The organism is Mesobacillus sp. AQ2 (assembly GCF_030122805.1).
Lineage (GTDB): Bacteria > Bacillota > Bacilli > Bacillales > Cytobacillaceae > Mesobacillus > Mesobacillus oceanisediminis_A.
In genome coordinates this window covers 315,001-430,343 of the sequence record NZ_CP126080.1, presented here as the reverse complement: position 1 = coordinate 430,343, position 115,343 = coordinate 315,001, and the positions used below count along the sequence as shown (strand labels likewise).

Sequence of the window (115,343 nt, the reverse complement as noted above, 5' to 3'; positions counted from 1 at the left end):
AGTGCCGACACAGTCATCAAACAGCAAATTCTTAAAGACATTGCGCTCCTGACAGAAGCAATAAATGAAATGAAAGAGATGTTGGAAGCAAAACGCTCCATGCATTATGCCGATGATATATAGCAAAAAGAAACCGTATTTTGCACGGTTTCTTTTCTTTATTATTCTTCTGCTGATTTTTCAATTGGCGCAGGTTTGCCAAAAAAGTACCCCTGGAACAGCTGATATCCTTTTTCCTTTAGCCACTCAAAATCTTCCGCAGATTCAATTCCTTCCGCAAGCGGAACAGATCCCAGTTTCTTCGCTTCAGTTAAGAATGCAGAAGCAGTCCGCTGCTTTTGAAGATTTGCAGCCACTCCCTGTACATACTTCATATCTAGTTTCATATAATGCGGCTGCAGGTCGGAAAGCAGCTCCAATGTGCTGTACCCTTCACCCACATCATCAAGCGCGTAACGGAAACCTTTTTCTTTGTAAAAAGTGAGGATTCTTTTCAGATGATCCGTATCCTCGACATTTTCTGTTTCAACGACTTCAAAAACAAGCCGTCCCGGATCGACTCCCAGTCGGTCAGCCAGCATCGTCGTCGACTTCAGGCAGAATTCTGGAGAATAAATCGATGTCGGAATAAAATTGATGAACGCCTTCTTATCCGTAAATGAGGCGGCCCTGACGGCGGCCATACGGCAAATCCGATCAAGAGCATACAACCGGTCACGCTTTTTGGCAGCTCTGAAAATTGCACCAGGATAAATCACCGAACCATCCTCTCGGTAAAATCTGGCTAGCATCTCATGGGCGTAAACCTTGCCTCCAGCATCAACTATCGGTTGGGCATGGCAAGTAACCAGCTCTTTTCGGATAACCTCGTCGATCCATTCACTTTCGAGGATTTCTTCTGCTTCCGAGAGAAGCCTCCATTTTTCTTCATCCAGCCGAAAAAACACCTTGCCCGGCTCCATATGATCATGGCAAAAATCAAGGAAATCCCTCATCCCTGCTTCGCTAACAACCAGTGAACCCCCTTCCGACCGCACCAGTTCACCGTTACGCTCCATGTGACGAACCACTTCAGGAAAAATGGTAACATTCTGCTCCCCTTCTACCCTTATCTCAAACTGTAAATTTCTAACCACACACGCATTGCAACTCATAGTATATAGCGTCCTCTCAAGTTAGGTAATTCTTACTATATCACTGTGTTAATAATAGGTAAATTTAATAGTTAAATTAAACCAGATTTCTGCTGAGGCATGGTCCTGTTCCACTAACTACAGTTGCGCAAACAAAAAAGCGCCTCATCCGTTTTATCGGAAAAGGCACGCTTTCGTTTTATATCTATCGTTACAGTTTATTCTCATCAACCAGTTTCATCAAAACAGATGCCGCTCGCTCCGCTGACAGAAGAGCTCCTTCAAGATGCCCGCCATGACCAGGCGCTGTCTCAGTACCTGCAAAAATAACCCTCTTGCCCCACGAACTTATTCCTGCCGGGAGGCCATAGTCCGGAAAGCTGGTCAACGGAGGAAGATCTTGTTCCACTGCTGTTTGAGGATCACCTGCCCAATCTTTATACAGGAAAGCCATCGGTTTTTCAGCCGACGGGCCAAAAAGACGTGTCAATTGGTCAATGACAAGATAATGTAAATGTTCTTCACCAAGTTCTTGCCGAATTTTTGCCGGAATGCCGAAAAAGCCAAAAAGTGCGCCGTACCCTGTTTCTGGCGATGCATCATGGATCTCCTGCAAAGGACCAGACCAGCTGGTGACCTGGCCGGAAAGACCGTCTTCCCTCCAGAATGGACGGTCATAAATCGCAACCGCTTTGGCCTGGCCCGCCATCCATGTGCGCTTGTCTTTCATGCTCGCTAAAATTCCATCTGGAAGAGAAGGTGAAAAGTCGATCCTTTCAGCGATGATCCGAGGCGGCAATGCCAGGATTACCGCTCCAGCATGAATGCTCTTCTTTTTCCCTGTAAGTTCTTCCGCTTCAATTGTCACTTGATCATCGAGTTGGATAGCCGTAACCCGTGTATTCAGCTCGATCGTGCCCGAAGGAAGCGTGGATGCGATGGCATCAATAAGGGATTGGATACCGCCAGCCAGACGCACAGACCTCTCAACAGCACCTTCTGGCAAAACATGCCGCTGGATGGGGCCAGTTTTCGATTGCTCATAAAGCATTTCGCCCGAAGTATACTGTTCAGTAGTTGACAATCCAAGTTCTTTGACCAAATTAGTGATGACAGGTTCATGATCCGGCCAGAACCAGGTAGGACCCAGATCAAACTTGCCAAGCTCCGGCATGTCCTGGGCCTCCATGCTCAAAACCCTGCCTCCAATTCGATCACGCGCCTCCAACACCCGGCAGCTGATTCCATTAGATTGAAGCAAAGCAGCAGCACGAAGCCCAGCCAGGCCCGCTCCGACAATGACGACCGGTTCATTCATAGTGGTTCCCTCCAGTAATTAACACTTGTTCGGATTCGGGTACAGATTCGGAAATTTCTCCCGCTCTTAACGTTGATTTTGTCCGAAGTTGACCCAGGTTCGGACGTTTCTCCGGCTCTTCCCGTTGACTTTGTCCGAAGTTGACCCGGGTTGGACATTTCTCCGGCTTTTCTTGATGACTTTGTCCGAAGTCAGACCAGGTTCGGACATTTCACGAACTCTTTACGATGATTTTGTCCGAAGTCAGACCAGGTTCGGACATTTCTCTGGCTCTTCCCGTTGATTTTGTCCGAAGTTGACCCAGGTTCGGACATTTCTCAGGCTCTTACCGATGACTTTGTCCGAAGTCAGACCAGGTTCGGACATTTCTGTAGCTCTTACCGATGACTTTGTCCGAAGTCAGACCAGGTTCGGACATTTCTCCGGCTCTTTCCGTTGATTTTGTCTGAAGTTGACCCCGATTCAGACATTTCTCCGGCTTTCCACACTGATTTTGTCCGAAGTTGACCCAAGTTCAGATATTTCTCCGGCTTTCAATACTGATTTTGTCCGATGTTGACCCAGGTTCGGACATTTCTGTAGCTCTTACTGATGACTTTGTCCGAAGTCAGATCAGGTTCGGACATTTCTGTAGCTCTTACCGTGAATTTGTCCGAAGTCAGACCAGGTTCGGACATTTCACGAGCTCTTCACGATGATTTTGTCCGAAAGTAGCCCCAAGTTCGGGCATTTAGACTTGTCCGAAAAAAAGCATAATCTCCCCCACAACACTTCAACTTCAAAACCTTCCGACTTACAACTCAATCCGTTTAATCACTTTAGCCGGGTTGCCGCCAACGACGACATTATCCGGGACATCCTTCGTCACGACCGCTCCTGATGCAATCACCACATTGTCTCCTACGGTAACTCCTGGATTGATGATGGCACCCCCGCCAATCCATACATTGTTTCCAATCGTGATTGGCTTCGCATATTCCCTGCCAGAGTTACGTTCCTTCGGATGGAGCGGATGTGTGGCCGTATAGATTTGCACGCCAGGGGCGAGCATACAATTATCGCCAAAGCGGACTTCACTCACATCAAGGATGGTACAGTCGAAATTGGCATAAAAATTTTCTCCTACATGTGTGTTATAGCCATAATCAAATCGGATATTCGGCTCCATAAAAACAGCGTCTCCCGTAGAACCTAGCAATTCCTTTAGTAACTGCGTTCTTTTTTCGCCTTCCGTTTCCAGTGTTTGATTATAGATCCTGACTTTGCGTCTGGCTTCCTCACGATCTTTTACCAGTACCGGATCAGCAGGGTTGTACATTTCCCCGGCCACCATCTTCTCTTTTTCCGTTTTCATTTTATATGACCTTCTTTCGCTTTTATCAAATTGCCTATTTCCCGCAGCATTTCTTATACTTTTTCCCGCTTCCGCAAGGGCAGGGATCGTTGCGTCCAACTTTTTGTCTGGTGCTAAAATCGATTACATTTGAAGGACTGTGAGGCTGTAGAAAAGGATGCGCAGGCTTGGAGTTCAAATGGTTCTCTCTTTCTTTTCTCAGTTCCGTCGGTTTGTAACCTTTCAGAGCCCACTTGCGCGTATTGTTGTAGACCTCCATGACATGTGCGGTCAGCTGCTGCACAAATTCGAAGGTAGGAAACTCTAAAGCACTTTGTAAATACTCAATCAATTTTGATGGAGGATCATTTGAATTGATCATATAAATTAATGCTTCCGCAATTTCATCTTTATCCTCTGCTGTCATGTCATATGATTCAGATAAAAAACGGAGGAATTTCACCATTTCGGGAGATTTATCAATGAATCCGGGTTGACCGGCAATAAAAAACTGCTTCTTGGTGAACGGATAATAATCAACATCCGGCCTTGAACGATGTTCCTCAATAATTTCTTCAACATTATTTATACTCTCATCTACGAGATATCCGTCCAAGCGATGGTAGTAAACACCCATTAGCTGATAATAGTCACTAGCCAGCCTGACTACCTGCGAGTATTTTCTAATATCCACTTCATTCTTCGTTAAATCTTCAAGCTTATCAATCATTTTTGAAGATTCGATGACACCATAATAATAGGTCATCCCGTGAATCAGCCGGATCCATTCTGAATTTCGCTGGATGCATTCCTGCAGCTTAGCCTGGTCAATTTGATTAAATTGATCTAAAAGCTCAACCGGCATCGCGTATTGCTTTTGACCATTCAGCATGACCGGAAAAACGATTCCCAGGTTCGTGAGCGAGTTTATGTTGTAATCGAGAGACACATCTTCAATTGGCAATAAGCCGGATTTCTTAATTAGTTTTTTTATCAGGTTGTACATTTCTTGATCAAATATTGATAACACCCTTTCAAGGTGTGCAGGAATGACCTGTGCAAGTTCAGCTGCAAGCTCTGCCTTTTTCAGGGTGCTCATTCCGCCAAGTTCAAGTTGTTTACGGATTGCGTCTAATTCAACTTTTGTCAGCACTGATAAAACATCAATCAGACGGACAGGTGCCTCAGCCTTCTTCCAGAACTTTTTTTCCATTTTCCCAAACTGACGATAAGATACCCCCAGATCTTCCAGGGCATTCATAAGATTTTTGTTTTTTTCATCTATTTTAGACATCTTTGACTCCTTTTTATCTCATTTTCATGCTATGTAACTATGATTACGTGTCTTCTGCTTACACAGAAAAAGCGCACCTCAATTGATGTGCACTTTTATCTTATCTTAATATAAGCTCCAACTGGAAGCAAAGGGACTTCCCCTTGCCACCAGTGGATGTGGTCGATATCTTGCGAAAAGTGGTCGATATAGCTGAAAATGTGGTCGATAAAATCGAAAATCCGCTGATATATCTGAGAGTATGGTCGATATGTTTTAACTTTCGCCAATAAGTGAAAAGCAGCCAATTATGATGCTTTTTTGATGTTGATGACTTTTCCTTCCTGGCGCCATTTCTTGAATTCTACTGCAGCCGTGAATAGAACGTCTGTCGATGAGTTAAGCGCTGTTTCAAAGGAGTCCTGAAGAACGCCAATGATAAAGCCTACTGCAACCACTTGCATCGCGACATCATTCGGGATGCCGAATAAGCTGGATGCAAGAGGGATCAGCAATAACGAACCGCCTGCAACACCCGAAGCACCGGCAGCACTGATGGCGGCCATCACACTCAGAAGGATGGCAGTCGGAATATCCACCTGAATGCCAAGTGTATGGACTGCAGCAAGTGTCATGACGGAGATCGTCACGGCAGCTCCAGCCATATTAATCGTTGCGCCTAATGGAATTGAAACAGAATAGGAGTCCTTATCAAGCCCTAATTCTTCGCAGATTTTAATATTCACAGGGATATTTGAAGCTGAACTTCGTGTAAAGAAGGCTGTAATCCCGCTTTCCTTCAAGCATTTAAAAACAAGCGGATATGGATTTTGCCTGATTAAAGTGAACACGATGATTGGATTGACGATAAGTGCAACTGCAAGCATGCATCCAATCAGGACAGCAAGCAATTTTCCATAGCCAAGCAAAGAACTGAGACCGTTTGTCGTGATCGATTCAAATACCAGGCCCATGATGCCAAGCGGAGCGAATTTTATCACCCATGCGACGATTTTGGACATCGCATCGGCAAAATTCCCAATTATCGTTTTTGTAGAATCTGCTGCACTCTTCAGGGCAAGACCGATCAGGACAGCCCAGGCTAAAATACCGATATAATTAGCATTTATAATAGCGTTAACCGGATTATCTACAATGTTGAGCAATAAGGTTTTAAGTACCTCGACGACACTTCCTGGAGGCGTCACACCCTCAGCGCCAGCCGTAAGCTTTAAGCTGACCGGGAACATAAAGCTGGCAATAACGGCAATAAGTCCTGCCGCAAACGTTCCAAAAAGATACAGGAAAAGGATTGTTTTCATGTTTGTTTTCTGCCCGCGCCTATGCTGGGCAATCGCCGACATAACCAGGAATAATACCAAAACAGGAGCAACTGCTTTCAGGGCCCCTACAAATAATGACCCAAAGATAGCAACCGGCTTTGCAATTCCAGGGATTGTCAGTGCCAGGATCACACCAATTAATAGACCCGCAATAATTTGTTTCACCAGGCTTACTCGGTTCAACTTCTTCAGTAAATCGTTCATCGTCATCTCCCCCACAAGTAAGTTCTCTTTTTGAGTGCATAAGGTCAGTTAAAGGACAATCATTAACTGTCCTCTTTAAAAATACAACTGTCCGCGTACTAAGTATTATAGAGGCTGAAATATTATATTACAATACAAAGATTTTAACACATAAAAATCTCAACTTTCTAAATACTCAATAATCATACCTTAACTATTAGCAGGTTGTTAATAGATAATTGTTCCCAGAAAATCAGGTTTTTTAACCACTGCGCTCATGCCATATTGAATCTTTCACTCGCGCCCCGGTTCGAGCGCAGAAAAAATAGCAGATCATTTTACTGACCTGCTATCTTACAAACTATTAATTTATTGCTAATTCTGAAGTCTCATCAACTTTTGCATGCAGGTCAAAACGATCTGCGTTCATGACCTTGACCCACGCAGAAATAAAGTCGCGCACAAACTTCACTTTGTTATCGTCCTGGGCATACACTTCCGCAATCGCACGCAGCTGTGAGTTGGAACCAAAGACGAGGTCTACTCTGGTAGCTGTTCGTACAACATCACCCGTTTTACGGTCACGACCCTCATATACTCCGCCCTCCGCAGGCTTCCATTCCACTCCCATATCGAGCAGGTTCACAAAGAAATCATTGGTGAGCATGCCGACACGGTCAGTGAATACACCGTGTTTTGTCCCGCCATGGTTTGTGCCGAGGACGCGCATACCGCCAATCAGGACCGTCATTTCAGGTGCACTGAGGTTTAATAGCTGCGCCTTATCCAGCAACAGCTCTTCCGGACTTACGCCATACTGCTTTTTCTGATAGTTGCGGAAGCCATCGGCAAAGGGCTCAAGCACTGCAAAGCCTTCAGCATCAGTTTGCTCTTCTGTTGCATCCCCGCGCCCCGGAGCAAACGGAACAATTACATCAAAGCCTTCGTCATGTGCAGCTTTCTCGATCGCTGCACTGCCGCCAAGTACGATCAAATCGGCAAGGCTGACTTCCTGGTCCAGCTGGCTTTGAATGTCTTCCAGTGTATTTAGTACCTTTAAAAGCTGCTCCGGCTGATTCACTTCCCAGTCCTTTTGCGGAGCCAGTCGTACGCGGGCACCGTTTGCTCCTCCGCGGAAGTCAGATCCGCGGAAGGTACTTGCCGATGCCCAGGCCGTTGTCACTAACTCACTGACGGAAAGCCCGGTGTCAAGTATCAATTCCTTTATCTTTTTTACTTCCCCATCCGTTAATTCATAATCTACAGCGGGAACAGGGTCTTGCCAGACGAAATCTTCTTTTGGAACTTCGGGACCGATATACCTTGATTTAGGGCCCATGTCACGATGCAATAGTTTGAACCAGGCTTTGGCAAAAGCATCCGCAAACTCATCCGGATTCTGATGGAATCGGCGGGCGACTTTTTCATATCCCGGATCATGGCGTAATGCAATATCGGTTGTAAGCATCATGGTTGGAACTTTAACAGAAGGATCTTCTGCATCCGGAGCAAGATCTTTCTCGGCAGGATCCACAGCCAGCCACTGATAGGCACCAGCCGGACTCTTTGTCAGCCACCATTCATAGCCAAACAGTAAATCAAAGTAGCCATTATCCCACTGTGTCGGATTTGCCGTCCAGGCTCCTTCGAGGCCGCTGGTGATGGTATCACGTCCTCTGCCGCTGCCATATGCGTTATTCCAGCCCAAACCCATCTCTTCAATCGGAGCTGCTTCCGGTTCGGGACCTACTTTGGCTGCGTCCCCTGCACCATGGGCTTTTCCAAAAGTATGCCCGCCAGCGATCAATGCTACTGTTTCTTCATCGTTCATTCCCATCCTTGCAAAAGTTTCGCGAATATCCCGGGCTGCTGCCAGTGGGTCCGGCTTGCCATTTGGTCCTTCAGGATTCACATAAATAAGGCCCATTTGTACCGCAGCAAGCGGGTTCTCCAGCTCGCGGTCGCCTGTATACCGTTTATCCCCGAGCCACTCTGATTCAACACCCCAGTAAGTGTCTTCTTCCGGATGCCAGATATCGGAGCGTCCCGCGCCAAAGCCGATTGTCTTGCCGCCCATCGACTCAATTGCCACATTGCCTGCCAGTAAAATCAAGTCAGCCCAGGAAATCTTGTTGCCATACTTTTGCTTGACCGGCCATAGCAGTCGGCGGGCTTTATCAAGGTTGCCGTTATCAGGCCAGCTGTTCAGCGGCGCAAAACGCTGTGAACCCGTTCCGCCACCGCCCCGGCCATCGCCAATACGATACGTTCCTGCTGAGTGCCAGGCCATCCGGATGAACAATGGGCCATAATGACCGTAGTCAGCCGGCCACCAGTCCTGACTTGTTGTCATGAGTTCTTGAAGATCCTGCTTAAGTGCATCATAGTCCAGCTTTTTAAATTCTTCATTATAATTAAAATCTTCTCCCATAGGGTTGGATTTGCGGTCATGCTGATGAAGGATGTTCAATTGCAGCTGATTTGGCCACCAGTCTCTATTTGCCGTACCACTCGTTTTTTGACTAGTAGCACCCCCGTGCATCACCGGGCATTTTCCAACCTTTGCAGTATCCTTGTCCATTTTCGTTCCCCTTTCGCAAAAATAAAAATAATTAAGCTTTCAACATTAATAACTATGAAAGGGACAAGGGATTTAGTATTTATAATTGGAATCTTTTATGAATAGGGGCATCTGAGGGGGATAGGGGAGTGGATTTAGGTGGAAGACTACTAACCAAAATACACTTCGACGCTATCTTCTTTTTGTGCTGTTGCCAAACAACTTTGGATAAATTTCAGGATTTGTTTTTGATCCCAGGATGTACAATCACTTTCCGACGGGGTATCACCAGTTTTAAAAAACTTCTTGTAGTCATTCATTGCCATTTCTATTTGTTGTAACGAAAAAGTCGAGAACTTTCCTGACCCACTTACTCCAGCATAAAATTGAAGTGAATCAAGCAAATTGTAAAGCAGCAGTGCATTACGATTCCCCATGCTAAAACGCGCATAAGCAATTTCTTCCCTTGCTTTATTCAATCCGTATATATCATGGCCCATTGATTGATAATCCTCCCTCAAAAGTAAAATATGAATTGATTACGGAACCTTAGTGAAACTGATAAACAGTTACATGGCTAATCACTCCTTTCACGTTTGAAGGATTTTATTTTAAAAATAATATGAGAGAGTTAGAGATATTCGAATGGCGATCTGAGGGTTCATTTAAAAGGTATTCATGAAAGGTTAGAAATCAAGGATTTTAAATAGGGAGAAAATAATGAGCGGCGTACGAGGGAAATCTGAAAGAAAGCTGTCTGTCTAAGAAAAAATATACCACACCTCGTATTATATCTATCCGGTTTTTTTCAAACTTAATCAACAATTATGTGAACGCCTTCTTTGGATACAGAGGTGGCTACGCTATTGATCTGATAATTAAAAATCCCTCAAACTAACAGTCTGAGGGATTTCAATGTACCATTCAAAAGTATTAATAGATTCCGACTGCGTCGAATCCAGCGTTAGCGGCTGCTTCTTCCTCGCTGCCTTCCCCATAAAGATCGATTGCTGACTGGACAACTGCCTGTCGTGCATCGCTAAAATCGGAATTCGAAGTTAGGTAAACCGTTAAAGCACGATAATAAATCTTCCCTAATTTCTCTCTTCCAAGATCCTGGGCGATCAGGTATGCCGCATGGTTCGTAATTGAAGAGTTAACATGGACCCCACCGCCATCTACTGTGGTTGGCATATGATAAAACTCGTCCATGTGGTCAGGATAGACTCCGCCATTTGTGCTGTATGCCCTTCTTTGCTCGTTGCTGACAACAACACCGTTTGGATTGCTTAAGCTGCGCAATACTGTTGCTCCGCTAGCCTTAGCCTCCGGTGCCATAATATCCTCGCCCATTTCCCAATCGCTGTCGTCAATGAGTGCACCAAAGACATCAGCGAAGGATTCATTCAGAGCTCCGGATTGATTTCGATACACCAAATTTGCAGAATGAGTGATGACGCCATGAGTCATCTCATGTGCAGCAACATCAAGGCCAGCTGATAGCGAAATCATGAATTTCCCATCGCCATCACCATAGGTCATCCAGCGCCCATTCCAGGAAGCATTGTTATAATTGTTGCCATAGTGGACTCTCGAAACAATCGCCATTCCTTCTCCATCAAGAGAATTACGGCCGTGTTCATTTAAATAATACTCATATACCTTTTCAGAATTATAGTGTGCATCGACAGCCGCGCGGTCATAGTCACTGATAAAGGCTGCCGAATTCCCAACATAGACAGTATCGTTACTGAAGCTATTATCATTTTTGACATCATAGGTTATTATGCCTCCAAGGTTCTCATGAGAGTAATCTGCCAGCGCAAATTTAGTTCCGGCATTCGCCTCTTTCACCTGGGTAATGTGCAGCTCCCTGTGATCGCCATGCACGCCTTTCCCTGCACCTTTTTGCGTCTGCTCATCAGCATGCATCAAGCCATTGTACTGATCGATTACCTCTCCCGTTTTCGCATCCACAAAAACAAACCAGTTGCCAGGCGCATCTCCCATGAAGTTGACATTCACCTTGTAAGCTGTGTAATTTTTTCCCTCAAAAGGAAGGACAACGAGCTCAGAAGCAGGCTCGTATGTCAGCTCTTCCGGTGCATTGACAGAAGCCAGTGCCGCTTTCAAAGCTTCATCGCTGCTTACTGAGGCATTTGTGTCGACTGAACCCTCAGCAATTGTCTGATTGGTTCTTCCGTTGACGGATACGATTTCATTATTCTTATTAAAGTGAACAACAACTTCGGCTCCTTCAACTTTTACACCATTTATAGATTGGTTGAAACGAACGTGAGTCATACCAAGTTCATCTTTTTGAGTGCTCTTTACCTTGAGGTTTTTGTCAGGATGAGGAATTCCTGTTTTGTCTTGGTTCTGTTTCAGATAACTTAACGCTTCAGAAGCTGTGCTGGAAGAAAACTTTTCCGCATATCGCTCCTTCACAAATAAAGGAACGCTTGCTTTCTCATTCCACGCCTTGGAAGCTTGTCCACTGCTGGAATCGGATGGCTGTGCGAATACACTGCTCATCGGGATCGAACTTACCAACATTGCCGACGACAGAACTACGGGTAAAATCAATTTCTTCTTCAAAAATACCATTCCTCCCATCAATTTCCATTGGATGGGTCTATTATATATTTCTATGCACGAAATATCATGAATAATTGGAATTATTTGAATAAATTAAAATCATAAACAAAACTACCTAAATCTGGAATACGGAAGCATGCTGCGTGCTTCTATTTTCCTTAATAGACTCAGGCATTTTGGATTATAAACTTTATAACTGGATGGTGTGAAGTTCATTCCCCTCGCTTTTCATATACCTCATCTCGCCGATGAAATCCATCTGCAATAATCGTGTCATCTATATTATTTTTATCTACAGCAATGGGTGCAAGAAGGAGCGATGGTATTTCCATTTTTCCGTTGTTCATCTTTCTATTCGCAGTAATGATCTCACCTTCCGCCATTTTGATCGCTGCTCTTGCTGCTTCGTAGGCCAATGTTTTAATAGGTTTATAAATAGTCATTGTTTGAGTCCCTTGCACAATATGCTGGGCCGCTGCTAAGTCCGCATCCTGTCCGGCAACCGGAATTTTCCCCTCAAGCCCTTGCGCTTCAAGTGCTTTTATGACTCCGCCTGCCGTCGCATCGTTTGCAGCAATAACAGCATCTATCTCGTTATTATTTATTTCCAGGGCGGCTTTCATATTGGCATAAGCGTTTTCTGGAGTCCAATTCTCAGTCCATTGATCATATACAATCTGTATGTCCCCCTTATCTATGAAGGGCTGGAGGACATTAAAAACTCCCTTTTTCAATAAATGGGCATTATTGTCTGTATTTGCCCCGCCAATATATACATACTTCCCTTTTGGAACTAATTTTGTTATTGCCTTAGCTTGAAGTTCCCCGACTAACTCATTGTCAAAAGAGATGTATAAATCTACAGAAGAATTTTTGACTAATCGGTCATAGGAAATCACTTTAATGCCTGCAGAATGGGCTTTATTCACGATGGTTGCTACCGCCTCGGCGTTATGCGGAACGATTACAAGCAAGTCCACTCCCTCGCTGATTAACGTTTCTGCCTGCACAATTTGCAAGGTATCGTCACCCTTTGCTTCACGTATCACGACTTCCGCCCCTAATGATTCGACCGCTTCTTTAAAAAAGTCACGATCTCTTGGCCAACGCTCCTCTTCTAACGTGTCCATCGAAAAACCAATTTTAAGCTTTGTATCAAAATCAGCAACACTTTCATTCTCTGATCCCTGGTCCTCTTTATGTTTTGGAGATCCACCTTCTTCGCATGCCGCCAATAACATTAGAAGGAAGATAAGATTCAATATACCAACTTTCCTAAACTTTGTTATCACTATTTCCCCTCCCTTCCCTGTGGAACTTCAGTTTAAGCTTTGCATTATTCTAATAGATTGCATTTTTTATAGGAAAGAGACTAATCTTTTATTCCAAGCAATGTTTTCCGATATTCTCTCGGCGTAACATTGCACATCTTTTTAAAAACTTTACTGAAGTAATTGGGTTCATGATAGCCAACTTCAATGGTAATTTCTTTAATGCTCTTGTCCGGTTCTGCTAACATTTTCTTTGCTTTTTCAATACGGCACTCGGTTAAAAAATCAATGTAATTAATCCCTAGCTTTTCCTTGAACATCTTACTGATATAAATTGGGCTTAAACCTACTTTATTACTAAGTGTTTCTAAAGAAATATTCTGCTGCGAATTCTCCATGATATATTGTTTAATCCGATAAATTGTATCCGCTTCCAAACTAATGTAATGTTGATCATAAAAATCTTTCATCTCCGCGAGAAGATTGGCGGTTTCAAACCGCAATTGACGGTAATTTGACGCTTGATACTGGTAAATTGGTGTTGCTGCCTCAATCCCCAGATCGTTTATGATCGACCAGATTGACCATAATGATTCTAATACGAATTGTTGTGCTTGCTGGATTTCTATGCCTTCCATCTCGTAAGCTTGAATAAGATGGCTAAGATTCGATTTTATATGTTCCCACTGCCCTAGCCGTACCTGGTCGGTTAGATCCTTTTTTAAGTATTTTGCCTGCTGCCAGCTGCCTGTTTCATTCAAGACAGGAATATCTTGATAAAACCGGTATTTTACCGGAAGTGTCTTATTGCTCGAAGCAATGATTGCCTCTTGATAAGATTGGCGGATTTTCTCCAATGAATTGCAATCATCCCCAATCCCTATGAACCAGCCTGATTTCTGCTCCTTATTTACTTCAAATAAAATATCTCTTGCCAGGGAAGTCGCTTGTGCCCGATAAGACTGGCCGTTTCTGAAGATAATGATCGGCAGCTGTCCATCGTAAAGGGCACCCATCCATCCGCTTCTTGTTTTCCTGACTTTTTCTTTAATCCTGGAGTAAAGATGTTCCATTCCCTCTGGTACAATCACATTCATGACGAATACCTGACTTGTTGATTGAATATCGAGCATCTCAATGAGCATGTTTAAATGAACTTCATGCACATGGTCGAATAGCAGCTGTGTTACAACATCCGTTTCAACGAGAGCTAATGTTTTCTGTAACATTTCCCGTTGTAAGCTGCTTTCTGCCTGCAGTTCCCTCTCACTTTCTATTTCGTGCAATACCTTCCCTACCGTTGCCCTAATTTCACTCACCTTACTGGGTTTTAAGATATAGTCTTTTGCTCCAAGCTTTAAGGCTGACTGCACATAATTAAATGTGTCATATGCTGTTACCATTATGAATTTAATATGAGGAAAATCAGTGAGTATCTGCTCTACTGCTTCCAGGCCGTTCATTCCAGGCATTTGAATATCCATTAATATTAAATCTGGTTTAAAGCTTGCTGCTAATTCTACTGCTCTGTTCCCATTACTGGCTTGTTCAACAATCAGGTCCGGGAATGCCCGATTTAAAATCGCTTCCATTCCTTCCCGTTCTATTTGTTCGTCATCCACAATTAAAATTCTAATCATGCTTCTCGCCTCTTTGTTCCGGGATTTTTAATAGAACGGCAGTGCCGCTGCCTAATTTGCTTTCAAGTTGAATGACGTCGTCGCTCTCATAAAATAGACGCAGACGCTTAACAACGTTGCTGAAACCTATTCCTGTTGAATGTCCAGCTGTTTGCACTTGACGTTCCATTAAAATTTGAGAAATGATCTCATCAGACATGCCAATTCCGTCATCTTCAATTCGAACTTCGACATAACCATCCTTCTGTTTCACATGAATGGTGATGACACCCCCATTAATATTGGGCTCTATTGCATGAATGACTGCATTTTCAACAATCGGCTGCAGGGTAAGTGCGGGAATAGCAACATCCAGGCATGAGTCATCAATGTCTAATCGCAATTGCAGCCTATCCGTAAAGCGCGCCTTTTGAATCTGCATATATTGATTGACAACAACCAATTCATCTCTTAATGTGACGGACCGGTCAATTTGTTTTAAATTGTAACGCAGAAGGTCTGCCACGCTGACGAGCAAATCACTGATTTCTTCAGACCCTTCCAAGTAAGCTTTTTTCGAAAGCGTATTAAGGGTATTAAACAGGAAATGCGGATTCATCTGGCTTTGCAGACTGCGGAAATGGCTTTCCTGAAGCAAAATCTTGTTTTGCTGCAGTTCGTGTTCCAGCTTTGCTTTTTCCTTTATTTGCTGTATTAAATTATTGATATTCGTACGCATATGATCAAATGTTTTAGCAAGAAAGGCAATTTCATCATTCGATTTGACTGTTATTTCATTATCGAATTTTCCTTTCGCCAGTTCACTTGCAGCCTTCGTTAGCTGCTGGACTGGCCTTGTGATGCTTAAGGAGAACCAATAAGTAGCCAATAATAGCAGCAAGGATGTTAATAAAACCATCCATATCGCAAGTTTCACCAACTCAATGGATTGTTCCATAATGCCGCGATAAAACGGCTCATGTGTTTTAAGTTCCATATCGATTAAGGTAAGCGTCATATCGGAAATATAATTGCTGATACGTGTAATTTCGGCAAGGTCTTTTACCGCTGCCTCGGAATCTCGTTCAAGTCCCATTAATCTGTCAGTTGTTTCAATTAAGCTGCCCATTAAATTTATGTAATTTGTTAATGTAAAATCATTTACTTCATTTCTCACCTGAAATACTTCGTATCTAGAAGATTCCAGCTCCTTTTTGCTGCTCTCTAATTTTTGTAAGTTTCCTGGTGTCGATTGGTTCATGTAATTATTCAAGTCCGTAATCACTTGATTGCTGGACCTTGAAACATCACTTAATATTAAGTATCGGTTTAAAATATCATTGTATTTTACTTGTGTTTTATAGTTATAAAATGTCAGAGCAATCCAAATGATGGACATAATGATAATGACTATAGTTGTAAATGATAATATTTTCTTTCTGATGCTATTCATTTCTGCTGTCCTTCAATATGCGTGTGTTTGTGAAGTAACCATTAATATCAAGCGGAACCGTTTCTCCATTCAGCCATTTAACAATTTGCTGTACACTGACTTCACCCATTGTTTCCGGATCTTGCTCAACGACTCCGTCAATCTTCCCCTCTTCAAAGAGCGGTAACGATTCTGGTCCATCATCAAACGTATAGATAAAATATGGTTCAACCCGGGAACGTTTCCCTATTTCCTGTACCATCGGACCAATCATCTTTGCGTTTACAGCGATAAACCCATCCACATCCGGCACCTGATTTAACTGGTCTCTCATCGTCGTAATGACCTGATCTTTTGACTCTCCTGTTTCGGCATATTGTATCTTAATTTTTGGATACACTTTCAACGTGGCATAGATGCCCTTTAATCTTTCGTTCTGGTAAAACTCTTTCTGCTTGTCAGACAGCAGTACAACTTTCCCTTCAGTTCCCATATCACTCAACAACTGCCTTGCTATTAAACCTCCGGCACGGAATTGATCGGAACCAACGTAGGTTCTTCTTAGACTTTCCTTCATTGGCACATCATTCGCTACTGTGATAATCGGAATTCCATTAAAAGCGGCCTTTACTTTTGTAAGTTCTTTAAATTCGTCTGTATCAAGTCCTTGTATGATGATTCCATCCACTTTGGAATGGATAGCCAGTTCTAATTTTTTTAAAAACTGTTCTGAATTATTGCTATAGCTTCCCCAAATTTCAAGGCTGACCCCTTCTTTCACTGCCTGCCTCGATGCCCCCATGCCAACCTTATTCCAAAACGTCGTGTCCATGTCTCTCGTGATGAGAACTAAGCGATAGCGAGAGTCCGTTTGATTTTTTGCTTTAGGCAAAGCTATGTCATTGCTAAAGACAATATTGGCTGATACAAAAATGAGATAACAAAGGGAGACAAATACAAGACCCAATATGGCATACATATACTTTTTCATATTGCTCTCTCCCCTTTTTCTTTCTTTAGCCGTTTGGTGTCATTTAACTTGATTCTATCAGCCTCGTTAGTAAACTGCATTAAAAAAATAGGCAGTCATTCAGGCAGCAATCGCACGGGACAGCCCTGCCAGCACAGGAGCTATACAAGATTCCTGAATTCTTATATGGCAAAAAAGGCTTCCCCAATGATCTTGGTGAAAGCCCGCAAGAAGAGGCAATTAGTTTCCTTTTCTTCTTGTCATAACGTCGAAGATTACTGCTAAGGCTAAAACGCCGCCCTTAATGATATATTGATAGGAAATCCCTACACCCAGCAAATTCATCCCGCTCGTTAAGGATGCCATTACGATCGCCCCGATAATCGCTCCTGTTACTTTACCTACTCCGCCAGCTGCAGATACGCCACCAACGTAGGCAGCTGCGATGGCATCAAGTTCGAATAGGGTTCCAGCGGTCGTCGTTGCTGACTGAAGGCGAGAGGTAAATAGAATGCCTGATAAAGCAGATAGCAAACCCATTGAGCCGAATACGATGTATGTTATCTTGTTTACGTTAATTCCGCTTAAATGTGCAGCTTCTGGATTACTGCCGACAGCATAAATATGTCTTCCCATTACTGTCTTCGTTGTCAAGAAATGATAGACGAGCACGACTAATAAAATAATCATCACTGTCCAGGAGAAACCATTATAGCCAGCTAGGATCCAAGTGATTGCAGCGATGATAGCCGAAACGAACACAAGCTGCAAAATGAAGATCTGTTTTGAGACCACTTCGAAATTATACTTAATTTTGTTTCGGCGGTTGGATACTGCACTAAAATTGTAAAATACTATGCCAAGTACACCGATTAATAAAGAGAGTAAATGCAACCCGCTAATTTGCATAATAGATGGGATGTACCCATTTCCAATCGCATTAAAAGCGTCGTTTTGAACGATAATGGTTCCGGACTTTTCTGTTACTTGCAGAATCGCACCGCGGTAAATCAGCCAGCCTGCAAGTGTTGCTACAAAGGCAGGAATTCCTACTTTTGCAACAAGGAAGCCTGTAAACAAACCGGCAATCGTTCCAAGTACCAAAATGACAGGAATCACAATATAAACAGGTAAACCATGCTGCATTAAAAGGATGGCCGCAATCGCTCCAAGGAACCCTGCTAAGAATCCGATCGATAAGTCAATATGCCTGATGACAATGACCAGCATGACACCGACTGCCAGAACTGCAATATAACCTGCAGAGTCTAGTAAGTTACTAATATTACGGGAAGAGATAAATAAGCCATCCGTTAAAATAGTAAAGATGAGAAAGATGACAAATAAAGCAATATACATCCCGTAGTCACGAATATTTTTACTGATTAACGTTTTCACGTCATTTATTAAAGTCATTGGTTTAGCCTCCTATTGTGTTGCCAGTTGCATTATTTTTTCCTGGTCGGCGTTTTCTATTGGCAATTCGCCTTTGATTTCTCCTTCGGCCATGACATAAACTCTGTCACTCATTCCCAATACTTCACCAAGCTCAGAAGAAATCATGATAATACTCATTCCCTCTTCAATCAGCTTGTTCATCACCGTGTAAATTTCGAATTTTGCGCCCACGTCAATACCTCGGGTAGGCTCATCTAATATTAGGAGTTTAGGGCCAACAAACAGCCACTTGCCTAACGAAACTTTTTGCTGGTTACCGCCACTTAGTTTTCCAACAAGCTGTTCTAAAGAAGCAGCTTTTATGTGCAATGAAGATTTATAGCTATCTGCTACTTTAATCTCTTCATTGTCATTAATAACTCCGTTGGCAGAAATTCCTTGTAAATTCGCGGCAGAAATATTGCTTTTAATATCTTGCAGTAAAAACAACCCATCCCCTTTGCGATCCTCCGTAACATACGCAATTCCAGCCTTTATTGCATCACTAGTATGTTTCAATGCTTTTGGCATTCCATCCAATAGCAAGTCACCTTGAAGCTTATAGGCTTTCGCGTTACCAAAGATACTAAGGGCAAGTTCCGTCCGGCCAGAGCCCATTAAGCCTGCCAAACCAATGATTTCACCTTTTTTAACGTTCAGGTTTGCATTTTTCACAACATGTCTGCCAAGCTTTTGGTCATATGCAGACCAATTCTTTAACTCAAGCACCTTTTCTCCATAAGATTTCTTCGGGCGTTTCGGATAAATATCTTGAATTTCGCGTCCAACCATATTTTTTATAATCGTATTTTCGGTTATCTCCCCCTTGGACGCATCCAGGGTCGTGATCGTTTGTCCATCACGAATAACAGTTGCACTATCTGCTATTGAAATAACTTCCTTCAATTTATGGGAAATCATAATGCAGGTAATTCCTTGTTTTCTGAGATCGTCCAGTAATTTTAATAAATTTTCACTGTCGTCCTCATTTAACGCTGCAGTCGGTTCATCGAGAATGAGAAGCTTTACGTCTTTACTTAACGCTTTGGCAATTTCAATTAACTGACGTTTCCCTACTCCTAAATCTTTTACAAGAGTCTCCGGGTTAATGTCGAGGTTAACTTTTTCAAGCAGTTTTTTCGCTTCAACAATCGTCTCATTCCAGTCAATAAAAGCCCCTTGCTTGATTTCATTGCCAGCAAATATATTTTCATAAACTGTGAGATCAGGAAACAAAGCCAGCTCCTGGTAAATGATTACGATACCTGTATTAACACTATCGTTAATCTTATTGAATTGCTGTACCTTACCTTCGTAAACAATATCCCCATCATAAGTCCCGTAAGGATAAACCCCGCTCAGCACTTTCATCAGAGTGGATTTCCCAGCCCCATTTTCGCCAACTAAGCAGTGTATTTCACCCTTCTTCACTTTGAAATTGACATTGTCGAGCGCCTTGACTCCTGTAAATTCCTTTGAAATCTGCTTCATCTCCAGAATATATTCGCTCATCCTCATTCCCTCCAACCAAAACTGCTATAATAACTGCGTGATCGTAAGCAAAATGAATACGATCACGCAGTTTTATTTTTTTAAAGTCCTTTAAACTCACTAGCTTCATAGTATTCTGAATCAATTAGTTCTTTCTTAACGTTCTCTTCGTCTACCACGATAACGTCTGTTTGTTTCGCTTTCACATCAACTTTTCCATTGTTGTAAGAGCCAGTTGTTTCTGGTTTTTTGTCATCCAGGATGTCGATCGCCATATCAATTGCGTCTGCAACCAGTGTTCTTACATCTTTAAATACCGTCATAGATTGCTTGCCATCAATGATGTATTGAATAGAAGCTTTCTCAGCATCTTGGCCTGTTACGACGAAACTAGAAATATCAGAGTCTGTTCCGAAAACATCAGCAATAGAACGAGCCGTTCCATCGTTTGGAGCTAAAACAGCTACATCACCTTTTAAATCTGCACCCGCTGCTGTTAAGTGTGTTTGTGCTTTATTTTTCGCTTCGTTTGGATCCCAGTTTGTTGTTACCTGACCGAGGATTTTTCCTAGCTCATCACGAGTAAGCTCTTGCTTATCTTTCAATGCCACTGCTTCTGTAGAGTTAGCAATTACAAACGTGCCGTCCGCAATCTTCGGCTGAAGAACTTTCCATGCACCTTCAAAGAATAAAAATGCGTTGTTATCAGATGAAGCACCAGCATAAAGGTATAACGGGACATTTGTGCCTTTTACATGGTCGATTAAGTATTGGCCTTGAGCAGCACCTACTGCCAAACTATCAAACGTTACATAATAATCAACTGCATCTGTCTCTGTAATTAAGCGGTCATAAGAAATAACGGTTACGCCTTCCTTTTTCGCCGCTTCTACCGCAGAGCCAGCTGCTGCGCCGTCGTGAGGAGCAATAATCAATACTTCGATTCCTTTGTTAAGCAAAGTTTCCACATTTTCTTTTTCCTTCGCAGAAGAACCCTGGCTGAATAAAATTTCTGTCGTGTAATCAGAATCAGCTAAGGCATCTTTAAAGCGCTGCTCATCTTGCACCCATCTTGGCTCATCCTTCGTTGGAAGAACGATTCCCACGCTCACTTTACTGCTTCCGCCAGTTTTCCCGCTGCATGCACCCAGCATTCCAGTCAACACTGTCATAACGATCAAAACAGAAAATAATTTCCAAGCTTTTTTCACTAATATTTCCCCCTTTAAAGATGAAATTAATTTGCTACAACTCCATCTTATAGCGGACCATTCGCTTTGAAAGCGTTAACATATAGTAATCTTTTATTATCTTCTGTACTTTTTTATCCTTTCTAAAAAGTGCACGGCCGTTTTATGCAGTTTCTTAAGCGGCTGCAAAGTTACTTGCCCCCAGTCTTAAGCCATGGGCGAAGTAAAAAGGAGCAAGGGAACGTACCCCCTGCTCCCTCAATGTAAAACCAACCTGAACATCTGCCCAAAATGTTTCATATTATATATTCTGACAAATGAACAGTTAGGAGTAATGGTATGCCAAATGAAATGGATAAACAGACAATTGAAGTGGTGAATGTAACCAGTCCAGCCTTAAATTCAAGGCGCGGAAAATACTTTATCGGCAAAACCGGATTGCTGAATTTCGGGGGCGGATATTACGCGTGGGGCGGAATCGTCAATCCAGCTGATTCTGGGGTCAATGTGTACATCGATATTTTTACGATCACAAACCTTTCAAACCAAAACTTCATCAGTGAAATCTGGTTAAACGCTGTTCCACCGAGAAATGTAGCGGTCTCGTCCCATGTAACTCCAACCAATCAGGCGATTTCACCTTCTCCACATCCAAAGGCAATCTTGAAATATGCTGGATATTCTGCTGAGCCCATGGCCAAAGGTGTGAATATTTTTGATAGAATCGTTGCTCAAAATTCCACCCTTGTCAGCGATTCACACAATGGTTCCATCATTATTGGTCCCGGAGACTCATTCTCCATACTTCTAAGGCCGCCGGGTTATCAATACATCTCAGGGACAATCGTTTTGACCTGGTGGGAGGAAGCGGCCAATGCATGAGCAGGAGATAGCTGGCATGAACTTCAAGTCAATGGACAGCGAGAAACACCTCAATGAGGTCACCGTACTGCCCGAAAATGTATATCACTCCTATCTCGGTGAATACTTTCTTGGTCAAACAGATCTCATATCCTTCGGTGGTGGTTACAACGGATGGGGCGGACTGGTCAACCCGGCGGACTCCAATGTGAATCTATTCTTAAACGCCTATACCATCAGCAACTATTCAAATGAGGCATTAACCACTGAAGCCTGGATAGGCAGCATCCTTCCCGGAAACGGAAAAACATCGCCGCATTTCGCTTCAGGGAACCAGGCCTTAAAGCCCCCGCCAATGCCGAAGACTGATATCAAAAACGCCAGCTTCATTTCAGGAAAGCCAAGTCGGGGTACTAACGCCTTTGTACGGAGGGTTGAGCCAACTACAACCCTCACAAAGCATGACTTTCAAGGTATGTTCATCATCCCGCCTGGAAGTTCTATTTCCTTATTCTTTCGATCCCCAGGAAAAAGTCAGGTACATGCAAGAGTCGCGTTTGGCTGGTGGGAGGAAAAAGTATAACCCCTTTTGATTTCTTTTAGCGGGCATGGCATTAAAATAACAGACTTTTATCGATAAGACTTTTTCACTTTGAACAAAATGAATTTGGAGAAAACACTTAATTTATACGTGGTGAGCTAGCGGCTTTTTTTAAAATTACTGAGGTAATTAGAAAGTGGCAAATTAAGCGGGATATGATTTTAAAGCAAAAACAAATTACATTCTCTTGATGAAGACGGCCTTTCTTACAATAAAAAGCCGTCCTCACTTTGCTATCTCTGATTCCATGGCGGTGCCGGCCACACGACCGGGGTTTCGGCAACTGAGAGCGGCCATATAATTTTATATTCCTGATTGATAATTTGAGCCAGTAAAGCATCCGCCAATATATTTTGCCCGTTTGAATCAAATCGGACACCTCGCCATGGCATTATTAAATTTTTTCCTGGCATGTTGGTTTGACGCAGAGATTGAACTATTTTATCTTTATTTATACTTCCAGCTCTATTAATGGCATCAGCCAGGACGAGTAATCCTGTAAAACTGCGTGCATTGGTCTCATTCATATCTTCTTTATATTTTGAGCGATAAAGTTCATTGACTTCCGTTACAATAGGTTTGACTCTGCCCAAACCGAGTGCCCAGGCAACACGACTAATAATATAATTGCCATCCTTCCCGACCGTTTCAAGGAATTCAGGTATGGTGTAACCTGCATTTTGGACCACCAGCCCTTCTGGAAACCAATTTAACCTTTTAAGACCTTGAACGACATTTATAGCATCAGAAAGGAACTGGTGACCAAAAACGGCTTGAGCTTTGCTTTTTCGAATCCGGGTGAGTTCATTCACTAGCGATGTAACAGGCGGGGTATATATTTCAAAAGCTGCAAGCTCTCCAGAGAACTTCCGGATAAGACTTTTTTCGATCACAGCTGCTTCTAATCCAAAAATAGAGTCCTCGGTCAAAATAGCAAAGTTGTTGATCTCTCTGCCTCTTGATCTTAGAAAATGAAATAGTTCAAAGAAAAGATTTGTATATAGATGATCATTAGGTGCTGTTCTGAAAAAAAACTGAAAATCCCTCTCTGTAAGCGACGGGGCAGATGCATCTGGTGTTAAGAAAGGCACTTTTCTTGCTTCAGCTATAGCAGAAGCTTGCAAAGTCACACTACTTTGATATGAACCAATTAGGGCCGCAACCTTCTCTTTTACAATTAATCGTTTGGCTTCTTCCCGCCCAATTTCCGGTATACCCTCTGAATCTCCATAAATCACTTTAAATTTTCGATTTTCTAATATAGGAAGGCCTATAGTACGAGCTAAAGGCAAATCCAAATCATATCGATTATTTACAATTTCAACAGCCAAATCGATGGCCTGGCGAATATCCTTCCCAACTGCTGACTGTGAGCCTGTAAAAGGATAGATGGCTCCAATCCTTATTTCTTTTCCCTCTTTCATTACTTCTTCCCCCCAGACCTTTAAAAGAAAAAGTCAGCTGCTTATTTCTACTTAATATATAAAAGATGGCTTATACAAAATCCTCATTTTTTCAAAGAAGTCATAAATACTTCGAGTTCAATTTATTTATTATCTTATGGCCCGGACTACAACCGTCCTGCTTTGGCTATCCGAGTTGTACCATCACGACCCTGAAGTTTACTTAAAATATCGCACTATAAAGTTTGGGAACGGGAAACCTAATATAGAATACTAAAATAACAAACAAAAAAAATTGGCAGGCATGAGTCCGGTTTACCCTAGACTCCACACCAGCCAATTAACTGTTTATTATTGAATCTGACTCTTTGAAAGTCATCGAGTCATTTTGATTTTCAACTCACTCCTACTGCTCTCCCACTCCACCCAAATCCTTGGACGCAAACTGATCAAGCAATTCACGCACTTCATCCGTTGATTTAGTGTTCATTAATTGATTTCTTAACCCACTCGCCCCGGGGAACCCTTTGACATAGATTTTGAAAAAGCGATGCAAAGCCGTGAACGGCCGCAGTTCTAAATGCGAGTACTTATCATGAAGATCCATATGCAGGTTTAAAAGATCAAGCAATTCCTGACTGCTATGCTCCTTCTTCTCCTTTTCAAAAGCAAATGGATTATGGAAAATACCACGGCCGATCATCACACCATCGACACCATATTGTTCCACGAGCTTGAGGCCGGTCTGTCGGTCAGGAATATCCCCATTGATCGTCAAAAGTGTATCCGGAGCGACCTCGTCACGAAGCTTCTTGATCTCCGGAATCAGTTCCCAGTGAGCATCCACTTTGCTCATTTCATCCCTTGTGCGCAGATGAATGGAAAGGTTGACAATATCCTGTTCCAATATGTGTTTCAGCCAGGGCTTCCACTCGTCTAAGTCTGAGAAGCCAAGCCTTGTTTTGACACTTACCGGCAATCCTCCCGCTTTTGCTGCCTGAATCAGATCTGCTGCAACGTCCGGACGACGGATCAAGCCGCTTCCCTTTCCATTCTGCACCACATTGGGCACGGGACAGCCCATATTGATATCCAGGCCCTTGAATCCCATTTCTGCCATCCCGATGCTCATTTGCCGGAAATATTCAGGCTTGTCCCCCCATATATGCGCGACAATCGGCTGTTCATCCTCTGTAAAAGTCAAACGCCCCTGCACACTTTTGATGCCATCCGGGTGACAATAACTATCACTGTTTGTAAACTCGGTAAAGAATACATCAGGTCTTGCTGCTTCACTCACTACATGACGGAAAACAACATCCGTCACTTCTTCCATTGGTGCCAGTATAAAAAACGGCCGTGGTAAATCACGCCAGAAATTTTCTTTCATAATCGTTCAGTCCCTCTCATCATGGGATACCAGAGCTTACCCATGATCCCAAAATTAAAAAGCAGAATGCTCCTGCTCCTTTTACACTTATACCATGCTTGAGCACTTTTTATCAAACTGATTGAAATGGTAATTTTAACTTTCCGCCACTTAGCATCCCACTGGGCTATTTAAAATAAAGTATTTGCCTGGCGGCCTATATTGCACATCCGGATTCGAAGGGGTTTCACATCGTTATCCTTTTACATAAAATGTGAAGAAAATCTTTTACAGGAGGGAAATCAATGCCCACCATCAGTCTCTGCATGATTGTTAAAAATGAAGAAGAAGTATTGGAGAACTGTCTCAGGAGTGTACAGGATATCTGTGATGAAATCGTCATTGTGGATACCGGGTCGACTGATCGGACAAAGGAAATAGCCAGGCAGTACAGTGATAAAGTACTCGATTTCGAGTGGATTGACGACTTTTCCGCAGCCCGCAATTTTGCCTTCAGCAACGCAACGATGGACTATATCCTTTGGCTCGATGCCGACGATATTCTGCTGCCGGCTGACCAGCAAAAGTTCAAAAAGCTGAAAACCTCCCTGAAAAAGGATGTTGATGGTGTCTCCATGATCTATGTCATCCTCAGAGATGAATTTGGGAACCCGACTTTCCATTACAGAAGGAACCGCCTGGTGAAGAGGAGCAAGAACTTCAAATGGATCGGACCCGTCCATGAATATCTTGATGTGAGCGGCAATATTTTATCTTCTGATATATCAGTTGAGCATAAAAAGAATGAAAAACAATCGACCGGCCATTCATCTGACAGGAATTTAAGAATTTATGAGAAGCGGATTAAAAGAGGAGAGGACTTCACTCCAAGGGACTTATATTATTATGCCAATGAGCTGCGTGATCACAGGCAATATGAAAAAGCGATCATTTATTATCATGAGTTCCTTGGAGGCAAAAAAGGCTGGGTGGGGGACAACATAAGAGCGTGTTTGAATCTGGCTGATTGCCATGTCCATCTAGGAGAAAAAGACGAAGAAATGGAAGCTTTGCTGAAGTCACTATCATACGATGCACCCCGGCCTGAACCGTGCTGCCGGATTGGCGACATTTTCAAGGCCAAAAAGGATTATCAAACAGCTATCTACTGGTATACTACCGCGATACAGATGAATAAGGACACAGCCGGATTCCAGAACCAGGCTTATTCCACATGGTATCCGCATCTTCAGCTATGCGTATGCCATTGGGAACTAGGCAATGTAGAAAAATCGATTGAACACAATCAGAACGCCAAAAAATACCGGCCAGATGACAAGCAGGTCTTGTTCAATGAGAAATTTTTTAATGATTTCATGAAAAATAGCGGCAAAAAATAAGAGGGAATCATGAAGATTTCCTCTTTCCTCTTGCCATTTAATTGCCGGCTATTTAACTCCAATTCCAAGATAATGAATGCCCTGCTGCATAATGGCCTGTTTATCCAGCACATTCCTTCCGTCCAGAACCAGGCTGCAGTTTTTGAATGCTGAAAAGTCCATGTTCTTATATTCATCATGGTATGCCTGCAGGATGATCAGTTCAATTTCTTCCGCCTGCTGTTTTGAAAATGGAACAACACCATATTTTGAAATCTCCCCTGCCTCGAATAAAGGATCATCGACATATACTGCAGCTCCCTTTTCCTTCAATTCATCAATCAGAAGCAATGTGGATGATTTTGTTGGCTCCTTCACATTTCCCCGGAATGACAGGCCTAAGATCAAGACCCTTTTGTTCTTTAACGAATCCAGATGTTCTTCTGCCAGCCGTAAAGCGTATTTGGCCATGTCATCGTTAATCCTTCTTGATAAAGTGGTCAAGCCCTCCTCAAGGTCATTATTGATAAAGAAGTATGGATACACAGGAATGCAGTGCCCGCCAACGCCAATACCCGGCAGGTGAATATTCGAATAGGGCTCGCTGTTTGCTGCCTTTATGACCTCCATGATGTCAATGTCCAGCTTGTTTGCATACATCGCAAGTTCATTGGCAAGAGCGATGTTCACATCACGATAAACACATTCGGCAACCTTGGTAAATTCAGCTGCCTCCAGGCTGCTGACCGGTAAAATATCGCAGTTTAACCCTTTTTGATAAAAATCAGCTGCTAACTCCAGGCTTTTGGCGTTCAATCCGCTCACTACCTTTGGATAGGCAGACAAGTCCTTGATGATCCGGTTGGAGTACACACGTTCAGGACTGTAGGATAAGAAAAAATCGACCCCCATCTTCAATCCTGAAATCTTTTCGATCGTCCGGCCGAACCTGTTTCTCGTATCACCGGCAGGCAAAGTCGTTTCAAAGCTTACAAGCGTTCCTTTTTTAATCCCTCTTGCTATATCCTCTACAGCAGAATCGATATATTGATAGTTTGTGGCGCCGTTTCCCTTTGTTAATACCGGCACAATCACCACTACCACCTCGGATTTACTCACCGCTTCTGACGTATTTACTGTTGCTTCCAGGGTTTTGGACTCATATGCTTTTGAAACCAGCTCATCAAGTCCCGGTTCGTTATCCACATGGGAAATCCCCTGATTCACTTTGTCCACCACTGCTTTATTGATATCTGCTCCGTACACATGAAAATGTCCGCAATTCGCAAAAATTGCGGCTAAGGGCAAACCAATCTTTCCTAAACCAACAACTGTAACATTTTTCATCTTAACAATCCTTTCTGGCCTTTTTAGCTGAAATCCCCCGAAATCATGGAAATCTTCTGGCAATTACTCTCCGTTATTTTATGTAGTCGCAGTTTGTTTGTGTAAATAAAATGACCATTCCGCCGTTCAATTGTGACAATTGACCAGGCATCGGGAAAAAGAGTGAATAAGCTAAAATAAACAAGTCCTTACACCGATATGGAGGTGTTTTTCATGGAAGAAAAAGAGAAACTTAAGATTCTTGTTTTGATCAAGTCTTTCAACAAATCGGCACCAAAGCATCAACCAAAGTTCGATACAATCAAAGCAATCGAAAAATTCGCCGACGTACGGTACTGGCATAAAGACGGCAACATCAATGATATTTTAGTTGCATTGAATTTCACCCCGGATTTCATTCTGCACTATGATCATGCCTGGAACAGCCCCCTGACCCCAAGGATAAAGGGATTAGGCAAAATCAACATCCCAAAAGGGTGCTTCGTGATTGATATCCACTATAGTCCCTCTGAACGAGTTAAATTTTTTAATCGAAATAAAATTGATTTGATTTTTTCTGTAACAAAGTCACCATTCTTGAAAAAATTCCCTCAATATAAGGACCAGTTCCGCTGGCTCCCCTTTGCCATCAATCCTGAAGTTTTTAAAGATTGGCAGATTGAGAAGAATATTAATTTCCTGCTGATGGGGCAGGTTTTTGACAGGGAACGAAAAAGCAGGAATGTGACTGGTACTCCAAAGGGCAAGTACCCATTTAGAGAGGAAGTTTTAGTGCGGATGAGGAAAGAAGAAGGCTTTCTATTTCACCATCACCCTGGACACTACGCAAAGAATACTTCAAAAAACTATCTTAATGAAAAATATGCGAAAGAACTAAACCGGGCAAAAATGTTCTTTACCTGCGGGTCCAAGTTTCAATATCCTGTACTGAAATACTTTGAAGCTCCCGCGTGCCGAACGCTGCTCCTGGCAAAACCTGTTCCGGACCTTACCGAATTGGGATTCGTAGATGGTGAAAACTTTATTGCCTGTAATGAATCCAATTTCTATGAAAAAGCGATGTATTATCTGGAAAACGAGGCAGAAAGAAAAAAAATAACAGATACAGGCTACGAGTTTATCCATACCCACCATACAAACGATGTAAGGGCACAGCAATTTATTGAATATGTGGAAGAATATCTAGCCAGTTATCATGGATCATCAAGATCGGAATAAACCAGCATAGCCATTGATTTTCCAGAGGATTTTTTTCATTTGTAGGCACCCCCCCATACACTTCCATTTTCAGAACATATACCATAAAGAGACTGATTATGAATCGGTGATCCCCCTCTTTAAAAATGATAGATATGGGTGTGTGTTATATGAGTGATAAAAGCAATTTAAACAATGTAAAGCTAGGTGAGAACGTCAAGATTTATGATTTCGTAAATGCCTATGGCTGCGAAATAGGAGACGGAACAAAGGTTGGCACATTCGTTGAGATCCAAAAAGGAGTTAAAATCGGAAAAAATTGCAAAATCTCAAGCCACTCTTTTTTATGTGAAGGAGTGCATATAGCAGATGGAGTTTTTATCGGCCACGGGGTGATGTTCACGAACGATATGTTCCCCCGCTCCACCAATCCGGATGGCTCCTTGCAAAATGATGGAGAATGGACTCTCCTGGAAACGATTGTAGAAGAACGGGCTTCCATCGGATCCGGCAGTACCATCCTTCCCGGACTCACGATCGGTAAAGGCGCAATAGTCGGTGCTGGCAGTGTTGTCACCAGGAATGTGCCGGAATTCTCGATCGTTGCCGGAAACCCGGCTAAAGTCATTCGATACATCCAGGAATAATGTATCCTATCCCGCTGCAGGAAAATTTTTCAAGGAGGGATCAATGTATGTTAAAAGCAGGAGTCATAGGCTGCGGCTATTGGGGACCAAATATTATCCGCAATCTGGATGCCCTGCCTGGAGTTGAGTTAATCTATGTTGCAGATTTGAATACTGAGCAGCTGGCAAAACAAAAAGCCTTATACCCTTACATTAAAACCACCACAAACTACCTTGACATCATCATGGACCCCGCAATAGATCTCGTACTGATTGTGACCCCAGTGAATACCCATTATCGATTTGCAAAAGAAGCCCTCACTAACGGCAAGCATGTCTTTGTTGAAAAACCTCTCACCGACTCTGTTCAAACTTCAGAAGAACTTTGTAAACTTGCAGACTCCAGGAACCTAACACTTATGGTCGGGCATACCTTTGTATACACTGGCGCCGTCAAAAAAATGAAGGAAATTATTGATTCAGGTGAAATAGGGACCATTCGGTATATTACATCCCAGCGTCTGAATTTAGGTTTATACCAAAAGGATATCAATGTCTTATGGGATTTGGCTCCTCATGACTTATCGATTGCGGACTATCTGATCGGCAGCCAGATCACCAAGGTCAAAGCATATGGGCATCGAGATATCAATCCACAGCTCGAAGATACCGCTTTTCTTAACTTAACATATTCAACCGGAGAGAAAGTCTATATTATGAACAGCTGGCTATACCCGGAAAAGGTCCGGAAAATGACGGTGGTCGGAACAAAAGGCATGATGATTTATGACGACATGGAGCCCGAGAAGAAAATAAAGGTATTTCATAAGCATGCAGACTTCTCAAAAAATGAAGATGGCACTATTTCCTACCAGTATGAGAATGAAAAAGAGTATTTTCCCGAGCTTATTTTAAAAGAAGCATTGAGTGTTGAGCTTTCCCATTTCACAGATTGCGTCCTGAACAACAAAGAGCCTTTGAGCAGCGGAAATAAAGGTTTGAATGTTGTAAAAGTACTCGAGGAAAGTGATCTTTTATTAAGGAGAAACCAAGAATGATCCCACTTTTAGATTTGAAGGCCCAGTATAAAAGCATCGAAGGTGAAGTGAAGAAAGCCGTCGAAAAAATTTTCGAGGATTGTGCATTTGTAGGCGGCAAAGAGGTCGAAACTTTCGAAAAAAACTTCGCTGATTATTGCCATGCGTCTTATTGTATTGGTGTCGGAAATGGAACGGACGCTTTGTGGCTTACCTTAAAGGCAATGGGCATCGGACATGGGGACGAGGTAATTGTCCCTGCCAATACTTTCATTGCCTCTGCAGAAGCGATTACAGCCGTAGGTGCACGGCCGGTATTCGTCGATCATGACAAAGAGACGTATACGATCAATCCAGAAGAGATTCCCTCCAGGATTACCGAAAAAACGAAAGCAATTATTGCAGTCCATTTATATGGACAGCCTGCAGATATGGACCCAATCCTCGAAATCGCAGCCCAGCGTGGACTTAAAGTGATTGAAGATGCAGCCCAGGCTCATGGCGCTGAATATAAGGGAAGACGGGTTGGGTCGATCGGTGATGCCGCATGCTTCAGCTTTTACCCTGGCAAGAATTTAGGGGCATATGGTGATGGCGGTGCCGTGGTGACGAATGACCAGGAACTTGCTGGCAGCGTGCGCCTCTTGAGCCAGCATGGCAGCAAAGTGAAATACATTCATGAAATTGCCGGTTATAACAGCAGATTAGATGGAATCCAGGCTGCCATCCTGAATGTAAAAATGAACTATATCGAACAGTGGACTGAAGCCAGAAGGAAAAATGCTTCTCTATACAAGGAGATGCTGAAAGATACAAATATCATTCTTCCAATTGAAAAAGAAGATGTCAGGCATGTGTACCACCTGTTTGTAATACGCATCAAGGATCGTGAAGATGCCCAAAAGAAGCTGCTCGACAAAGGCATCCAAACAGGTATCCATTATCCGGCGCCAATCCATCTCACCGAAGCCTATGGAGACCCTGGAATTCCTGAAGGGACATTTCCGCTCAGCGAAGAATATGCCGGCAGCCTTTTATCCCTGCCGATGTACGCTGAGTTAACCAAGGATCAAATCCGGGAAATATGTGAGGCTTTAAAGGAGATCATCAGTTGATCACAAACCACTTTCTTTTTCCTAAGCTTCTTTCCAGCCATCATGCAGTCACCGATTCTTGTCATCACAATCATATGCAAGACCATTCATAAGTATAATGTACAAACCAACTAATTATTGGAGGAAGGCTAGTGAAAAAAGTACGCAAAGCCATCATTCCTGCTGCAGGCTTAGGTACCCGGTTCCTGCCGGCTACCAAAGCCATGCCAAAGGAAATGCTTCCGATCGTCGATAAACCGACCATTGAATACATTGTAGAAGAAGCAGTAGCATCGGGAATTGAGGATATTATCATTGTGACCGGGAAAGGCAAAAGAGCCATTGAAGACCATTTTGATATTGCACATGAACTTGAACGAAATCTTCTCGAAAAGGGAAAGCTCGATTTACTCGAGCGGGTTCAGCACCCCTCTAAACTGGCTGATATCCATTACATCCGCCAGAAAGAACCAAAGGGTTTAGGACATGCCGTATGGTGCGCGAGGAATTTTATCGGAGATGAACCGTTTGCCGTTCTGCTCGGAGATGATATCGTGCAAAGCGAAACCCCCTGCTTAAAGCAGCTGATCACCCAATATGAAGAGACACACTCAAGTATCATCGGTGTTCAGCGAGTCCCGGCTGAGGAGACACATCGGTATGGCATCATTGATCCTTCCGCACAGGATGGACGGAGATATCATGTTCAAAACTTTGTCGAGAAGCCTCCTGCGGGAACCGCCCCCTCTAACCTAGCGATCATCGGCCGTTATATCTTGAACCCTGAAATATTCAAGTTTCTTGATTTGCAGAAAGTGGGTGCAGGAGGCGAAGTACAATTGACTGATTCCATTCAGCAATTGAATCAAATCCAAAGAGTGTTCGCATACGAATTCGAAGGGAATCGCTATGACGTTGGCGAAAAATTAGGCTTTGTCCAGACAACGATTGATTTTGCCCTTCAAAGAGATGAACTGAAGGAAGATGTAATAGCTTATCTTGAAAAGGTTTTAAAAGAAGTTAAAACCGAAAAAAATTAAGCAAAAAAGACGAGATTTCGATACCTCGTCTTTTTTATCTTTCATGGATTCATTTTTTCTTTCCATCTGAAAACTCCTGAATATATTGAACCATTTGCCTGGCTCTGGCTTCATTCGTATGGTTTTCATGGATAAACCTATATCCATTATCAGCTATGAGCTGCCGTTCTTTTTCATGGTCCCGATAATATTGCGCTTTTTCCTGGAAGTTTGAAAGATCGCATGCCACGAAATGATGGCCATCTTTAAAACCTAGATCCAGTATATCCTGTACCGGCTCGGCAAGCAGCAGGGTCCTGCATGCCAGGGCTTCAAAATATTTCAGAACAGGGTATTTATACTGCCCCCCGCAAGTGAAGAAAATTTTAGACCGGTTTAATTCACGGGCATACTTTTCATTCAGGATCGCAGATTCAGGGGCATCATGCCCTGGATGAGCGTGATGGACAAAGCCATCAATCCCCTTCATCATCTTTAAAACTTCCTCCCTGAAAGGGTATCTCCCATTTGGGGTATTTGTGTTGTTCTGTCCGTCGGGGTCATACACCTGGCCCATCAGTAAGTAATCGATGTCTTTTTCAAGCTGCCAATCTTTAAAAATAGATGGATTAATAGAAAACGGCCACCACCTGAACTTCTCCTGATATTCGGGGAATGTTTTCAAAAAGGGTGACTTTGTGAGGGAAAAAATCATATCCATATTGGTATCTTCAAAATATTGTCTTCTTACATAGGGAAAGTAATGGATGTCGATTACAATTGACCCTTTAGGGATGTCGATTTGCCCCAGGCCGCTGATGATCGGTGAAAAGGCATATCCCCACGCCACATCATACTGAAGAATGAAATCCGGTTTAAAATCGATTCTTCGCAAGATATCTTTTATGTTTCCGTCTTTATGCCAGTACCTGACCTCAGCATGGCTCTCCAGGGCAGCAATCGTTTCATACTTTGGCTTATGCTTCGGAAACTTAATCCAGAACGGCTTGACCAGCAGTAAAATTTTCAATTTCTCCTTCAATGGATTCCACTCCTTCGTGTTCTGTAAAACCCGGGTATCTGAATAGAAGAACCCCCTGGATCTGGGGGTCTATTTATACTTATTGACATGTTTATCAATGACATTAAGCCCTCTTAAAGTGCCGATTGCTTTGAGGTTCTGAACAGGAGAATGATAATCCGGACTCCGTTCCAATGCTTTAAGGAAATGTGGGTACGCCTCGTTATATTTCTTTAAAAGCATCAAGGCTTCACCCAAATAATTTTCCTCCAGATGGGTCCTGTTCTCGAGCTTGGTGAAGTGCTTAACCGCACGCGGATAGTCTTTTTCAATCAATCCCTTCATTCCTTCAAAAAAAATACGGTCACGGTCACTCTTGATTAATGGGATGGCCTCATTAAAGAGGATAAATGCTTCATTCATCATCCATCTCCGGGATAATGCGAGCCCGGCAATTAATTTAGCAGCAAAAAGATTGTGACCTGTACCATCAGGACCCCCATTTGCTTCGTGAATATTCTTCAGGTCATCATCGGAAAGATTCAATTTCACATGCCGAGCCAGTACAGCCGGGTTTTTCTGGTTCGTCACATTTGTCTGATGCCTTCTGTAAAGATACAAAGGCTCCGGGATATGATAGGACAGGCAGTCACTCTGTAAAGCCTTCAAAATAAAATCCGTATCGGACCCAACTTTAATAGTAGGATCATATTTTACTTCGCTTTTGAGCACATCTCTTTTAAAAATCATCGTTGGGTTATTGAATGGAGTTCCTACATTCAGGAAAAAAGAATACAGGTCTTCAGACAGCACATTTCCCGATTGCCAATAGCCCATCGGTGAGCCCCCAGCAGTAATCAGGAGCATATCAGAATGCACAACTCCAATCCCGCTGTGCTGAAGGATCTTGAGCATCCGCTCAAAACGGTTTATAAGGGAGATATCGTCGGCCCCATGGAAGGTAATATAGTCTCCTTTGGCCTCTGATAATCCCTTGTTAAAAGCCTCCGCCACTCCCTTGTTCTCTTGTTTACAATATTTTATTCTTTCATCAGTAAAGGTCAGCACTACCTCTTCACTGTTATCTGTTGAACCATCATTTACGATGATAAGCTCCAGATTTTTATGTGTCTGATTCAAGATGCTGCTGATGGTTTCCTTAAGGAAATCCCCCCCGTTGTACACTGGCAAAATGACACTAATCATAAAAACACCCCGGTTATGTGATTGAGAAAAGAGATAATCGTCATCCTCATTCGGTCCTGATCACCCTCCGGCCTGATAAATACCAATCGAGCAAATGTCCAAAATCTATTGCCACCTTATCCCTCTTGGCAATCTCCACACAGATGATGTTGGCAGCTACCCCTGCTGAAACGAAGGCAATATCATACTCATATCGATCGGCTTCTTCCAACACTTTTTCAATCGAATCAAATCCCGGAACCTTTATAGTGCCTGCAATGGATTTATATCCCTTTTTAATGAAAAATTCTTCTCCATCAGCCGAACGGTTTCCAATCAGCAGGACTCGATAATTCTCTAACACATGATGATAAAAAGCAGTTTCCTGATTGAGCTGATAATTGATCAGCGAAGTGGCCAATTTCATAGACTGCAATGGCAAACTATACTCCTTAGCGACTTGATTAAACATCCTCTGATAGACAGGATATCTCGCTTCTGGTATGCCAACAATATCAGCCTCTAGCAGATTCTTAGCCAATAAATCTCTTTTCTCATGGTTCGGGGCCTTAAATCCCCCCATACCCTTAAGCCTTCTGTTTTGATTAATTTCCTTTGATGTAACCAGGATATCATGTGATAAAGCCAATATTTCGCCATCACCAATCCTTATTACACTGAACCCCTTCTTTTCTCGCAAAGCCTCTAACAGCTGAACTTCTACTTCGCTTGCTGTTTGCAGGCAGATTATATCCTTCGAAAGGTCCTTCATGCCTTCCTCGATGATATCTTCAAGATTATAAGGAAGATATTGATTTTTTAATAGTTTGCTTTTAACAATTGCCTCTCCGCCTCTGTAAATAGCCTCCGAGGCCATTGACTCCTTATCCCAGGGACCCGGATAGCCAAGCCTGAACAACTTTTCCCATTGTTCCGGCGAAAATGAATAGGTCAATTGAAAAACTCCTTTTTACCTTCAAATTTCTTTCAGTCATTTTAGGTATATTCAAATATACGAAAGAAGTGTTTGTTTACTTTTCCAACAGGGTTTCAGGTTGGTTTTTCGGCTGAATTTTCACGATTCACTTGATAGAAAAATTCAGGAAGTGACGTGGCATCACCTAAAAGCTTAACTGTTTCAATTGAACTGGCTTTTTCCTTCGCATTTTCATCAAGCTGTGATTTCAGCCAATAAAAATCAGCATGATCAGGGAATTGTTTGATATACTCCATTAATCTCTTCTTTGCCTGCTGTTTTCTTTGCAGTCTCAAAAGACTCAGAATGACCCAGCGGCCTATTGCGGCTTTTTCCTTTTCAATTTCTTCCCGATCATACAGAAATTGAAATTCAGCCAGGGCATTTTCATATTCTTTAACTAAAAATGACCTGTACCCAGGAAAATTAAACAGCTGAAGCTTGTTAAACGGCAATAATGGTGTGAAGCAATGCTCCGTTATTCCCTCATCCACGTGTTTGCGACAAGCAACGACTTCCCACCTGGCTATTGCCGGTGCTTTTTCAACAGCGTAAACCACAGGAGCTTTCACAATATCGGCACTGGTAACCCGCAAAAAACTTTTCAGCTTCGCTAAATCTTCCTTTGCGAGAAAATACTCTGCTTTTACGGCTATTTCCCAGTCGGAAAGCCGATTCTGCCCCTTTACTTTATGCGCAGCCACTTTTTTATAAAAATCCAACAGTTCCTCGATTATTGTATTCCATTTATATTTTTCAACTGTTATGAGACCATTGGCCGTTAATCTTTTTTGTATTTCTTCACTTGATAATACACAGGCCATTTTCTCTGCCATTTCAACAGGATCTTTCATTTGGCATATAACAGCATTCTCCTGATCGACTGCATACTCAAGTACCCCAATATTATTAGTCGTAACAACAGGGCACCCGCAGGCCATAGCCTCTAAAGACGGAAGGGAAAAGCTTTCGTAGGTTGACCCACAAATATACAAAGAAGCCCCTCTGTATAAACTGCTGATTTTTTGCTGAGTGGGACCGACAAAAACCTTGGCCACCCTCTTCTTCATTGCTTCAGAAGGCTGTTCAGGAGTTATCCAATATAAATCTATATCAAATTCACTTTTCACTTTTTCATAAGCTGATATGATATCAGCGATTCCCTTGAACTTGGCTGACTCTGCGCCTACCATTAGCAGATAAGGCCTTTCTCCCCTTTCTTTTCCTCCATTCATCGTAAAAATATCTTCATTTACCGCATTGGGAATAACCTTTGCCTCCCTGCCATAAATACTGACAATCTGCTTTGATGCCTGATTGGAAACAGTAAAGATAAAAGGAGGAATTTCCAGTTGTCTCTGAATGAAATTCTTCAAAGTACCGTTCATTGAGTCATAATCAAACAAATGAAAATCACCCTGTTCAAAATAAACAACAGGTGCAATCCCCGTTTCAATGCACGCCTGAATATGATCCCAATAAGTCGCGACAATCACATCGCAATTTGGAATCCCTTTTGCCAGGTCAAGGTCAAATGGAACCTGGATATATTCTGTTTCAATCGGAAACCAGGACGGCTTCTGAAAATGAGATACCAGCGATACCCTCGCACCTGCTTTTTTCAGCCTGTTTGCATGCTCAAATATGACTTTGACTCCGCCAGAAATACCGACATGGGTCATAGCGTAAACAATATGCAGTTGATCATCTTCTTTTCTTCTTATACGCGTCAGCAGTTGTTTTTCAGCATCCGGAAGACGTGCCAGACGTCTATTGAATTCGTTTGTTCTTAGCGTTTGAATCATATCTTCACCTTCTAACAATGTTTCATATTGATACATTATGTATCAATATATTTAAGAACCAATCAATTGTTGAATTTGTAAAAGAATGAAAAAGGCTGTTCCTAAGAGATTCACTCTTAGGACAGCCTCATCTCGTTATGGTGTTAAGGGACAATCAGGTTTGGATTTATATCTGACAGAGCTGCTATGTGGCAAGTTGAGAGTACCCTGACATCATTTCCACTTCGGATCTTCACTAATCCTTCTTGAATTTCTAGAATGGTGAAATTCTGTAAGTTACCAAAGTCGCCAGAACCCTCGGTTAAGAAGTCTGCAGTCGCTGGCCTATCCTTGATCAATTGCAGAATTTCCCGTGTTGCTTGTTCACAGCACTCACAGAAGCCACCTTCTTCATCTTCAGATGATGGTAGTGGTGTTGTTAATAATGCAGAAGTAGCGCTTCCTCCTAGCCCGACAATCTTACAAATCGGTATTGCTGCATCCCCATTATTGATAATCACATAATCACCAACAACCCTATTTATGGTTGCATTAGTGAACCCACCCTGGGCGCTTTGTATCGTCGTTGCAATACTAATGTTCGTGGCGCCTTCTAATGATTCCAGGTATTCTTTCATTCGCTCAACACAGCAATCACATTCAGTTGCAGGCATTGGCCCCGTTGGTCCGGTTACTCCTGTCGGTCCCGTCGGTCCAGTTGGCCCTGTTGGTCCTGTTGGTCCTGTCGGCCCGGTTGGCCCTGTTGGTCCTGTCGGTCCGGTCGGTCCAGTTGGCCCCGTTGGTCCTGTTGGTCCGGTCGGCCCTGTTGGTCCCGTCGACCCTGTTGGCCCTGTTGGTCCCGTCGGCCCTGTTGGCCCTGTTGGTCCTGTTGGTCCTGTTGGTCCTGTCGGTCCTGTCGGTCCCGTCGGTCCCGTCGGTCCAGTTGGCCCTGTTGGTCCTGTTGGTCCGGTCGGCCCGGTTGGCCCTGTTGGTCCTGTTGGTCCGGTCGGTCCAGTTGGCCCCGTTGGTCCTGTTGGTCCGGTCGGCCCTGTTGGTCCCGTCTGCCCTGTTGGCCCTGTTGGTCCCGTCAGCCCTGTTGGCCCTGTTGGTCCTGTTGGTCCTGTTGGTCCTGTTGGTCCTGTCGGTCCTGTCGGTCCCGTCGGTCCTGTTGGCCCTGTTGGTCCTGTTGGTCCTGTTGGTCCTGTCGGCCCGGTTGGCCCTGTTGGTCCAGTTGGCCCCGTTGGTCCTGTTGGTCCCGTTGGTCCTGTTGGTCCCGTCGGTCCTGTTGGTCCGGTCGGTCCGGTCGGTCCAGTTGGCCCCGTTGGTCCTGTTGGTCCGGTCGGCCCTGTTGGCCCTGTTGGCCCTGTTGGTCCTGTTGGTCCTGTTGGTCCTGTTGGTCCTGTTGGTCCTGTTGGTCCTGTCGGTCCTGTCGGTCCCGTCGGTCCTGTTGGCCCTGTCGGCCCGGTTGGCCCTGTTGGTCCCGTTGGCCCCGTTGGTCCCGTCGGTCCTGTTGGTCCTGTTGGTCCCGTTGGTCCTGTTGGTCCTGTTGGTCCTGTTGGTCCTGTTGGTCCTGTTGGTCCCGTTGGCCCGGTTGGCCCAGTCGGTCCCGTTGGTCCCGTTGGTCCTGTTGGTCCTGTTGGTCCCGTTGGTCCTGTTGGTCCCGTTGGTCCTGTTGGTCCAGTCGGTCCAGTCGGTCCCGTTGGCCCCGTTGGTCCCGTTGGTCCTGTTGGTCCTGTTGGTCCTGTTGGTCCTGTTGGTCCCGTTGGCCCCGTTGGTCCTGTTGGTCCCGTCGGTCCTGTTGGTCCGGTCGGTCCTGTTGGCCCCGTTGGTCCTGTTGGTCCGGTCGGCCCTGTTGGTCCCGTTGGTCCTGTTGGTCCTGTTGGTCCCGTCGGTCCTGTTGGTCCAGTAGGTCCGGTCGGTCCTGTTGGTCCTGTTGGTCCCGTTGGCCCGGTTGGCCCAGTCGGTCCTGTTGGTCCTGTTGGTCCCGTTGGCCCCGTTGGTCCCGTTGGTCCTGTTGGTCCTGTTGGTCCCGTCGGTCCGGTTGCTCCGGTTGCACCTGTTTCTCCAGTCGGTCCTGTTGGTCCGGTTGGTCCCGTTGGCCCGGTTGGCCCCGTCGCACCTCCGCCAATTGGGACTTGTTGTTTCTGAAGCAGTTTGATTGTAAACCTGACGATCATCTTTTCAACGATGTTCCTAAAGGTTCCTTCGAATATTGCTCCCTCTTGTAACGTTACCCTGTCTGTAGCTTCATCCCATTCTATAATACGGCTGGACACCAAGTCACAGTATGGAAGTTCATTATAGTGCTGAGTACTATCTTGGTGAAATTGTGAAAGGTCGCTCGTTAGCAGTTCATCTTTTTCAGGAAACCCTTCCGGTAATGGTTTCTTAATCAAAAAATCAAATTCACTGCGCTGGTTGAATTGGACGTTTACTGGACGAGTAATGAACTCCCTAATTGGAGTTGAACACTCAAAAGGAACTTTCACGGTAAGTGATCGGATATTTGAATCAATAGACTTCCGCTTCCATCCCGTTGGTGCTGCAGCGTATCTAATATTTTTTTCCACATATCCTTTTATGAATAGCTGATTCGTTGGCACCAGAAGACGACATTGAACAAGGACTACTCGTTTTTTGATATCCTTGATTTCCAAGACATCCTCCGGAAAGGTAATATCAGCTGTAACCGAGGTACTAACTTCAATCTCAGCTAAGACTACAGGTACCTTGCTTATCCTGGCATCAAAATTCACGTCTGGTTCTACGTTTCTGTTTGAGCAGCTGTTGATATTTGCTGAAAAATCCTTCTTGTGATTCTCTTTATCTCCCAATAATCTCACTCCTTTATTTTTTATTGAGAACACAATATATTATGGGAATTTATTCATAGGGGATTGGACTATTTATGCAAAAACAGGAAGCGTTGGGGAAATTCCACTTATGCCTTAGTTGGAATCTTTAAGGGAGGAAAAGTTTTATAAACAATCTTCAAATAAATTTATTTAGAAATATCGTTATTTCACATAACATGAAAAAACGTAAAAAATAACCCGTTCCTTTTTTCCTTGGGATATAAATGATATCTTTATTCACATTACAGTTTTATAAATTTTTTAAAAAGTAAAAAAGGCAACTCCCACACTGGGTCAGTTGCCTTTTTTGTATAATGTTTTGCTACATATTTCACCTGTGCTGATATAATATGACAATACATGGAATGCAAATGAAGTTTACATGCTCTAGAATGGCCATTCTTGTTTGTATGGTGTCGGCTGCTATTGACGAAGATCAATCCACCAACGATCTTTCGCATTCATATTTTCAGTACTGCCAACTCCACTATAATGGAAAGCATCAAGGAAGATTGAATCCAGTTTATCCTCATCAACAAAATACCCTAAATTTATCTTCTTCGTTTGGCCTGGTTGGATAATGCCAATATTGTAAAAGCTTTTTCCTCTTCCGTGAGGTTCCAAATAATCAACTTCGCCCGTCATAATACTTTCTTCGTTAATTCCAGTTTTTCCATCATAGTTCCATGCATTGTTTTCAGATCGAAGTATTCGTAAAGACGGGTGCATGTAGATTTCTTCGGTTGCCTGTTTACCGGTATTTTTCACTGTTGTGGTCAAGTAAACAAATTTAGGGTTAACTAATTTTGACTCTATTATTTCGTCAATTGAATCTTTACCATCTCCAACTTTATAAACATCCCGCTTGTAAGGCAAGAATGTCTTAGTTTCATCAATAGCCTTATTCTTACTCAGAACTTGTAGTCCTACCTCATTAAAGTTACCTTGTTTTAAATCCTTAATTGAATCAAAGACTTCAACTTTTTCTATAACATATTCAATCCTGTCTTTCTTGCTTGTGGAACCAGTAACTATCTGTTCTATTGTTACCGGAACCTTTTGTCCTACACGAAACAGTTGCTTGCTGTCCTTTTTCAAAGGAATTACCCTAGGTTCGGTTGAATCCTCCAATTTGTTTAAATGCGAACTATCATAATCTGCTATATATGATGCCAATTCTTTTGAAGTTGTCTCAAGAGAAATATTCTCAATGACCTTCACCATCTGTTCTTCGCTTACATCTTTTCCTATATAACTTTCTAACATGATTCCCTCTTTCTTAAATAAGAGAAATACCTGCCTGTTAAAGGCTAAATTGTCGTTTCCAGTGTCCTTATTAACAATCAAAATTTTCCTGCCATTGATCTCTTTTTCTTCGTAGTTGTTTGAGTACAAAGTTTGAAAATCTGACTTTTCTCCCAACCTCCAAAGGATGAATGAAAACCCACCTTTGGCATAGTTATCTTTAAAAGAGTATTTCATTGCAGTCTCATCGATTGCCTCCATATTTTCCGGCAAATAATTGAGTTTTAATTTGTACCAATTGTTATTCTTTGAGGCATTATTTGTTACTGATACATTTACTTCATAATTTTGTTTTTGCACAATCATATCATAGACTTTAACTGCCCCAAATGCGGTAGTTGGAATGCCAATCAATAAGCAGGCTACAGTGATTAAAATACGATTCCTTTTGCGCCTGGCCAGCGGCTGTTCACCTTTCATCTTGATTCCCTGCATAAACAACCTTTTCCTGCGCAGGTATGTATGTGAAAATTCATGATGTTCTTCCAGTTGTTTTTCAAAATCGTCCATAGCAATTTTTTCAGCTACTTCATCCATTCTTTTTAAGTTTTTTGAATTCATCACTCTGTCTACCTCCTAAAATAGTCAGTATACTTTTTCGAGCCCGTTCAAATTGCTTGCGGACATTCGCTTCAGTGATTCCTATTAACTCGGAAATTTCATGATAACTCAGGTCATAGAAGACTTTGTATTTAAAAACAAGTTTGTAAGGATTCTTTAAAGTTGTTAACAACGTATCAATTTGGGCTTCAGAGATTACACCCTGTTCCCAATCTTTAATATTCTCATTTGCTGCTTCTGTCGTCTCTTTTTGATATTCATCCAAGATTATTCCAAGCCGTTTGTTTTTCCTATAGCTATCAATTGCCTTGTTTTTTGCAATTCTCAATATGTAACGTTTAAGCTCTAGCTTGTTCAAACAGTGGACTTTATCTATATGCTGATAGAGAGTAATAAACGTTTCTTGAACGGTGTCTTCCGCCTGCTGAATATTATTCAAAACCGAATATGCCAAATAATAAATTTTCTGTTCATAGAGGTCGTATAACTCTTCCATCTTTTCATAATCCTTATTGGGATCATTCATGTTACTGCTCCCTCCTTTCACTCTTTATAACGAATGCACCTAAGCTTTTGTGACACTCTAAAATAAGAAAAGAAAAAAACATTGGTTCTTCCCTCCAACCCAGGGGCAGAAGTATCAGATCAAATAGCGGAATTTCTTGCTGCTGAAAGAGCCTTATCCCACCAAAGGATAAGGCTCTTCTATTATTCCAGACTATTTTCGCCACCGCTTACAATGAAGGTAGATGGTATATGTGCACGTATATACGATGACAAATCACTTTAGGCTCCCTTTGGATATAGGTCGGGGATGGCTTTTGTTTTATTTTATATTCGCTTCATAATGCTCTTCATTAAGTCTAACTGCTTCAAGCCCTTTTACGTTTTCAATCAATTTCATGGCCAGGCTTTCAATTCCAAAAAGTTCTGTAAAAGTATGACTTCCAATGATAAGATTGATCCCTTTAAACTGAGCATATTGAATCGTATACAAGTTACACTCACCTGTAATGTAGACATCGCACTTATTTTCAACTGCTTCTTTAAGACAAGCTGTTGGCGCTCCGTTACCACAGACTAAGCCTACTCGCTTTACCTTATTGTCATTAAAGCGCCAGTATTTAACTGGCTCTTCAAGCAGATTCTCTATATTTTCCACTAAATCATTTAATTCGATTTCTTCTGCGTACTCTGCGACTCTGCCAAAGAATAACCCTTCCCATTCGTGGGTTCTTTTAACAATTTCTAAATTCAATTTTTCTAATAAACTATCATTTGTTCCAAATTTACAGTCATCAAGCGGCAAGTGATTATAGTAGTGACTGATACCATATTCCGCTAGTTTTTCGATGCATGCCACTTTTAATCCATATATTTCATCCCAGGCATCGTGGTGTGTCACCATCATATCAACACCATGAAGTCTTGCTTCCTCTATGGTTTCAAGGGTGAGGTTCACACAGTAGCCTACCTTTTCAACTTTTTTATCTGCATGGTATGTAAGCCCGGATTCCATTGAATAAATTTCATTATTTGTTATATTGAACAGGGCATTAATTCTTTCAGCAACATTTGCAGCATCCATTTACTTTTCCTCCTCAATTCCATCATATTTTTTCTTCATTTTTTATTAATACCTTGGTTGTAATCTAAGATGGATAAGTTGAAGCAACTGATGAATAAGAAATACCAACTAACAAACCTGGCGTATTTCCAATACATACAGCCAACTACGCTGAATTTAACAGCAATAGTCATAAGGATGCAGCGGAGGAGAAGCCCGGTAAATCCATTTTGGATTATGGGCAGGATCCTTCCAATGCCATGCACCTAACGCAGCTGCACATGCATCGATGGAATGGCTTTCTCTTTCGATTTCAATAGGTAATTGAGCAAGTCCCTGCTCCATAAGCCAATTTCGGATATAACTTCTAGCTGATTGTTCTTGTTTGTAAGCCAACACAAATTCAATATTTTGTTTGGACAGTCTTGATCCAATTACGGCCCCTGGATGGACTTCTACTAAAGAAATGGGATTCGCAGTATTTAAATTCTCTATTTCTCTACTAAGCTTTATTCCTCTTAAAGTTAAATACACCATTCTATTAAAGGTTGGCGGCATGATGGACCCTGATCTCATCCCTAAATTCACAATAAACTTTCTTAGTTCCCGGTCACTTTTTCTATCTCCGCCACCGTCTTCATAGGATAATGGTGCATCAATTCCGATTGTTACCTCATCTAATTGACTTTGCTCAAAAATCTCGTTCAATATGTCCTGATCACTCATATTATTTGCCCACTTAACCAATTGCAGGTGGTTTCCCTTTTGGTTAAAAATAGTGAGGACTGTATCCTTATGATTTCTTGGACCTGATAAGTCAATTCCGATTACTCTCATACAAAACCCTCACTTTCGTCATTACAACTGCTAGCATAATCTTAAAAGTTCTTCAAAGCTTTTAACTTTCATATCATATTCACTTACTTGGCCAAATCCGTATTCAGCATATATAAAGGGAATGTTAGCAAATCTGGCTGCATCTAAATCACCTTGAGTGTCGCCCACATAAACTGGATTTGATAAGTTGTTTCTCTCAATAATTAATTTAATATTTTCACCTTTTGACAAACCAGTTCTGCCTGGGTTTTCAAAGTCCAAAAAATACTGATCAAGCCTATGATACTTATAAAACGCTTCTATGTAACCATCCTGGCAGTTACTGACGATGAATAGTTTGTATTTTCGAGAAAGCTCTTTTAAGACATTCTCTACATTGTCAAAAAGAACCCCTCCGCTTTTTTCTATGACAGAATGTTCTACTTCGCAACAATCTTTTATTATTTCTTGACGCTCATTATCATTAAGGGTAGGGAAGAACTTCCTGGTTATTTCATTCATCTGTAAACCCATCGTACCTTCAAAGTCTTTCCGGGTTAATTCACTATTTAAGTGATTACTTTTTCTTATAACGCTGTTCCAGGCACTAAGGACCGTATCTATTGGATCCCAAATAGTTCCATCCAGATCAAAAATAATGCTATCCAATTCAGATCACTCCCATTTATGTTAACCCTCTCCTTCAAGGGCTTCCAAAGACTCATACCAATATATCACACCAAAAGATGGAAATAAAACATACTGCTAAAAGAGCCTTATCCTCCAAGGGATAAGACTCTCTAATTTCGAAACAGCTTCACAGTAAGTTGATTGTATATGCCAATACAAAAGGTGCTTGGTGAGTTTACACCTTCATCAAAATAGCACCCTTGCCTTCAGCTAATGGTTTGTATATCCTAACTCCCATAGCGGACTCTTACCGCCAAGTTAATGAACCTGCCTGGCATACAAAAAACGACGGGAGCATTTCCCGTCGTGAGTAACAAGAGATTAAAAGTAAAAGATAAATAGATTCAAAACTTTCTAGCTAGGAGCTCAAATCGCCTTGAATTAAGATATTCAGCACAGGCGCTTTTAAGTAATGGGTTTAGCTAAGATTTTATTTTTACTCAAAGTCCTTGGGAGCCAAGTAGTTCTTAGGCAGTTCCATGCTATGCTGCTCCATGACCTTACGAAGCATGTCCGGGTAGTCGGTGATGATCCCGTCAACGCCGTCATTGATAAGCTTATTCATCGTCGGCTCGTCGTCTACTGTCCACGGTATAACCTTCATACCGTAATTATGCGCTTCCTGCACCATACTCTTAGTTACATAGGGTTCATAGTTCTCATCTGTGACTTTGCCATTCTGCGGAAAACCGTGTACAGGGGAGATGGCATCTGCACCGAATGAGTGGGCAGCGGCAACAAGGTCGCCACTAAAGTCGTCAATATCAATTCCACCCAACCAAGGAGAGGCACCAGGCTGTCCAGGCTGGAGGAACTGCGGACCGTTAGTCAAAGCGACGATAGGCAGGCGAGGCTCAACCTCACGCATTCGCATAAGTGCGCCCCAGTCAAAGCTTTGAATTGACACCCGGTTAATCATCCCTGCCTCGCGAACCTCCCGGGCAACAATCTGTACGAATTCTTCACGTGGAGCAGTCTCCTCAGGTGCCCCGGCCTCCACTTTCGTCTCGATGTTCATCCACACTTTGTTTGCGTGGTAGAACTTGACAAGATCAAACACCTCGCTAAGCAGGGGCATCTTTGCTCCAGGACTCAGCTCCTGCCCCGGGAATTGCTGCAGTTTAAGAGAGCCACAGTCCAATGTACGCACCTGGTCAAGGGTAAGGTCCTTTATGTATTTTCCTACGTAAGGATATTCAGGATCTCCTTCGAAGGCCGGTCCTGTGTCCTGGCACTTGGCACCTGATATCTTACGGTCGTGCGTGACAACAGCTTGATGATCCTCGGTGATCTGCACGTCGAGCTCAAGGGTACTCACACCGACTTCAAGTGCTTTGGAAAACGAGGCAATCGTTGACTCAACAGTTAGTCCAATTCCTCCGCGGTGGGCCTGCAGGTCGAACTCCTTTGGACCAAAGCTCTTTGAGTTATGTGACCAAGTCGGGTTCTCAGCCGCCGAAACAGACTGTGTTGATACCTGGCTGGCAGCTGTACTCACCATCAGAGCAGCCAATGTTGCTAATATGAACTTTTTTTTCTTCATTCTCTCAACTCCCTTAATCTTGTAAAATAAATAACTATTATAAGTTTAGATAGGAGTTGTAAAATTTCATCTAGTATTATGATAATAAACCGTAAATAAAAACCAGTAAAATCCTCATAGGTATTTGGTCAATCAAAGAGGAACATAAAATCTCCCAGCACTGATTACTTCGACTTCTTGCACTATCGAGAATCCTATAAAGCTATCTGTCATTTTACTCAGCAAAAAAGTAAAGATATAAAAGTACGGTTTTTTTTTAAGATTTTCACTGGATTTCTTTAATAAATCAAAATTTGGTAAAGAGATTGTTAATATAGCTTTTTCAAAATTTAAATAGTCTATTATTAGAAAGAATCACACATACTTCTTGCAGGAAAAGGAAAGGGGAATTTTTATGTTAAATGGACAAACAACAAAGAAGAAACTAGGAATAAACCTAAAAGGCCTGGTAACCGCTTCTGCACTTGCGATTTCCCTTGCTGCAGTCAGCCCCACAACTTCAGCGTTCGCAAAAACGGAAGAAAAGCCAAAATTTACATTTGGTATTGTACCGGATATTCAGTACTGTGACTGTACCGATAACGGAACCCGCTTTTACCGCAATTCGATCGACAAGTTAATGGAGGCTTCACAAACATTTAATGAGCAAGATGTAGATTTCACTGTACAAACAGGTGATTTGATTGACCGCAATATATCCAGCTTTTCAACCATTCTTCCATACTTCAACACAATTGAGGGTCCGAAATATCATCTTCTTGGCAATCATGACTTTCCTGTAACAACAGATCAAGTCGTTGATATCCTCGGCATGCCGAATCAATATTATGATTTCAAATACAAGAACTGGCGATTTATCGCACTAGACACCAATGACCTTAGCCTTTACGCAAATTCAGCAGGATCTGAGAAATATCAGCAGGCTGAAAAAATGTATACCGAATTAAAAGAAAAGAATGCCATCAACGCTCAAACCTGGAACGGCGGGGTAAGCGAAGAACAGCTAAAATGGCTTCACGATGTGCTTGAAAAGGCTGCGAAATCACATGAAAAAGTCGTTGTCTTCTCCCATATGCCTGTTTACCCTGAAAATGAGCATAATGTGTGGAATTCCGAAGCAGTAATGGCAGAACTCGAGGCAGCCGGCAATGTTGTTGCATTCTTTAATGGACATAACCATGCGGGAAATTATGAATATAAAAATGGAATTCATTATTTAAACCTTAAGGGAATGGTAGAAACCGCTGATACAAATGCATATTCCATATTAAAGGTTTATAAAGACCGTCTGGAAGTAGATGGTTTTGGACGTGAAACCGATCGCACTCTAACAATCCGATAAGACAGTAAACCTTTTTATGATTCAACCTTCCCGATTCTTTTTACTTGAGTGGGCATTAACAGTTCTTTCCTTTCCATAAAACACTGCGCTAAAGAAATAGAGATGGTCTTACGTCTCATTCGGGAAGCGAAATATCATTCCAATTAGTAAAGTATCGCTTCTTAAAGAGCCCTATCCGCCAAATGGATAGGGCTCTCTTATTTATGCTAATACAATTTCTACCACAGCTTCACAGTGCACTAAGAGTATATGACAACACAGGATGCTGGTAAGTTACTATCTCGTTTTGTCAAAATCCCCCCTCAACTCCAGGTCATCTCCACTCCCACCTGTCGTCTTTTTGCACCTCCTACATTGCCTTCTAAGCTCTTATTTACCTGTTCTCATATGGCAAGGTATAATAATGCTTATAGGATAATAGATATTTGCATTTCCAACTTTATTACACCCTATTAACAAGGCAGTTATAGCAGCCTGGTTTAACATTAAGAATGTGAATATATTCTACTTCTTTATTATCAAAAATTCCATCTATATTTTCTCTCAAATTTACCCCTTCTATAACCCTTGCTTCTACAATCATTGAGTCAGTATTGTAGCCGCGTACGGAAAGATACCTATGATGTAACATATCCGGAATTTCATTTACATCCAGCTTAGCGGTAGTTGCACCCTTTCGTATAAATATAGGCCCACTTGCTTTATAAGGCGAATTAACAGAATGATATTGGTAATTCAGTAAGATTACCTCTTCTCCTACCTCTGCATCCTTCAAACTTACCCTGCAGGGATATCCAGGCTTTTTATTTGCGATCATTTTGACTGCCCCGATACTTTTTAATGCTTCTTCATTCAACAAAAATAGGTTATTAAATTCCTTCTCTTGTAACGCAACGATTTGAAAGTTATTTCTCATATTATCCCTCCCTAGTTTTAAGAAGCATCTCTTGAAATAATTATCTTATAGACTCTTCAATCTATATTCTTTTGGGGTTAAACCAGTTCTTTCTTTAAAAATTTTGTAAAAGTTAGACATGCTTTTAACCCCTGTTTTAAGTGCAACTTCAGTAATTTCTATGTCTGTATGTGTCAAGAGCCTGGTTGCTTCTTCCATTCTTATCTCAATAATATATTCAGATATGGTCATACCATAATAATGTTTAAATAATCTAGCTAGATGATTATTGCTTACACCAAGCTTCTCGGCTATTTTTTTACGATTAAGAGGCTCGTTATAACTGCTAATAATTATTTCTTTTGCCCTTTCTATTAATTCTTTATTAGGTTCATACGTTGTTCCATTAAGATCAGGCCTGCACATTTTGCATGGCCTAAATCCATCTTTCAGTGCATCCTCTATATAATCAAAGAAAATAATGTTCTTTTTCAAAGGTGTCTTGGCCCTACAGGATGGTCTGCAAAAGATTCCAGTTGTTATGACTGCATAATAAAACAATCCATCATATGAATGATTACAGGTACTAACTGCTTTCCATTTTTCTTCGCTTGTAATAGACCTTCACCTCTCTATCTCACATCTATTGTAATTATATATCTACATGTTCAAAAATTTCTTCCTGTTTTTCACCAACATATTCTCTCTCGAGCATGGCTGTTCTTAATTCGAATTTTATTGGAACGCCATCGCAAATATCCTAGTTTCTTCCTCATAGCAAGATTCTACAAAACAAAATCCCCCAAACCAACAGTCTGAGGGAACATAAAACATACTTTAATTTTTTAATTTAAAGGCTTAAAACCTTTGATACCAAGCTACTTTAACTCTATTTGCGCAACACACTCTACAATCATTGATTGAATGGCAACACTTTAAGTTTTTAAAACCCCTTTATAGGAATATGTGATGTCTACATTTCATGGGCTAGTATTTCTTTATTAAAAGATTTACACTTCCCTTTGTCACTCTTAATATTTCCACTTACAATCCCAATTAAAATGAGTAATACTCCCACCCACTGAGTCCAGCTTATATGCTCCAGCAAAACGAATGAAGACAATGTAACGGCTACCGGAAGTTCAGAAGCTACTAATATGGTGCCAAGTCCTGGTCCAATATGCGGCATTCCAATTGAAAATAAAAGTGGCGGAAGAGCTACTCCAAACAAACCAAGCAGCAGCCCATATGGTGCCAAGTTCGATAACACAGAAACGTCGAATAGAAATGTTGGCGGATACAATGCAAAAACAACTATTAATGCACCAGTTGAAAGAAGAGCACTTTTTTGCACTGGCGGAATATCCTTCTCGACTGAACCACTCAAAAAAACCGAAGCAGTAAATGAAACAGCAGCAAGCAATCCCCAAATTCCCCCTTGCCATGAGGGAACACTTCCCTCTTGTAAAACAATATTTGCTGCTAAAACTGAACCAATTAAGAGAATGGTTATAGAAACAAGCTTTTCTTTGGAAGGCCTTTTCTTATTAAATATCCAATCAAAAACTGTACCAATCCAGACAAACTGAAATAAAAAAACGATGGCTAATGCAGCATCAAGTCTTTGAAGAGACTGGTAATAAAATAAAGATGTTAAGCCAAATGGAATTCCGGATAATAGCAATTTAGATGTTTGAGTAAAAGTAAATTTTATCTTTTTAGTAAATAGGAAAATGATCCAAATCAATACTGCTCCAAAAAAATATTGTCCACCTGTAACCTCAGGTGCTGAAAGGTTAGCTGAGTATGCAAATTTGACAAATGTTGATAATACTCCATAACAACTTCCTCCTATAAAAACAATTAATGCATAATGCCAATGTTTCAAAATCTTCCCCTCCTTTTTTACAAATAAAAAGCCACACAACTGCCAAAAAGGCAATTGTGTGGCGAAAATAGAGTTTCTCTAGAAAAATCCACAAACTAAAAAAAGTTTTATTATTCAATTCAGTAAAAGTATATAATCAGCCAAGTAAAATTGTCAACAAGTATAATGATGGTAGGATTCTCAGTAACATTTCATAAAAAAACACACACTCGGCAGCCCAGTTCAGAATACTTTCTAGTCAGCGAAGCACCTAGCCCGCTGCCTGCACCTGTAATAACGACAATAATAACTTCCAATAAAGACGGCGATATTCATATCCATTAAAGCCTCGTTAATCCTTTACAGGACATGTAAAGGCAACTCCAGTAAGGGTTAGTTGCCTTCTTGTAAAATGAGTTGCGCCACACACTCCACATGCGTTGAGTGTATGTGGCAACAGTTGAGGTGCCTGGTGAGTTTTTTAATATTTTACGAATATGATCTCCGAATACATCACTGCTAGGTTGTCACCATTCAAGTCGATCAAGTATCAACAAAAACCGAAGTCTTCTATTCTCCGCAACTGTACTTGCACGGAATCTCGATGAATACCTCATTATTGAACTGTAGTACTCGGTGAATTTGGGGGTGCATCCCAGATGCTAGCAGCGTAGTAAGATTATGGCGTAAAAAGTATCCAATTCCCTTCAGTGACAACTTCGACCTCTCCGTCAATCACTTTGATGGCGGTTTGATCATCAATTGCATATGCCGGCCCCTGCATCCCAGCGGCCCATCTCTCTGCAGCAGCCATCGTGTTATACGGCAGCATCTCGTGATCCAGATGCGGGAACATTGCAAAATCGACCATACTCAGCGTTTCATCGCCACCGCTCGGCGAAGTCCAGCTAACGAAGAAGTCCCCAATTCTAGGTGCCATCACCATGCTACCGGCGCTCATCCCCACATAGACTGCGTTGAGTGACGGCAAGAGGTCCGCCAATCCGGACTGCTTCATCCAGTAACCCAGGTAGAGGGCGTCGCCTCCCGCGACCAGCAGGACGTCCGTCTCCTGTAACAACGGCACCCAGCGGTCTTCACTAATACTTGGTAGTGCTGTGAGTTCCAGAATGCCGACAGATTTCCAGCCCAGGTCGACCATAGGATTATCTTCTTTCCCGCTGATGAACTCCCAAGCTTTGACGCCGGGGCCAACCCAGGGGTGTCCGTACATCGCGGTGGGGATGCACAGGGCGTTAGAGTCGGCGATCGGCTTGTCCAGCATGTCAACCAACGCTTCATGTATACTTTTGTTATTAATGCCTGCAGATGTAAGCAAAAATTTCACAATTCAACTCCTCCTCTTTGGGTGTGTCTGACCTTTATTTGTTCTGACTTCTAAAATGTGGCTGCAGACTCTATTAAAACAGTTTTGCCTGGTCAAGAGCCAATCTGAGATTAGGTGACATAGGGACATTTCATCAATAATTTTAAGAATATTCTGTACTTATTTCAAATAATTAGATTATAATTTTCTTATCAACCATTAAGGAGGAATTTCAATGAGAAACATCATGAACAAAACCGTACAAACATATAAGGGGGAAACACTTCTTTAATTGTTACGGTGTACTCCCTTATATGTGTTTATTTAAATAACACATAAAGGGGTAACTCATGGATTCTTCAGTCAAAAAATTTTTCTCTTATTATAAACCTTATCAAAAATTGTTTTTGTCCGTATTGGCATGTGCCTTTATCGTCTCCGCCTTGTCTTTGTTGTTTCCACTTCTCGTAAGGTATATTACAAAGGACGTCCTTGAAGGGAACCTATCAATCGCATTAAATAAAGTGTTTTGGATTGGCGGGCTGATGCTTGTTCTAACCGCAATCCAAAATCTTGCGAATTACTTTGTTGACTTTAAAGGACATGAATTAGGCGCTCGCATGGAAAGCGACCTGCGCAGCGAACTGTTTGAGCACATGCAAAAACTCTCTTTCAGTTTTTACGATAAAGAAAAAATCGGCAAGCTCATGTCGAGGATTACGAACGACCTGTTGATGCTTTCAGAGCTATACCATCATGCACCTGAAGATTATCTAAAATACCTGGTTCGTTTAGTCGGGGCGTTTGTCATCTTGTTCTTCATTAATGCCCCCTTGACGATTATTGTATTTTGCTTTTTGCCGTTCTTGGGTTTTTTTATTTTTCAGCTCAACAAGATTGAAAACAGGATATTAAGAAGAAACAAAGAAAGGATTGCCGACGTAAACGCTCAGGTGGAGGATAGTCTGGCTGGCATCCGCGTTGTAAAATCGTTCACCAATGAAAAGGTGGAAATTAAGAAGTTTACTCGTGAAAATAACCTCTTCCTTGAAAGCAGGATAGCCTTCTATAAAGCAGAAGCGATTTTTTACAATGGGGTACAAACATTTATCCAGCTGATTACGATTGCAGTTATTATTTTCGGCAGTGCCAGTATTGTAAAAAACACACTTGATTTAGCAGATTTACTTACTTTTTTGTTGTATATAAATTTTATGCTGGAACCGATTCAAAAAATGGTTCATATGAGCACACAACTCCAGGAAGGCATCACCGGCTTTCAGCGCTTTATGGAAATTATGAATCTAAAGCCCGCAATCGAAAGCAAACCGAATGCCGTGAGCCTCCAGAAAGTCCTTGGTGAAATTGAATTCAGGCATGTTCAATTCCGTTATGAAGACCATTTGGATCATGTTTTGGAAAATATGTCGCTTAAAATAAAACCGGGAGAATATGTTGCCTTGGTCGGCCCTTCGGGTGCAGGAAAAACGACTTTCTGCTCTCTTATCCCCCGCTTTTATGATGTCACTGACGGCAAGGTAATGCTGGACGGAATTGATATCCGTGAAATCGATCTTTATTCATTAAGAAAAAACATCGGTATCGTTCAACAGGATATGTACCTGTTTGCAGGAACGGTAATGGAAAATATCCGATACGGGAATCCCAATGCAAGTGATGAGGAAATTATCTTTGCGGCCCAGTCCGCTAATGCACATGACTTTATCATGAAGCTGCCGAACGGTTACCAATCTGAAATTGGTCAGCGGGGGGTCAGGCTTTCGGGCGGACAAAAGCAGCGGCTTAGCATTGCCCGCGTGTTCCTTAAGAATCCCCCAATCCTTATCTTGGATGAAGCAACGAGTGCACTAGATAACGAAAGCGAAAGCATCATTAAGGACTCACTGGAATTGCTCGCAAAAGGGCGAACAACCCTCGTTATTGCTCATCGCCTTTCAACAATTCGGAACGCACAGCGGATTATCGTTTTGACTGAGGAGGGTATTGTCGAAGAAGGAACACATGATGTGCTGCTTGAAAAGCATGGAGCATATTCAAACCTCTACTCCAAACAGTTTGAATCGATATGGTAATTTTCTTGTTAACTCGGCTCTATAAAAAACGGCCGAGTTTTTTCCAGCTTATAAAGCCTAAGATCTAAAAACGAAAATTTCTTAGTCGGAATTCCATTCAACAAACAAAAAGACAACGCCCAGAGGGTTAGTTGCCTTCTTTCAAAATTATTTTCGCAACAGCTTCACAGTGCGTCGTCTGTGGAAACATATCAACTGGCTGGACTTCAACCGTCATGTACCCGCCATCTTCGAGGATTCGCAAGTCTCTCGCGAGGGTGGCTGGGTTACATGACACATAAACTACTTTCTTCGGTTTCATGTCGATGATGGTCTGCAGCAGTGCTTCATCGCAGCCTTTGCGTGGCGGGTCAACTACTAATACATCTGCAGAGTTGCCTTCTTCGTACCATGCCGGGATGACTTTTTCGGCTTCTCCGACTGCGAATTCAGCGTTTGTGATGCCGTTCAGCTGGGCATTGCGTTTTGCGTCTTCGATGGCTTCGGGAACGATTTCCACGCCGAATACTTTTTTTGCTTTTTGCGCTAAAAATAACGAAATTGTGCCAATGCCGCAGTAGGCGTCGATGACAGATTCTTCCCCTGTCAACTCGGCGTATTCGAGCGCTTTGTCGTAAAGCACCTTTGTCTGCTCAGGGTTCACCTGATAGAATGATCGCGCTGAGATCGCGAATTTTATGTCACCGATATAGTCGTAGATAACTTCACTGCCCCATAATAAGTTCGTTTGATCTCCCATAATTACATTCGTTTTCATCGAGTTGATGTTATGGACGATTGATTTTACCTTAGGCAGCTTTGCGATAATCTTTTCAATTAGCTGGTTTTTATGCGGGATTTCATTGGTCCTCGTCACAATAACAACCATCAACTCACCAGTTTGGCGTCCATATCTCGTCATGATGTGGCGAAGCACACCTTTATGATTTTCCTCATTATATGGCTGGATTCCCAAATCGCTGGCGATTTCTTTTACTGCCTGGACAGCTTCGTTAATTTCATGGAGATGCAGTAGGCTTTCATTCGTATCGACAATTTCATGGCTGCGCGGCTTGAAGAAGCCTGCGATCAGCTTGCCATCTTTCTCGCCAACTGGAACCTGTGCTTTATTCCGATAATGCCACGGGTTGTCCATTCCAAGAATCGGATGAACTACAACATCCTCAAGCTTGCCGATCCGCATTAGTACCTGTTTCACCTGGTTTTCCTTATACTTCAGCTGGCCTTCATAGCTGATATGCTGCAGCTGGCAGCCTCCATATTTATGGGCATCCTCTGCCGGACACTCAACACGGAAGGTGCTTCTTACAAGAATCTCCATCAGGCGCCCAAAACCGTAGCCCTTGTTCACCTTGGTCACTTTGATTGTTGCCTTTTCGCCAGGGAGTCCGCCCTGGACAAAAATCGGGTAGCCATCGACCTTGGCCACACCCGCTCCTTCATGCGTCAAATCTTCAAATTCTACATCTATATAATCATTTTTTTTAACAGGAATTGTTTTGCTCATCATTTCAAGTCCTTTGCTGTGAATTAGCTTAGTCAGATTTTATCATATTGCTGGTGTGATTGCGAAACGCCGGCCCGCAACTTTCATACTTTGCATTTATACCAAGACCCATTAGTCACTCATAGATATCTACTTTAACACCTAAGTAAAAAAGCACAACGAATGGGAATAGATTCGCTGTGCTTTTCTTCAGGGTTTTCAACTTAATCTCTATTCGAAAGTTTTAAAATCAATATCGGCCATACCAATGGCCGCCAAACCACGGCTGGTCCCCATGCCATGGTCCTCCAGGGTATCCGGGACCTCCTCCATGCCATGGTCCTCCATGCCAATGGTGATGGTGTCCAAATCCGCCGTGCCACGGCATTCCATGGTATGGACCCAATCCTCCATATTGGCCATATCCCGGATAGCCGAATCCGCCACCATAGCCTGGTCCTCCTTGGTAACCGTATCCTCCAGGCTGCATTAACCCAGTTAACGATCCCAGTCCACCACCAGCTACGAAGGTTCTCACTTCTGGTACAAAATGGGCATTCATTGTATCTGTATACATGCAAGCACTCCTCTCAATGGGTCTTAAATATGTTCCCTTAACACCTTATGTTGATTTAGGCAAATCACATAGTGCAATCGCCTAAATTTGTTGAAATTGGGCACTATGTTGTAATTATGAATTTGCTTTCTTCCTGCTCCTTACTGAACACGCATTACCTTTTAGGCACTTCCCTATATAGCCGATTTCCTTCATATGAATATAATTGAGTATCCGCACGATGGACTGGAGGAAATGCAAAATGGATTACTTTTATTAAGAGAAGAGCGATTTGAGCAAAGAGGAGTTGATTGCCCAAATTGAAAAGCAGATTTCTATCTCCCTCTGCATTCAGGCAGCAGCCCAAATTACAGAAGCGGTTTTATTTTCCAGGTTATATGCCCTGAAAGACGACAGAGATGGAGAAAGCGAAATTGTTGCTGGTGTATGGATCCAATCAATCGGCCAGACAATCGAAGCTTTAGCTGTCAGCAAAGAACTGTCTACCTTCAATCAGGATGAACTGAGAGAATTGCAGAAAATCATCATCTCTTCGGACTTTATACAATCCATCGGTGCAGCAATAGAAGGAGCGGGCGGAATCAAAGTCCTGACAAAAACAACGGAATCTTTCATTCCATAAAAAAAGAAAGCCAACTTTTTGATCAGCTTTCGATTTCACATCTTATTTATGTTCTATTTTCTTTGCAGTGGCTTGCTCTGGATAACTTTTCCTGATACTGCCTTCAATCCAGAACTCAATATGGTCGCCTTTTTGTAACCTATCCGCTGCCTCATATTCCAGCCAGATTAACTCCAATCCTCCTTGGTCGATTAATGAGTCACCGGGAACATCTTTGATTTCATTATATCTTTCCTGATTTATGTTTTTTACGACTAGAATTGCCTCATCGCTTACCTCTAAAATATAACCCTCGCCAGATATCAGCTCATTCGAGCAGGCTGCAAGGCTTAAAGCCAGCAGAAACAGCATTAGAATCCCCTTTTTTATTGTTCTCATTTCGATTCTCCCTTTTTATCTGAAGGCCGCAGTTTGGGCATTTCTAAAACGGTTCGATTAGGTACAAGCCCCGTCTTTATCTCTTTTTACGAATAGAATATGGAAAAAGCAAAGGATGAATACTATGGATAATTTAAAGCTTAAAATAAAAGAACTAGAGTTAAAAATAGAGGAACTGGAAGCCTTGATCGATCATATTCAAGACTCCTCACAACCACAATTGGATCATGATGATGTTCGGGCCCTGGTAAACCAGATCCTGGCTGATAAAGAAGTCGTAGCCGCTGCAGACCTTGAAAAAAGACTGAGCCAAAACCAGATCCAATTGATCAAATGGATTGTTGGAACTGGAATTAGCATCATCTCCATCACATTCGCCATGATTCAATTTTTAATGTAACTTGGAGATTCATCACTCAACAGAAAATTCCTTTGTCACCCTGAACTTTTTTCCTTCCTTCGGCGTCATCCAGACAGAAAGGATATAGTCACCTTTATCCAGGGATAGCTCATGAAGGTCGATTTCATAGCTCAACGTCTCCCCCTGCTTTACTTTTTCTTCTCCTAAAGCCTGTAAGAAGTTGGCGACACTTGAGAATAGGAAGATTTCCTTTCCATCCTTTGTCTCGACCGAATAATCGTAACGTTGGGAACTCGTAAATTCCAGGGTCACTTCCTGTTCCGTCTGATTTTTCACTTCATATTGAAAAACCAGCGGACTATCCTCTTTTATACTTGCAGCCATTTCTCCCGCCACGATTCCGGCACCTCCTTTTTCTTCATTATTGTTATTCGATACCTGGTTTCCTGTACCACAGCCGGTCACCAGCAAACCCATCAGCAATATTATCCATAACTTTCTCATTGTCCGATCCTCCTGTTGATGAAACTCTTTATTTATTTGTCAGGAGAACGGTTAAAAAGGTTACACTCTTTGATTAACTTAATGAATCCTTTTTAAACAAGGCTCTTTTCTCAAACTTTGTTGTTCTTGGCTGCAAAATTGGATTGAATGATATATATTTCTTCACAAAATTAAAACCGATTAAGAGAAAAGAGCCTGCACACTTAATTCCGAACTACAAAATGACTTATTCTCACGTTAAAATCGGCTTTAGGATTTTAACAACAATCATTACGAAAACAGCCTTAAACAAAAAGAGAAGTGCATTTGCACCTCTCCCTCGTTTAACCTCTCTTATACTTTTTGTCAAAATACTTCTGGAGCCCGCTGCTGGTCATGGAGAATGCAAAAATGGTAATCCCGATGGCAACAGTTCCGGTAATCGGCAGCCATGGATGTGACCAGATATGGTTGGTAATGTTCACGAAGTAGGTTGGCCAGACATTGGACGTGTTCACCGCCTGATAGGCACCATCGAGCTGGGAAACGAATTTGACACTAAGAAAAATTCCGACGATGCCCAGCTGGCCGATGAGAAACAATGTTCTTCCAAGGTCAGAGAAAAACTGGACGATAAAAAATGGTCTTAACGGCGGCCAGTAGTATTTTTTCAGCATCGTCAACGGTGAAGAGCCCGAGACGATCCCCGCTTCGACATAAGGTTTCTTCGAGATATCCACCATGCCCTGATAAAAAATATCCGCAACCCGCCCTACTTCAATTACCGCGAGAACGAGCAAGATCCAAAGATATCGATTACCTGAAAACACAATGAACGGAGTGCCGAGAATAAGAATCACAAAGAAAATCGGCGGCATGAAGGAGAATAACCGATTCCAAAGAATCAGGACCCTCCGGAAAAACCGCGAATAAAAACTCGCCATCGCCAGCGGAACCGCGATGATATAGCGAATCAAGACAATCGCCAGGATCGTTAACAGCGTTTCTTTCGTACCCAGCAGCACCCTGCTCAATAAATCCACGCCATTCGCATCCGAGCCGATTGGATGATCCTCAGATGGCGCGAACGGAGGAAGCTCAAACCCTCCTCCTTCCTTCTGCCTCATCACTGTTTCCTTTAACGAGGTATCCACGAACGGAAGATATGGAGCGATAAATGAAATGACCACTAGAAAAGACAAAATGAATAAGCCAAAAAGTAGTGATCTATTCATGGTCCACCTCTTGCGAAACCGGAGTGACCAGACTTTTAAAGATCTGGGTTACCAGATTCGAGACCAAAATGATGGAGGCAAAAAAGACTGTGTAACCTGCTGCCGAGATCCCGTCCACCATGATTTCCATCCCGACCTTGAAGCCTGTGCCCCTCAGGACAGCATTAAACAGGCCATCCGCCGCCCCTTGAAAATCCATCAATTTTTCTACAATAAATAGATTCGATAATACATAGAGTGTAATCGTATTCGCATGCGCCAGAATCCTTGGAAACGAATTTTTCAGAATATGTATGAACAATATTTTCACGCCGGATGTCCCTTTGGATCTCGCAGTCCGGATATAATCATTCCCCGACTGCTCCTGTAGGCTCACATTCGTGATATTCGCAAGGTAGAATACAGGATAAATGAGCAAAAATAGAATGCCAACAATATAGGTTTCCAGCTTTTCACTTCCATATAACGTTACATGGAAAAACAGACCTTTTTCATATAAAAACATCAATCCAATCTGGATGATGATGATGAAAAAGAGATCCGGCATGGAGATGAACAGCCAAGTCGTCCCATTCCCAAGGAAGTTCAGCTTCTTTTTTTGCATCCGGAAATCAAAAATCCCTTTTAGGATGCCAAAAATATAAGCAAAAATCAAAGTCGGAACAATCAAAAGCAGGCTTTTCCAGGCCTTGCCCGCAATCCGGTGGCCATACGATTCGCCAGGGACAAACTCTCCAAGGTCAGGGTTTTCTTTTATATACGTAAAGAAACCTTTGATATTAGCAATGTGCTTGTCCAATTCATACTGATAGCTTGCGGATTCAAACTGTCCGCCCTGACCAGTCTGGTATTCCGTCGTAACCGGCAAAAACAAAATCCCGATGAACAAAAATACACAGACAATCCACAATACAAACTGCTCGATTGCCTTTTTAAAATAAACCATGAAGCCTCCTGATGGACTTAATTTTAATATATTCCAACTATCTTTCTCTCAATCTCCCAAATCCTCATAATGATCGCCTTCTTCCGGCAGCTCCACATCGGGAACCCCAATATCCACCTGCTTGATTTCATCCTTATTGACAAAATAAGAGTAAATCCAGCCTGGCTCATTGGCGAACCTGACTTGCATCTGATATGGACTATAGCTCCTGCTGGTCGGATAACTGATCTCGAACTTTTCCCCCGGATACCTTTTGTTTAGATATTCAGACAGCTGCTCCGTCTTGATCTCACGATGATAGTCAATCCATAATGGACGGACTCCAAAAAAGGCCAGCTCTAGCACTATTACAATCAAGACAATCTTGATTACAGTTTTTCTCCTGTTCCGCGGCAAAAAATAACCTACACCTAAAATCAGCAAAAGCAGACCCAATGCCAACAAAATCTCAATAACAGTAATCGGATGCATTCTCACACCAGCCCTATATTAGTCATCAGTTATATTTTACCATTTTTAATTTTTCTGAAAAGTGTTATTTTCTTTTGACCTTGTTAGAGTAATAGGATTCTTGCTGTTGGAGAGTAGGTTTGACTGGAAATCAACTGTATTTTATTTGCATTATTTTGACCTGTTTTTCTTCACCTAAATGAACACATATCGTTTCTTTATGTGCCCCGTTTCTCCTTTCCACACCTAACCGGGCACATATCCGGCATTTATGTGCTCCGTTTTCCCCTTTCCGCTCCTGACCGGGCACATATCCAGCATTTATGTGCCCCGTTTTCCCTTTTCCTCCCCTGACCGAGCACATATCCGGCATTTATATGACCCGTTTCTCCCTTTCCTCCCCTGACCGGGCACATATCTTCTTTTTATGTGACCCGTTTCCTATTCTCCTCAATTAACGGGGAACATTTCACTTCTTTATGTTACCGAACTGACAACAAAACCCCTGGATAAAGTGGATAACATGAAAAAAGACGAAGCCCCCTGGCTTCGTCTCATCTTAATGTACCTTCTTTTTTGACATATACAAAAATGCCTTGATCATAAAATAACTGACCTCTTCTGGCAGCAGTTCCTTGATTGGCTTTAACCTGTCGCGGCCGGCTTCTGCCACGGCTTGCTCCAGGTCAGCTATAAACTCAGCAGGAATCAGCACGTCATAGTCGACTTCCATTCCCTGCTGGATGCATTGAATCAAGTGATTTTCGACCGTGCTTTCCACCAATTCACGCTTGGCGGCAATTTCAGCCACTGACAGTTTCTCCTGATGCAGCTTGTAGGTTTCGAGATGAGAATCGCCAACAGCTTTTTTCGCCGGTTTCTTCACCGGCTCAGCTACTGCATTCATCACGGGCTGACGCTCTGGGTGCTCCTCGCAGAACTCGATGATCCGCTGAATGAATGGTGCGCCATACTTCTGCAGCTTATGCTCTCCAACTCCAGCCACACCAAGGAATTCTCCATCCGTCAGCGGCAGCTTCAGGCACATATCCTTCAGTGAGGAATCTGAGAAAATCACAAATGGCGGCACTTTTTCAGCAGAAGCAATCTCTCGCCGCAATTCCCGCAGTTCTTCAAATAACGGATCATCATTTGAAACCTGCTTGACCCGGACCGCTTCCTTCCTGAACACCTTGGTCTTGCCGAGCAAAACATCCTTCCCCTTTTCCGGGACATAAATCGTCGGATAAGTTCCGTGCTCTACACCAATCAGTTCCTGCGAAATCAGGAACTCGATCAGGTCATTCGCCTGCTTCGTGCTCTTATTCTTCATCAATCCGTACGTCGGCAGTTTATCTAGCCGGAATTCGAGCACCTTCTTATTTCGCGAACCGGTCAAAACATTCGCCGTCATTGCCTTGCCGTATTTCTGGCCCATCCGGATGATGCACGACAGCACCATTTGCGCATCCTTCGTGACATCCTCCGTTTCACGGGAGTCGGTACAATTGCCGCAGCGACCGCACGGCTCCGCATCACTCTCGCCAAAGTAATGGAGGATATAGGATTGCAGACATTCCTCCGTATGGCAGTAGCCGACCATTTGCTGCAGTTTTTCCAGTTCAGGCGCAATCCGTTCACGATCCGCAGACTGGTCAATCAAAAAGCGTTGCACTTGGACATCCTGGGACGAATACAGCACCACACATTCACTGTCCAGGCCATCACGACCGGCACGGCCAGCCTCCTGATAGTAGCTCTCCATATTTTTAGGGAGCTGAAAATGGAGGACATAGCGAATATTGCTTTTGTCGATGCCCATCCCGAATGCCGACGTCGCGACCATCACAGTGGCTTCGTCCTGTAAAAAACGCTCCTGTTCGCGGTTCCGGTCATCATCATTCATTCCTGCGTGATAGCGGGCGGCATTGAAGCCTTCCTTCTGCAGCCACTCATATAGCTGGTCGACATTCTTCCGTGTCGCCGCATAGATGATGCCTGCTTCCTTCTCATTTTTTTTGATAAAATCTCTTAAATAGGCCTGTCGGTCCTGGCCCTTTACGACAGAAAAACTCAGGTTGCTGCGCTCGAACCCTGTAATCACTGTATTCTCAGGGTTTATTTTCAGCGAGGCGCAAATGTCTTCCCTTACCTTTGGTGTCGCGGTTGCCGTCAAGGCGAGCACAATCGGTTTTCTAGGCAGGCGGTCAGCCAGGCCGGAAATCTGCAGATAGCTCGGTCGGAAATCGTGTCCCCACTGGGAAATACAGTGCGCTTCGTCGACAGCGATCAGCGGGATTTCCATGTCCTGCAAGTCATCGATGAACTCCCAGGATCCAAGCCGCTCGGGAGCGATATATAACAGCTTGTACTTTCCGTTCCTGGCGTCATCCATCCGGCTGGCGGCTTCGCCGGCAGTCAGCGAACTGTTGATATACGTCGCCGGAATTCCGTGCTGGATGAGTGTGTCCACCTGGTCCTTCATCAAAGAAATCAACGGAGAGATGACAATGGTCGTTCCTGGCAGCACGAGTGCCGGGATTTGATAGACGATCGACTTGCCTCCGCCGGTCGGCATGACGCAGACCGTATTGTTCCCTTCCAGCACCGAGGTGATTGCCTGGTCCTGCCCTCGGCGGAATGAGGAATAGCCAAAATGGTTTTGCAATAATTCATGGGCTTTTTGCAGCATTTTGCGGGCTCCTTTCAGTGAAAAAAAGTGGGGGAATGATGGGGAAATACTCTTTCATTGTAACAGATATACAGCAAAAGTGCCCTGCCCCGAATAGGAGCAAAGCACTTTTTATTTTACGATTTTCCATCCAGTAACCTTGGTAAACAAATCCTGATGGTTGTTCCTTCGCCAAGCTTGCTCTTGATATCAATACGGCCCTGGTGGAGGTCGATGATTCTCTTGCAGGTAATCAGCCCTAGCCCAGTCCCTTTTTCTTTTGTTGAATAAAACGGTTCGAACAACCGGTTGAACCTTGAATTTTCAATTCCGCAGCCCTTATCGATGATTGTTACCGAAACAGAATCCGTGCCCATTTCTTCGAGCCTTACTTCGATAAAATGTCCGTTGTCCTCTGTCGCCTCGATTGAGTTTTGCAGCAAATTAATCAGCACCTGTTTCATTTGCTTGCGGTCGCAATTCAAGAAAACTTCGGAATCGGAATTCAGCTCTATTTCAATACTTTTAAGGTTGGCCTGAGGTGCCATAAAGTGAATGCATTCCTGTAATAGCTTATTAAAATTTGTTTGCTGAAAATTGACATGTTCACTTGGTTTCGCAATGAACATGAACTCATTGACGATTTCATTGATCCTGTCCATCTCATCCAGCATAATGTCCAGGTACGGCAATAAAGTTTGGTCCGACACACTTTCTTTGATGATTTTCGCAAAACCTTTAAGTGATGTTAGAGGATTCCGGATTTCATGTGCTATGCCTGCCGCCAATTCACCAACTACGGAAAGCTTCTCCATCTGCTGGACCTGCTTTTCTCTCGTTTTTTCCTTGGTAATGTCGATCGACGTCCCGATTACCTCCACCGTCACTCCGTTTTGCAGGACAGGATTCAAGACAGCCAAGTAGTGGATTCCTCCTATGCTCCCTTCATAGTTGACATGCTCCCCGTTCCAAGCTTTTTCATAAAAAGCTGCCTTACGGAGAGCATGTTCAGCCGGAAGGAACTCAAATAAAGTTTTTCCCTCAATTAATTCTGGGCAAAGACCCATTTTTCCGAGAAGTTTGCCTTCAATAAACGTATGAATGAAGGTATTGTCTTTCTTTTCGAACTTGAAAATAAAGCCCGTTTCTCTTGGAATGAACTGTTCGTAATCCACCTTGCACTTCTGGTCATTCACACGGCAACACCCTTAGCAGAAGATTCGTTCTCTAATAATTCTTTATTCCTAGGGGAAATCCTTCATATTCGCAGGATATATTTAAAAAGCTGCCTCCCCCTCAGGAAGCAGCCCTCACCATTACATTTTCTCGCCAGTCATCTCCATGACCTTTTCTCTCACTTCTTCTATATTGCGCATCTTGTTGTCCCAGCATTTCTGGCTGAGGTCCACTGGGTATTCTTCTGGATTAAGCATGCGTGTGTATTCTTCCCAAAGAACGCCGAGGCAGTATGTTGAATGCTTGCGGACTTCATCCAGGCTTGGCTGTTCATACACAAGCTTGCCCTCCTTAAAAATATCATGATGCAAATCTCTTGCATCAAAATTGGTGACAAACTTACTGATGAACGTGTGGACCGGGTGGAACATCTTCAAGCGCTTTTCCTGCTGCGGATTTTCGCCTTCAAGTGTGATGTAGTCCCCCTCAGAACGATTATTGGCTTTGTTGATGATTCTGTACACATTTTTGATTCCAGGCGTTGTCACTTTTTCAGGATTCGAGGAAATCTTGATGGTGTCCTCCATTCTTCCATCAGACTGCTCGACTGAAACGATTTTATAAACAGCGCCGAGCGCAGCTTGTTCATAGGCGGTAATGAGCTTTGTGCCCACTCCCCAAATATCAATTTTTGCGCCCTGGGCTTTCAGGTTCATGATTGTGTATTCATCCAAATCGCTGGAGGCCACGATTTTTGCATCCTTAAATCCTGCTTCATCCAGCAATTTGCGTGCTTCCTTGGAAAGATACGCAAGGTCACCGCTGTCGAGGCGGATCCCGATAAAGTTGATTTTGTCGCCAAATTCCCTGGCAACCTTAATTGCGTTTGGCACACCGGACCTTAGAGTATCATACGTATCAACAAGGAATACGCAGTCCTTATGCGTTTCGGCGTATTTTTTAAAAGCGGTATAGTCATCCTTGTAAGCCTGAACCATGGAATGCGCATGAGTCCCAGCGGTTGGAATTCCAAACAGCTTGCCGGCACGTACGTTACTGGTCGAATCAAAACCTCCGATATAGGCAGCGCGAGTGCCCCAGAGCGCCGCATCCAGTTCATGCGCCCGGCGCGTACCGAACTCCATCGCCACTTCATCCTTCACCACCTGCTTGATACGGGAAGCCTTTGTCGCGATCAATGTCTGGTAGTTGACAATGTTCAGCAGCGCAGTTTCAATCAGCTGCGCTTCAGCAAGCGGAGCATCCACCCGAATCAGCGGCTCATTGGCAAAAACAATCTCCCCCTCCTGCATAGAACGGATCGAGCCAGTGAATTTCATATCTTGTAAAAAAGCAAGGAAATCTTCTCCGAACTTTCCTTCCTCTCTTAAATACTGAATATCATCCTCTGTGAAGCCAAAGTTCTCGATGTACTGGATGATTTTTTCTAGGCCTGCAAAAACGGCATATCCATTGCCGAAAGGAAGCTTGCGGAAAAACAAATCAAACACCGCGCGGCGATTATGGACGCCGTCACGCCAGTAAGTTTCCATCATATTTAACTGATATAAGTCCGTATGGAGCATTAAACTATCATCTGTGAATTTCGTACTCATCAAAAAACCTCCAAATTAACTGCATCTAATTCATCATGGATATTGCACGGATGCTTTTAAAAACACGGAAAACCGACTTACCTTTTTACCGTTTTCCCTGCCAAAACCACGTATTCAATATCCTACCTGACCTCTGCCCCAATCGTGTTCTCAAAATGACGAAGTGACCATTCATGCCCGACCTGGTCAAAAGAAGCCACCGCATTCTTATACACAATAACCTTAAATCCCTTATTGTAAGCATCGACCGCTGTATGCAGCACGCAAATATCCGTACATACCCCGACAAGATGGACTTCCGTGATGCCCCGCTCGCGCAGCTTTATTTCCAGGTCCGTACCGGCAAACGCAGAATACCTTGTCTTGTCGATAAAATACACATGGTCCAGATGTTTGTTCTCGTCATAAACTTCTTGAAGGCTGCCGAACAAATCTCTGCCCTTTGTGCCGCGGATATTATGTGGCGGGTACAATTTTGTTTCCGGATGGAACTCGTCCCCCTCATCATGGACATCAATCGCGAAAACAACATAATCGCCATTCTTGATGAATTCCTGCGTCACGCCAACCAGATTCTCTTCAATTGCCTGGCCAGGCACACCGCAAGTCAGCCGCCCATCATCCGCCACGAAGTCATACGTATAGTCGATATTGATCAACGCTTTCTTCCCCATTATGTATCCACATCCTTTTATCTTATTATCTTTTATTTTCATCCAAATATGATTTTCAGGCAAATTTTTCATTTCGAATGGCGGGCTTTTGGTACATCTATATTGGCTTGCCTGATTTAGTTATCAGAGGTTGTCAGTAAAAATGGTTGATCACAGCTAAATATTGATCAGCATACATCGATTTATTTTGATATAGGAATAAAACCAAAATCTAAGGAATATATCCTGCTTTCTCAGGAATAAATCGATAGGTTTAAGGAATATATTTTCATTTTTAAGGAATATAATCATTTTCCAAGGAATATCCTCCTATACCCTACTCCAAACCACAAAAAAACCACTCCAACCAGGAGTGGTTTCCAATCATTCTGCTTTAAAGTTCAATTCCAGGTTCTCCGGACGGTCTTCTGGACGGATTTCGTCGAGCGGCACGTAGACTTCGATGTGCCTGAACAGGTTTTCGAATTCGGCTGGAAGGTTTCCGCCGTATTCTCCGTCGAGATTCAGCTGGACTGTTTCCTTCGAATGCACCTTGATCCGGTTGGCTTGTGTGTATATTACACCCGGGTCATTGATGTGCTCGCCACGGACTGCAAGTGAAGCAATCCTGATAAAATCAGCCAGGTTAGTCTTTTTCAAAATCAACAGCGAGAACATCCCGTCATTGATTGATGAGTTCGGTGCCAGACGCTCAAATCCGCCGACAGAGTTCGTCAGCCCGACGAGGAACATCATGACCTCGCCTTCATACAGCTTGCCATCATACTCAATTGTCACTTCAGATGCTCTGATCGATGGCAGCATCTCGATTCCTTTTAAATAGTATGCGAGCTGGCCGAGCATCGTCTTGAGCTTGCTTGGAACTTCGTATGTCAGCTCAGTCAGCCTGCCGCCGCCTGCGATATTTATGAAATATTTATCGTTGATCCGGCCAACGTCGACCGGGATCGTTTCGCCTTTTACAATGATGTCGACCGCTGCCTCGATATCCCGCGGAATATGCAGTGCGCGGGCAAAGTCGTTCGTTGTGCCAACTGGAATGACGCCAATTTTCGGGCGGTATTCCTGCTCGGCGATTCCATTGACCACTTCATTGATCGTTCCATCGCCACCAGCCGCAATCACGAGGTCATATTTCCGCTCGACTGCAATCCTGGCAGCCTGCGTCGCATCACCCTCGCATGTCGTTGCATGGCATGATGTTTCATAGCCGGCATTCTCCAGCTTCACCAGAACTTCCGCAAGATGCTTTTTAAAAACTTCACGGCCCGAAGTCGGATTATAAATGATTCTTGCTCTTTTCATACCCATCATCCTACTTAATATGGTTTTTGATTCCATCATTTTACATCATAGCTCATATTTCTCATCCAGGCAATCTCCCGGATACTACCGGATATATCATAAACTACTTTACACCTATTTGCCAAAAAGAAACTCAGTATTTAATCAAAGTGTTAACTATCGTATTTTTCAGAAAAACTCTTTCAATCATACCATTTATTTTTTACAATACAGAAAGGATGGTTACATAATTTTACAATACACCAGAACCTCTAATCTTGACTAAAAGGGTGACTTTTTATGATCTGGCTGATTCTCCTGGCTGCTTATTTAATTGGCTCGATTCCGACCGCATTATTGGTCGGCAAATACTTTTTCCATGTGGATATCAGGGATCACGGCAGCAAAAATCCCGGCGCCACCAATACACTGCGGGTAATGGGCAAAAGAGCTGCAATCATTGTCCTGTTGATTGATGTGGCAAAAGGAATGCTGGCGGCCTCACTTCCGCTAACTTTCAATGTACCGCTTGAACCTTTGTATGCGGGATTGATTGCGGTCGTTGGCCACTGTTTCCCCATCTTCGCCGGATTCCGCGGTGGCAAGGCAATCGCCACGACAGCTGGTGCCCTGCTGATTGTTAATATCGGGATGTTCCTGGCCGTCTATGTGACATTTTTTGCCGTTATTTTCCTTACCAAATATGTATTTATGGGCTCTATTTCAGTTGGAATCGCGATGCTGATTTATTCGTTCTTCTCTCCCGATATCAATGAGCCGCTTCTTTTCACTGCTTTTATTATTTTATTAATTTTCCTGCACCGTTCAAACTTGCAGAACTTCTTTAACGGCATAGAACCAAAGATCAATGATAAAAAAGTGAAGGGAGACCGCATTCCCCCTAAGAACTTTTGACGAAAGGCCATGGTTGCCCAACCATGGTCTCTTATTTTTATAAATATATTAATAAAGTAAATTACTATTTATGGAATAACTTTTTTAGCGAAAAAATAGATTGTTAATCATTTACGTAAAATGATAGAATATTAATTGTATTAGCAATATTTTTTTAATATTTTTTCACAATAACAAAGGGGGAAAGACTATGTCCAATGAAATGTATCAAATCATTGCCATCGGAATCTACATGGCCGCGATGCTTTATATCGGCTGGTATTCCTACAAAAAGACAAGCAATCTGACTGATTACATGCTTGGCGGCAGATCGCTCGGTCCGGCAGTCACAGCGCTAAGCGCCGGTGCGGCTGATATGAGCGGCTGGCTTTTGATGGGCCTTCCTGGGGGAATTTATGTAAGCGGTTTAGCAAGTGCATGGATTGCCATCGGATTGACCGTAGGCGCGTATCTCAACTGGCTTTATGTAGCACCTCGACTCCGCTCATACACACATGTTGCGAATGACTCCATCACGATTCCAAGCTTCCTTGAAAACCGTTTTAAAGATGATACAAAGCTTTTAAGAATTGTATCCGGTATTGTTATTCTTCTATTCTTTACTTTCTACGTTTCCTCCGGAATGGTCGCCGGGGCTGTTTTCTTCGAGAGTTCGTTCGGCCTTAATTATCATACCGGCTTATTGCTTGTTTCTGCGGTAGTTGTGGCGTACACACTATTCGGCGGATTCCTGGCTGTAAGTTACACAGATTTCATCCAGGGTATGATGATGCTTCTCGCCCTGCTGCTAGTGCCGATTATCGGTTTCACGAAAACAGGGGGACCTGCAGAAACGTTCGATACAATCCGATCGATCGACCCTGCATTGCTTGATTTATTTAAAGGTACAACTGTGCTGGGCATCATTTCAACGGCAGCATGGGGGCTTGGTTATTTTGGTCAGCCACATATCATCACCCGTTTCATGGCAATCACATCAATAAAAGAAACAACAAGTGCGAGAAGAATCGGAATGGGCTGGATGATCTTCTCCTTGATCGGAGCGGTGTTGACAGCGTTGATCGGTCTTGCTTATTTCACGCAGAATCCGGATGTCAAGCTTGATAACCCTGAGGCAGTCTTCATCGTGCTAGGGCAAATCTTCTTCCATCCATTGTTTGCCGGACTTATGCTCGCAGCCGTCCTTGCCGCAATCATGAGCACGATTTCGTCCCAGCTGATCGTTACTTCCAGCGCACTGACGGAGGATTTATACAAGATTTTATTCAAAAAAGAAAAATCTGATAAACAATACGTATTTTTCGGACGTATCGCGGTACTGGTTGTAGCGATTATCGCTGCTGCCCTTGCCTGGGTTCAGAACGATACAATCCTTGGACTTGTTGCATACGCATGGGCAGGCTTCGGTGCAGCGTTCGGACCGATCATCTTGCTAAGCCTCTACTGGAAAAAGATGACCAACTGGGGCGCGATCTTCGGTATGGTTGCCGGTGCAGCAACAGTAGTTATCTGGAGTAATCTCGGCCTGAGCGATGTCATGTACGAAATCGTACCGGGCTTTATCATCAACCTGGTTATTTCCGTAGTCATCAGCCTTGTTACTTATAGACCAAACCCTGAAATCGAAAAAGAATTCGATATGAGTGTTAAAAATTTAAAATCGTAAAATCTGGTACCACAGAGATCTTTCTCTGTGGTTTTTTTACATTCCGATAAAATCTTACAGGAAATTACATATTCTTAATAGAATTCATATAGTGACCACTTAAGCGTGAGGGGAAAATGATGAAGAGAAAGCTGCTATTCTATGGAACATCAACCATATTGCTTTTGACCGTATTGATCGCCATGGACCGCTACAAATTATATAAAGAGGAAAAGCCGCCTGTACCAATCGTAACGGTGAATGGACAGGAGATTCCACAAATTCTCGGCCAATATGATTGGCATGGCACCAAGACGGAGAAAATGGATCCGCTCAAAGCCATGGCTGGCATGAATCCATCAAAGGTCAAGGAAAGAGAAACACTCGAAGTCTCATTTCCTCCAGAAATAGAGCCTGATTCTATTTTAATCAGCCAGATAATTACATTACCAGGCATGGAAAAGAAGATTGTTAAAGGGACCAGCATTCCCATTCCAAAAAACCCGTACATGGAAAGAACCTATTTTAAGATAAAAGCAATATGGAGAAAGGAATTTAGTACTTACTATGTGAAGCTAGATATCGAAGAACTTCCACCCCTATATGATTTTTTATCAAAGGATCCTGAAAAACTTGCTGTCCTTGCAATTGTTCCACGTGGAGAGTCAGAAAAGTTCGACATTCCTGAAGAGGTAAAGGAAAAGCTTGATTCCTTTCAGATATCAGATAATATGGAGGAATTGAAAAAGACACATTATCCAGAGCTTCGAATATATACAGCACCAATATACTTGATCTTTAATACAGAATTTCTTCAGCAGACAGTCGAGGATAAGGAATCTTTGATCAGAATATTGACGCATGGTGACCGGCAATAATCTAAATCAGGCCCTGATTGAAGGGCCTTTTGTTTTCTTATTCAAAATCCAGATATTCTTTGTTAATAACCAGCCTCTCGCCTGCCTCGTATACTGCTTCAAGCAATTCCATCAGAGTTTGATAGGTATTAATAGGCTTAAAGTTCCTTAATTCTAATTGAAGTATCTGACCTTCTTCGTTAATGCGAAAAATGTGCCTGTGAGCATCGAATCCGCAAATACAAATAAGCCATCCAGGTGTTTTGTATTGCGTGAGTAAGGCGAAATATTCCGAAATGAGATTGGCTGATGAATCTGTTCCTCAATGGTCATACCTCTATAACCATTCTGTTTACCAGCGACCCTTAAAATATCAAACAAGTAGCATCCATTCGACGTTAACAGGAATTCTTTAAAGTGATTCGGCATATTGCCTATTTCGTCTTCGAGTGAATGTAATTCTTCAAGATTCAAAGGCTTTTGGATATTTGTTTGCCACCAGTCTTCATACAGAATCGTGCCAGTCCAGAGTTTTTTCCGGTCATCATTATAAAGCTTGTCTATTTTTTGCAGAAATCCCTTATACATGAGCACAACTCCTGAATTTTAATCAACGTTATTGAACCGGCCCAATGACTTTTCCAGACTGCTTTTCTTAAAATATTCCATAGACCACTTCATTCGGAACCTCTTCAACCAAAATCTTCTGTAATATCATCGTCAAGCACCAGACCGGCTTCCCACGTTTTATCATCAATGAACTCGAATAATTCTTCACGTTCCAGTGTTTCTATGAAATGATCGTATTCGTCGTTGAGCCTGTTAAATTCGATTACGACTTCTTTTACCTTCTTCAGGATGGTCTTTGATCCAGCTCAACATTAGTAATCTTTTCTTTTTTTATGTAAGGCAGATCAAGGTCAATATCTCTTAATAAAATAACGGCCAGCACCTGTTGCGTTCTTATACTAATATTAGCATCAGTGTATTTATAGGACTATTTTTCGGTGTACATTTCCCTTTTTCCCGGGAAATATCGACAAAAAAGCTGGCGATTGGTTCGCCAGCTTTCGCTATTATCTCTTATTCAATTCCTCAACAAGCAATTTGTTTACTAACGGCGGATTCGCCTGGCCTTTGGTTGCTTTCATGATCTGGCCGACAAGGAAGCCCTTTGCCTTGTCCTTCCCGCCCTTGAAGTCTTCGACGGATTGCGGGTTGGCGTCGATAATTTCGGTGATGATTTTTAGCAGTGCACCTTCGTCGGAAATTTGGACGAGTCCCTTTTCCTTGACGACTTTCTCAGGGTCGCCGCCTTTTTCAACCAATTCCTTGAATACCTGCTTGGCGATCTTGGAAGAGATTGTGCCGTTCTCAATCAGCTTGATCAACCCGGCAAGCCCTTCAGGAGTCAATGCTGTTTCATGCAGCTCTTTCGATTCAGCCTTCAGGTAGGCAGAGAATTCACCCATAAGCCAGTTTGACGCCTGTTTAGGGTCTGCTCCTGCCTTCACAGCCGATTCAAAGAAATCAGCCATTTCCTTAGAAACAGTTAACACTTCAGCATCATAAGCTGGCAGTCCCATCTCTTCAACATATCGCTTCTTGCGCTCGTCCGGTAGTTCTGGAATCTCCGCACGGACTCTTGCTTTCCACTCTTCATCAATGTAAAGGTCAGGCAGGTCCGGTTCAGGGAAATAACGATAGTCATCCGACCCTTCTTTTACACGCATTAAGATCGTAGTGTTTGTTGACTCATCATATCGCCTTGTTTCCTGCTGAATTTCACGTCCAGCAAGGATTTCCTCTTCCTGACGCTTTTCTTCATACTCGAGGCCCCTGCGAACGAAGTTGAAGGAGTTCAGGTTCTTCAGCTCGGTTTTCGTGCCGAATTCCTCCTGGCCAACCGGCCTGATGGAAATATTCGCATCACAGCGGAGTGAACCTTCTTCCATCTTGCAATCCGATACGCCCGTATACTGGATGATGGACTTAAGCTTTTCAAGATAAGCATATGCCTCATCCGGAGTGCGTATATCGGGCTCCGATACGATCTCCACGAGCGGCGTTCCCTGGCGGTTGTAGTCCACTAGTGAATAGCCATTGCCGTGTGTCAATTTGCCGGCATCCTCTTCCATATGGATGCGGGTGATGCCGATTTTCTTTTTATAGCCATTTACCTCAATCTCAATCCAGCCGTTCTCACCGATTGGCTTATCGAACTGGGAAATCTGGTAGGCCTTCGGGTTATCCGGGTAAAAATAGTTTTTGCGGTCGAATTTCGTGTGCTCTGCAATTTCACAATTCAGAGCCATAGCGGCTTTCATAGCGTAATCGACTGCTTTCTTATTCACGACCGGCAGTACTCCTGGATAGCCAAGGTCGATCACGGTTGTATTTGTATTCGGCTCGGCACCAAAATGGTTCGGACTCGCCGAAAAGATTTTCGAATCTGTTTTTAATTCAACATGGACCTCAAGCCCAATTACCGTTTCAAACTTCATCGTTTTCACCCCTTTACAATTCAGGTTGTTGTTTATGGAATTCTGTTGCCTGCTCGAATGCATGGGCAACTTTATATACTGTGCTTTCATCAAAATGGCGTCCGATGATTTGCAAACCTAGCGGGAGACCTTTATCAAGTCCGCACGGAACCGAAATGGCCGGCACACCTGCCAGGTTGACCGGGATCGTTAAAATATCATTTACGTACATTGTCATCGGGTCTCTTGTATTCTCGCCAAGTTTGAAGGCTGGCGTTGGTGTTGTTGGTCCAACAATGACATCATATTGTTCGAATACTTTTTCAAAGTCCTGCTTGATCAGCGTACGGACCTTCTGGGCCTTTTTATAGTAAGCATCATAATAACCAGAGCTTAGCGCAAAAGTACCAAGCATAATCCGGCGTTTTACTTCCTCACCGAAGCCTTCTGCACGAGTCTTTTTATACATTTCGATCAGATTCTCCGCATTCGGTGTACGATAGCCATAGCGGACACCATCAAAGCGCGCCAGGTTAGCGGACGCTTCGGATGAAGATAAAAGATAATAAGTAGCTAGAGCATACTTGGAGTGCGGCAGGGAAACCTCTTCCCATGTAGCTCCAAGGCGTTCAAGTACTTTAAGTGCGTCCATGACAGATTTGCGCACCTCTTCATTTACTCCCTCGCCGAGATATTCCTTTGGAACGGCGATCTTCAATCCTTTTATATCGCCAGTCAGGGAACCGATATAGTCCGGGATATCTACTTTTGCAGAAGTTGAATCCATCTGGTCGTGACCCGCGATCGCTTTTAACAGAAAGGCATTGTCTTCAACATTTCGGGTGATTGGGCCAATTTGGTCCAAAGATGACGCGAACGCAATCAATCCGAAACGGGATACAAGGCCATATGTAGGCTTCATGCCGACCACACCACAGAATGATGCCGGCTGCCGGATAGATCCGCCTGTATCAGAACCCAAAGAGAACAGCACTTCACCTGCTGCAACCGAAGCAGCGGAACCGCCTGAAGATCCACCTGGAACACGCTCAAGGTCCCAAGGGTTGAGCGTTTTTTGGAAGCCAGAGTTTTCATTGGATGATCCCATCGCGAACTCGTCCATGTTCAGCTTGCCGATAGTCACCGTTTCAGCCTGCTTCAGCTTCTGGATGACAGTTGCATCGTAAATAGGATTGAAGTTTTCGAGAATCTTGCTCGCTGCCGTCGTGCGCAATCCGTTCGTGACGATATTATCTTTAATGCCGATTGGCAAGCCGTATAATTTATTGGCTGGAGCGTTTTTCACGGCTTTCTCATCCAATGCCTTCGCTGTTGCCCTTGCATTGTCTTCATCCAATGTCAAGAACGACTGTACCTTGCCTTCAACCTCGCCAATCCGCTTGAATGATTCATCGACCAGGTCGGAAACACTCAGGTCTCTCTTATGTAAAAGCTCATGAAGCTCCGAAATCTTATGTTCAAATAAACCCATCGCCGATCCTCCTACTCCATAATTCCAGGTACTTTGATCTGCCCACCCTGGTGTTCAGGCGCATTCTTTAAAACTTCTTCGCGCGGAAGGCCCTTTTCGGCACGGTCCTCGCGCATAACATTCTTTATTTCAAGCACATGAGCAGTCGGCTCAACATTATCCGTATTCAGTTCATTCAACTGTTCTGCATATGTAATGATTTTATCCAGCTGGTCTGTCAGCATTTGCGCCTCTTCCTCAGTAATCGCCAGTCTCGCCAGGTGTGCGACATGCTTCACCTGATCTTCTGAAATCCTTGACATAATAGCACCTCCATTTTTAAATCGTCAGACAATAATAATGATCATAGCAAAGTTTTCCGCGTTAAAGCAATACAAGCCTTGCTTTTTGTACTATTTTAACAGAAGTGAAGGAAGATCGCAGATATATAATGTCATTTTGCAAATGTGTTCTTCTTTTCATAGTTTGCGGCTGATTTACAGAGGGAAGGAAAAGCCTAAGGAGGGTAAAAAAAACTTGGCTATTTTGACTTTTTTTCTGGTAATCCTGTTAGCAGGAGTCCATCTATCTGTAAAATACTACTCCAAATTGATGGAGCAGCCGCGAAAACCAATTCTAAGCTTTGCCGGCGGTGCATCCGTTGCCTATGTCATCATTCATCTTTTACCTGAATTCCAAAAGATCCAGAAGGAGTTCAATATCCTTATCCCCATCCCAAAAAAATTTGAAGATTATAGTTTGTACTTAGTTGCGACTGTTGGCTTTATTGCCTTTTATTCTATAAATCATTTTGTGAAATCATCAAAACCGGATACAACCGTCTTTACTTTTCATATAGGAGCCTTCGTTCTCTATAACTCATTTATAGGCTATTACCTGATTAAAGGGTTGAAGCAGGAGCCTAAATCCTTAATCATTTTCACGGTCGCTTTCATTCTACACCTGATGGTTAATGATGTGGGGCTTCGGCTGGACCATCAAAAGCGATATGACCCATGGGGTTCGCTGCTACTGGCTCTTTCTGTTTTTGCGGGTTGGCTGCTCGGCTTCTTCGTCACACTCCCTACCACCTTGTTTGCTCTTTGGTTCAGTTGGCTCGCAGGAGGCATCTTATTAAACACCGTTAAGGAAGAACTGCCAAAAGAACGCAAAAGCAAGCTGCTTCCGTTTATTTTAGGAGTTGGCATTTCTACATTATTGTTCATTTTTATTTAAAACTTTTTGATTATTGCTGCCGCATCATCCAGCGTCCACACAACAAACGGGATGGAATCCATCTCCACCCCGTTTATCTTTTATAATTCCATAAAGCCAGAAGCCCTCTAAAATGCGTTATTTTCTATCCTCGGCAATCAATTCCAAGTGCCATTTTTAAATAGTCCACAAACAATATCGATTGCTCCTTGATTTTCAGGTCTGCCCTCGATAACATGGCATCGTCTACAGCTAAGCCATCGATAAACGTAATGATTGAACGCGCAATAATTTCATGACCAAACCTCGAGCTGAATTCACCGCTTTTTTGGCCTTGTTCAATAATGTTCGCAAATATCTTCACACCATTACCATATCGGGTCGAGCCGTATTCTCTCCTGTGTTCATCATTTCTTCCAATAATAAAATACTCAAGTTTTGCCGGCGCTAAAGGATCCATTTCATCATCAGGCTCCCCATCGTTCCCAAACATGGTTTTCATCAGCATATTCCAATAAGAGGTAGCATGTTGTTTTACCATATCCAGCGTTACCTCTAATTCTATATCTAAAGCTTCTTCAAGGATTGTTTCAAACACATCTTCTTTACTAGAAAAATATTGATACAGACCGCCTCTGCTGACACTCGCAGCATCCATGATGTGCTTCATCGTGGCCCGCTCGTAACCATGCTCAATGAACACCTCCTTAGCCGCCTGCAGTATCTCAGCTCGACGCTGTTTCATGTGCTCCTGACTTACTTTCGGAGACATTCGTTCTCCCCCGTTCTATGCTGCTTTTAAAGATTAACCCAACGATTGAGACTGCAATCAGCAAAAGGGCGGTAATCACAAATGTCGGGACAACTCCGAGCACCGTTGCAAGCAAGCCTCCAGCCAATGGGCCAATGATCGTTGCCGTTGTGGTCACGCTATTCATAACGCCGAATACCCTGCCTGTCATGTGGACAGGAGTTTCAGTCTGGACAGCAGCCTGAAACGGAATAAAGACGAAACCGGCTGAAAACCCCGCTAACAACCCCAGCCCTGATCCCCATAAAGCTGGCAGTGCTAAATCAAATCGTGTCAATACAGCCATCATACTAAAACTGACGCCAATTCCGCAAACCCCAATAAACAACAGGATTAGCGCATTATAGTCCGTTTTTTTAGCCAAAAGCAGTCCGGTTAAAAACATCCCGACCCCAGATGCTGTAACAATATAACCAAACAAATCGGGAGAGGCATTCGGTAATTCCCTCAATAAAACGATGATTTGAGAGTCAGACAGTTGCAAAATCAAGAGGCTGACCCCTAAAACAATCATACCAACGATTAAGTAACGACTTCCTTTGATGAACCTGATTCCTTCCATGAAATCCTCTTTAAATGTAGAAGCTTCCTTAGTTTCCGATTCAGTCGGCTTTGCGATTGACTTTGGCAAAGCAAACAGCAGCAGCGCCGAAATGATAAAGGTACCTGAATCGATAAAAAACACTAGCTGTGTTCCAAAAGCCGAGACCAGCAGGCCGCTTAACAATGGGCCCAACACCTTCGTCCCGGAATCAATCATGGAGGTGATGGACATTGCGCTTTTCATATTTTCCTGGTCGACCAGTTCTTTAAGCTTGCCATTCTTTGCCGGTACAAATACCGCCGAGAGCATGCCGACGATGAACAAGCATGTATAAACAGTCCATAAAGACTCAGCAAAGGCAAGCGCAAGAATAAGTCCGGCCCTAATCAAATCCGAAAATATCATTAATGACTTTCTGTTAAACCTATCAGCAATCGTTCCAGTAAATGGCCCAAGAAGCGCCATCGGGACTGCCAAACACAGAATGATAAGAGAAACCTCCATCGGCGATGCTTCCCACTTCAATCCAACCATCGTGATGATCGCCACAACACTTAACCAGTCACCAATGCTAGAAATTAACTGTGCCACCATTAATGTGATAAAGCCTTTATTTTTTAAAAGACCGTCCATTGTCATCCCTCCGAATTAAAACGACATCGGTGTCGTTTTACTTGTTTTTATTATAACGACAACATTGTCGTTTTTCAATGTTATTTTTGTGAATTTTTTGAAAAGTATGATGGTCATAAAAAAATGAGCTAACCCTGCAGGGCTGCTCATTTCCTAAATAACTTACCAAATCCAGATAAGAAACCCTTTTTCTTGGCCGGTGCCGCTTGGATAACAGGTTTCTTTTTACCGAGATAAATTTCCTCCTTATCGATTGCATGGTCATGCGCTAAAACAAGTCCCAACTCGGAATCATAATCTTTATTGGTCACGATTGTAAACTCGATACCCCGTTTTTCTGCTGCTTTAATGTATTCTGATAAATATCGATATGATATATTGCCATTTAAAAAAAGATGGGCATTGCGATTTTCATCCATCAGCTGCTCAACTTCCGGTTCAACGCCTTTCCTCATGACCTCTCCCTGTGTAAGCGCGATAACAACCCTTTCACGCAAAGTCGTCAGGAACCTTCTTCTTTCATCAGGCTTCGTCTGCTTCGCACCATGGATCCCCTGCTGCAAATAATCGTCCAACTTGCTGTTGCTCAATCGGTTCACCCCTAACTTATTGTAACTTCCGTTTAACTTTTCATGGTATCCTTTATATTACTCCTTCGTCCTCACTTGGGCTAACCTTCTACCTTCCCAAGCATCGATGATGGACAGTTCTTTCGCTTTTCCCTCAATTTTTGTCCATCATAGGCTCGATGACGGACACTTTTTTCGTATTTCCTTCGATTTTTGTCCGCATAGCCTTGTTGACGGACACTTTTTTCGATTTTCCTTCGATTTTTGTCCATCATAGCCTCGGTGACGGACACTTTTTTCGATTTTCCTTCGATTTTTGTCCGTCATAACCTTGATGACGGACACTTTTTTCGTGTTTCCTTGGATTTTTGTCCATCATAGCTTTGATGACGGACAGTTTTTTCACTTTTCCTTCGATTTTTGTCCATCATTGCCTTGTTGACGGACAGTTCTTTCGTTTTCAGTACTATTTTTGTCCGTCATAGCCTTGGTGACGGACACATATTTCTTTTTCCACAGTTTTTTTGTCCGTCATTACCTCAATGACACTCAAAAACCATAAAACCATGCTGATCCTTCATTTTCTGTCTATGATGGCAAAAAACAGCGGCATCTTTCCACTAATACTATGTATGTTCCCGCCCATTTGTCTGTGCTAGTTTAAGGTTAACCTATTTTGAGCAAAAAAAACCTTCTCTTCGCAGCGAAGAGAAGGACACAAATAGGAGAATGCAAGGTAAAAAAATCAAAAACTAATATGGTAAATCCACGCCTGAGTTGGAGGGCCCAGGCATGGAGAAAACCCGTTAAGCTCAGCCGATGGACCTGGCTGACAGACTAGTTTAAGAAGCGGTAAACTGTGCTTCTTCCGTAGATCCTTTCAGGGCAGTAGTTGAGGAAGTTCCTCCGGAAATGACCATTGATACATCATCGAAATAGCCTGTTCCGACTTCACGCTGGTGTCTTGTTGCTGTGTAGCCGTGCTGCTCGCTTGCGAACTCAGCTTGCTGAAGCTCGGAGTATGCAGCCATGCCGCGCTCTTTGTAGCCGCGAGCCAGTTCGAACATGCTGTGGTTCAGTGCATGGAAGCCTGCAAGTGTAACGAATTGGAACTTGTAGCCCATTTTGCCAAGCTCGACCTGGAACTTTGCGATGGTTTCGTCATCCAGCTTCTTTTTCCAGTTGAATGATGGTGAGCAGTTGTATGCAAGCAGCTTGCCAGGGAACTTTTCATGGATAGCTTCTGCAAAGCGGCGAGCTTCTTCTAGATCAGGCTCGGACGTTTCACACCAGACAAGGTCAGCATATGGAGCATAAGCAAGGCCGCGGGCGATTGCCTGGTCAAGGCCAGCCTTCACGCGGAAGAAACCTTCAGGCGTCCGGTCACCTGTGATGAACGGTGCATCATATGGATCGACATCGCTTGTGATCAAATCTGCTGCATTCGCATCAGTACGGGCAACTATCAGGGTTGGCGTACCCATGACATCTGCCGCAAGTCGGGCGGCAATCAGGTTACGTACAGCTGTCTGTGTCGGAAGAAGTACTTTTCCGCCAAGGTGTCCGCATTTCTTTTCAGAAGAAAGCTGGTCCTCAAAGTGTACGCCTGCTGCTCCAGCTTCAATCATGCCCTTCATTAGTTCGAACACGTTCAGCTGGCCGCCGAAGCCTGCTTCTGCATCTGCCACGATCGGTGCGAACCAGTCGATTGAATCGTCTCCCTCACCATGAGTGATCTGGTCAGCACGCTGCAAAGCTTGGTTGATGCGCTTAACTACCGCCGGAACACTATTCGCAGGGTACAAACTCTGGTCAGGATACATATTCCCAGAAAGGTTCGCATCCGCTGCAACCTGCCATCCACTCAGGTAGATTGCCTTCAAGCCTGCTTTTACCTGCTGGACTGCCTGATTCCCAGTTAACGCTCCAAGTGCATTGACGAAGTCTTCTTCATTTACAAGCTTCCAAAGCTTCTCTGCGCCGCGGCGTGCCAGTGTATATTCAATATCAATCGAACCGCGAAGCTTAATGACATCCTCCGCTGAATACGTTCTCTCTACTCCAGCCCATCTGTTATCCATTTCCCAGCTTTCCTGTAATTGCTTTACACGATCTTGAGTCATTTTTTGTTCCTCCTAATGGTTGTTTTATATGAATCTATCAATCTATTAAGCTAAAGCCTGATAGCCAGGCAATGTTAAAAACTCAACAAAGTCATCATTTAAAATCAGCTGATCAAACAGCTCTGCTGCCTGCTCGAATTTTCCGTTCGCAAATACCGCTTCGCCGACTTCCAGCTTAATTTTTTCAAGTTCTTCTTCCTTTAGTTCATGGTACATTTCAACTGTCACTTTGCGCCCATCGTCGAGAACGCCTTTTGGATGACGGATCCATTGCCATAGCTGGGCCCTGGAGATTTCTGCTGTAGCTGCGTCCTCCATGAGGTTATGGATTGGAGCTGCGCCTCTTCCATTCAGCCAGGAGGCTACATATTGGATGCCGACATTGATATTCATGCGCACGCCCGCTTCTGTTATCGTGCCTTCTGGTACAGCAAGCAGGTCAGCTCCTTTTACCTCAACATCCATTTGCTTTCCAGAATCAATCTGGTTCGGCTGTGGCATCTCTTTATTGAAAGCATCCTTGGCTACAGGTACCAGCCCTGGATGTGCGACCCATGTGCCATCATGACCGTCGCGGGCTTCGCGTTCTTTGTCGGCCTGTACCTTTGCGAATGCTTCAGCATTTGCTTCCTCATCGTTTTTAATCGGGATTTGCGCCGCCATGCCGCCCATTGCCGGTGCCTTGCGGCGGTGGCAAGTCTGGATGGTCAGCAAGGAATACGACCTCATGAATGGTACTGTCATCGTGACCTGTGAGCGGTCCGGTAAAATCACATCATCTTGTGAACGCAGTTTTTTCAGATAGCTGAAAATATAATCCCATCGTCCGCAGTTCAAACCAGCGGAGTGCTCTTTCAGTTCATATAAAATCTCATTCATTTCGAATGAAGCCAAGATCGTTTCGATCAAAACAGTTGCTTTAATCGTTCCCTGTGGAATGCCGAGGTGATTCTGTGCATAAACGAACACATCATTCCATAGGCGCGCTTCAAGGTGGCTCTCCATCTTAGGAAGGTAAAAGTATGGGCCTGTGCCCTGCTTCACCAGCATTTTCGCATTATGGAAAAAGTACATCGCGAAATCGAATAATCCGCCGGAAATCGGGTTGCCATCGAGCAATACATGTTTTTCCTCCAGGTGCCAACCTCTTGGGCGAACCATTAAAACAGCTGTTTTTTCGTTCAGTTGATACTTTTTTCCGTTGGGATTTTCAAAAGAGATTGTCCGGTTGACTGCATCTCTTAGATTGATCTGGCCTTCCACAATCGCTTCCCATGTCGGCGAAGTTGAATCTTCACAGTCTGCCATGAAAATTTTTGCTCCGGAATTAAGTGCGTTGATGACCATCTTTCTGTCAGTTGGGCCTGTGATTTCTACCCGCCGGTCCTGCAGGTCTTTCGGCAGCGGCGCGATTGTCCACCCGCTTTCCCGAATATGCTTTGTTTCTGGCAGGAAATCCGGAAGCTTGCCGGAATTGATTTCTACCTGGCGCTTTTGCCGTGCCGCCAGAAGGTCCACCCGACGTTCACCGAAGTGCCGTTCAAGCCGCTCTGCAAAATCAAGAGCCTCTGGTGTCAAAATTTCTTCGTATCCGCTTTTCATGGTGCCAACAATTTCAATCCCTGTAGTTTGTGTCGGCATTTACTGTCTTCACCCCTTTTTGTTATAGTACAGTATCAATATCTCTAATATGTATTATATAACAGACTTTTAAGATTGCAACTATTTTGCGGGATTTTTCTGAAAAATTTTTAAAATAGGTCTATAGTCCTTATCCATAAATAGGTAAACAGTGCAATTTTGCTTATGAAGCGTGCGATTATGTAGTCTTATCGTGCAATTCGTCCTCTTTTCGGTGCAATTAATAGCGGGGATAGTGCAATTCCTGGTCTTTACCGTGCAATTAATGTTTCCAACACAAAAAATCCCCCTCTCTCAACGAGAAGGGGATTCCAAATCTGTATTAGTACATCTCAGAAGTAGTCTTTGCTTGCACGTGAAGCGTTAGATAGTCAGGTCCGCCAGCTTTTGAATCTGTTCCTGACATGTTGAAGCCGCCGAATGGCTGGTAGCCGACGATTGCGCCTGTGCAGCCGCGGTTGAAGTAAAGGTTTCCGACATGGAAATCTTCGCGTGCCTTCTGGATGTTTTCACGGTTGCGCGTGATAACAGCTCCAGTCAGGCCGTATTCAGTGTTGTTTGCGATTTCAAGCGCATGGTCGAAGTCCTTCGCTTTTGCGAATGCGACAACTGGTCCGAAGATTTCTTCCTGCATGATGCGAGCCTTTGGATCGACATCAGCGAAGATGGTCGGCTTGATGAAGTAGCCTTTAGAGCTGTCTCCTTCGCCGCCAGTCATCAAACGGCCTTCTTCCTTGCCGATTTCGATGTAGCTCATGATCTTGTCGAAAGCACCCTGGTCATTAACAGGACCCATGAATGTGCTCTGATCTGTAGGATCATCAAGCTTAAGCTCATTTGTAAGTTCAACGACACGGTTAAGAACTTGATCATAAACATCTTCAACGATTACTGCACGTGAACATGCAGAGCATTTTTGTCCAGAGAAACCGAAAGCTGAAGCAGTGATCGCTTGGGCTGCTAACTCAAGATCAGCATCTTTGTCGACAACCATAGTATCTTTTCCGCCCATTTCAGCGATTACACGCTTTAGCCAGATTTGGCCTTCGCTCAATTTTGAAGCGCGCTCGTAAATGCGCAGACCCACGTCACGTGAACCTGTGAAGCTTACGAAGCGAGTGTCCTTGTGGTCAACAAGGTAGTCGCCCACTTCTGCGCCGCTTCCTGGCACGAAGTTAAGAACACCTGCAGGAAGACCTGCTTCTTCCATAACTTCGACGAACTTAGCTGCAACTACTGGAGTAGTTGAAGCTGGCTTCAATAGAACTGTGTTCCCTGTTACGATTGCTGCTACCGTTGTACCAGCCATGATTGCTAACGGGAAGTTCCATGGAGAGATGATGATACCAACTCCAAGAGGAATATAGTCATAACGGTTATATTCATTTGGACGGCTTTCTACTGGTACACCGTCTTTGATTCGCAGCATTTGGCGAGCATAGAACTCAAGGAAGTCGATTGCTTCTGCTGTATCAGCATCTGCTTCGTTCCAAGGCTTGCCTGCTTCTTTGGTTAAGAGTGCTGAGAACTCATGCTTGCGGCGGCGAATGATCGCTGCAGCTTTGAATAATACATCTGCACGTGTTTCAGGCTTTACTTTCTTCCAAGTTTTGAACGCTTCAACAGCAGCCTGCATCGCTTTTTCAGCTAAATCGCGGTTTGCCTTTGAAACGCGACCAATAACTTCTTCTTTATTGGATGGGTTATAAGATACAATCTTGTCTTCAGTTGAGATCCTCTCTCCGCCAATTACCAAATCGTAATCCTGGCCAAGATAGCCCTCTACAGTTTTTAGTCCTGTTAAGTATCCTTCACGGTTTTCATTAACTTTAAAATTCGTGAAAGGCTCGTGTTTGTATGCCTGAACCATTCTATCCCCTCCTATGTATTAAAACGTTTTCATTCCTTTCCCATTCTATCATGAGAATCTCATAGTGTTCAATGCCAACGTACTAGCAAGTATTGGATTGCGAATTTTCTTGATATTTATTATGGCAATATTGTAATTTGGGTAGATTTACGGACTTGGTCGATATATTTTGGAAAGTGGTCGATATAATCGTAAATGTGGTCGATATATCTCATTTTCCGCTGATATATTCAAAAATGCGGTCGATATAATCTGATTTCCGCCAATAAAAAGGATTAACTACACTAACTCCCAGCAGGGAATCCCCAAAATCTAGCGAATAATTATCTATCTTTCAAAAAAGGGGTCTATTTTACATGAAAAAACGTCATGAAGTGTTGTTCAATCAACTCGAATCCTATCGCAGCGAGATTTTAAGCGTGGTGGATGCCGTTTCTATAGAAGATGCGGAGAAAATTCCCGCTGGATTCAAAAATAATATCCGCTGGAACCTCGGACATATCTACCTTGACCAATATTTATGGATTCAGGCAGTGACAAAGGAGACAGCTGATGTTCCGGAAAACTTCAATAAGTGGTTCGGCTATGGCACCTCACCAGCCAATTTTACCGAAGAGACACCTTCCGTCACTGAGCTGAAAAAATTGCTCAGAATACAGCCTGCAAGCATTAAAGAAACATATGGCGAGCGTCTTGAAGAGGAATTCCCGCAAACCGAGATGGGCATGCACACCATCGAACAGGTACTCATCCGGACGATTTTCCATGAAGGAATGCATCTTCAAACGATACTTGATCTAAAGAAATACATGTAAAAAGCAAAGAGCTGCCTCTTTGCTTTTTCCTCACCACTCTCCAGCTACCTCTGCTTCAATTTTCTTAATCAATTTATCTACATAGATTGAGGGATAATCAAGGGCTTTTATCTCAGCAAAGTAAGGAAACATGTCTTTTATATCATTCGCATAATAGCTTCCATCCCTTGGAATTGAGTGGCTGATGACTTGCAGGGAATCTTCTGTCTGATCCACCTTGAGAACCATCGGAACTGACATACCTGTGCCCTGCTCTATTTTGGAATCTTCCTTATAGTACTCCTCGATTAACGCCCAGATGTATAATTCACCTTTCTTCTCGTTAGATCCCAGTATCTCATGTGCACTAAAAATCTCACCCCTGAAGTTTGGCGACATCACTTCTTCCCGGATGTACTTTTCAATCTCCTGTTGACTTTCCGCAGTGAAAGAGATTGAACCGGACGACCTCGCATAGCCCGCCAATACTAAAATAAGGAGCAGTCCTCCCACAACCCATAGCCTCACCATGTATTTCCTCCCCAAAGTGTTTCTCATTAAGACGATAATCAGAGACTGATAGATACAACTTTTTTTTCGGTAATTTTTGAAACACCTAGGTTTCACGAAACTGCAAGGCACTTTAATAACTCCACACAGCTGATGAAGAATGCAAAAAAGCAAAGAGCCAGTATGCTCTTTGCTTCGCTTTTACTCATAAATATGGACAAATGGTTCATCCTGATCCGGCTTCTTGACAATCAGCGCTTCCTGGCCAAGAACGGAGGAGACGCTGACCTGCACGGAGATATAGTTAGGGAAATGCTCCATGACGAGACCGGTTACGTACTGGGTGAACCCGATTGCTTCTGCTTTTCCGTAAAATTGGATAGGGATCTCAATGTTCAGTTCCTGCAGCTGGCCATCGACATAAAAGCCTTTGCCGATGACGCCGTTGAAGTTAGGGAAATATTCTTCGACATCCTGTTTGAAGTTCTCGAAGAATGTCAGGTCATCCCTGTGTTCCTTCTCGGCTTTGCCGGATGGGAATAGAATATACTCTTCTTTAACATCTTTCCAGCTGCCGATATCGTTGCTGCCCTGGGAAACTTCGGTATATGCGAAAAAATTCCCTGGTACAACCGAAGAACGGCTTTCCTGCTCAAACAATCCGACGGTGATCGGCACATTCTTCAACTCGTCAATGTTCCGGAGCCTGCTTACGACTTGTTTGGCGATTTTCTTCCCTTCTGCCTCAAGGACGGAACGGGGAATGTTTTTCTCGAACACAGCCCCAAATGCTTCTTCACGATAATAGTGGACGGAATTCAAGGCCAGGCCAATGGCGATGCCGCCAAGCTGGTACGTATCCTTTTTCCCGGATTGGACGAGATAATCATGCTCGATAATATGAGCCAGATAAATAGGATTCTTTTCGTTCCGTTTGTGGACATCTCCCTTGCCTGTGTCGATTGGGTTCAGTCCAAGATTCTTTACTGTGACCTTCTTATTGCTTTTTTCTTTTTTAGCCTTTGCCTGCAGCTCTTCTTCCTTTGCCTTTACCTGCGCCGGAGTCATTTCACGTTCCAGCCAGGCTGACACAGTGCCTCCATCAAGGTACTGGCCTTCCTTGAACACATACTTGTCGGTTGGAAAAGAGTTTTGCGCAATCCGCATCAGTCCCGTTTCGAACTCTGTGATGTCGTAGCGCGTATTCAAATTATTGACGACCATGCCTCTGGCTTCCCCTGGCTCGAATGGCATGATGGTACGGTAATATTTTTCCGAAATTTTATATTTCGGGATAATCGCTTTTTCTTTTGTATCATCATCCTTTTTCTGGACGACCTCTTCCTGTTTTTGAAAATTAGGGGCGCAGGCCGTCAGCAAAAGGACAAGAGAGAGAGCGACCATTGAGAGTTTTCTCATGGCGTGTACACCTCTTATTTATTTAATTCTTCAAGCATTTTCTCCTCATTCCACACTTCAATCCCAAGGCTTTCTGCTTTTGTCAGTTTTGAACCGGCATCTTCTCCGGCAATGACCAGGTCGGTTTTCTTGCTGACGCTGCCGGCTACATTGCCGCCAAGCGCTTCGATCTTTTCTTTCGCTTCGTTTCGGCCCATTTGCTCTAGTTTTCCAGTCAATACAATCGTTTTACCGGCAAAAAATGAATCCGATTCTTCCGCGGTCACTTTTTTAGGTCCTTTGTATTCCATATTGACGCCAACAGCCTTCAGTTCGGAGATCAGTTCCTTCACTTCATCATTGTCAAAATACGTGACGATGGAGTCGGCCATTTTGTCGCCGATTTCGTTGATGGCAGTCAGTTCTTCCTTCGATGCTTCCATAAGATGATCCATCGTTCCAAATTCCTGGGCTAACGTCTTCGCAGCTTTTGCGCCAACGAGGCGGATCCCGAGTCCGAACAATAGCTTCTCCAATGAATTATCCTTTGTGGCTTCAATAGCGGACAGCAGATTATTGACGGATTTCTCGCCCATCCGTTCAAGAGCCAGCAGCTGCTCGCGTGTCAACTTGTAAATGTCGGCAACATCCTTGATCAGCTCCTGGGCAAACAACTGGCTGACCACTCTTTCACCAAGCCCGTCGATGTTCATCGCATCACGGGAAACGAAATGGATCAAGCCTTCCCTGATTTGGGCAGGACATTTCGGATTGATGCAGCGAAGCGCGACCTCACCCTCTATCCTGACAAGCTCGCTTTCACATTCAGGGCAATGAGTTGGCATATGGAACTCGACTTCCTCACCAGTCCGCTGCTCAACAAGAACATTCACGACTTCAGGAATGATGTCGCCCGCTTTTTTGACAACGACCTTATCACCAATTTTGATATCTTTCTCACGAATCAAGTCTTCATTGTGCAAGGAAGCACGTCCAACGGTTGTACCTGCTACCTGTACAGGCTCAAGGATGGCTGTCGGTGTAACAACTCCCGTCCGGCCAACACTCAGCTCGATATCCTTCAGAGTCGTCACAACTTCTTCGGCAGGGAACTTATAAGCGATTGCCCAGCGAGGGCTTTTCGCCGTCGTGCCCAGCTCTGCCTGCTGGTCAAGTGAATCGACCTTGATGACGATGCCATCAATATCATACGGAAGGTCCGGGCGTTTTTCTACCCAACCGTTCACATACTCGATAACACCTTCGATACTGTCAACCTTGCGGCGTTCTTTATTTGTTTTAAACCCAAGCTGTTGCAGATAGTCCAGTCCCTCACTATGCGCCCGGATTCCTGTATCACCGACATTCGCAATTCCATAGAGGAAAACATCAAGATTCCTTGAAGCGGCAATCTTCGGATCAAGCTGACGCAAAGAACCTGCCGCCGCATTGCGGGGATTGGCAAATGGCTCTTCTTCCTTTTCTTCTCGCTTCCTGTTCAAAGCTTCAAATGATTTCTTCGGCATGAACGCTTCGCCTCGGACTTCCAGCGAAACCGGCTCCTTCAGGCGGATTGGCAGGGAACGGATCGTCCTCAGATTAGACGTAATATCCTCCCCTGTCGTTCCATCTCCGCGAGTCGCACCGCGCACGAGCATGCCATCCTCATAAATCAGGGCGACGGCAAGTCCATCGATCTTCAGCTCGCAAACATAGGAAACATTGTCGCCCACACCCTGGCGCACCCGACGGTCAAAATCGCGAAGATCCTGGTCGTCAAATGCATTCCCGAGGCTTAGCATCGGAATCGTATGCTGCACCTTATTGAACATCGTTAATATTTCGCCGCCGACACGCTGTGTAGGGGAATCAGGAGTCTGCAATTCAGGGAATTGCTCCTCGATTTCAATCAGTTCCCGAAGCAGCCTGTCGTATTCCGCATCCGGAACCGATGGTTGGTCAAGAACATGATATTCATAAGAATATTGATTCAGCAGGTTTTGCAAATCCTTGGCTTTTTTCTCAGCACTTTGAAAATCCATAAATCCAACCCTTTCATAACTGAAAAGCGGAAGCGCCTTGGTCAGCTCCGACAAGCGGTGGAGGGCCTGACAGTGAAGTCGTTCTTTGACTTCATTGGCAGGACCGAAGCGTCTCGAGGGGCTAGGCGCTGGAGCTAGACAGAAATTTAATTGTAAGAATGGTATAGATTAAGCCTTAGTAATCGGCGCGAACTTGGCCAGCAATCGCTTGATTCCTGTTGGGCTTGGGAAGGCTATATCCAGCTCGGTTCCTTCACCGGAGCCTTTCACGCTGACTACCGTTCCTGTTCCCCACTTGCCATGCTGCGCTTTGTCTCCAACCTTCCAGTCAATGCCTTCACCGCCGCTTGCAGCTGCGACTGGACGGGTAACAGCGCCGCGGGCTGGCATGGACGGTCTTGCAGAAGCGCCTGGTCTGCCGCCGCTGGCTGATGCTGGTCTGCCGCCGCTTGTTGGAGCAGGCCTTCTGACTTTCGGCACGGCATCTTCAATTAAATCACCAGGAATTTCTTTGATAAAACGTGATTCCGGGTTCATATTCGTGCGGCCGAAAAGCGTACGCATCTGTGCATTCGTGATGAATAACTCTTCTTCAGCACGGGTGATTCCCACGTAGGCAAGACGGCGCTCTTCCTCCATCTCATCCTCTTCCATCAAGGAGCGGCTATGCGGGAAGACTCCTTCTTCCATACCGATCAGGAAGACAACCGGGAACTCAAGTCCCTTGGCTGAGTGCAGGGTCATCAGTGTGACAAAATCGGTTTTTTGTTCGCCATCATCGTCAAGACGGTCGATATCGGCAACAAGAGCCAAATCCGTCAGGAATGCAACGAGGCTCTTATCTTCACTGCTTTCTTCAAAGCTTTTTGTTACGGTTAAAAATTCATCTATATTTTCAAGCCTGCTCTGTGATTCCAGCGATTTTTCCGCCTTCAGCATATCGCGGTAGCCCGTCTTATCAAGCACTTCTTCCACAAGCTCGGTCACCGACAGGTATTCCTGTTGGTGTGTGTAATTGCTGATCAGGTTGCGGAACTCGGCTGCTGCTTTTTCCGCCTTTGGGCTGAGTCCGATCATTTCAATCGTCTCTAGCGCCTGGAACATCGACAGGTCATGCATCGTCGCGAAGTTGGCGATTTTATCAATCGAAGTTGAACCGATCGCTCGCTTCGGAACATTGATAATCCTCTGCAAGCTGATATCATCATCCGGATTGGAAATCAGGCGCAGATAGGCCAGGATGTCCTTAATTTCTTTTCTGTCATAGAACTTGATGCCGCCGACAATCGAGTAATCGATGTTCGACTTCAGGAAAGATTCCTCGATCACACGCGACTGGGCGTTTGTCCGGTACAGGATTGCGATATCAGACAACTTGCGGCCCTGGCGCATGAGCTCCTGGATTTTGCCGATCACGAACTGAGCTTCGCCCTGCTCGCTATCCGCACGATAATACATTATTTTGTTGCCGTCGGCATTTTCAGTCCATAGGTTCTTCGGCTTACGGTTCATATTGTTCTGGATGACCATATTAGCCGCCAGCAAAATCTTCTTTGTTGAGCGGTAATTCTGCTCCAGCAAAATCACACTCGCTCTTGGGTAGTCCTTTTCAAAAGAAAGGATATTCGCTATGTCAGCACCGCGCCAGCGATAGATCGACTGATCGGAGTCCCCGACGACACAAAGGTTCTGGAAGCGCTGCGCAAGCAGTTTTACCAGCATGTATTGTGCCCTGTTCGTATCCTGGTACTCATCGACGTGGATGTACTGGAACTTGCGCTGATAGTACTCAAGCACTTCAGGAACGCGGATGAACAGCGTGATTGTCGACATAATCAAGTCATCGAAATCAAGCGCGTTATTTTTGCGAAGCCTGCGCTGATACTCTTCGTACACATCGCTTACCTTCTGTGAAAAATAATCCCCGGCTGTTTTTGCATACTCTTCCGGCGTGATCAATTCGTTTTTCGCCGAGCTGATCGTTCCCAGAATCGCACGCGGGTCGAACTTTTTCGGATCCATATTTTTGTCCTTCAAGATCGACTTAATGACCGATTGCTGGTCTGTTGAGTCAAGGATCGTGAAGTTCCGGTTATAGCCGAGACGGTCAATGTCTCTGCGCAAAATCCGCACACACATCGAGTGGAACGTTGAAATCCAGATATCATCTGCCGCTCCGCCCATCATTTTCTGAATCCTCTCGCGCATCTCGCGCGCCGCTTTATTCGTAAACGTGATCGCCAGGATGTTATAAGGATTTACCCCTTTTTCCACCATTAAATACGCAATCCTGTGTGTCAAAACTCTTGTTTTACCAGAGCCTGCCCCTGCCATCAGAAGCAGCGGTCCGTCGACTGTCTTGACAGCCTTCTGCTGCTCCGGATTTAGGCCGTTCAATAATTTATCCGTTAAAAATTGCACACTCTTCACCACCATACAAACATTTGTTCTTATTTTATCTTATAATATATTTCCATACAACTGGATTATTGCTTTACTGAAGCAACTGTCTTCAATGCCTCGTCCAGGTTGCTGTAGATTACATTCCCAACAACGATGACATCGGCATGTGCAGCCATTTCCGCTGACTGCTGCGCCGTTTCGATCCCACCACCGTAAAAGAGGACGGTTTGATCGAGAACTTCTTTTGCAGCTTTTACATATTCAGGATTGCCGTACGTGCCGCTGTATTCCAAATAGAAAATTGGCAGGTTGAACATTTTTTCCGCCATCATCGCGTAGGCTTGTACATCTTCGACTGAAAGCTCGGTCTTCGCCTCGGTCAATCTGGCTGCCTTGCAATCCGGATTGAGGATGCAATAGCCTTCCATTTTTAGCTCGTCCCAATCCATCAGATCGCCATATTCCTTGACTGCTTTATGATGCAGCCCGGTAATCCACTCCGGATTGCCGCTGTTCAGCACCGTCGGGATAAAATAAAAATCAAAACCCGGCGTAATCGAGTCGATTGTCGAAACCTCGAGAATGCACGGAACCGTATAGCGGCGGACGCGGGCCATTAAATCGAGGACGCCTTCTAGCGTGACTCCATCCGTTCCCCCAACCAGGATTGCGTCGGTTCCAGACTCGCAAATTCTTTCTAATTCTTCATCAGTGATCTCTTTATTTGGATCGAGTTTGAACACATGTCTCCACTCGCGAACATCGTACATCCCAGAATTGCCCCCATTCTATCTATCCATTCCACCATTATAGCATTTGTTGCCGGTATATAAAAAAGGAAACATAAGGTTGTTTGCGAGAAATCCGCAAGCGCTGACGCCAGGCTTTTTTCAAAGCGAAAAATAGATGAATGCTCCTAAATATGCGCAAAAAAGCGTCCCGCCTTCCGGAACGCTTTCAGCAATTTTTTACAAATCACGGTGTTCGTATTGCTCTTTGAACAATTTTGAAAAAACATAGAAACTGATTCCGCTCACAACCAATGCGAGATAAATAGGATCAAGCCCGAAGAAGCTGATGAACTCCTTTTCGCCAAGATAGACTGCGAGACTCCCAAGGAACAAGGACGCCAGGCTGCCTGCCGGGGTCGCTTTTTCCCAGACATGCCCGAGCACATAAGGAATGAACGCGCCTCCCGCTCTCAATGTAAAAGAGAACATTAATAGCGTGATAATATCCGAAACATTCCAGATTGCTGTCAGCAAGGCGAAGCCGGAAACCACATACATCGTGTAGCGGACCATTTTTAACAGCTTACCATCCGCTGCATCCTTGTTGATATATTGATGGTAAATATCATTTGTGAAAATGGATCCAGCCGCCAATAGATTACTAGATGCGCTCGACATCGTCGCCGAAATCAGTGCGGCGAACAGGATACCGGTCACGACATCCGGCAGCACCTCCATCGCCAACACTGGCAATGCGTACTGCGCACCTCTTTCCATCAGCATCGCCCCGTCAATCTGGCCGTTCTCGACCATTCCGTACATGAATAGACCGATCATCGCAGGGATGAATGCGAACAGCACGTAGACGAAAGAAGTAATATAGGAAGCTTGCTTCGCTGCCTTGCCGTCCTTGGCGGAATAATAGCGCTGGACCGCCTCCTGGCCAACCGTGAAGGAAGCGATATACATAACGACCAGTGCAAGAATCGTCCCCCAGCCAGCACCATCCACGAGACTCCACTTCGCATCCGGTATATTGGCCGTCACTTGCTCGAAACCACCGCCTGCCTGAAGCGTGAATGGAATGATCAGCCCCATCCCGACGATGATGAAGATCCACTGGACCACATCGGTGTAAACAACACTGTACATGCCGCCCATCACACTATATAACGTAACAACAACGGTGACGATGATGACAGAAACAGTGTAGCTCCAGCCGGTCATGACTGACAGGATCGTCGCCGATGCGATGAACTGAACCGCCGTCAGACCGACCATCGGCAGCAGCATGATAATGGATGTTACCAGTGAATTCGCTTTCCCGTACCGCCTGCGAAAGTATTCAGGTACCGTTTTTACAGCAGCTTCCCGCAGCATAGGCGCGAGGAACGCCAGCACGACGAAGGCAATCGCCATTGTGATGACATACCAGACTGCCGACAGCCCCCAATCTCCATAAGCTTTTTCAACCACCCCGAGTGACGACCCGCCGCCAACCTCAGTCGCTGCAAGGCTTCCCGCCAGCAGCCACGGACCCATCTTACGGCCCGCAACCAAAAAGTCCTCATTATCATTGATTTTTTTCGAAGATATGTACCCAATCATGATCATAATACCTAAATAAATAATCACAATCGCAATGACCGTCAAGCTTGCCCCCATCAACTCACTCCAAAGTTTATATTTTACCTACCCCCTACCCTTTTAAAATAACTGGTAACCTGGTTTATTGGCGATTTTAGATTTTTATTGGCGATTTCACCCTGTTTTTTGGCGATTTTTCATTTTTTTGGCGAAAATACCTGCTTTTTTGGCGATAATCAGATTTTATTGGCGAACTGGAAAATAACCTGGTTTTTTTCCATCTTATTTAGCGACAATTTCTTTATATAGCGAAAAATCCATTTTTATAGCGACTTTCTGATTTTTATAGCGAAAAGTTCATTTATATAGCGACTTTTTCATTTTTATAGCGAATTGGGAATTATCCGTAGTTTTTACCAATTTACCAGCCAGCCCCAAAAAAAGAACAGAACCAGATCTGGTTCCGTCCCATGTCATAAACTAATTCGCTTTTTCAGCATTTTCCTGTTCTTTCAATCTTTCGAGCGCCATTTCGTAGGCGTCGTTTCCATAGTTCAGGCAGCGCTTGACACGGGAAATCGTTGCCGTGCTTGCGCCTGTTTCTGTTTCGATTTTATGGTATGTCTTGCCTTCGCGAAGCATGCGGGCTACTTCAAGACGCTGTGCGAGTGACTGGATTTCATTCACCGTTGCCAGGTCATCGAAGAATCGGTACGCTTCATCAAGGTCCTTCAGCGATAAAATCGCCTTGAACAATTGGTCTAGTTCCTTGCCTCTTAATTTATCAATTTGCATATATTCTACCCCTTAATTCACTCAGAATTTTATTGTTGAGAGTCGAATGAGACATCGCTGATTGATGGGACAATGTTGATCCATGTTTTCCCGGGAACGAAACCAGCTTTTGCTCCATCCTTATAAGGGACGATCCTGCCAGCTTCATTTTTCCATTGTATCTCATTCACTTTGCCTTTTTGGAACAAATATCCCTTGCCGCCGGAATTCATGTCGATTACCCTGCGCCCGGCATCATCAACGATCTTGTGGTTCATTTGCACGACAAGGATGTTGTCGAGCAGAACAGATTCCTTCGATTCAAGATCCACTGTTTCTTCGCTTCCATTGAAACGGTGGTATTTCTGCTTGTCAGCATCATACTCGTAAATTACATCGAACGACGGCGAACCATAAGATACCATGAAATCTTCCGCCGAAGTTCCCTCCAGCTGATCGGCTTCCTCACCGCTCAAGAATACAGCAGGTTCAGGAGCTTTGTCCATTCCGTAGCCTTTCATTTCCGCACCCTTCACGATATTCTTATAAGTGATATACGAATTATGAGGTGCCTTACGGAAATCAGCACGCTTGAACAATGTTCCGTCATATTGCATTCCGTTGATGTTATCAATTTCGCCATGTTCAAGCATTTCCTTCGCTTCAGGACTATATCCATGGGCGACGAAAAAGCTGTCAAACCCGGATGCCAGTCCGATGAAGTATTCACGCGCACTGCGTACCGGTCCAATCTTTTCAGGCTTCTCGCTCTGGAAAATCGCCACGAATCTTGTTACGCCGCCTTCAGCCAAAACTTCGTGAACAACGTCTGCTTTATTAAGCCCGGATTGTGGTCTTGCTTTCGGGTGGTTATTGACAACCACTGCTACTGCCCTATCTGAGGATTCTTCTTTGGTGCCCACTCCAGTAAGCGGAAATTTGAACTGAAACTCTTCTGCTTCCTTGCCAACAGTTTCCACTTCTTTTTCTTTATGTTCTTTAACTGTTTCTTTTTTCTCTGTCTCTTTACTGCTGCACCCGCCTGCAAGCACGATTGCTGCAATCAGCACAGCGATCCATGTTTTTCTCATTTTCGCCACCCCTTGAACCCAGTTCATTCATGGCTGTCTATCTCTAGATGCACTTTTATATTTTAACGCATTATCGTTGGAAAGAGTACCGTTTTTTTCATCACGTCATAGATGCCCTGCTGGGTGATGCGGATGTATGGCAAGTGCGTTGATGAGAAGAATAGCAGGGAATAGATCGGATCAGCAAATTTGTAGCCCTTATCCTTCAGATATTCCAGCAAATGCTTTTCCTCCGCCATCAGCTCCGTCACAGGATGGCTCGACATGATCCCCTGAAGTCTCAGTGGGATTTCCCTGACAGGAACCCCATTTTCACAGGCAACAATTCCGCCTCCAAGCTCTTTCATCCTGTTAAAAGCAGCCATCATATCCTGTTTATCTTTACCGATTAAAATGATGTCACCGGTATTTGAGAACGAGCTCGCAAGCCCCTGCAAACCGGTGGCGAAGCCCTTTAGGACTGTATTGATGCGCCAGTTCCCATGGCGGTCGATCAGAGTGAAAAAACATTCATCATGTTTTGAGGACAATTGATCTTCAGACACATCGATCGAGATGGAATAAGGTTTCGTGATCACCGAATTCTCCATCTTGATTCCAAATGGCATTGAAAACTGCAGATCGTCCATCGTTAAATCCCAGTCCATTTCTAGCGGAGCGAAACCCATCTCGGGCCAATTCAATTCTTTCGCTGCATCAATTGTCTCACCGTCGCGCTTCACCCACTGGCCCTTCGCCAGCACCGAAACAGGTGTCGGATTCAGTTCATCGCTCAGGATATTGATATTCGCGATTCGTCCGGTGGCGATGTTCCCGTGCAGATGCTCGAAATTATAATAACGCGCCACATTGATTGTCGCCATATTGTAGGCATCAATAACCGGTACGCCATGATCGATGGCAATCCGGATCAATTCATCGATGACACCATTTTCGTAAAACGCCGTCGATGCCCCGTCCGTTGTCATCATAAACCGGTCATACACTGCGATGTCCAGCTCATGGATTTCATCAAGCAGCTTCGGTAAATCAGGACGGATTGAGGAATGCCGCAGCGAAACCATATATCCCTGCATCAACCTCCTTCTGACTTCCTCGCCTGTCATCGCCTCATGGTCGCAATCCGCGCCGAACAGCATCATTTTTGCCAGCGTTTTCTCTGATGCACCCGGGAAATGCCCTTCGATTTTCTTGTGCATCCGCTTCGTTTCCTGCATCCAGTGAAGGATCATGTCATCGCCATTCATCAGCTTCGGCCAGCAAGTCAACTCGCCGCCCTGGACAACATTCTCATGCTCAAGCCATGACCTGACATTGCTGTTGGAGAATACCTCCTCCTCATGCTGGATTTCCGTCTGAGCGTCAAAACGGCTCCACCAGTACATGGTGACCGGGTTGTCATTCAGTTCATTTATAAAGGAAAACGCTTTCTTTTTACCCAATTGTAAAGCAAGCACCATATTATCATTGATCAGTGTGGTCGTCCCCGTCTGTGATGCATAGGCAGCGAAAGAATGGGGATTATAAAGTTGAAATGGGTGGGCGTGAGGTTCAATATAACCTGGCACCAGTTTCATTCCAGCGCAATCCACTATTTCGCACCGCTTCGTGTTTTCCGGCAGGTTTTCACCAACATACACAATCCTGTCATTGTAAATCCATATGTTCGCAGTCATCCACTTGCGGAATGTCTGGTTCAAATACGTTGCATTTTTCAATAAGATCGTCGGTGAAAGGGTGCCGTCCAAAACAGCAGCATGGTTGCGCAATTGTTTGTTTTTCCATCGATAACGTTGTTCCATACCATGTTCCCCTTTTCTCTATGTTAGGCTCTGTTATACTTGGCTGTTGATTTTCGTTCCAGGCGCTTCGCTTTCCGCGGGGCCGGCGCTGAGCCTCCTCGTCGCAAGCTCCTGCGGGGTCTCACCTCCCGGCTGATCCCGCAGGACACTGAAATGCTTCTGCGAATTGACCCACGCACGAGGAAATTGCGTCAGCATTTTCCGAGGAGTCTACGCGCCTTCCACTACAATCAACAGGGTGATTAGACAAGATGCGGATTGAACAGAGCCTTATATTTAAATTCAAATTCTTTACCAAAAAGAAAGCCCTTACATTATTGTACTATCGTAACATATTTCACTGTTTAACGCATTAAAGAATTTCAAATTTATTGTAAATAGCTGTATAAAGGAGCGATGGAAAATGAAGGTACGTCCGAATATCGGTATCATCAATGCACTTGTGAGAATTACGGCGGGGCTGACGATCCTGGCATGGTCGACTTCCAAAATGGTGAAGCGTCCTTGGAAGGATTCCTACCTTTTCATTGCGATGCTTGGCGCGATGAAAGTCGGGGAAGGAATTGTCCGCTACTGTCCGCTCACTGCTGCCTATGAAAAAGGCCAGGACATGATGGAGCAAAAGAATTCTGAGGATGAGGACTCTGAAGGATGGATCCAGTATAACCCTAGTTGACTGTTGTATGGTTCAAAGCAAGAACAAAAAGCGCAAGCGCCTTGTTCAGCCCCGACAAGCGCTGGAGGGCCTGACAGTGAAGTCGTTCTTTGACTTCATTGGCAGGACCGAAGCGTCTCGAGGGGCTAGGCGCTGGAGCTGGATTAAGACACCCATATTCAGTTATCCACACAAAAATGCTTTTATAATTTCCTATACAATAAAATAAAGCCCCCAGACCCGGGGGCTTCCAAAAAGGAGATGATTCAATGTTCTGGGAATATATCATGGACGTCAGCTTCGTCTGGATTGCACTGATCGGAAGCATCATTGCCCTGCTTCTTGTCTATATTAAGGGTTCTAGCAAGAGACGTGCCCGATAGCTCTGCTGCCGATATCCTTGCGATAAAAGGTTTCCGGGCAGTCCAGCTTTTCGAGCTCAGCATATACTTTTTGCTGCGCTTCCTTTAGCGAGTCCGCTTTTGCACCGACAAGCAGCACCCTGCCGCCGTTTGTCACGAACTTACCCTGGACGTTTTTCGCCGTGCCTGCATGGAAAACATCTGACATGCTCTCAATGCCTTTGAGTTCAGCCCCTTTTCCATACTCCTCCGGATAGCCATTGGCCGCGACCACTACGCCGACCATCGCTTCCTTATGCCATTCAATTTCAGGTTTGCGCCCTTCAAGCAGTTCGAGGATCACCTCGACCAAATCCGATTTCATCCTCGGCAGGATCACCTGTGTTTCCGGGTCGCCGAATCTTGCATTGAATTCAATCACTTTTGGACCTTCTGCCGTCTCTATCAGCCCGGCATACAGAATACCTGTAAAGCTCCGGCCTTCCATTTCCATTGCGATTGCTGCAGGAATGAGGATTTTCTGCACTGCTTCTTCGATCGAATCCTTTTTGATATGCGGCACCGGGGAGTACGCTCCCATCCCGCCGGTGTTAGGCCCCTTGTCGCCATCGAATGCACGCTTATGGTCCTGGGCGATTTCAAGCGGGATCACAGTTTCTCCGTTCACGAACGCCATCAGCGAAAACTCTTCCCCAGGTAAAAATTGCTCCATGACCACGCTTGCGGAGGCTTCGCCAAATTTGCCGTCTAGCAACATTTCCTGCAGCGCCTGTTCCGCTTGCTGCATCGTCATCGCGACAACGACGCCTTTTCCCGCTGCCAGTCCGTCCGCTTTGATGACAATCGGAGCTCCTACCTTCGCAAGATAATCCCTTGCCTCGGCATAGTCCGTGAATGTCTCGTAAGCAGCAGTAGGAATGCCGTACTTTTTCATCAAGTCCTTTGCAAACGATTTGCTGCCCTCGATGATCGCTGCTGCTTTTCGGGGACCAAAAACTTTGAGTCCCTCTTCAATGAAAATATCAGCCAGCCCTTCCAACAAGGGAACCTCCGGACCGATGATTGTCAGCCCGATTTGCTGCTCCTTCGCAAATGAAACAAGACCCTCTGTATCCATTTCATTTATCGAGACCAATTTCGCGCAATCCTCCATACCCGGATTGCCCGGGGCCACTAAAACCTCTGTAACCAGCGGACTCTCACTGACCTTCTTGCAAATCGCATGCTCCCGGCCGCCTTTGCCAACCACCAGAACCTTCATAACACGCACCCCCGTTAATTTCAGAACTGCTTTTTTCTGACCTGCATCCTGTCAATTCACACAAAATTAATGCCTGAAATGTCTTACTCCGGTAAATACCATCGCAATACCGTATTCATCCGCCTTTTTAATTGAATCCTCGTCACGGACTGATCCACCCGGCTGAATGATGGCGGTGATCCCTGCTTTTGCCGCCGCTTCGACAGTGTCATCCATCGGGAAGAACGCATCAGATGCAAGCGCCGCTCCCTCCGCTTTTGAACCAGCCTGTTCAAGGGCGATTTTCGCAGCTCCGACACGGTTCATCTGCCCGGCACCGATCCCCAGTGTCATATCCTTATCGGTTACGACTATTGCGTTGGATTTAACATGCTTAACAACCTTCCAGCCCAGTTTCAGCGCTTCCCACTCAGCATCCGTCGGTTCGCGTTTCGTCGGCACAGAAATTTCAGCGTCTTCGAATCCAAATGCATCCTGCTCCTGGACAAGCAAGCCGCCCTCGATCGAGGAAAGGGTATTTTCCCTGGCTTCATTCCCATCAAATCCAACCTTCAACAAGCGCAGATTCTTCTTAGCTGTTAAAATCTCAAGAGCTTCGTCGCTAAAAGAAGGCGCAATGATGATTTCCAGGAAGATTTCATACAGCTTGCGTGCCGTCTCTCCATCGACCTCGCGATTCAGCGCGATGATGCCTCCAAAGATTGAGACAGGATCCGCTTCAAACGCTTTTCCAAAAGCATCAAAAACATCTTTTCCAGTGCCGACACCACATGGGTTCATATGCTTGACGGCAACCGCAGCAGGCTCAGAGAATTCTTTTACAATCTGCAAAGCCGCATTGGCATCATTGATATTATTGTAAGACAGCTCTTTCCCATGAAGCTGTGCAGCAGCCGCAACCGAAAATGCTGAACCAAGCGGCTTCTGATAAAAAGCAGCTTTCTGATGTGGGTTCTCGCCATATCGAAGGCTTTGCTTCAACTCGTAAGTAACCGTCATTTTTTCCGGCTGTTCCACGCCTGCGAGATTCGTCATGTATTCTGCAATCAGCGCATCGTAGGCTGCCGTATGGCGGAACACCTTCGATGCAAGGGTGCGGCGGGTTTCCAGAGTGGTTTCATTGTTATTTTTGTATTCTTCGATGACCTGCTGGTAGTCGGCAGGATCGACGAGCACGGTTATGTATTGATGGTTTTTCGCTGAGGCGCGCAGCATAGCCGGACCGCCAATATCGATATTCTCGATCGCATCTTCCGGTGTCACGTCTGGCTTTGAAATGGTTTCTTTGAAAGGATACAAGTTGACGCAGACAAGTTCGATTTTTCCAATTTCATTCTCAGACAGCTGAGCCTGATGGGAGGGATCATCATGCTTTGCCAGCAATCCGCCATGTATTTTTGGATGGAGCGTCTTGACCCGGCCTTCGAGAATTTCCGGGAATCCGGTTACGTCGCTGATGCCGATGACAGGAACTCCGCCTTCTTTCAAGGCATTCTTCGTACCGCCAGTCGAGATGATTTCAAATCCAAGCTCAACAAGCTCCTTTGCTAATTCAACTATTCCTTCTTTATTCGAAACACTGATCAGTGCACGCTTTTTTCCCATTGTACTGCCTCCTCTTTTCCGTTCAGCAGCTCCACCAGAACCTCTGGATATAAGCTGTGTTCGATCCGCTGTATTTTCTTCTGGAGTGACTCGTGTGTCTCACCAGCAATGATGTTCACTGCCGCGCTTGCAATGACCGGGCCCGTATCCATCCCTTCATCGACATAGTGAATCGTCACTCCCGTTGTCTTGACTCCCGCTGCCAGCGCCTGGCCGATTGCATCCTTGCCGGGAAAAGCTGGCAGCAACGACGGATGGATATTGATGATTTTCCCCTCAAACGCATTCAGCAATGTCGACCCAATCAGGCGCATATAGCCTGCAAGAACAATCATGTCTACTTCCAGGCTGGTTAGTTTTTGTAAAATTTCTTCCTCATATTCTATCTTGGATAGATAGCTTTTCGGGCTGATGACCAGGGCAGGAATCCCCAGCATTTCAGCACGGTCAACTGCAAACGCACCCGGCTTGTCGCATACAAGCAGGCTGATTTCAGCATTCAGGCTTCCAGACTGGGCAGCAACCGCAATCGCCTGGAAATTGCTCCCGCTTCCAGATGCAAACACCGCGATTTTCTTCATATTGCTTCACCAGCCGTCTTTACCTTAATTCCTTCAGAAACAGTGACTGTACCAATCACTGAAGCTCGCTCACCATTTTCGTTAAAAAACCCAACAAGTTCTGGTGCGATTTTCGGATCAACAGCCACAACCATGCCAACGCCCATATTAAAAGTATTATACATGTCCTGGCGGTCGAGTTGTGCTAATGATTCCAGTGTCTTGAACACATGAGGTATTTCCCAGCTGCCTTCTTCGATCTCAGCGCCAAGTCCTTCCGGCAGCATCCTCGGGATGTTTTCAATAAAGCCGCCTCCTGTGATGTGGGCAAGCCCTTTAAGCTCAAATTGCTTCATAGCGGCAAGTACTGATTTTACATAAATGCGGGTCGGCTTCAGCAGCTCTTCGCCAAGTGTACAGCCGAACTCCTCCACATGTCGGTCAAGCTTCCAGCCGGCCTGCTCAAGAAACACTTTGCGAACAAGCGAGTATCCATTGCTGTGGATCCCGCTTGAAGCCAGCCCGATCAGCACGTCGCCTTCCTTGATTTGCTGGCCTGTAATGATATCAGTTTTTTCACAGGCCCCCACCGAAAAACCAGCCAAATCGTATTCTTCCGGAGAGTACATTCCTGGCATTTCCGCAGTTTCCCCTCCTACGAGGGCGCAGCCTGCCTGCTCGCAGCCATCGGCAATCCCTTTGACAATCGCTTCGATTTTCTCAGGCTGGGCTTTGCCGCAAGCAATGTAATCAAGGAAGTAGAGTGGTTCTGCTCCCTGGACAACGATGTCGTTCACGCACATCGCGACCGCATCAATGCCAATTGTATCATGGCGGTCCATCATGAAAGCCAGCATCAGCTTCGTGCCGACACCATCCGTACCTGAAACGAGTACCGGTTCTTTCAGTCCGAGACTGGAAAGGTCGAACATCCCCCCGAATCCGCCCAGCGCCCCGAACACACCCGGCCTGCCCGTCCGATTCACATGCTTTTTGATCCGTTCGACCGCCTCATACCCGGCCTCTATATCCACACCAGCCTGCTTATACGCATTTGCCATGTTCACTACCTCCGATTTGGCTGTTTTTCTAGTATTCAACTTCTACATTTCTTCTCAACCATGTTTTCCATCGCCAGACTACAGGAGAATTCTACGAATAGTAGCCTTCTATTGACGGTCATTCGAGTTAATTGCACGAATGGAACTCATAATTGCACGATCATTCAGGTTAATTGCACCAACAGAAACTATAATTGCACAGTTCTATCGCATAATTGCGCGTTAACCTTATATAATTGCACCTTCATCCTAATTTTGGTGAAACCCATCAGCACTTCTGCCCGGCAGGTACTGCCTGCGGATAGATTTCCGTCGGATACTTACCTGTAAAACATGCCAGGCACTGGCCTCGCGTTTCGCCAGGTTCATTGCGTCCGATTGCCTCCAGCATGCCCTCGACACTTAAAAACGTCAGCGAGTCAGCGCCAATCAACTCACGAATCTCTTCGACGGAATGTTCAGAAGCAATCAGCTCTTCGCGAGTAGATGTATCGATCCCGTAAAAGCACGGGTTCTGGATTGGCGGCGAGCTGATGACGACATGGACCTCAGTGGCACCGGCATCCTTAAGCATTTTCACAATCCGGCGGCTTGTTGTGCCGCGCACGATCGAGTCATCCACCATAATGACACGCTTGCCTTCAACAATACCGCGCACCGGCGAAAGCTTCATTTTCACACCCTGCTCCCTTAAGCTTTGGGAAGGCTGGATGAATGTCCGGCCGACATAACGGTTCTTGATCAAGCCCATTTCGTACGGAATGCCTGATTCCTCCGCATAGCCGATGGCCGCAGAAATACTTGAATCAGGTACACCTGTGACAACATCAGCCTCAATCGGTACTTCTTTTGCCAGCTGCTTGCCGAGATTCTTGCGGGCCGCATGGACGTTGATGCCGTGAATATTGCTGTCTGGGCGGGAAAAATAAATATATTCCATCGTGCAGATTGCCGTTGAGGAGCTCATTGAATACATCTCGGAATGAAGGCCGTCTGCATCGATCACGAGCAGCTCTCCAGGAAGGATGTCCCTGATAAACTCTGCCCCGACGATATCGAATGCACAAGTCTCAGACGCAACCACATACGCATCGCCAAGTCTGCCCAATGACAAAGGTCGCAGTCCATGCGGGTCCAGCGCCACCATGAATTCTGTCTCGGTCATGATTAGAAAGGCGTAAGCACCCTTCAGCATTGGCAAGGCATTTTTCACACGATCCCTCAGCTGGCTGAAGCCGCCGCGCTTGACCAAATGTGCCAGCACCTCAGTGTCTGAGCTTGTCTGGAAAATGCTGCCCTGTGCCTCAAGCTGATTCCTTAACGCATCGGCATTAACAAGATTGCCGTTATGTGCAAGGGCCAGTCCGCCGCTCTGTGATTGGAACAGCAGCGGCTGAACATTCTCGTAGCCGCCTCCTCCTGCAGTCGCATAGCGGACATGACCGATGGCGCCGACACCCTGTAGATCTTCCATGGCATCTGCTGTAAAAATTTCCGTCACAAGACCTTCGCCTTTCCGGCCCTTAAGCTGCTGGCCGTCACTGACAACGATGCCTGTGCCTTCCTGGCCGCGATGCTGCAGGCTATGGAGACCGTAGTAAGTAATTTGTGCTGCCTCTGGATGTCCCCAGATACCAAAAACGCCGCATTCCTCATTCAAGCCTTTTAATTCAGCAAGCATGGGATGGCTCCTTTCCAGGCCTTTTTCAGCCCCTCTGCATCTTGATTGATCACATTCTCACCGTTGACATCAACTTTTAAGACTGGCGTTTCAACGACTTTCCCGATCAGCACTGCGTCTGTTATACTTTCAAACTCAATCTGGTTCTCAGGTTTTACCGATAAAATGAAGCGGGATTGCGATTCGCTGAACAATGCTGATACTGCGTTGCCTTCGAGCTCAACTGCTGCTCCGAGCCCCTTGCTTCCGATTACGGATTCAGCAAGCGCAACCGCTGCGCCGCCCTCGGCAACATCATGAGCAGAGGCAACAAGGCCATTTTTAATCACTGTTAAAATTTGCGCTTGATAGCTAGCTTCCACTTCCAAATCGAGCTCAGGCGCCTTGCCGAAAATCTTGCCATACACAAGCTTCTGCAGCTCGCTGCCGCCAAACTCATCCTTCGTGTCTCCCAACAAATAAATCAAATCGCCGGCCTTTTTAAAATGCTGAGTCATTACATGCTTTAAATTTTCAACCAGACCAACCATACCGACCACTGGTGTCGGATAGATAGCTGTTCCATTCGTTTCGTTATACAAACTCACGTTTCCGCCGATGACTGGCGTGCTCAATGTCCGGCACGCTTCACTCATGCCATCGACTACTTTTTCAAACTGCCAGAAAATCTCTGGCTTCTCCGGATTCCCGAAATTCAGGCAGTCCGTGATTGCCAGCGGCTCACCGCCAGAGCAGACGATGTTGCGCGCCGCTTCGGCAACAGCAATCTTCCCGCCCGTTTCCGGATCAAGATAGATATACCGAGAGTTACAGTCCGTCGTCATCGCCAGACCTTTTTCCGTACCGCGGATTCTGACGACAGCAGCATCAGACCCAGGCGAAACGACCGTACTTGTGCGTACCATATGGTCATACTGATCATAAACCCACTCTTTGCTTGCAATGGTCGGCTGCTGAAGCAGCTGCAAAAGAGTAGTTTCATAGTTTTCTACATTAGGAATTTTGTTGTCCATTGCCTGGAACTCACGGAAATACGCAGGTTCGCTGGAAGGCTTGTAATAGACAGGCGCCTCTTCAGCCAGTGCATCTGCCGGAACATCCGCAACCACTTCCCCTTTATGTAAAAGGCGAAGCATCTTGTCATCCGTTACTTTTCCGATTGCAACGGCTTCAAGCTCATACTTTGAAAAAAGATCGATGATTTCCTGCTCGCGGCCTTTTTCCACGACGATCAGCATACGCTCCTGGGACTCTGACAGCATCATTTCATAAGCCGTCATGCCTGTTTCACGCTGAGGCACAAGGTCAAGATTCATCTCGATCCCAGAGCCCGCCTTGCTCGCCATCTCAGCAGAAGAACTTGTCAAACCGGCTGCGCCCATGTCCTGGATGCCGACAAGCGCGTCATTTTTCACAAGCTCAAGGCAAGCTTCCAACAGCAATTTTTCCATGAATGGATCGCCGACCTGTACGGCAGGACGCTTTTCTTCTGACGCCTCATTCAATTCCTCGGACGCGAATGTCGCACCGTGAATTCCGTCACGGCCAGTCTTAGCGCCAACGTACATGACGGTATTTCCAACGCCATGCGCCTGGCCGTTTTTAATGTCCTCATGGTTGATCAAACCGACGCACATTGCGTTAACAAGCGGATTTCCCTCATAAGCACCATCAAACTGAACCTCGCCGCCAACCGTTGGAATGCCGATGCAGTTCCCGTAACCGGCAATACCGGCAACAACTTGTTCAAACAAATATTTCACCCGTGGCGATTCCAACTCGCCAAAACGGAGGGAATTCAATAATGCAATTGGCCTTGCTCCCATCGAAAATACATCGCGGATGATTCCGCCGACACCCGTAGCAGCACCCTGGTATGGCTCGATCGCAGAAGGATGGTTATGGCTCTCGATCTTGAAAACGACCGCCTGGCCATCCCCAATATCCACGATTCCTGCACCCTCGCCCGGTCCCTGAAGCACGCGCTCGCCTGTGACAGGGAACTTTTTCAGGACAGGCTTGGAGTTCTTGTAGCTGCAATGCTCTGACCACATAACCGAGAACAAGCCAGTCTCTGTATAGTTAGGAGTACGTCCAAGGATCTGTTCGGCAGAAGCAAACTCGCTGTCTGAAAGTCCCATTTCACGATAGATTTTTTCCTGTTTAATTTGCTCTGGGCTTGGTTCAAGCATTAACCGCATTTGCTTCCCTCCATTGTTTGACGATTGATTTGAAAAGCTTCAGGCCGTCCGCGCCGCCAAGCAGCTCATCGACTGCACGCTCCGGATGCGGCATCATCCCGAGGACGTTTCCTCGTTCATTGATGATCCCGGCAATATTCCCAAGGCTTCCGTTCGGGTTCTCGCCTTCGTATGTGAACACGATTTGATTGTTTGCCTTCAAATTAGCCAGCGTCTTTTCATCGCAATAATAATTGCCTTCACCATGCGCAACCGGAACCGTGATGATCTCGCCTTTTTCATAGCCAGCTGAAAACATTGTTTCGTTATTCTCCACCTTCAGCTCGGCCTGCTTGCAGATGAACTTCAGGCTGTCATTTCTGCGCATTGCACCTGGAAGAAGGCCTGCTTCAAGCAAAATCTGAAATCCGTTGCAGACGCCAAGTACAGGCTTTCCGGCTTCGGCCGCTTTGACAACTTCCTTCATCACATTGCTGAACTGCGCAATCGCGCCTGATCTCAAGTAATCTCCATATGAGAAACCGCCAGGCAAAAGCACAGCATCATAGTCTTCAAGGCTTTCAGCATCATGCCAGACATATTCTGCTTCTTCGCCAAGCTCATCTTTTACCGCATGGTACATGTCGATGTCACAGTTTGAACCCGGAAAAACGATCACCGCAAATTTCACTGTGCAACAACCTCCTCGACTTCATACCTGTAATCCTCAATCACCGGATTCGCCAGCAGGCGCTCGCACATTTCCATAACAGCGCCGTCAACATCCTTTACACTCTCATCCAAAGTAAGTTCCATATACTTGCCGATTCGGACATCCTGGATGCCTTCGTAACCATGAGTCGCAAGCGATTTTTTAACAGCCGTCCCCTGTGGATCCAAAACACTTTCCCTTAACGTGACATACACCTTCACTTTATACATGCAATTGTCCTCCCAATCTCGTTAAAATGGTTTCGTAAGCATCTGTCAGATTCCCTAAATCGCGGCGGAACACATCTTTGTCTAGCTTTTGTTGCGTCTCCATATCCCAGAGGCGGCATGTATCAGGCGAAATCTCATCCGCCAGCAGGATCTTCCCGTCAGTATCCTTGCCGAACTCTAGCTTAAAATCTATTAATCTCACACCTATTTCAGCGAAAAATCCGCCAAGCACTTCATTAATTTTCAAAGCCGCTGCCTTCAGTTCAGCCACTTCTTCTGCAGCTGCCAAATTCAGCACATCAATATGTTCATCGGTAATCAGCGGGTCGCCTAGCGCATCATCCTTCAGGTAAAACTCGACGATTGGCCTTGAAAGCTTGTTGCCTTCCTCAATGCCAAGGCGCTTTGAAAAACTGCCCGCAGCGAAATTCCTGACAACCACTTCGAGCGGGATGATCTGTACACGCTTCACCAGCTGCTCATTCTCGGAAATTTTCTCGATAAAATGCGATTGGATACCAGCTTTGCCAAGCTTTGAGAATAATAGACTCGTAATCTCGTTATTCAGCCTGCCCTTGCCGACAATCTCTGCCTTTTTCTCGCCATTAAATGCCGTCGCAGAATCCTTGTATTGAACCCTTACTACATCCTCTTGATCTGTCGCGTAAATCCGCTTCGCTTTCCCTTCGTATAACAGCTCTTCCATTTCAACGCCCTCCGATTGAGATAATTGGCAATCTTCAGTCTCCTAGAGATAAAAGAAGGGCAAGAAACCTTGCCCTTTTGTATTAAAGTCCCAGTCTTTCAAAAATCATATCCACATGCTTGATATGGTAGTTGTAATCAAAGCAGTCATCGATTTCTGCTTCACTCAGCAGTCCGGCAATCTTTTCATCCTGTTCGATCAGGCTGCGGAACTGCACCTGCTTTTCCCATGCTTCCATCGCGCGAGGCTGGACCGTATCATATGCTTCTTCACGCGACATCCCTTTGTCGATCAAAGCAAGCAGCACACGCTGGGAGTAAATCAAGCCAAGTGTCCGATCCATATTACGCTTCATGTTCTCCGGATACACCGTCAGGTTCTTGACGATATTTCCAAAGCGATTCAGCATATAATTCAAAGCAATCGTTGCGTCGGGTAAAATAATTCTCTCAGCAGATGAATGTGAGATATCGCGCTCATGCCACAGTGGCACATTCTCATAGGCTGTTGTCATGTATCCGCGGATGACCCTCGCCATCCCAGTCATGTTTTCAGAGCCAATCGGGTTGCGCTTATGCGGCATCGCCGATGAACCCTTCTGTCCTTTCGCAAAGAACTCCTCAACTTCACGAGTTTCGCTTTTTTGCAAGCCGCGGATCTCCACCGCGAATTTTTCAATGGAAGTCGCAATTAACGCAAGTGTCCCCATATAGAACGCATGGCGGTCCCGCTGCAAGGTTTGAGTGGAAATCGGTGCCGGCTGCAGTCCTAATTTTTCACAGACATACGATTCAACGAATGGATCGATATTCGCGTACGTTCCAACCGCACCGGAAATCTTGCCGAATTCTACGTCGCTGGAAGCCATTTTGAATCGCTCAAGATTGCGCTTCATTTCCTCAAGCCATAGCGCCAGCTTCAAGCCAAAAGTCGTCGGTTCAGCATGGACACCATGCGTACGTCCCATCATCACTGTGTATTTATGTTCTTTAGCCTTATTCGCCAAAATCTCAACAAAGTTCTCAATATCCTTCAGCAAAATCGCATTCGCCTGTTTAAGCACATACGATAATGCTGTATCGACCACATCCGTCGAAGTCAGGCCATAATGCACCCATTTACGTTCCTCTCCAAGCGTTTCAGATACTGCTCTTGTAAAAGCAACGACATCATGGCGTGTCTCTTCCTCGATTTCCTTGATCCGGTTAATATCAAATGAAGCATTTTCCCTGAGCTTCTTCACATCTTCTTTAGGAATCTCGCCAAGCTCTGCCCATGCTTCACATGCGAGGATCTCGACCTCAAGCCACGCTTTGAAGCGATTCTCCTCCGTCCAGATTGCTCCCATTTCCGGTCTTGTATAACGATCTATCATTTCTTTTGTCCTCCGATCATTTCTGCTGCGCCTTCCCAGATGCCGCTTTGCTCTGCTTCCTCCAGCGCACTCTCTACTGTCTCTCGTAAAAGGGTCACATGCCCCATTTTCCGTTTATGCTTTGCTTCTTTTTTGCCATATAAGTGAATCTTCCAATCCTGCACTTCTGCGATTTTTTCCAGCAGTGGCTGCTGGTGCTCACCCAGGATATTCACCATCACAGCAGGCTTAAGCAAGTTCGTGCTGCCCAGTGGCCAGCCGCAGACTGCCCTGACATGCTGCTCAAACTGCGACGTCTCACAGGCCTCGATCGTATAATGTCCCGAGTTATGCGGCCGCGGTGCCAGTTCATTTATGTAAAGCTCATCATTCGCTCCTAAAAACATCTCAACCGCCAGCGTCCCGATTAAACCTAACGCCTCGGCAATCTGCTTTGCAGCTCTTATTGCCTTTGCTTCAGCCTGAAAACTGATTCTCGCCGGCACAATGGTTTGATGCAGGATATTTTCCTTATGGATATTTTCCCCGACTGGAAAAACAGCAGTCTCACCGTTCGTCCCGCGGGTAATGATCACAGAGATCTCTTTTTCAAACGGTATCCATTTTTCCAGTACACACGAGCCCTGGCTGACCAATGTTTCCGCCAAAGGGATGTCTTCAACAGACCTGATGACCAGCTGCCCTTTGCCATCATAACCGCCCCGTGCCGTCTTCAATACTGCCGGCAAACCCAGCTCCTCAACACCATTCCTTACATCTTCCACACTTGTCACTGCCACATATGGGGCCACTCTCACCCCGGCAGCCTCGATATGGCGCTTCTCTTCTATCCTGTCCTGAGTGACCCGAAGCAATTCGGTCCCCTGCGGCACATAAGCGTATTTATTTAACCATTCAAGAGCATCCGCATCAATGTTCTCAAACTCGTACGTGATGACATCACTTTGTTCAGATAGCTGCTTTATTTTTTCAAGATCATCATAGCTGCCGACAATCTGCTCGTCAGCTATCTGGCCGCATGGGCAATCATCGGTCGGGTCAAGCACAATCACCCTGAAACCCATCGCTTTTGCCGACAGTGCCATCATCTTGCCAAGCTGCCCGCCGCCAATGATTCCGATCGTCTCTCCTGGTAAAATCAATTTAGACAAGCTCATCACTGCTTTCCATCACTGACATTTTTGTTTCTTCACGTAATCGCGCCAGCATTTCTGCTACTTTACCATCAAATGCACCTAAAATCTGAGCAGCGAGCAATCCTGCGTTCGTTGCCCCAGCTTTTCCGATCGCCACCGTCGCAACCGGTACGCCGCCAGGCATCTGGACAATCGATAACAATGAATCCAAGCCGTTGAGCGCTCTCGACTGTACAGGCACGCCGATAACCGGAAGCGTCGTTTTCGCTGCAACCATCCCCGGCAAATGAGCTGCTCCGCCCGCTCCGGCGATGATGACTTTAATTCCTTCATTTCTAGCATTTTCGGCAAACTCAAACATTAAATCCGGTGTCCGATGAGCGGAAACTACCTTCTTTATATAAGAAATCTCTAAGCGATCCAGCATGTCACACGCATGCTTCATCGTTTCCCAATCCGACTTGCTCCCCATAATAACTGCAACGGTCATATACCTAAACCTCCCTTTGGAGTTTTAAAAACAAAAAACCCGGATAGACTGCTTCCTCTGATAGAAGAGAAAGTAGTCCGTCCGGGTGCAAACGCAAAGAAACCCACAAGTAAATGTGATTTCTTTTCCCTTCACTTTAAAAAAACTACTTTCCCTCATAGTCCGGCGATTTACGGTTACCGGGTAGAGACTCATGGGCCATATCCCCATTATTATACGAGGGAGTAACTGATTTCACTTTCGACAACTACATCTTAACAACCATTTAGACTTTTTGTCAATCAATAATCGAACGTTAAATAATTTCCATTTTAAATCGTTCGTGTTTAGGACTTTAAATAACTAACGCAATTTAGCTTTCAATCAGCTTTGCTTCAAAGATAATCTGCCTTCCAGCAGGCTCATATTCAACGGTGCCATTCTTTTCTACTTCCTTGAAAATCGGCTTTTCCATCCTGCGGACAGGGGCAAATCCGTCCTTTTTCATTCTATTTAGGCAATCATCGATTGATTCATGCTCGCCGACTTCATACATCTGTTTCTTTTTTACCTTGCTCATGAGAACAGCTTTCCTTTCCGAACTGATTTTACCCAGAACCCGCCATGAATCGCTTTCGGTTCATACGCAATGATGAAAGCCTTTGGATCCAGCTCCTTGATTGTCTGGTAAAGCTTTAATTCATATTTCCTCGGAGTCAGAATCTGCATAGCCATCCGGTTACCCTCAAGCCCGTGAGCGGCCCAGTCCGTCACACCATACCCCTGATCCCGTAATGCCTTAGGAAGATCTCGATCATATTCCTTTGTAATGACATTTATCGTAATATATCCAAGCGCCAGCTTCTCTTCAATTTTCATCCCAACGATGACACCAATACCATAGCCCACAGCATAGGCAACCAGGTTCTGAATCTGATTCAAATTCTCAAGTACCAGCCCGAGTCCGACTACATAAATCACTACTTCGATCATGCTCAGACCTGCAGCCAGATAACGCTGACCCTTCAACGTCAGGATCATCCTGATTGTAAAAAAAGACACATACACAATATTGATGATTAAGATGATGGCAACCATGACAAAACTATTCTCCAGCATTCAATAACCCCTCCAGACATCTCATCTAATAAGCCTTAATGTTCGCATTAATCAAATCACTTGTAAAGCAACTTGCAAAATAACGAGAGAAAGGAATTCTTATCTTAAGGTTTCCTCAAGCACAGCATTTGAAACTATTTGAAAATTATTTTTATAAATCTTTTCCACAATTGACACGGCAATGAACAAGCCATAAAAAAACCATCAGGCCAGCATCCGTTCCAGGAAGGGCTTGATGGTTCTCCATTATATTTTAAATCGGCTAACTGTATCTTTTAACGTTTCTGCCATTGTAGACAAGTTATTGGCTGATGCTGTTATTTCCTCCATGGAAGCTAATTGTTCCTCAGCTGAAGCCGCGACATTTTGAGTATGGACAGAAGAATCTTTTGAGACCGTCGAGACCTCATTCACGGTTGCGGAGATTTCCTCTGTGCTCGCAGACATTTGTTCCGCAGTGGCTGCCATCTCTTCGATCCGTGCACTCATATTTTCCATGGAATGAAGGATTTCCTGGAAGCTCTTTTGGGTCCCTTCAACAATTCCCAGGCCGCTTAATACTTCTTTTTTTACAGTCTCAATCGAATCATTGGACTGCTCCATATCCATTTGTATCTGTCCGATCAAATCGGAAATTTGGGAAGAGGATTTCTGTGATTGTTCAGCCAGCTTCCTGACCTCTGCCGCAACAACGGCAAATCCTTTGCCATGTTCCCCTGCCCTCGCTGCTTCAATGGCCGCATTCAAGGCGAGCAAATTGGTCTGGTCTGCAATCTCTGTAATCACCTTAGAGATATTGTCGATTTCCCTGGACCTTTCATTCAGCAGATTGAAAACTTCTCCTGTTTCTTCTACAGAAGCATGGATCATATTCATTTGACTTGCAGTTTCCTCGACAAACGCCCCACCCTGTTTGGCATGGTCACTTGCTTCTGAACTTGACTCAGCAATCAATGAGGAAGTTTCCGCAATCTCTGCCACTCCCCTTGCCAGTTCCTCCAACGCCCTTGCACTCTCTTCTACCCCTTGTGTTTGTGTGTCAGAACCGCTGGCAACCTGCTGGATCGCTTCTGTTATTTGCTCGGTCGCCCTGCTTGTCTGTTCAGCACCTGCAGTCAGCTGTTCAGACGAAGCGGCAACCTGTTCTGAAGTTTCAAGCACATCATGCAACATAGTGCTCAAGTTTTCTTTCATGTGATTATAGCTATCCGCAAGGTCACTAAGCTCATCTCCACTCCGGTCTTCAACAACAGCCGTGAAGTCCCCGGCTCCTGCTTTGACCATGGCTGCCGATATGGCGTCAAGCCTTCTTCTCAAATTCCGGGTAAACCAATAGATTCCGATAAATGCGATGATTAATACGATTGCAATCTGGATTAAAAATTTCGTCATAAAAGAACTCAGAATTTGAACGATGATCTTTTCTGAAGCACCAACGTAAAGAATTCCAAT

At 44.3% G+C, this 115,343-nt stretch carries 98 protein-coding genes, 2 pseudogenes and 1 riboswitch (2 of these 101 only partly in view); of the genes and pseudogenes, 21 read left to right on the top strand and 79 right to left on the bottom strand.

Annotated features, from left to right (window positions below):
* Positions 1-123: the 3' portion of a hypothetical protein gene (locus QNH36_RS02170; RefSeq protein WP_283904565.1), read on the top strand. The gene continues 90 nt to the left of window position 1, outside the view; the window shows 123 of its 213 coding nt (coding positions 91-213); its start codon lies off the left edge, out of view; its stop codon occupies positions 121-123.
* 38 nt (positions 124-161) lie between these two features.
* On the opposite strand, the gene QNH36_RS02165 is transcribed toward QNH36_RS02170, so the two are convergent.
* The 15 genes from QNH36_RS02165 to QNH36_RS02095 form a co-directional block, all read right to left on the bottom strand.
* Positions 162-1,058, bottom strand: a complete 897-nt coding sequence (locus tag QNH36_RS02165; RefSeq protein ID WP_349654836.1) for an EAL domain-containing protein — start codon at positions 1,056-1,058, stop codon at positions 162-164.
* 286 nt (positions 1,059-1,344) lie between these two features.
* On the bottom strand, positions 1,345-2,451 hold the full coding sequence (locus QNH36_RS02160) for a flavin monoamine oxidase family protein (RefSeq protein ID WP_283904563.1): 1,107 nt from the start codon (positions 2,449-2,451) through the stop codon (positions 1,345-1,347).
* Between the two features lie 793 nt (positions 2,452-3,244).
* Complete coding sequence (locus QNH36_RS02155) at positions 3,245-3,805, bottom strand: sugar O-acetyltransferase (RefSeq protein ID WP_251544551.1); 561 nt, start codon at positions 3,803-3,805, stop codon at positions 3,245-3,247.
* Positions 3,806-3,839: 34 nt separating this feature from the next.
* On the bottom strand, positions 3,840-5,078 hold the full coding sequence (locus tag QNH36_RS02150) for a YecA family protein (protein ID WP_283904562.1): 1,239 nt from the start codon (positions 5,076-5,078) through the stop codon (positions 3,840-3,842).
* A 287-nt stretch (positions 5,079-5,365) separates the two neighbouring features.
* Positions 5,366-6,604, bottom strand: a complete 1,239-nt coding sequence (gene sstT, locus QNH36_RS02145; RefSeq protein ID WP_283904561.1) for a serine/threonine transporter SstT — start codon at positions 6,602-6,604, stop codon at positions 5,366-5,368.
* A gap of 343 nt (positions 6,605-6,947) precedes the next feature.
* Positions 6,948-9,164, bottom strand: a complete 2,217-nt coding sequence (gene katG / locus QNH36_RS02140; protein WP_283904560.1) for a catalase/peroxidase HPI — start codon at positions 9,162-9,164, stop codon at positions 6,948-6,950.
* A 149-nt stretch (positions 9,165-9,313) separates the two neighbouring features.
* The gene (locus QNH36_RS02135) at positions 9,314-9,643 is read right to left on the bottom strand and encodes a hypothetical protein (protein ID WP_186326850.1); all 330 of its coding nucleotides are present in this window, start codon (positions 9,641-9,643) and stop codon (positions 9,314-9,316) included.
* A gap of 433 nt (positions 9,644-10,076) precedes the next feature.
* The gene (locus tag QNH36_RS02130) at positions 10,077-11,741 is read right to left on the bottom strand and encodes a M4 family metallopeptidase (protein ID WP_283904559.1); all 1,665 of its coding nucleotides are present in this window, start codon (positions 11,739-11,741) and stop codon (positions 10,077-10,079) included.
* Between the two features lie 212 nt (positions 11,742-11,953).
* Complete coding sequence (gene xylF, locus QNH36_RS02125) at positions 11,954-13,033, bottom strand: D-xylose ABC transporter substrate-binding protein (RefSeq protein ID WP_251544547.1); 1,080 nt, start codon at positions 13,031-13,033, stop codon at positions 11,954-11,956.
* A gap of 80 nt (positions 13,034-13,113) precedes the next feature.
* A complete protein-coding gene (locus QNH36_RS02120; protein ID WP_283904558.1) occupies positions 13,114-14,652 on the bottom strand; it encodes a response regulator in 1,539 nt (512 codons plus the stop codon).
* Complete coding sequence (locus QNH36_RS02115) at positions 14,645-16,084, bottom strand: sensor histidine kinase (protein ID WP_251544545.1); 1,440 nt, start codon at positions 16,082-16,084, stop codon at positions 14,645-14,647. The genes QNH36_RS02120 and QNH36_RS02115 overlap by 8 nt, the downstream gene beginning before the upstream one ends.
* Positions 16,077-17,054, bottom strand: a complete 978-nt coding sequence (locus QNH36_RS02110; RefSeq protein ID WP_251544544.1) for a sugar ABC transporter substrate-binding protein — start codon at positions 17,052-17,054, stop codon at positions 16,077-16,079. The genes QNH36_RS02115 and QNH36_RS02110 overlap by 8 nt, the downstream gene beginning before the upstream one ends.
* 219 nt (positions 17,055-17,273) lie before the next feature.
* A complete protein-coding gene (locus QNH36_RS02105) occupies positions 17,274-18,449 on the bottom strand; it encodes a sugar ABC transporter permease (protein WP_251544543.1) in 1,176 nt (391 codons plus the stop codon).
* A 12-nt stretch (positions 18,450-18,461) separates the two neighbouring features.
* On the bottom strand, positions 18,462-19,982 hold the full coding sequence (locus QNH36_RS02100; RefSeq protein ID WP_251544542.1) for an ATP-binding cassette domain-containing protein: 1,521 nt from the start codon (positions 19,980-19,982) through the stop codon (positions 18,462-18,464).
* A gap of 80 nt (positions 19,983-20,062) precedes the next feature.
* Positions 20,063-21,172, bottom strand: coding sequence for a sugar ABC transporter substrate-binding protein (locus QNH36_RS02095; protein ID WP_251544541.1), 1,110 nt, complete (start codon positions 21,170-21,172; stop codon positions 20,063-20,065).
* Positions 21,173-21,490: 318 nt separating this feature from the next.
* Between QNH36_RS02095 and QNH36_RS02090 the strand changes: the two genes are divergently transcribed.
* Positions 21,491-22,033, top strand: coding sequence for a DUF6143 family protein (locus tag QNH36_RS02090; RefSeq protein WP_283904557.1), 543 nt, complete (start codon positions 21,491-21,493; stop codon positions 22,031-22,033).
* Complete coding sequence (locus QNH36_RS02085; RefSeq protein ID WP_251544539.1) at positions 22,026-22,595, top strand: DUF6143 family protein; 570 nt, start codon at positions 22,026-22,028, stop codon at positions 22,593-22,595. The genes QNH36_RS02090 and QNH36_RS02085 overlap by 8 nt, the downstream gene beginning before the upstream one ends.
* A gap of 251 nt (positions 22,596-22,846) precedes the next feature.
* Here QNH36_RS02085 and QNH36_RS02080 read toward each other — a convergent pair whose 3' ends face one another.
* Entirely contained in the window at positions 22,847-24,037 is a 1,191-nt protein-coding gene (locus QNH36_RS02080) for an ABC transporter substrate-binding protein (RefSeq protein ID WP_283904556.1), read from the bottom strand.
* 385 nt (positions 24,038-24,422) lie between these two features.
* The gene (locus tag QNH36_RS02075; RefSeq protein ID WP_144480318.1) at positions 24,423-25,406 is read right to left on the bottom strand and encodes a tRNA dihydrouridine synthase; all 984 of its coding nucleotides are present in this window, start codon (positions 25,404-25,406) and stop codon (positions 24,423-24,425) included.
* Positions 25,407-25,690: 284 nt separating this feature from the next.
* Here QNH36_RS02075 and QNH36_RS02070 point away from each other — a divergent pair, with 284 nt between their 5' ends.
* The gene (locus QNH36_RS02070; protein ID WP_283904555.1) at positions 25,691-26,785 is read left to right on the top strand and encodes a tetratricopeptide repeat-containing glycosyltransferase family 2 protein; all 1,095 of its coding nucleotides are present in this window, start codon (positions 25,691-25,693) and stop codon (positions 26,783-26,785) included.
* A 48-nt stretch (positions 26,786-26,833) separates the two neighbouring features.
* Here QNH36_RS02070 and QNH36_RS02065 read toward each other — a convergent pair whose 3' ends face one another.
* Positions 26,834-28,111, bottom strand: a complete 1,278-nt coding sequence (locus QNH36_RS02065) for a nucleotide sugar dehydrogenase (protein ID WP_283904554.1) — start codon at positions 28,109-28,111, stop codon at positions 26,834-26,836.
* A 213-nt stretch (positions 28,112-28,324) separates the two neighbouring features.
* Here QNH36_RS02065 and QNH36_RS02060 point away from each other — a divergent pair, with 213 nt between their 5' ends.
* The 6 genes and pseudogenes from QNH36_RS02060 (at position 28,325) to galU (ending at position 33,105) form a co-directional block, all read left to right on the top strand.
* Entirely contained in the window at positions 28,325-29,329 is a 1,005-nt protein-coding gene (locus QNH36_RS02060; protein WP_144480324.1) for a glycosyltransferase, read from the top strand.
* Between the two features lie 125 nt (positions 29,330-29,454).
* Positions 29,455-29,700, top strand: a pseudogene (locus QNH36_RS23940) (LbetaH domain-containing protein); the annotation flags it as partial.
* 3 nt (positions 29,701-29,703) lie between these two features.
* A pseudogene (locus QNH36_RS23935) lies at positions 29,704-29,940 on the top strand (DapH/DapD/GlmU-related protein); the annotation flags it as partial.
* Positions 29,941-30,002: 62 nt separating this feature from the next.
* Complete coding sequence (locus QNH36_RS02050) at positions 30,003-30,992, top strand: Gfo/Idh/MocA family protein (RefSeq protein ID WP_186326851.1); 990 nt, start codon at positions 30,003-30,005, stop codon at positions 30,990-30,992.
* Positions 30,989-32,086: a DegT/DnrJ/EryC1/StrS family aminotransferase gene (locus QNH36_RS02045; RefSeq protein WP_283904552.1), complete on the top strand. Its 1,098-nt coding sequence runs from the start codon at positions 30,989-30,991 to the stop codon at positions 32,084-32,086. The genes QNH36_RS02050 and QNH36_RS02045 overlap by 4 nt, the downstream gene beginning before the upstream one ends.
* Before the next feature lie 131 nt (positions 32,087-32,217).
* On the top strand, positions 32,218-33,105 hold the full coding sequence (gene galU / locus QNH36_RS02040; protein ID WP_144480332.1) for a UTP--glucose-1-phosphate uridylyltransferase GalU: 888 nt from the start codon (positions 32,218-32,220) through the stop codon (positions 33,103-33,105).
* A gap of 49 nt (positions 33,106-33,154) precedes the next feature.
* On the opposite strand, the gene QNH36_RS02035 is transcribed toward galU, so the two are convergent.
* From QNH36_RS02035 to QNH36_RS01985, 11 genes are all read right to left on the bottom strand, one after another.
* A complete protein-coding gene (locus tag QNH36_RS02035) occupies positions 33,155-34,126 on the bottom strand; it encodes a glycosyltransferase family protein (protein ID WP_283904551.1) in 972 nt (323 codons plus the stop codon).
* Between the two features lie 69 nt (positions 34,127-34,195).
* The gene (locus QNH36_RS02030) at positions 34,196-35,311 is read right to left on the bottom strand and encodes a glycosyltransferase (protein ID WP_283904550.1); all 1,116 of its coding nucleotides are present in this window, start codon (positions 35,309-35,311) and stop codon (positions 34,196-34,198) included.
* 46 nt (positions 35,312-35,357) lie between these two features.
* Entirely contained in the window at positions 35,358-36,245 is an 888-nt protein-coding gene (locus tag QNH36_RS02025) for a GT-D fold domain-containing protein (RefSeq protein ID WP_144480338.1), read from the bottom strand.
* A 95-nt stretch (positions 36,246-36,340) separates the two neighbouring features.
* A complete protein-coding gene (locus QNH36_RS02020) occupies positions 36,341-38,071 on the bottom strand; it encodes a glycosyltransferase family 4 protein (RefSeq protein ID WP_283904549.1) in 1,731 nt (576 codons plus the stop codon).
* Positions 38,072-38,214: 143 nt separating this feature from the next.
* Positions 38,215-40,884 carry a CsxC family protein gene (locus QNH36_RS02015; RefSeq protein WP_283904548.1) on the bottom strand — a complete coding sequence of 890 codons (2,670 nt, stop codon included), beginning with the start codon at positions 40,882-40,884 and terminating at the stop codon, positions 38,215-38,217.
* A gap of 444 nt (positions 40,885-41,328) precedes the next feature.
* Positions 41,329-42,774 (bottom strand): DUF4367 domain-containing protein, encoded by a 1,446-nt coding sequence (locus tag QNH36_RS02010; RefSeq protein WP_251544529.1) that lies wholly within the window; start codon positions 42,772-42,774, stop codon positions 41,329-41,331.
* Entirely contained in the window at positions 42,740-43,297 is a 558-nt protein-coding gene (locus QNH36_RS02005) for an RNA polymerase sigma factor (protein WP_144480344.1), read from the bottom strand. Before QNH36_RS02005 ends, QNH36_RS02010 begins: the two co-directional genes overlap by 35 nt.
* 300 nt (positions 43,298-43,597) lie before the next feature.
* The gene (locus QNH36_RS02000) at positions 43,598-44,359 is read right to left on the bottom strand and encodes a Nif3-like dinuclear metal center hexameric protein (protein ID WP_251544528.1); all 762 of its coding nucleotides are present in this window, start codon (positions 44,357-44,359) and stop codon (positions 43,598-43,600) included.
* A gap of 156 nt (positions 44,360-44,515) precedes the next feature.
* Positions 44,516-45,175: a DUF429 domain-containing protein gene (locus QNH36_RS01995; protein ID WP_144480348.1), complete on the bottom strand. Its 660-nt coding sequence runs from the start codon at positions 45,173-45,175 to the stop codon at positions 44,516-44,518.
* Between the two features lie 30 nt (positions 45,176-45,205).
* Complete coding sequence (locus QNH36_RS01990; protein WP_144480350.1) at positions 45,206-45,823, bottom strand: HAD family hydrolase; 618 nt, start codon at positions 45,821-45,823, stop codon at positions 45,206-45,208.
* Between the two features lie 457 nt (positions 45,824-46,280).
* Positions 46,281-47,387 (bottom strand): glycerophosphodiester phosphodiesterase, encoded by a 1,107-nt coding sequence (locus tag QNH36_RS01985; RefSeq protein ID WP_251544527.1) that lies wholly within the window; start codon positions 47,385-47,387, stop codon positions 46,281-46,283.
* Between the two features lie 394 nt (positions 47,388-47,781).
* Here QNH36_RS01985 and QNH36_RS01980 point away from each other — a divergent pair, with 394 nt between their 5' ends.
* Complete coding sequence (locus QNH36_RS01980) at positions 47,782-48,729, top strand: metallophosphoesterase (protein ID WP_251544526.1); 948 nt, start codon at positions 47,782-47,784, stop codon at positions 48,727-48,729.
* A gap of 442 nt (positions 48,730-49,171) precedes the next feature.
* On the opposite strand, the gene QNH36_RS01975 is transcribed toward QNH36_RS01980, so the two are convergent.
* From QNH36_RS01975 to QNH36_RS01960, 4 genes are all read right to left on the bottom strand, one after another.
* Positions 49,172-49,645, bottom strand: a complete 474-nt coding sequence (locus QNH36_RS01975; protein WP_283904547.1) for a DUF1203 domain-containing protein — start codon at positions 49,643-49,645, stop codon at positions 49,172-49,174.
* A 45-nt stretch (positions 49,646-49,690) separates the two neighbouring features.
* On the bottom strand, positions 49,691-50,242 hold the full coding sequence (locus QNH36_RS01970; RefSeq protein ID WP_283905361.1) for a bifunctional transcriptional activator/DNA repair enzyme AdaA: 552 nt from the start codon (positions 50,240-50,242) through the stop codon (positions 49,691-49,693).
* Between the two features lie 355 nt (positions 50,243-50,597).
* On the bottom strand, positions 50,598-51,512 hold the full coding sequence (locus tag QNH36_RS01965) for an EamA family transporter (protein ID WP_283904546.1): 915 nt from the start codon (positions 51,510-51,512) through the stop codon (positions 50,598-50,600).
* Positions 51,513-52,170: 658 nt separating this feature from the next.
* Positions 52,171-52,839, bottom strand: a complete 669-nt coding sequence (locus QNH36_RS01960) for a Type 1 glutamine amidotransferase-like domain-containing protein (protein ID WP_144480363.1) — start codon at positions 52,837-52,839, stop codon at positions 52,171-52,173.
* Between the two features lie 329 nt (positions 52,840-53,168).
* Between QNH36_RS01960 and QNH36_RS01955 the strand changes: the two genes are divergently transcribed.
* A complete protein-coding gene (locus QNH36_RS01955; RefSeq protein WP_144480365.1) occupies positions 53,169-54,911 on the top strand; it encodes an ABC transporter ATP-binding protein in 1,743 nt (580 codons plus the stop codon).
* Positions 54,912-55,038: 127 nt separating this feature from the next.
* On the opposite strand, the gene rlmD is transcribed toward QNH36_RS01955, so the two are convergent.
* Positions 55,039-56,418: a 23S rRNA (uracil(1939)-C(5))-methyltransferase RlmD gene (gene rlmD, locus QNH36_RS01950; RefSeq protein WP_283905360.1), complete on the bottom strand. Its 1,380-nt coding sequence runs from the start codon at positions 56,416-56,418 to the stop codon at positions 55,039-55,041.
* Positions 56,419-56,647: 229 nt separating this feature from the next.
* Positions 56,648-56,974 carry a hypothetical protein gene (locus QNH36_RS01945; RefSeq protein WP_283904545.1) on the bottom strand — a complete coding sequence of 109 codons (327 nt, stop codon included), beginning with the start codon at positions 56,972-56,974 and terminating at the stop codon, positions 56,648-56,650.
* A gap of 271 nt (positions 56,975-57,245) precedes the next feature.
* On the opposite strand from QNH36_RS01945, the gene QNH36_RS01940 reads away from it, so the two are divergent.
* Positions 57,246-57,596 (top strand): hypothetical protein, encoded by a 351-nt coding sequence (locus QNH36_RS01940; protein ID WP_283904544.1) that lies wholly within the window; start codon positions 57,246-57,248, stop codon positions 57,594-57,596.
* Between the two features lie 42 nt (positions 57,597-57,638).
* On the opposite strand, the gene QNH36_RS01935 is transcribed toward QNH36_RS01940, so the two are convergent.
* Positions 57,639-57,974, bottom strand: a complete 336-nt coding sequence (locus QNH36_RS01935; protein WP_251544521.1) for a DUF3221 domain-containing protein — start codon at positions 57,972-57,974, stop codon at positions 57,639-57,641.
* 124 nt (positions 57,975-58,098) lie between these two features.
* Here QNH36_RS01935 and QNH36_RS01930 point away from each other — a divergent pair, with 124 nt between their 5' ends.
* Positions 58,099-58,374, top strand: coding sequence for a hypothetical protein (locus tag QNH36_RS01930; protein WP_251544520.1), 276 nt, complete (start codon positions 58,099-58,101; stop codon positions 58,372-58,374).
* A gap of 12 nt (positions 58,375-58,386) precedes the next feature.
* Here the strand turns inward: QNH36_RS01930 and QNH36_RS01925 are convergent, their stop codons facing one another.
* From QNH36_RS01925 to QNH36_RS01885, 9 genes are all read right to left on the bottom strand, one after another.
* The gene (locus QNH36_RS01925) at positions 58,387-58,839 is read right to left on the bottom strand and encodes a BsuPI-related putative proteinase inhibitor (RefSeq protein ID WP_251544519.1); all 453 of its coding nucleotides are present in this window, start codon (positions 58,837-58,839) and stop codon (positions 58,387-58,389) included.
* A 323-nt stretch (positions 58,840-59,162) separates the two neighbouring features.
* Positions 59,163-60,053: an ABC transporter permease subunit gene (locus tag QNH36_RS01920; protein WP_283904543.1), complete on the bottom strand. Its 891-nt coding sequence runs from the start codon at positions 60,051-60,053 to the stop codon at positions 59,163-59,165.
* Positions 60,046-60,999: an ABC transporter permease subunit gene (locus tag QNH36_RS01915; protein ID WP_283904542.1), complete on the bottom strand. Its 954-nt coding sequence runs from the start codon at positions 60,997-60,999 to the stop codon at positions 60,046-60,048. Before QNH36_RS01915 ends, QNH36_RS01920 begins: the two co-directional genes overlap by 8 nt.
* Positions 61,000-61,047: 48 nt before the next feature.
* Complete coding sequence (locus tag QNH36_RS01910) at positions 61,048-61,470, bottom strand: hypothetical protein (RefSeq protein ID WP_144480382.1); 423 nt, start codon at positions 61,468-61,470, stop codon at positions 61,048-61,050.
* 538 nt (positions 61,471-62,008) lie between these two features.
* On the bottom strand, positions 62,009-64,141 hold the full coding sequence (gene recQ / locus QNH36_RS01905; protein WP_283904541.1) for a DNA helicase RecQ: 2,133 nt from the start codon (positions 64,139-64,141) through the stop codon (positions 62,009-62,011).
* 116 nt (positions 64,142-64,257) lie between these two features.
* On the bottom strand, positions 64,258-65,316 hold the full coding sequence (locus QNH36_RS01900; RefSeq protein WP_283904540.1) for an ATP-binding protein: 1,059 nt from the start codon (positions 65,314-65,316) through the stop codon (positions 64,258-64,260).
* A gap of 120 nt (positions 65,317-65,436) precedes the next feature.
* A complete protein-coding gene (locus tag QNH36_RS01895; RefSeq protein ID WP_144480388.1) occupies positions 65,437-66,912 on the bottom strand; it encodes a nicotinate phosphoribosyltransferase in 1,476 nt (491 codons plus the stop codon).
* A gap of 122 nt (positions 66,913-67,034) precedes the next feature.
* Positions 67,035-67,586, bottom strand: a complete 552-nt coding sequence (locus tag QNH36_RS01890; RefSeq protein ID WP_283904539.1) for a cysteine hydrolase family protein — start codon at positions 67,584-67,586, stop codon at positions 67,035-67,037.
* Positions 67,587-67,949: 363 nt separating this feature from the next.
* Positions 67,950-68,891 carry a diacylglycerol kinase gene (locus QNH36_RS01885; protein ID WP_251544513.1) on the bottom strand — a complete coding sequence of 314 codons (942 nt, stop codon included), beginning with the start codon at positions 68,889-68,891 and terminating at the stop codon, positions 67,950-67,952.
* 279 nt (positions 68,892-69,170) lie between these two features.
* Here QNH36_RS01885 and plsY point away from each other — a divergent pair, with 279 nt between their 5' ends.
* The 3 genes from plsY (at position 69,171) to QNH36_RS01870 (ending at position 72,308) form a co-directional block, all read left to right on the top strand.
* Complete coding sequence (plsY, locus tag QNH36_RS01880; RefSeq protein ID WP_283904538.1) at positions 69,171-69,785, top strand: glycerol-3-phosphate 1-O-acyltransferase PlsY; 615 nt, start codon at positions 69,171-69,173, stop codon at positions 69,783-69,785.
* 190 nt (positions 69,786-69,975) lie between these two features.
* On the top strand, positions 69,976-71,451 hold the full coding sequence (gene putP / locus QNH36_RS01875; protein WP_283904537.1) for a sodium/proline symporter PutP: 1,476 nt from the start codon (positions 69,976-69,978) through the stop codon (positions 71,449-71,451).
* A gap of 116 nt (positions 71,452-71,567) precedes the next feature.
* Complete coding sequence (locus tag QNH36_RS01870; RefSeq protein ID WP_283904536.1) at positions 71,568-72,308, top strand: hypothetical protein; 741 nt, start codon at positions 71,568-71,570, stop codon at positions 72,306-72,308.
* A 153-nt stretch (positions 72,309-72,461) separates the two neighbouring features.
* Here the strand turns inward: QNH36_RS01870 and QNH36_RS01865 are convergent, their stop codons facing one another.
* The 4 genes from QNH36_RS01865 to gatC form a co-directional block, all read right to left on the bottom strand.
* Positions 72,462-72,875 (bottom strand): SMI1/KNR4 family protein, encoded by a 414-nt coding sequence (locus QNH36_RS01865; RefSeq protein WP_283904535.1) that lies wholly within the window; start codon positions 72,873-72,875, stop codon positions 72,462-72,464.
* Positions 72,876-73,363: 488 nt separating this feature from the next.
* Positions 73,364-74,791, bottom strand: a complete 1,428-nt coding sequence (gene gatB, locus QNH36_RS01860; RefSeq protein ID WP_283904534.1) for an Asp-tRNA(Asn)/Glu-tRNA(Gln) amidotransferase subunit GatB — start codon at positions 74,789-74,791, stop codon at positions 73,364-73,366.
* A 13-nt stretch (positions 74,792-74,804) separates the two neighbouring features.
* Positions 74,805-76,262: an Asp-tRNA(Asn)/Glu-tRNA(Gln) amidotransferase subunit GatA gene (gene gatA, locus QNH36_RS01855; protein ID WP_283904533.1), complete on the bottom strand. Its 1,458-nt coding sequence runs from the start codon at positions 76,260-76,262 to the stop codon at positions 74,805-74,807.
* Positions 76,263-76,273: 11 nt separating this feature from the next.
* Positions 76,274-76,564 (bottom strand): Asp-tRNA(Asn)/Glu-tRNA(Gln) amidotransferase subunit GatC, encoded by a 291-nt coding sequence (gatC, locus tag QNH36_RS01850; protein ID WP_144480403.1) that lies wholly within the window; start codon positions 76,562-76,564, stop codon positions 76,274-76,276.
* Between the two features lie 214 nt (positions 76,565-76,778).
* On the opposite strand from gatC, the gene QNH36_RS01845 reads away from it, so the two are divergent.
* Entirely contained in the window at positions 76,779-77,477 is a 699-nt protein-coding gene (locus QNH36_RS01845; RefSeq protein ID WP_144480405.1) for a hypothetical protein, read from the top strand.
* A 124-nt stretch (positions 77,478-77,601) separates the two neighbouring features.
* Here the strand turns inward: QNH36_RS01845 and QNH36_RS01840 are convergent, their stop codons facing one another.
* From QNH36_RS01840 to pruA, 6 genes are all read right to left on the bottom strand, one after another.
* Positions 77,602-78,228 (bottom strand): TetR/AcrR family transcriptional regulator, encoded by a 627-nt coding sequence (locus QNH36_RS01840; protein ID WP_283904532.1) that lies wholly within the window; start codon positions 78,226-78,228, stop codon positions 77,602-77,604.
* Positions 78,182-79,444 carry an MFS transporter gene (locus QNH36_RS01835; RefSeq protein WP_283904531.1) on the bottom strand — a complete coding sequence of 421 codons (1,263 nt, stop codon included), beginning with the start codon at positions 79,442-79,444 and terminating at the stop codon, positions 78,182-78,184. The genes QNH36_RS01840 and QNH36_RS01835 overlap by 47 nt, the downstream gene beginning before the upstream one ends.
* A 146-nt stretch (positions 79,445-79,590) precedes the next feature.
* Positions 79,591-80,043, bottom strand: coding sequence for a YueI family protein (locus QNH36_RS01830; RefSeq protein WP_313959738.1), 453 nt, complete (start codon positions 80,041-80,043; stop codon positions 79,591-79,593).
* An 812-nt stretch (positions 80,044-80,855) separates the two neighbouring features.
* Entirely contained in the window at positions 80,856-82,136 is a 1,281-nt protein-coding gene (aceA, locus tag QNH36_RS01825) for an isocitrate lyase (protein ID WP_144480410.1), read from the bottom strand.
* Between the two features lie 45 nt (positions 82,137-82,181).
* On the bottom strand, positions 82,182-83,777 hold the full coding sequence (gene aceB, locus QNH36_RS01820) for a malate synthase A (protein ID WP_283904530.1): 1,596 nt from the start codon (positions 83,775-83,777) through the stop codon (positions 82,182-82,184).
* 322 nt (positions 83,778-84,099) lie between these two features.
* Complete coding sequence (gene pruA, locus QNH36_RS01815; protein WP_283904529.1) at positions 84,100-85,647, bottom strand: L-glutamate gamma-semialdehyde dehydrogenase; 1,548 nt, start codon at positions 85,645-85,647, stop codon at positions 84,100-84,102.
* Between the two features lie 356 nt (positions 85,648-86,003).
* On the opposite strand from pruA, the gene QNH36_RS01810 reads away from it, so the two are divergent.
* The gene (locus QNH36_RS01810) at positions 86,004-86,462 is read left to right on the top strand and encodes a DinB family protein (protein WP_144480416.1); all 459 of its coding nucleotides are present in this window, start codon (positions 86,004-86,006) and stop codon (positions 86,460-86,462) included.
* A 30-nt stretch (positions 86,463-86,492) separates the two neighbouring features.
* Here the strand turns inward: QNH36_RS01810 and QNH36_RS01805 are convergent, their stop codons facing one another.
* From QNH36_RS01805 to QNH36_RS01765, 9 genes are all read right to left on the bottom strand, one after another.
* Positions 86,493-86,972: a hypothetical protein gene (locus QNH36_RS01805; protein ID WP_283904528.1), complete on the bottom strand. Its 480-nt coding sequence runs from the start codon at positions 86,970-86,972 to the stop codon at positions 86,493-86,495.
* 180 nt (positions 86,973-87,152) lie between these two features.
* Complete coding sequence (locus QNH36_RS01800) at positions 87,153-88,370, bottom strand: CamS family sex pheromone protein (RefSeq protein WP_144480423.1); 1,218 nt, start codon at positions 88,368-88,370, stop codon at positions 87,153-87,155.
* A gap of 14 nt (positions 88,371-88,384) precedes the next feature.
* Positions 88,385-90,391, bottom strand: a complete 2,007-nt coding sequence (gene ligA / locus QNH36_RS01795; RefSeq protein WP_144480425.1) for an NAD-dependent DNA ligase LigA — start codon at positions 90,389-90,391, stop codon at positions 88,385-88,387.
* 168 nt (positions 90,392-90,559) lie between these two features.
* The gene (pcrA, locus tag QNH36_RS01790) at positions 90,560-92,812 is read right to left on the bottom strand and encodes a DNA helicase PcrA (protein ID WP_144480427.1); all 2,253 of its coding nucleotides are present in this window, start codon (positions 92,810-92,812) and stop codon (positions 90,560-90,562) included.
* 65 nt (positions 92,813-92,877) lie between these two features.
* Positions 92,878-93,564, bottom strand: coding sequence for a heptaprenylglyceryl phosphate synthase (gene pcrB, locus QNH36_RS01785; protein ID WP_283904527.1), 687 nt, complete (start codon positions 93,562-93,564; stop codon positions 92,878-92,880).
* 198 nt (positions 93,565-93,762) lie between these two features.
* Positions 93,763-95,190, bottom strand: coding sequence for a sodium:solute symporter family protein (locus tag QNH36_RS01780; RefSeq protein ID WP_251544502.1), 1,428 nt, complete (start codon positions 95,188-95,190; stop codon positions 93,763-93,765).
* Between the two features lie 402 nt (positions 95,191-95,592).
* On the bottom strand, positions 95,593-95,907 hold the full coding sequence (locus QNH36_RS01775; protein WP_144480433.1) for a YerC/YecD family TrpR-related protein: 315 nt from the start codon (positions 95,905-95,907) through the stop codon (positions 95,593-95,595).
* A gap of 29 nt (positions 95,908-95,936) precedes the next feature.
* Positions 95,937-96,977, bottom strand: coding sequence for a DUF3048 domain-containing protein (locus QNH36_RS01770; protein WP_283904526.1), 1,041 nt, complete (start codon positions 96,975-96,977; stop codon positions 95,937-95,939).
* Positions 96,978-97,039: 62 nt separating this feature from the next.
* On the bottom strand, positions 97,040-98,779 hold the full coding sequence (locus QNH36_RS01765; protein WP_283904525.1) for an adenine deaminase C-terminal domain-containing protein: 1,740 nt from the start codon (positions 98,777-98,779) through the stop codon (positions 97,040-97,042).
* Between the two features lie 403 nt (positions 98,780-99,182).
* On the opposite strand from QNH36_RS01765, the gene QNH36_RS01760 reads away from it, so the two are divergent.
* Both QNH36_RS01760 and QNH36_RS23915 read left to right on the top strand, forming a co-directional pair.
* Positions 99,183-99,455, top strand: coding sequence for a YgaP family membrane protein (locus tag QNH36_RS01760; RefSeq protein WP_251544499.1), 273 nt, complete (start codon positions 99,183-99,185; stop codon positions 99,453-99,455).
* A gap of 248 nt (positions 99,456-99,703) precedes the next feature.
* Positions 99,704-99,817 carry an EYxxD motif small membrane protein gene (locus QNH36_RS23915; RefSeq protein ID WP_349654834.1) on the top strand — a complete coding sequence of 38 codons (114 nt, stop codon included), beginning with the start codon at positions 99,704-99,706 and terminating at the stop codon, positions 99,815-99,817.
* Here QNH36_RS23915 and purD read toward each other — a convergent pair.
* The 15 genes from purD to QNH36_RS01685 form a co-directional block, all read right to left on the bottom strand.
* Positions 99,795-101,057, bottom strand: coding sequence for a phosphoribosylamine--glycine ligase (gene purD / locus QNH36_RS01755; protein ID WP_283904524.1), 1,263 nt, complete (start codon positions 101,055-101,057; stop codon positions 99,795-99,797). The genes QNH36_RS23915 and purD overlap by 23 nt on opposite strands.
* A 66-nt stretch (positions 101,058-101,123) precedes the next feature.
* Positions 101,124-102,662 (bottom strand): bifunctional phosphoribosylaminoimidazolecarboxamide formyltransferase/IMP cyclohydrolase, encoded by a 1,539-nt coding sequence (gene purH / locus QNH36_RS01750; RefSeq protein WP_283904523.1) that lies wholly within the window; start codon positions 102,660-102,662, stop codon positions 101,124-101,126.
* On the bottom strand, positions 102,641-103,243 hold the full coding sequence (gene purN, locus QNH36_RS01745; RefSeq protein ID WP_283904522.1) for a phosphoribosylglycinamide formyltransferase: 603 nt from the start codon (positions 103,241-103,243) through the stop codon (positions 102,641-102,643). Before purN ends, purH begins: the two co-directional genes overlap by 22 nt.
* Positions 103,240-104,283, bottom strand: a complete 1,044-nt coding sequence (gene purM / locus QNH36_RS01740; protein WP_283904521.1) for a phosphoribosylformylglycinamidine cyclo-ligase — start codon at positions 104,281-104,283, stop codon at positions 103,240-103,242. Before purM ends, purN begins: the two co-directional genes overlap by 4 nt.
* 268 nt (positions 104,284-104,551) lie before the next feature.
* Positions 104,552-105,964, bottom strand: a complete 1,413-nt coding sequence (purF, locus tag QNH36_RS01735) for an amidophosphoribosyltransferase (protein WP_283904520.1) — start codon at positions 105,962-105,964, stop codon at positions 104,552-104,554.
* Positions 105,949-108,165, bottom strand: coding sequence for a phosphoribosylformylglycinamidine synthase subunit PurL (gene purL / locus QNH36_RS01730; protein WP_283904519.1), 2,217 nt, complete (start codon positions 108,163-108,165; stop codon positions 105,949-105,951). Before purL ends, purF begins: the two co-directional genes overlap by 16 nt.
* Entirely contained in the window at positions 108,149-108,835 is a 687-nt protein-coding gene (gene purQ / locus QNH36_RS01725) for a phosphoribosylformylglycinamidine synthase subunit PurQ (protein WP_283904518.1), read from the bottom strand. Before purQ ends, purL begins: the two co-directional genes overlap by 17 nt.
* Entirely contained in the window at positions 108,832-109,086 is a 255-nt protein-coding gene (gene purS, locus QNH36_RS01720; RefSeq protein WP_283904517.1) for a phosphoribosylformylglycinamidine synthase subunit PurS, read from the bottom strand. The genes purQ and purS overlap by 4 nt, the downstream gene beginning before the upstream one ends.
* Positions 109,079-109,792 carry a phosphoribosylaminoimidazolesuccinocarboxamide synthase gene (gene purC / locus QNH36_RS01715; RefSeq protein ID WP_251544492.1) on the bottom strand — a complete coding sequence of 238 codons (714 nt, stop codon included), beginning with the start codon at positions 109,790-109,792 and terminating at the stop codon, positions 109,079-109,081. Before purC ends, purS begins: the two co-directional genes overlap by 8 nt.
* 82 nt (positions 109,793-109,874) lie before the next feature.
* Positions 109,875-111,167, bottom strand: coding sequence for an adenylosuccinate lyase (purB, locus tag QNH36_RS01710; RefSeq protein ID WP_251544491.1), 1,293 nt, complete (start codon positions 111,165-111,167; stop codon positions 109,875-109,877).
* Positions 111,164-112,324, bottom strand: coding sequence for a 5-(carboxyamino)imidazole ribonucleotide synthase (gene purK / locus QNH36_RS01705; protein ID WP_283904516.1), 1,161 nt, complete (start codon positions 112,322-112,324; stop codon positions 111,164-111,166). Before purK ends, purB begins: the two co-directional genes overlap by 4 nt.
* Positions 112,311-112,793, bottom strand: coding sequence for a 5-(carboxyamino)imidazole ribonucleotide mutase (gene purE, locus QNH36_RS01700; RefSeq protein ID WP_144480463.1), 483 nt, complete (start codon positions 112,791-112,793; stop codon positions 112,311-112,313). Before purE ends, purK begins: the two co-directional genes overlap by 14 nt.
* Positions 112,794-112,931: 138 nt before the next feature.
* Positions 112,932-113,033, bottom strand: a riboswitch (purine riboswitch).
* 112 nt (positions 113,034-113,145) lie between these two features.
* Positions 113,146-113,352, bottom strand: coding sequence for an NETI motif-containing protein (locus QNH36_RS01695; protein ID WP_144480465.1), 207 nt, complete (start codon positions 113,350-113,352; stop codon positions 113,146-113,148).
* The gene (locus QNH36_RS01690; protein ID WP_144480467.1) at positions 113,349-113,891 is read right to left on the bottom strand and encodes a DUF2179 domain-containing protein; all 543 of its coding nucleotides are present in this window, start codon (positions 113,889-113,891) and stop codon (positions 113,349-113,351) included. The genes QNH36_RS01695 and QNH36_RS01690 overlap by 4 nt, the downstream gene beginning before the upstream one ends.
* A 246-nt stretch (positions 113,892-114,137) precedes the next feature.
* A protein-coding gene (locus tag QNH36_RS01685; protein ID WP_349654833.1) for a methyl-accepting chemotaxis protein crosses the window boundary here: on the bottom strand, positions 114,138-115,343 show its 3' portion. Its footprint extends 501 nt past the window's final position; only the last 1,206 of its 1,707 coding nucleotides appear in the window; its start codon lies beyond the right edge, outside the window — the gene reads right to left on this strand; it ends in the stop codon at positions 114,138-114,140.

Excerpts from the sequence above, each read along its gene's own strand:
- QNH36_RS02165 (WP_349654836.1), bottom strand. The coding sequence starts at position 1,058 with ATGGAGCGTAACGGTGAACTGGTGCGGTCGGAAGGGGGTTCACTGGTT.
- QNH36_RS02160 (WP_283904563.1), bottom strand. The coding sequence starts at position 2,451 with ATGAATGAACCGGTCGTCATTGTCGGAGCGGGCCTGGCTGGGCTTCGT.
- QNH36_RS02155 (WP_251544551.1), bottom strand. The coding sequence starts at position 3,805 with ATGAAAACGGAAAAAGAGAAGATGGTGGCCGGGGAAATGTACAACCCT.
- QNH36_RS02150 (WP_283904562.1), bottom strand. The coding sequence starts at position 5,078 with ATGTCTAAAATAGATGAAAAAAACAAAAATCTTATGAATGCCCTGGAA.
- sstT (WP_283904561.1), bottom strand. The coding sequence starts at position 6,604 with ATGAACGATTTACTGAAGAAGTTGAACCGAGTAAGCCTGGTGAAACAA.
- katG (WP_283904560.1), bottom strand. The coding sequence starts at position 9,164 with ATGGACAAGGATACTGCAAAGGTTGGAAAATGCCCGGTGATGCACGGG.
- QNH36_RS02135 (WP_186326850.1), bottom strand. The coding sequence starts at position 9,643 with ATGGGCCATGATATATACGGATTGAATAAAGCAAGGGAAGAAATTGCT.
- QNH36_RS02120 (WP_283904558.1), bottom strand. The coding sequence starts at position 14,652 with ATGATTAGAATTTTAATTGTGGATGACGAACAAATAGAACGGGAAGGA.
- QNH36_RS02115 (WP_251544545.1), bottom strand. The coding sequence starts at position 16,084 with ATGAATAGCATCAGAAAGAAAATATTATCATTTACAACTATAGTCATT.
- QNH36_RS02110 (WP_251544544.1), bottom strand. The coding sequence starts at position 17,054 with ATGAAAAAGTATATGTATGCCATATTGGGTCTTGTATTTGTCTCCCTT.
- QNH36_RS02105 (WP_251544543.1), bottom strand. The coding sequence starts at position 18,449 with ATGACTTTAATAAATGACGTGAAAACGTTAATCAGTAAAAATATTCGT.
- QNH36_RS02100 (WP_251544542.1), bottom strand. The coding sequence starts at position 19,982 with ATGAGCGAATATATTCTGGAGATGAAGCAGATTTCAAAGGAATTTACA.
- QNH36_RS02090 (WP_283904557.1), top strand. The coding sequence starts at position 21,491 with ATGCCAAATGAAATGGATAAACAGACAATTGAAGTGGTGAATGTAACC.
- QNH36_RS02085 (WP_251544539.1), top strand. The coding sequence starts at position 22,026 with ATGCATGAGCAGGAGATAGCTGGCATGAACTTCAAGTCAATGGACAGC.
- QNH36_RS02080 (WP_283904556.1), bottom strand. The coding sequence starts at position 24,037 with ATGAAAGAGGGAAAAGAAATAAGGATTGGAGCCATCTATCCTTTTACA.
- QNH36_RS02075 (WP_144480318.1), bottom strand. The coding sequence starts at position 25,406 with ATGAAAGAAAATTTCTGGCGTGATTTACCACGGCCGTTTTTTATACTG.
- QNH36_RS02070 (WP_283904555.1), top strand. The coding sequence starts at position 25,691 with ATGCCCACCATCAGTCTCTGCATGATTGTTAAAAATGAAGAAGAAGTA.
- QNH36_RS02065 (WP_283904554.1), bottom strand. The coding sequence starts at position 28,111 with ATGAAAAATGTTACAGTTGTTGGTTTAGGAAAGATTGGTTTGCCCTTA.
- QNH36_RS02060 (WP_144480324.1), top strand. The coding sequence starts at position 28,325 with ATGGAAGAAAAAGAGAAACTTAAGATTCTTGTTTTGATCAAGTCTTTC.
- QNH36_RS02050 (WP_186326851.1), top strand. The coding sequence starts at position 30,003 with ATGTTAAAAGCAGGAGTCATAGGCTGCGGCTATTGGGGACCAAATATT.
- QNH36_RS02045 (WP_283904552.1), top strand. The coding sequence starts at position 30,989 with ATGATCCCACTTTTAGATTTGAAGGCCCAGTATAAAAGCATCGAAGGT.
- QNH36_RS02030 (WP_283904550.1), bottom strand. The coding sequence starts at position 35,311 with ATGATTAGTGTCATTTTGCCAGTGTACAACGGGGGGGATTTCCTTAAG.
- QNH36_RS02020 (WP_283904549.1), bottom strand. The coding sequence starts at position 38,071 with ATGATTCAAACGCTAAGAACAAACGAATTCAATAGACGTCTGGCACGT.
- QNH36_RS02005 (WP_144480344.1), bottom strand. The coding sequence starts at position 43,297 with ATGAATGATCCCAATAAGGATTATGAAAAGATGGAAGAGTTATACGAC.
- QNH36_RS02000 (WP_251544528.1), bottom strand. The coding sequence starts at position 44,359 with ATGGATGCTGCAAATGTTGCTGAAAGAATTAATGCCCTGTTCAATATA.
- QNH36_RS01995 (WP_144480348.1), bottom strand. The coding sequence starts at position 45,175 with ATGAGAGTAATCGGAATTGACTTATCAGGTCCAAGAAATCATAAGGAT.
- QNH36_RS01985 (WP_251544527.1), bottom strand. The coding sequence starts at position 47,387 with ATGAAGAAAAAAAAGTTCATATTAGCAACATTGGCTGCTCTGATGGTG.
- QNH36_RS01980 (WP_251544526.1), top strand. The coding sequence starts at position 47,782 with ATGTTAAATGGACAAACAACAAAGAAGAAACTAGGAATAAACCTAAAA.
- QNH36_RS01975 (WP_283904547.1), bottom strand. The coding sequence starts at position 49,645 with ATGAGAAATAACTTTCAAATCGTTGCGTTACAAGAGAAGGAATTTAAT.
- QNH36_RS01955 (WP_144480365.1), top strand. The coding sequence starts at position 53,169 with ATGGATTCTTCAGTCAAAAAATTTTTCTCTTATTATAAACCTTATCAA.
- rlmD (WP_283905360.1), bottom strand. The coding sequence starts at position 56,418 with ATGAGCAAAACAATTCCTGTTAAAAAAAATGATTATATAGATGTAGAA.
- QNH36_RS01945 (WP_283904545.1), bottom strand. The coding sequence starts at position 56,974 with ATGTATACAGATACAATGAATGCCCATTTTGTACCAGAAGTGAGAACC.
- QNH36_RS01935 (WP_251544521.1), bottom strand. The coding sequence starts at position 57,974 with ATGAGAACAATAAAAAAGGGGATTCTAATGCTGTTTCTGCTGGCTTTA.
- QNH36_RS01930 (WP_251544520.1), top strand. The coding sequence starts at position 58,099 with ATGGATAATTTAAAGCTTAAAATAAAAGAACTAGAGTTAAAAATAGAG.
- QNH36_RS01925 (WP_251544519.1), bottom strand. The coding sequence starts at position 58,839 with ATGAGAAAGTTATGGATAATATTGCTGATGGGTTTGCTGGTGACCGGC.
- QNH36_RS01920 (WP_283904543.1), bottom strand. The coding sequence starts at position 60,053 with ATGAATAGATCACTACTTTTTGGCTTATTCATTTTGTCTTTTCTAGTG.
- QNH36_RS01915 (WP_283904542.1), bottom strand. The coding sequence starts at position 60,999 with ATGGTTTATTTTAAAAAGGCAATCGAGCAGTTTGTATTGTGGATTGTC.
- QNH36_RS01910 (WP_144480382.1), bottom strand. The coding sequence starts at position 61,470 with ATGCATCCGATTACTGTTATTGAGATTTTGTTGGCATTGGGTCTGCTT.
- recQ (WP_283904541.1), bottom strand. The coding sequence starts at position 64,141 with ATGCTGCAAAAAGCCCATGAATTATTGCAAAACCATTTTGGCTATTCC.
- QNH36_RS01895 (WP_144480388.1), bottom strand. The coding sequence starts at position 66,912 with ATGAGTACGAAATTCACAGATGATAGTTTAATGCTCCATACGGACTTA.
- QNH36_RS01890 (WP_283904539.1), bottom strand. The coding sequence starts at position 67,586 with ATGGGGAAGAAAGCGTTGATCAATATCGACTATACGTATGACTTCGTG.
- QNH36_RS01885 (WP_251544513.1), bottom strand. The coding sequence starts at position 68,891 with ATGAAAAGAGCAAGAATCATTTATAATCCGACTTCGGGCCGTGAAGTT.
- plsY (WP_283904538.1), top strand. The coding sequence starts at position 69,171 with ATGATCTGGCTGATTCTCCTGGCTGCTTATTTAATTGGCTCGATTCCG.
- putP (WP_283904537.1), top strand. The coding sequence starts at position 69,976 with ATGTCCAATGAAATGTATCAAATCATTGCCATCGGAATCTACATGGCC.
- QNH36_RS01870 (WP_283904536.1), top strand. The coding sequence starts at position 71,568 with ATGATGAAGAGAAAGCTGCTATTCTATGGAACATCAACCATATTGCTT.
- QNH36_RS01865 (WP_283904535.1), bottom strand. The coding sequence starts at position 72,875 with ATGTATAAGGGATTTCTGCAAAAAATAGACAAGCTTTATAATGATGAC.
- gatB (WP_283904534.1), bottom strand. The coding sequence starts at position 74,791 with ATGAAGTTTGAAACGGTAATTGGGCTTGAGGTCCATGTTGAATTAAAA.
- gatA (WP_283904533.1), bottom strand. The coding sequence starts at position 76,262 with ATGGGTTTATTTGAACATAAGATTTCGGAGCTTCATGAGCTTTTACAT.
- gatC (WP_144480403.1), bottom strand. The coding sequence starts at position 76,564 with ATGTCAAGGATTTCAGAAGATCAGGTGAAGCATGTCGCACACCTGGCG.
- QNH36_RS01840 (WP_283904532.1), bottom strand. The coding sequence starts at position 78,228 with ATGTCTCCGAAAGTAAGTCAGGAGCACATGAAACAGCGTCGAGCTGAG.
- QNH36_RS01835 (WP_283904531.1), bottom strand. The coding sequence starts at position 79,444 with ATGGACGGTCTTTTAAAAAATAAAGGCTTTATCACATTAATGGTGGCA.
- aceA (WP_144480410.1), bottom strand. The coding sequence starts at position 82,136 with ATGACTCAAGATCGTGTAAAGCAATTACAGGAAAGCTGGGAAATGGAT.
- aceB (WP_283904530.1), bottom strand. The coding sequence starts at position 83,777 with ATGCCGACACAAACTACAGGGATTGAAATTGTTGGCACCATGAAAAGC.
- pruA (WP_283904529.1), bottom strand. The coding sequence starts at position 85,647 with ATGGTTCAGGCATACAAACACGAGCCTTTCACGAATTTTAAAGTTAAT.
- QNH36_RS01810 (WP_144480416.1), top strand. The coding sequence starts at position 86,004 with ATGAAAAAACGTCATGAAGTGTTGTTCAATCAACTCGAATCCTATCGC.
- QNH36_RS01805 (WP_283904528.1), bottom strand. The coding sequence starts at position 86,972 with ATGGTGAGGCTATGGGTTGTGGGAGGACTGCTCCTTATTTTAGTATTG.
- QNH36_RS01800 (WP_144480423.1), bottom strand. The coding sequence starts at position 88,370 with ATGAGAAAACTCTCAATGGTCGCTCTCTCTCTTGTCCTTTTGCTGACG.
- ligA (WP_144480425.1), bottom strand. The coding sequence starts at position 90,391 with ATGGATTTTCAAAGTGCTGAGAAAAAAGCCAAGGATTTGCAAAACCTG.
- pcrB (WP_283904527.1), bottom strand. The coding sequence starts at position 93,564 with ATGTACGATGTTCGCGAGTGGAGACATGTGTTCAAACTCGATCCAAAT.
- QNH36_RS01780 (WP_251544502.1), bottom strand. The coding sequence starts at position 95,190 with ATGGGGGCAAGCTTGACGGTCATTGCGATTGTGATTATTTATTTAGGT.
- QNH36_RS01775 (WP_144480433.1), bottom strand. The coding sequence starts at position 95,907 with ATGCAAATTGATAAATTAAGAGGCAAGGAACTAGACCAATTGTTCAAG.
- QNH36_RS01770 (WP_283904526.1), bottom strand. The coding sequence starts at position 96,977 with ATGAGAAAAACATGGATCGCTGTGCTGATTGCAGCAATCGTGCTTGCA.
- QNH36_RS01765 (WP_283904525.1), bottom strand. The coding sequence starts at position 98,779 with ATGGAACAACGTTATCGATGGAAAAACAAACAATTGCGCAACCATGCT.
- QNH36_RS01760 (WP_251544499.1), top strand. The coding sequence starts at position 99,183 with ATGAAGGTACGTCCGAATATCGGTATCATCAATGCACTTGTGAGAATT.
- QNH36_RS23915 (WP_349654834.1), top strand. The coding sequence starts at position 99,704 with ATGTTCTGGGAATATATCATGGACGTCAGCTTCGTCTGGATTGCACTG.
- purD (WP_283904524.1), bottom strand. The coding sequence starts at position 101,057 with ATGAAGGTTCTGGTGGTTGGCAAAGGCGGCCGGGAGCATGCGATTTGC.
- purH (WP_283904523.1), bottom strand. The coding sequence starts at position 102,662 with ATGGGAAAAAAGCGTGCACTGATCAGTGTTTCGAATAAAGAAGGAATA.
- purN (WP_283904522.1), bottom strand. The coding sequence starts at position 103,243 with ATGAAGAAAATCGCGGTGTTTGCATCTGGAAGCGGGAGCAATTTCCAG.
- purM (WP_283904521.1), bottom strand. The coding sequence starts at position 104,283 with ATGGCAAATGCGTATAAGCAGGCTGGTGTGGATATAGAGGCCGGGTAT.
- purF (WP_283904520.1), bottom strand. The coding sequence starts at position 105,964 with ATGCTTGCTGAATTAAAAGGCTTGAATGAGGAATGCGGCGTTTTTGGT.
- purL (WP_283904519.1), bottom strand. The coding sequence starts at position 108,165 with ATGCGGTTAATGCTTGAACCAAGCCCAGAGCAAATTAAACAGGAAAAA.
- purS (WP_283904517.1), bottom strand. The coding sequence starts at position 109,086 with ATGTATAAAGTGAAGGTGTATGTCACGTTAAGGGAAAGTGTTTTGGAT.
- purC (WP_251544492.1), bottom strand. The coding sequence starts at position 109,792 with ATGGAAGAGCTGTTATACGAAGGGAAAGCGAAGCGGATTTACGCGACA.
- purB (WP_251544491.1), bottom strand. The coding sequence starts at position 111,167 with ATGATAGATCGTTATACAAGACCGGAAATGGGAGCAATCTGGACGGAG.
- purK (WP_283904516.1), bottom strand. The coding sequence starts at position 112,324 with ATGAGCTTGTCTAAATTGATTTTACCAGGAGAGACGATCGGAATCATT.
- purE (WP_144480463.1), bottom strand. The coding sequence starts at position 112,793 with ATGACCGTTGCAGTTATTATGGGGAGCAAGTCGGATTGGGAAACGATG.
- QNH36_RS01695 (WP_144480465.1), bottom strand. The coding sequence starts at position 113,352 with ATGAGCAAGGTAAAAAAGAAACAGATGTATGAAGTCGGCGAGCATGAA.
- QNH36_RS01690 (WP_144480467.1), bottom strand. The coding sequence starts at position 113,891 with ATGCTGGAGAATAGTTTTGTCATGGTTGCCATCATCTTAATCATCAAT.